General features: G+C 67.9%; 101 protein-coding genes, 1 tRNA gene and 1 other RNA gene (1 of these 103 running past the window's edge). 60 read left to right on the top strand and 43 right to left on the bottom strand.

The features are described 5' to 3' along the window. Positions 1–239: 239 nt before the first annotated feature. From ACTWQD_RS03700 to ACTWQD_RS03680, 5 genes are all read left to right on the top strand, one after another. A complete protein-coding gene (locus ACTWQD_RS03700) occupies positions 240–914 on the top strand; it encodes a hypothetical protein (protein ID WP_443194827.1) in 675 nt (224 codons plus the stop codon). Positions 915–1,068: 154 nt separating this feature from the next. Further along, positions 1,069–1,857 carry a YcnI family copper-binding membrane protein gene (locus ACTWQD_RS03695; RefSeq protein ID WP_443194826.1) on the top strand — a complete coding sequence of 263 codons (789 nt, stop codon included), beginning with the start codon at positions 1,069–1,071 and terminating at the stop codon, positions 1,855–1,857. 102 nt (positions 1,858–1,959) lie between these two features. Then, positions 1,960–2,601, top strand: a complete 642-nt coding sequence (locus ACTWQD_RS03690) for a DUF4232 domain-containing protein (protein WP_443194825.1) — start codon at positions 1,960–1,962, stop codon at positions 2,599–2,601. 75 nt (positions 2,602–2,676) lie between these two features. Next, on the top strand, positions 2,677–7,764 hold the full coding sequence (locus ACTWQD_RS03685) for an Lhr family ATP-dependent helicase (RefSeq protein ID WP_443194824.1): 5,088 nt from the start codon (positions 2,677–2,679) through the stop codon (positions 7,762–7,764). Further along, positions 7,757–8,620, top strand: coding sequence for a DNA-formamidopyrimidine glycosylase family protein (locus tag ACTWQD_RS03680; protein ID WP_443194823.1), 864 nt, complete (start codon positions 7,757–7,759; stop codon positions 8,618–8,620). Before ACTWQD_RS03685 ends, ACTWQD_RS03680 begins: the two co-directional genes overlap by 8 nt. 65 nt (positions 8,621–8,685) lie before the next feature. Here ACTWQD_RS03680 and yczE read toward each other — a convergent pair whose 3' ends face one another. Next, positions 8,686–9,309 (bottom strand): membrane protein YczE, encoded by a 624-nt coding sequence (gene yczE, locus ACTWQD_RS03675; RefSeq protein ID WP_443194822.1) that lies wholly within the window; start codon positions 9,307–9,309, stop codon positions 8,686–8,688. Between the two features lie 61 nt (positions 9,310–9,370). On the opposite strand from yczE, the gene yczR reads away from it, so the two are divergent. Next, positions 9,371–10,867 carry a MocR-like transcription factor YczR gene (yczR, locus tag ACTWQD_RS03670; RefSeq protein WP_443194821.1) on the top strand — a complete coding sequence of 499 codons (1,497 nt, stop codon included), beginning with the start codon at positions 9,371–9,373 and terminating at the stop codon, positions 10,865–10,867. A gap of 175 nt (positions 10,868–11,042) precedes the next feature. On the opposite strand, the gene ACTWQD_RS03665 is transcribed toward yczR, so the two are convergent. Beyond that, on the bottom strand, positions 11,043–11,735 hold the full coding sequence (locus ACTWQD_RS03665) for an SRPBCC family protein (RefSeq protein ID WP_443194820.1): 693 nt from the start codon (positions 11,733–11,735) through the stop codon (positions 11,043–11,045). Next, positions 11,728–12,360, bottom strand: a complete 633-nt coding sequence (locus ACTWQD_RS03660) for a helix-turn-helix domain-containing protein (protein ID WP_443194819.1) — start codon at positions 12,358–12,360, stop codon at positions 11,728–11,730. The genes ACTWQD_RS03665 and ACTWQD_RS03660 overlap by 8 nt, the downstream gene beginning before the upstream one ends. Positions 12,361–12,467: 107 nt before the next feature. Between ACTWQD_RS03660 and ACTWQD_RS03655 the strand changes: the two genes are divergently transcribed. Beyond that, a complete protein-coding gene (locus tag ACTWQD_RS03655) occupies positions 12,468–13,442 on the top strand; it encodes an RluA family pseudouridine synthase (RefSeq protein WP_443194918.1) in 975 nt (324 codons plus the stop codon). Between the two features lie 81 nt (positions 13,443–13,523). Beyond that, positions 13,524–14,150 carry a DedA family protein gene (locus tag ACTWQD_RS03650; RefSeq protein WP_443194818.1) on the top strand — a complete coding sequence of 209 codons (627 nt, stop codon included), beginning with the start codon at positions 13,524–13,526 and terminating at the stop codon, positions 14,148–14,150. Positions 14,151–14,166: 16 nt separating this feature from the next. Here ACTWQD_RS03650 and ACTWQD_RS03645 read toward each other — a convergent pair whose 3' ends face one another. The 4 genes from ACTWQD_RS03645 to ACTWQD_RS03630 form a co-directional block, all read right to left on the bottom strand. Beyond that, positions 14,167–14,472 carry a hypothetical protein gene (locus ACTWQD_RS03645; protein ID WP_066433335.1) on the bottom strand — a complete coding sequence of 102 codons (306 nt, stop codon included), beginning with the start codon at positions 14,470–14,472 and terminating at the stop codon, positions 14,167–14,169. A gap of 123 nt (positions 14,473–14,595) precedes the next feature. Continuing rightward, on the bottom strand, positions 14,596–17,412 hold the full coding sequence (gene ppc, locus ACTWQD_RS03640; protein WP_443194817.1) for a phosphoenolpyruvate carboxylase: 2,817 nt from the start codon (positions 17,410–17,412) through the stop codon (positions 14,596–14,598). A 112-nt stretch (positions 17,413–17,524) separates the two neighbouring features. Beyond that, a complete protein-coding gene (locus tag ACTWQD_RS03635; RefSeq protein WP_443194816.1) occupies positions 17,525–17,851 on the bottom strand; it encodes a hypothetical protein in 327 nt (108 codons plus the stop codon). A gap of 146 nt (positions 17,852–17,997) precedes the next feature. Further along, the gene (locus ACTWQD_RS03630; RefSeq protein WP_443194815.1) at positions 17,998–18,678 is read right to left on the bottom strand and encodes an NADPH-dependent F420 reductase; all 681 of its coding nucleotides are present in this window, start codon (positions 18,676–18,678) and stop codon (positions 17,998–18,000) included. 145 nt (positions 18,679–18,823) lie between these two features. On the opposite strand from ACTWQD_RS03630, the gene ACTWQD_RS03625 reads away from it, so the two are divergent. Together ACTWQD_RS03625 and ACTWQD_RS03620 are read left to right on the top strand one after the other, a co-directional pair. Continuing rightward, the gene (locus ACTWQD_RS03625) at positions 18,824–19,441 is read left to right on the top strand and encodes a TetR/AcrR family transcriptional regulator (protein ID WP_443194814.1); all 618 of its coding nucleotides are present in this window, start codon (positions 18,824–18,826) and stop codon (positions 19,439–19,441) included. A 19-nt stretch (positions 19,442–19,460) separates the two neighbouring features. Continuing rightward, positions 19,461–20,291 (top strand): DUF1684 domain-containing protein, encoded by an 831-nt coding sequence (locus ACTWQD_RS03620; RefSeq protein WP_443194813.1) that lies wholly within the window; start codon positions 19,461–19,463, stop codon positions 20,289–20,291. On the opposite strand, the gene ACTWQD_RS03615 is transcribed toward ACTWQD_RS03620, so the two are convergent. Together ACTWQD_RS03615 and ACTWQD_RS03610 are read right to left on the bottom strand one after the other, a co-directional pair. Further along, a complete protein-coding gene (locus ACTWQD_RS03615) occupies positions 20,288–21,517 on the bottom strand; it encodes an acyl-CoA dehydrogenase family protein (protein WP_443194917.1) in 1,230 nt (409 codons plus the stop codon). The two genes, ACTWQD_RS03620 and ACTWQD_RS03615, sit on opposite strands and share 4 nt — an antisense overlap. Before the next feature lie 14 nt (positions 21,518–21,531). After that, positions 21,532–22,359, bottom strand: coding sequence for an SDR family NAD(P)-dependent oxidoreductase (locus ACTWQD_RS03610; RefSeq protein ID WP_443194812.1), 828 nt, complete (start codon positions 22,357–22,359; stop codon positions 21,532–21,534). 165 nt (positions 22,360–22,524) lie between these two features. Here ACTWQD_RS03610 and ACTWQD_RS03605 point away from each other — a divergent pair, with 165 nt between their 5' ends. The 4 genes from ACTWQD_RS03605 to ACTWQD_RS03590 all read left to right on the top strand — a co-directional run bounded on the left by ACTWQD_RS03605 (position 22,525) and on the right by ACTWQD_RS03590 (position 27,736). Next, complete coding sequence (locus tag ACTWQD_RS03605) at positions 22,525–23,745, top strand: glycoside hydrolase family 76 protein (RefSeq protein WP_443194811.1); 1,221 nt, start codon at positions 22,525–22,527, stop codon at positions 23,743–23,745. Positions 23,746–23,911: 166 nt separating this feature from the next. Then, positions 23,912–24,967 carry an iron ABC transporter substrate-binding protein gene (locus ACTWQD_RS03600; RefSeq protein WP_443194810.1) on the top strand — a complete coding sequence of 352 codons (1,056 nt, stop codon included), beginning with the start codon at positions 23,912–23,914 and terminating at the stop codon, positions 24,965–24,967. Between the two features lie 4 nt (positions 24,968–24,971). Next, complete coding sequence (locus ACTWQD_RS03595; RefSeq protein WP_443194809.1) at positions 24,972–26,564, top strand: ABC transporter permease; 1,593 nt, start codon at positions 24,972–24,974, stop codon at positions 26,562–26,564. Then, entirely contained in the window at positions 26,561–27,736 is a 1,176-nt protein-coding gene (locus ACTWQD_RS03590) for an ABC transporter ATP-binding protein (protein WP_443194808.1), read from the top strand. The genes ACTWQD_RS03595 and ACTWQD_RS03590 overlap by 4 nt, the downstream gene beginning before the upstream one ends. Positions 27,737–27,786: 50 nt before the next feature. Here the strand turns inward: ACTWQD_RS03590 and ACTWQD_RS03585 are convergent, their stop codons facing one another. Next, positions 27,787–28,047, bottom strand: a complete 261-nt coding sequence (locus ACTWQD_RS03585; protein WP_443194807.1) for a hypothetical protein — start codon at positions 28,045–28,047, stop codon at positions 27,787–27,789. 261 nt (positions 28,048–28,308) lie between these two features. Here ACTWQD_RS03585 and ACTWQD_RS03580 point away from each other — a divergent pair, with 261 nt between their 5' ends. Then, on the top strand, positions 28,309–30,231 hold the full coding sequence (locus ACTWQD_RS03580; protein ID WP_443194806.1) for a glycogen debranching N-terminal domain-containing protein: 1,923 nt from the start codon (positions 28,309–28,311) through the stop codon (positions 30,229–30,231). A 31-nt stretch (positions 30,232–30,262) separates the two neighbouring features. Here ACTWQD_RS03580 and ACTWQD_RS03575 read toward each other — a convergent pair whose 3' ends face one another. Then, positions 30,263–30,862, bottom strand: a complete 600-nt coding sequence (locus ACTWQD_RS03575; protein ID WP_443194805.1) for a YdeI/OmpD-associated family protein — start codon at positions 30,860–30,862, stop codon at positions 30,263–30,265. A 90-nt stretch (positions 30,863–30,952) separates the two neighbouring features. Between ACTWQD_RS03575 and ACTWQD_RS03570 the strand changes: the two genes are divergently transcribed. The 7 genes from ACTWQD_RS03570 (at position 30,953) to ACTWQD_RS03540 (ending at position 37,154) form a co-directional block, all read left to right on the top strand. Beyond that, the gene (locus ACTWQD_RS03570; RefSeq protein WP_443194804.1) at positions 30,953–31,759 is read left to right on the top strand and encodes a VOC family protein; all 807 of its coding nucleotides are present in this window, start codon (positions 30,953–30,955) and stop codon (positions 31,757–31,759) included. A gap of 43 nt (positions 31,760–31,802) precedes the next feature. After that, positions 31,803–32,342, top strand: a complete 540-nt coding sequence (locus ACTWQD_RS03565) for an NUDIX hydrolase family protein (RefSeq protein ID WP_443194803.1) — start codon at positions 31,803–31,805, stop codon at positions 32,340–32,342. Positions 32,343–32,413: 71 nt separating this feature from the next. Continuing rightward, the gene (locus ACTWQD_RS03560) at positions 32,414–33,448 is read left to right on the top strand and encodes a DUF6707 family protein (protein ID WP_443194802.1); all 1,035 of its coding nucleotides are present in this window, start codon (positions 32,414–32,416) and stop codon (positions 33,446–33,448) included. A 50-nt stretch (positions 33,449–33,498) separates the two neighbouring features. Then, positions 33,499–34,224 (top strand): SRPBCC domain-containing protein, encoded by a 726-nt coding sequence (locus tag ACTWQD_RS03555; RefSeq protein WP_443194801.1) that lies wholly within the window; start codon positions 33,499–33,501, stop codon positions 34,222–34,224. 33 nt (positions 34,225–34,257) lie between these two features. Then, positions 34,258–35,556, top strand: a complete 1,299-nt coding sequence (tgt, locus tag ACTWQD_RS03550) for a tRNA guanosine(34) transglycosylase Tgt (RefSeq protein WP_443194800.1) — start codon at positions 34,258–34,260, stop codon at positions 35,554–35,556. Positions 35,557–35,671: 115 nt separating this feature from the next. Next, positions 35,672–35,974 (top strand): GNAT family N-acetyltransferase, encoded by a 303-nt coding sequence (locus ACTWQD_RS03545; RefSeq protein WP_443194916.1) that lies wholly within the window; start codon positions 35,672–35,674, stop codon positions 35,972–35,974. Positions 35,975–36,212: 238 nt separating this feature from the next. Beyond that, positions 36,213–37,154 carry a type IV toxin-antitoxin system AbiEi family antitoxin domain-containing protein gene (locus ACTWQD_RS03540; protein WP_443194799.1) on the top strand — a complete coding sequence of 314 codons (942 nt, stop codon included), beginning with the start codon at positions 36,213–36,215 and terminating at the stop codon, positions 37,152–37,154. 136 nt (positions 37,155–37,290) lie between these two features. Here the strand turns inward: ACTWQD_RS03540 and ACTWQD_RS03535 are convergent, their stop codons facing one another. Further along, positions 37,291–37,986, bottom strand: a complete 696-nt coding sequence (locus ACTWQD_RS03535) for a queuosine precursor transporter (protein WP_443194798.1) — start codon at positions 37,984–37,986, stop codon at positions 37,291–37,293. Between the two features lie 208 nt (positions 37,987–38,194). Between ACTWQD_RS03535 and ACTWQD_RS03530 the strand changes: the two genes are divergently transcribed. Continuing rightward, on the top strand, positions 38,195–39,040 hold the full coding sequence (locus ACTWQD_RS03530) for a hypothetical protein (protein ID WP_443194797.1): 846 nt from the start codon (positions 38,195–38,197) through the stop codon (positions 39,038–39,040). Between the two features lie 102 nt (positions 39,041–39,142). Here the strand turns inward: ACTWQD_RS03530 and ACTWQD_RS03525 are convergent, their stop codons facing one another. Beyond that, a complete protein-coding gene (locus ACTWQD_RS03525; RefSeq protein WP_443194796.1) occupies positions 39,143–40,552 on the bottom strand; it encodes an MFS transporter in 1,410 nt (469 codons plus the stop codon). 142 nt (positions 40,553–40,694) lie between these two features. Here ACTWQD_RS03525 and ACTWQD_RS03520 point away from each other — a divergent pair, with 142 nt between their 5' ends. Beyond that, the gene (locus ACTWQD_RS03520) at positions 40,695–41,570 is read left to right on the top strand and encodes a hydroxymethylpyrimidine/phosphomethylpyrimidine kinase (RefSeq protein WP_443194795.1); all 876 of its coding nucleotides are present in this window, start codon (positions 40,695–40,697) and stop codon (positions 41,568–41,570) included. Positions 41,571–41,708: 138 nt separating this feature from the next. On the opposite strand, the gene ACTWQD_RS03515 is transcribed toward ACTWQD_RS03520, so the two are convergent. After that, positions 41,709–42,983: a serpin family protein gene (locus tag ACTWQD_RS03515; RefSeq protein WP_443194794.1), complete on the bottom strand. Its 1,275-nt coding sequence runs from the start codon at positions 42,981–42,983 to the stop codon at positions 41,709–41,711. A 238-nt stretch (positions 42,984–43,221) separates the two neighbouring features. Beyond that, entirely contained in the window at positions 43,222–44,970 is a 1,749-nt protein-coding gene (locus ACTWQD_RS03510; RefSeq protein WP_443194793.1) for a pyruvate dehydrogenase, read from the bottom strand. A 216-nt stretch (positions 44,971–45,186) separates the two neighbouring features. On the opposite strand from ACTWQD_RS03510, the gene ACTWQD_RS03505 reads away from it, so the two are divergent. Continuing rightward, complete coding sequence (locus ACTWQD_RS03505) at positions 45,187–45,624, top strand: hypothetical protein (RefSeq protein WP_443194792.1); 438 nt, start codon at positions 45,187–45,189, stop codon at positions 45,622–45,624. Positions 45,625–45,675: 51 nt separating this feature from the next. Here ACTWQD_RS03505 and ACTWQD_RS03500 read toward each other — a convergent pair whose 3' ends face one another. Then, entirely contained in the window at positions 45,676–47,157 is a 1,482-nt protein-coding gene (locus ACTWQD_RS03500; RefSeq protein ID WP_443194791.1) for a helix-turn-helix domain-containing protein, read from the bottom strand. A gap of 169 nt (positions 47,158–47,326) precedes the next feature. Between ACTWQD_RS03500 and aceA the strand changes: the two genes are divergently transcribed. Both aceA and aceB read left to right on the top strand, forming a co-directional pair. Beyond that, on the top strand, positions 47,327–48,643 hold the full coding sequence (gene aceA / locus ACTWQD_RS03495) for an isocitrate lyase (protein ID WP_443194790.1): 1,317 nt from the start codon (positions 47,327–47,329) through the stop codon (positions 48,641–48,643). A gap of 210 nt (positions 48,644–48,853) precedes the next feature. After that, positions 48,854–50,518, top strand: coding sequence for a malate synthase A (aceB, locus tag ACTWQD_RS03490; RefSeq protein ID WP_443194789.1), 1,665 nt, complete (start codon positions 48,854–48,856; stop codon positions 50,516–50,518). A 170-nt stretch (positions 50,519–50,688) separates the two neighbouring features. Here aceB and ACTWQD_RS03485 read toward each other — a convergent pair whose 3' ends face one another. The 3 genes from ACTWQD_RS03485 to ACTWQD_RS03475 all read right to left on the bottom strand — a co-directional run bounded on the left by ACTWQD_RS03485 (position 50,689) and on the right by ACTWQD_RS03475 (position 54,703). Beyond that, entirely contained in the window at positions 50,689–51,879 is a 1,191-nt protein-coding gene (locus tag ACTWQD_RS03485; RefSeq protein ID WP_443194788.1) for an MFS transporter, read from the bottom strand. A 213-nt stretch (positions 51,880–52,092) separates the two neighbouring features. After that, positions 52,093–53,040, bottom strand: a complete 948-nt coding sequence (locus tag ACTWQD_RS03480; protein ID WP_443194787.1) for a sugar phosphate isomerase/epimerase family protein — start codon at positions 53,038–53,040, stop codon at positions 52,093–52,095. A 454-nt stretch (positions 53,041–53,494) separates the two neighbouring features. Beyond that, positions 53,495–54,703, bottom strand: coding sequence for an ROK family protein (locus ACTWQD_RS03475; protein WP_443194786.1), 1,209 nt, complete (start codon positions 54,701–54,703; stop codon positions 53,495–53,497). A 336-nt stretch (positions 54,704–55,039) separates the two neighbouring features. Between ACTWQD_RS03475 and ACTWQD_RS03470 the strand changes: the two genes are divergently transcribed. From ACTWQD_RS03470 to ACTWQD_RS03440, 7 genes are all read left to right on the top strand, one after another. Beyond that, on the top strand, positions 55,040–56,260 hold the full coding sequence (locus ACTWQD_RS03470) for an inositol-3-phosphate synthase (protein ID WP_443194785.1): 1,221 nt from the start codon (positions 55,040–55,042) through the stop codon (positions 56,258–56,260). Continuing rightward, positions 56,257–57,138 carry an SCO3242 family prenyltransferase gene (locus tag ACTWQD_RS03465; RefSeq protein ID WP_443194784.1) on the top strand — a complete coding sequence of 294 codons (882 nt, stop codon included), beginning with the start codon at positions 56,257–56,259 and terminating at the stop codon, positions 57,136–57,138. The genes ACTWQD_RS03470 and ACTWQD_RS03465 overlap by 4 nt, the downstream gene beginning before the upstream one ends. Continuing rightward, positions 57,135–58,643: an EboA domain-containing protein gene (locus ACTWQD_RS03460; protein ID WP_443194783.1), complete on the top strand. Its 1,509-nt coding sequence runs from the start codon at positions 57,135–57,137 to the stop codon at positions 58,641–58,643. The genes ACTWQD_RS03465 and ACTWQD_RS03460 overlap by 4 nt, the downstream gene beginning before the upstream one ends. Positions 58,644–58,654: 11 nt before the next feature. After that, on the top strand, positions 58,655–59,533 hold the full coding sequence (locus ACTWQD_RS03455; protein WP_443194782.1) for a TatD family hydrolase: 879 nt from the start codon (positions 58,655–58,657) through the stop codon (positions 59,531–59,533). After that, a complete protein-coding gene (eboE, locus tag ACTWQD_RS03450; protein WP_443194781.1) occupies positions 59,533–60,657 on the top strand; it encodes a metabolite traffic protein EboE in 1,125 nt (374 codons plus the stop codon). The genes ACTWQD_RS03455 and eboE overlap by 1 nt, the downstream gene beginning before the upstream one ends. Positions 60,658–60,703: 46 nt before the next feature. Beyond that, positions 60,704–62,104 carry an alkaline phosphatase family protein gene (locus tag ACTWQD_RS03445; protein WP_443194780.1) on the top strand — a complete coding sequence of 467 codons (1,401 nt, stop codon included), beginning with the start codon at positions 60,704–60,706 and terminating at the stop codon, positions 62,102–62,104. A gap of 307 nt (positions 62,105–62,411) precedes the next feature. Then, positions 62,412–64,511: a PQQ-dependent sugar dehydrogenase gene (locus tag ACTWQD_RS03440; protein WP_443194779.1), complete on the top strand. Its 2,100-nt coding sequence runs from the start codon at positions 62,412–62,414 to the stop codon at positions 64,509–64,511. A 128-nt stretch (positions 64,512–64,639) separates the two neighbouring features. Here ACTWQD_RS03440 and ACTWQD_RS03435 read toward each other — a convergent pair whose 3' ends face one another. The 4 genes from ACTWQD_RS03435 to ACTWQD_RS03420 all read right to left on the bottom strand — a co-directional run bounded on the left by ACTWQD_RS03435 (position 64,640) and on the right by ACTWQD_RS03420 (position 69,746). Then, positions 64,640–65,920 (bottom strand): ROK family transcriptional regulator, encoded by a 1,281-nt coding sequence (locus tag ACTWQD_RS03435; protein ID WP_443194778.1) that lies wholly within the window; start codon positions 65,918–65,920, stop codon positions 64,640–64,642. A gap of 104 nt (positions 65,921–66,024) precedes the next feature. Further along, positions 66,025–67,104 (bottom strand): polyprenyl synthetase family protein, encoded by a 1,080-nt coding sequence (locus ACTWQD_RS03430; protein WP_443194777.1) that lies wholly within the window; start codon positions 67,102–67,104, stop codon positions 66,025–66,027. Between the two features lie 72 nt (positions 67,105–67,176). Beyond that, the gene (locus ACTWQD_RS03425) at positions 67,177–68,229 is read right to left on the bottom strand and encodes an ABC transporter permease (protein WP_443194776.1); all 1,053 of its coding nucleotides are present in this window, start codon (positions 68,227–68,229) and stop codon (positions 67,177–67,179) included. Then, the gene (locus ACTWQD_RS03420; RefSeq protein WP_443194775.1) at positions 68,226–69,746 is read right to left on the bottom strand and encodes a sugar ABC transporter ATP-binding protein; all 1,521 of its coding nucleotides are present in this window, start codon (positions 69,744–69,746) and stop codon (positions 68,226–68,228) included. Before ACTWQD_RS03420 ends, ACTWQD_RS03425 begins: the two co-directional genes overlap by 4 nt. A gap of 154 nt (positions 69,747–69,900) precedes the next feature. Between ACTWQD_RS03420 and ACTWQD_RS03415 the strand changes: the two genes are divergently transcribed. Further along, entirely contained in the window at positions 69,901–70,944 is a 1,044-nt protein-coding gene (locus ACTWQD_RS03415; RefSeq protein ID WP_443194774.1) for a substrate-binding domain-containing protein, read from the top strand. 89 nt (positions 70,945–71,033) lie between these two features. Continuing rightward, a complete protein-coding gene (locus tag ACTWQD_RS03410; RefSeq protein WP_443194773.1) occupies positions 71,034–72,206 on the top strand; it encodes a Gfo/Idh/MocA family protein in 1,173 nt (390 codons plus the stop codon). On the opposite strand, the gene idi is transcribed toward ACTWQD_RS03410, so the two are convergent. Continuing rightward, positions 72,193–72,738, bottom strand: coding sequence for an isopentenyl-diphosphate Delta-isomerase (idi, locus tag ACTWQD_RS03405; protein WP_443194772.1), 546 nt, complete (start codon positions 72,736–72,738; stop codon positions 72,193–72,195). The two genes, ACTWQD_RS03410 and idi, sit on opposite strands and share 14 nt — an antisense overlap. Before the next feature lie 147 nt (positions 72,739–72,885). Between idi and ACTWQD_RS03400 the strand changes: the two genes are divergently transcribed. The 6 genes from ACTWQD_RS03400 to ACTWQD_RS03375 all read left to right on the top strand — a co-directional run bounded on the left by ACTWQD_RS03400 (position 72,886) and on the right by ACTWQD_RS03375 (position 78,296). Next, positions 72,886–74,028 (top strand): Gfo/Idh/MocA family protein, encoded by a 1,143-nt coding sequence (locus tag ACTWQD_RS03400; protein ID WP_443194771.1) that lies wholly within the window; start codon positions 72,886–72,888, stop codon positions 74,026–74,028. Beyond that, a complete protein-coding gene (locus ACTWQD_RS03395) occupies positions 74,025–75,191 on the top strand; it encodes a Gfo/Idh/MocA family protein (RefSeq protein ID WP_443194770.1) in 1,167 nt (388 codons plus the stop codon). The genes ACTWQD_RS03400 and ACTWQD_RS03395 overlap by 4 nt, the downstream gene beginning before the upstream one ends. Position 75,192: 1 nt before the next feature. Beyond that, a complete protein-coding gene (locus ACTWQD_RS03390; protein WP_443194769.1) occupies positions 75,193–76,188 on the top strand; it encodes a sugar phosphate isomerase/epimerase family protein in 996 nt (331 codons plus the stop codon). A 107-nt stretch (positions 76,189–76,295) separates the two neighbouring features. Beyond that, on the top strand, positions 76,296–76,832 hold the full coding sequence (locus ACTWQD_RS03385) for a GNAT family N-acetyltransferase (RefSeq protein WP_443194768.1): 537 nt from the start codon (positions 76,296–76,298) through the stop codon (positions 76,830–76,832). Between the two features lie 55 nt (positions 76,833–76,887). Further along, positions 76,888–77,613: a DsbA family oxidoreductase gene (locus ACTWQD_RS03380; RefSeq protein ID WP_443194915.1), complete on the top strand. Its 726-nt coding sequence runs from the start codon at positions 76,888–76,890 to the stop codon at positions 77,611–77,613. Positions 77,614–77,657: 44 nt separating this feature from the next. Beyond that, the gene (locus ACTWQD_RS03375) at positions 77,658–78,296 is read left to right on the top strand and encodes a TetR/AcrR family transcriptional regulator (protein WP_443194767.1); all 639 of its coding nucleotides are present in this window, start codon (positions 77,658–77,660) and stop codon (positions 78,294–78,296) included. Positions 78,297–78,317: 21 nt separating this feature from the next. On the opposite strand, the gene ACTWQD_RS03370 is transcribed toward ACTWQD_RS03375, so the two are convergent. Further along, a complete protein-coding gene (locus ACTWQD_RS03370) occupies positions 78,318–78,980 on the bottom strand; it encodes a LytR C-terminal domain-containing protein (protein WP_443194766.1) in 663 nt (220 codons plus the stop codon). Then, complete coding sequence (locus tag ACTWQD_RS03365) at positions 78,973–79,272, bottom strand: type II toxin-antitoxin system VapB family antitoxin (protein WP_197410599.1); 300 nt, start codon at positions 79,270–79,272, stop codon at positions 78,973–78,975. Before ACTWQD_RS03365 ends, ACTWQD_RS03370 begins: the two co-directional genes overlap by 8 nt. Positions 79,273–79,452: 180 nt before the next feature. Between ACTWQD_RS03365 and ACTWQD_RS03360 the strand changes: the two genes are divergently transcribed. Together ACTWQD_RS03360 and ACTWQD_RS03355 are read left to right on the top strand one after the other, a co-directional pair. Beyond that, positions 79,453–80,367 (top strand): hypothetical protein, encoded by a 915-nt coding sequence (locus tag ACTWQD_RS03360; RefSeq protein ID WP_443194765.1) that lies wholly within the window; start codon positions 79,453–79,455, stop codon positions 80,365–80,367. A gap of 134 nt (positions 80,368–80,501) precedes the next feature. Next, entirely contained in the window at positions 80,502–82,040 is a 1,539-nt protein-coding gene (locus ACTWQD_RS03355; RefSeq protein ID WP_443194764.1) for a stealth conserved region 3 domain-containing protein, read from the top strand. Positions 82,041–82,107: 67 nt separating this feature from the next. Here the strand turns inward: ACTWQD_RS03355 and ACTWQD_RS03350 are convergent, their stop codons facing one another. The 4 genes from ACTWQD_RS03350 to ACTWQD_RS03335 all read right to left on the bottom strand — a co-directional run bounded on the left by ACTWQD_RS03350 (position 82,108) and on the right by ACTWQD_RS03335 (position 86,812). Beyond that, positions 82,108–83,049 (bottom strand): phosphodiesterase, encoded by a 942-nt coding sequence (locus tag ACTWQD_RS03350; protein ID WP_443194763.1) that lies wholly within the window; start codon positions 83,047–83,049, stop codon positions 82,108–82,110. Between the two features lie 195 nt (positions 83,050–83,244). Then, entirely contained in the window at positions 83,245–84,456 is a 1,212-nt protein-coding gene (gene fdhA / locus ACTWQD_RS03345) for a formaldehyde dehydrogenase, glutathione-independent (protein ID WP_443194762.1), read from the bottom strand. A 216-nt stretch (positions 84,457–84,672) separates the two neighbouring features. After that, positions 84,673–85,161 carry a glutathione peroxidase gene (locus tag ACTWQD_RS03340; protein ID WP_443194761.1) on the bottom strand — a complete coding sequence of 163 codons (489 nt, stop codon included), beginning with the start codon at positions 85,159–85,161 and terminating at the stop codon, positions 84,673–84,675. A 109-nt stretch (positions 85,162–85,270) separates the two neighbouring features. Then, positions 85,271–86,812 carry a M23 family metallopeptidase gene (locus ACTWQD_RS03335; RefSeq protein ID WP_443194760.1) on the bottom strand — a complete coding sequence of 514 codons (1,542 nt, stop codon included), beginning with the start codon at positions 86,810–86,812 and terminating at the stop codon, positions 85,271–85,273. A gap of 180 nt (positions 86,813–86,992) precedes the next feature. Between ACTWQD_RS03335 and ACTWQD_RS03330 the strand changes: the two genes are divergently transcribed. After that, entirely contained in the window at positions 86,993–87,904 is a 912-nt protein-coding gene (locus ACTWQD_RS03330) for an oxygenase MpaB family protein (protein ID WP_443194759.1), read from the top strand. Positions 87,905–88,161: 257 nt separating this feature from the next. Further along, the gene (locus ACTWQD_RS03325; RefSeq protein WP_443194758.1) at positions 88,162–88,428 is read left to right on the top strand and encodes a hypothetical protein; all 267 of its coding nucleotides are present in this window, start codon (positions 88,162–88,164) and stop codon (positions 88,426–88,428) included. Between the two features lie 140 nt (positions 88,429–88,568). Here ACTWQD_RS03325 and ACTWQD_RS03320 read toward each other — a convergent pair whose 3' ends face one another. From ACTWQD_RS03320 to ACTWQD_RS03305, 4 genes are all read right to left on the bottom strand, one after another. Then, on the bottom strand, positions 88,569–89,282 hold the full coding sequence (locus tag ACTWQD_RS03320; RefSeq protein ID WP_443194757.1) for a hypothetical protein: 714 nt from the start codon (positions 89,280–89,282) through the stop codon (positions 88,569–88,571). Positions 89,283–89,565: 283 nt separating this feature from the next. Next, the gene (locus ACTWQD_RS03315; protein WP_443194756.1) at positions 89,566–89,955 is read right to left on the bottom strand and encodes a hypothetical protein; all 390 of its coding nucleotides are present in this window, start codon (positions 89,953–89,955) and stop codon (positions 89,566–89,568) included. Positions 89,956–89,965: 10 nt separating this feature from the next. After that, positions 89,966–90,442: an ImmA/IrrE family metallo-endopeptidase gene (locus ACTWQD_RS03310; RefSeq protein WP_443194755.1), complete on the bottom strand. Its 477-nt coding sequence runs from the start codon at positions 90,440–90,442 to the stop codon at positions 89,966–89,968. Between the two features lie 943 nt (positions 90,443–91,385). Next, a tRNA-Ser gene (locus ACTWQD_RS03305) sits at positions 91,386–91,470 on the bottom strand. 228 nt (positions 91,471–91,698) lie between these two features. Between ACTWQD_RS03305 and ffs the strand changes: the two genes are divergently transcribed. The 4 genes from ffs (at position 91,699) to ACTWQD_RS03285 (ending at position 97,348) form a co-directional block, all read left to right on the top strand. Further along, positions 91,699–91,795: signal recognition particle sRNA small type (gene ffs / locus ACTWQD_RS03300), an RNA gene on the top strand. Between the two features lie 27 nt (positions 91,796–91,822). After that, complete coding sequence (locus ACTWQD_RS03295) at positions 91,823–95,005, top strand: DNA polymerase III subunit gamma and tau (protein WP_443194754.1); 3,183 nt, start codon at positions 91,823–91,825, stop codon at positions 95,003–95,005. 51 nt (positions 95,006–95,056) lie between these two features. Then, positions 95,057–95,656, top strand: a complete 600-nt coding sequence (gene recR / locus ACTWQD_RS03290) for a recombination mediator RecR (protein WP_066433252.1) — start codon at positions 95,057–95,059, stop codon at positions 95,654–95,656. A gap of 333 nt (positions 95,657–95,989) precedes the next feature. After that, positions 95,990–97,348 carry an aspartate kinase gene (locus tag ACTWQD_RS03285; protein WP_443194753.1) on the top strand — a complete coding sequence of 453 codons (1,359 nt, stop codon included), beginning with the start codon at positions 95,990–95,992 and terminating at the stop codon, positions 97,346–97,348. Positions 97,349–97,839: 491 nt separating this feature from the next. Here the strand turns inward: ACTWQD_RS03285 and ACTWQD_RS03280 are convergent, their stop codons facing one another. Continuing rightward, a complete protein-coding gene (locus tag ACTWQD_RS03280; protein ID WP_066433244.1) occupies positions 97,840–98,073 on the bottom strand; it encodes a hypothetical protein in 234 nt (77 codons plus the stop codon). 82 nt (positions 98,074–98,155) lie between these two features. Here ACTWQD_RS03280 and ACTWQD_RS03275 point away from each other — a divergent pair, with 82 nt between their 5' ends. The 4 genes from ACTWQD_RS03275 to ACTWQD_RS03260 are packed head-to-tail and all read left to right on the top strand — an operon-like array spanning position 98,156 to position 100,555. Continuing rightward, positions 98,156–98,629 carry a MarR family winged helix-turn-helix transcriptional regulator gene (locus ACTWQD_RS03275; RefSeq protein WP_443194752.1) on the top strand — a complete coding sequence of 158 codons (474 nt, stop codon included), beginning with the start codon at positions 98,156–98,158 and terminating at the stop codon, positions 98,627–98,629. 27 nt (positions 98,630–98,656) lie between these two features. Next, positions 98,657–99,208, top strand: coding sequence for an SSI family serine proteinase inhibitor (locus ACTWQD_RS03270; protein ID WP_443194751.1), 552 nt, complete (start codon positions 98,657–98,659; stop codon positions 99,206–99,208). Continuing rightward, positions 99,183–100,160: a 3-methyladenine DNA glycosylase gene (locus tag ACTWQD_RS03265; protein WP_443194750.1), complete on the top strand. Its 978-nt coding sequence runs from the start codon at positions 99,183–99,185 to the stop codon at positions 100,158–100,160. The genes ACTWQD_RS03270 and ACTWQD_RS03265 overlap by 26 nt, the downstream gene beginning before the upstream one ends. Next, positions 100,157–100,555, top strand: a complete 399-nt coding sequence (locus ACTWQD_RS03260; protein WP_443194749.1) for a serine protease inhibitor — start codon at positions 100,157–100,159, stop codon at positions 100,553–100,555. The genes ACTWQD_RS03265 and ACTWQD_RS03260 overlap by 4 nt, the downstream gene beginning before the upstream one ends. Positions 100,556–100,688: 133 nt before the next feature. On the opposite strand, the gene ACTWQD_RS03255 is transcribed toward ACTWQD_RS03260, so the two are convergent. After that, positions 100,689–103,763: a S8 family serine peptidase gene (locus ACTWQD_RS03255; RefSeq protein WP_443194748.1), complete on the bottom strand. Its 3,075-nt coding sequence runs from the start codon at positions 103,761–103,763 to the stop codon at positions 100,689–100,691. A 406-nt stretch (positions 103,764–104,169) separates the two neighbouring features. After that, positions 104,170–104,355, bottom strand: coding sequence for a hypothetical protein (locus tag ACTWQD_RS03250; protein WP_443194747.1), 186 nt, complete (start codon positions 104,353–104,355; stop codon positions 104,170–104,172). Between the two features lie 281 nt (positions 104,356–104,636). Here ACTWQD_RS03250 and purS point away from each other — a divergent pair, with 281 nt between their 5' ends. From purS to purL, 3 genes are read left to right on the top strand one after another with little or no spacing between them, the layout of a single operon-like run. After that, positions 104,637–104,888, top strand: a complete 252-nt coding sequence (gene purS, locus ACTWQD_RS03245; protein WP_056427643.1) for a phosphoribosylformylglycinamidine synthase subunit PurS — start codon at positions 104,637–104,639, stop codon at positions 104,886–104,888. Between the two features lies 1 nt (position 104,889). Then, a complete protein-coding gene (purQ, locus tag ACTWQD_RS03240; protein WP_443194746.1) occupies positions 104,890–105,660 on the top strand; it encodes a phosphoribosylformylglycinamidine synthase subunit PurQ in 771 nt (256 codons plus the stop codon). Further along, positions 105,657–107,996, top strand: a complete 2,340-nt coding sequence (gene purL, locus ACTWQD_RS03235) for a phosphoribosylformylglycinamidine synthase subunit PurL (RefSeq protein ID WP_443194745.1) — start codon at positions 105,657–105,659, stop codon at positions 107,994–107,996. The genes purQ and purL overlap by 4 nt, the downstream gene beginning before the upstream one ends. A gap of 91 nt (positions 107,997–108,087) precedes the next feature. Here purL and ACTWQD_RS03230 read toward each other — a convergent pair whose 3' ends face one another. The 6 genes from ACTWQD_RS03230 to ACTWQD_RS03205 form a co-directional block, all read right to left on the bottom strand. Further along, the gene (locus tag ACTWQD_RS03230; RefSeq protein ID WP_443194744.1) at positions 108,088–108,381 is read right to left on the bottom strand and encodes a DUF503 domain-containing protein; all 294 of its coding nucleotides are present in this window, start codon (positions 108,379–108,381) and stop codon (positions 108,088–108,090) included. A 12-nt stretch (positions 108,382–108,393) separates the two neighbouring features. Next, positions 108,394–108,711 (bottom strand): putative quinol monooxygenase, encoded by a 318-nt coding sequence (locus tag ACTWQD_RS03225; protein ID WP_443194743.1) that lies wholly within the window; start codon positions 108,709–108,711, stop codon positions 108,394–108,396. Between the two features lie 127 nt (positions 108,712–108,838). After that, the gene (locus ACTWQD_RS03220; RefSeq protein ID WP_443194742.1) at positions 108,839–109,441 is read right to left on the bottom strand and encodes a hypothetical protein; all 603 of its coding nucleotides are present in this window, start codon (positions 109,439–109,441) and stop codon (positions 108,839–108,841) included. A gap of 18 nt (positions 109,442–109,459) precedes the next feature. Further along, a complete protein-coding gene (locus ACTWQD_RS03215; protein WP_443194741.1) occupies positions 109,460–110,038 on the bottom strand; it encodes a DUF1990 family protein in 579 nt (192 codons plus the stop codon). Continuing rightward, on the bottom strand, positions 110,038–110,448 hold the full coding sequence (locus tag ACTWQD_RS03210) for an MmcQ/YjbR family DNA-binding protein (protein WP_443194740.1): 411 nt from the start codon (positions 110,446–110,448) through the stop codon (positions 110,038–110,040). Before ACTWQD_RS03210 ends, ACTWQD_RS03215 begins: the two co-directional genes overlap by 1 nt. A gap of 63 nt (positions 110,449–110,511) precedes the next feature. Further along, positions 110,512–110,937, bottom strand: coding sequence for a CoA-binding protein (locus ACTWQD_RS03205; protein ID WP_443194739.1), 426 nt, complete (start codon positions 110,935–110,937; stop codon positions 110,512–110,514). Between the two features lie 381 nt (positions 110,938–111,318). Here ACTWQD_RS03205 and ACTWQD_RS03200 point away from each other — a divergent pair, with 381 nt between their 5' ends. The 3 genes from ACTWQD_RS03200 to ACTWQD_RS03190 form a co-directional block, all read left to right on the top strand. Continuing rightward, on the top strand, positions 111,319–112,158 hold the full coding sequence (locus ACTWQD_RS03200; protein WP_443194738.1) for an ABC transporter ATP-binding protein: 840 nt from the start codon (positions 111,319–111,321) through the stop codon (positions 112,156–112,158). A 125-nt stretch (positions 112,159–112,283) separates the two neighbouring features. After that, a complete protein-coding gene (locus ACTWQD_RS03195; protein ID WP_443194737.1) occupies positions 112,284–113,327 on the top strand; it encodes an aliphatic sulfonate ABC transporter substrate-binding protein in 1,044 nt (347 codons plus the stop codon). Continuing rightward, positions 113,327–113,435 carry the 5' portion of an ABC transporter permease gene (locus tag ACTWQD_RS03190; protein WP_443194736.1) on the top strand. Its footprint extends 803 nt past the window's final position, so only the first 109 of its 912 coding nucleotides appear in the window; it begins with the start codon at positions 113,327–113,329; its stop codon lies off the right edge, out of view. The genes ACTWQD_RS03195 and ACTWQD_RS03190 overlap by 1 nt, the downstream gene beginning before the upstream one ends.

The following is a 113,435-nucleotide window of genomic DNA, read 5'->3' as shown; positions in this document are numbered from 1 at the left end:
AGCTGACGCTCTCGCCTGAGGCAGTGTCCTGAAACAGCTGTACCCCGGTCCCAGGACCGGGTACAGCTGTTTCCCCAGGCACCCGGCCGCCCTCTCCGGGCTCGTGTCCTCCGCCTTGTCCGCGCTCTTGTCCGCTGGAGGTTTTCCCCAGCCCGGCCGGTAGAATCGGGGGGACAGCCCGACGGCGGCATCCGCCGCCAGGGATCCACGTTGGCCGCCGCTGGTGAAGGGAGTGTTCCGTGCGCACAGCCGCCAGAACCCCGTTCCATGCCCTGCGCTCGGCCATGGTGGCCCTCACCGTCCTGTCCCTCGCCGCCGGCGCGCACACGCTGGCCGGCGGGCACCTGCCGTCCCCCGGCATCCTGCTGGCCCTGCTGGCCCTGACCGGGCTGGCCACCACCGGCGTCACCCGGCTGAAGCTGAACTTCGCGGCCCTGGGCGGGATGCTCGGCGCCGGCCAGTTCGTGCTGCACGGGGCCTTCAGCGCCTTCAGCGCGGCTCCCCTCAACGCACCGGCCCCCAGCACAGGCGCGCCGGCCTTCGCCGGCGCGGTCTCCGGAACCGCGCCGCACCACCTCGGTGCGGTGTCCTTCGCTCCCGGGACCGGCGGCCCCCTCGACGCGCAGGCGCTGGACACAACGCTGGCACTGGACTCGACGCTGTCCCTCCTGATGCTTGCCGGCCACGCGCTGGCAACCCTGCTCTGCGCCCTCCTTCTCGCCCGGGGCGAAGCTGCCCTGTGGTCCCTCGCCGCCTGGCTCCGCCCGCTGCTGCAGCTGCCGGCGCCCGTGGTGCCTCACGCGCCGGCCGTCCCGGCCGCCGCTATCTACCCGGCGGAGTCCTTGCCGCTGCCGTGGCGGAACCTCCGGCGCGACTGCCGCCGCGGGCCGCCGTCCGCCGTCGTACTTCCCTGACCTTCCCGGCCGCGGCCGCACCTGCGCACGAAGACCACCAGCGTCCCCTCAGTTGCGCCACAACATCATCACCGACATCATCACCGCCGCCGCGCCACCCCTCCCCATTTTTTGTGCCTGCCTCGGAGCAGCGCACGCCTGAAAGGCAACCCACGTGAAGATCTCCTCCACCCCTGTCCTCCGCCGTACCCTGGCCGCCGCTGCCGCTGCCGGCGGCACCGCCGCCCTGATGCTCGCCGGTGCCGCGGGCGCGTCGGCGCACGTCGGCGTCACCCCGGACAAGACCACGGCGAATTCCTACGCCCTGCTGACCTTTGGAATCCCGCACGGCTGCGAGGAGTCCGGCACCACCAAGGTGACCATCACCCTGCCCGCCGAACTCAACGATGCCCAGCCCACGGTCAACCCGAACTGGACGGCCGAGAAGGTCATGGAGCAGCTGGCCGAACCGAAGAAGCTCGCGGACGGCAGCTCCATCACCAAGCGGACCAGCCAGATCGTCTACACCGCCAAGGCGCCGCTGGAACCGGAACTCCGGGACGCCCTCGTGTTGTCCGTAAAGCTGCCTGACACCGCGGGCAAGACCCTGTATTTCCCGACGCTGCAGAACTGTGAGGTGGGCCAGACCGACTGGTCCGAGCTGCCCGCCGACGGGCAGGATCCGCACTCGCTCAAGGCGCCCGCCCCGTCCGTGACGGTCACGGCCGCGGCGGCATCCGCGGACGGCCACGGCGCCAGCACCACGGAGAGCGCACCGGAGACGGCCCAGGCCGCCGCTGTGACCGACGGCGGTGCCGAGGCCCGAAGCTGGGCCGGCCTGGTGGCCGGCGCCGGGGGCCTCGCACTCGGCGGACTCGCCCTGGCCCGCAGCCGGGGCACAACGCCCGCGCCAGTGCGCGTTCCAGGGTCCGATTCCGCCCCTGGCTCAGCGCCCAAGAAGTAGCTGACCTCGGTTGATGCCCGGAAATCACAATCCGGGCATCAATCTGGCGCCGCCGTCGTGGCATCGTTGACTCAGGCCACCACTGGCACGAAGGTTGGTGCCATGACGGCTCAGCGAATTCCCAACAGACTGGTAACCACGACGGCGGCAGCCGCGGCACTGTTTGTCCTTGCCGGCTGCGGAGCGGGAACACCGCAGTCCCAGACGTCGTCGACTCCGGTGTCCTCCCCGGCCAGCCCGGCGAGCCAACCTGCCGCCTCCGGAGCGCCCACCACACCCGCCACGCCGCCCCCCGCCTCGTCGGCAGCGCCTGCCCCCGCCGGCCCTGCCTTGTGCAAGGCCGACGGCCTGACGGCAGCCCTCGATTCCGCCGGCGGTGCCGCGGCCGGCAGCCTCTACATGCAGCTGATCCTGACCAACTCGGGCACCGAGCCGTGTGTGCTCCGGGGATTCGCCGGCGTCTCCCTGACCGCCGACGCCAACGGCGCACCGATCGGCGCCGCTGCGGTCCGCGACCAGTCCGGACCCGGCGGCGACGTCCTGCTCGCCCCGGGCCAGGCCGGCGCGGCGACCCTGCGCTACAGCCAGGCCGCCAACCACGTGGACTGCAAAATCACGCCGGCCGCCGGCTACCGCGTCTACCCGCCCGAAGACACCGCCTCGCTGTTCATCGCCCGGCCCACGGATGCCTGCAGCGACGCCGCCACCCAGCTCCTCACCATCGGCGTGTTCCAGTCCCAGTAGCCCCGACTCGCGGGGTCCGCGGCCGGGCGGAACGGCCCGGCATTTCCTGTCGGTGGCGTAAGGCATGATGGAGGAATGAAGGGGCAGGAGCGCGCCGGCACACTCGCGGCCGAAGCCATGGACCGGTTCAGCCGGCCGACCCGGGACTGGTTCCTGGGCGCATTCACCGCGCCCACCCCGGCCCAGGAGGGCGCCTGGAACGCGATCTCCTCCGGCGCCCACGCCCTCGTGGTGGCCCCCACCGGATCCGGAAAAACCCTCGCCGCGTTCCTCTGGGCGCTGGACCGGCTGCTCGTCGCGGCGCCCGCCGAGCCCGTCGAACTGCCCGGACTCGACGCAGCGGCCACCAAACCGGCCCGCCGGAAGGCGCCCAAACGCAAAACCCGGGTGCTGTACATCTCGCCGCTCAAGGCGCTGGGCGTCGACGTCGAACGCAACCTCCGTGCCCCCCTGATCGGCATCACGCAGACCGCCAAGCGCCTCGGCCTGCCCGCACCGCTGATCACTGTGGGCGTCCGTTCCGGCGACACCCCGGCCGCGGACCGCCGGGCGCTGCTGAGCAACCCGCCGGACATCCTCATCACCACGCCCGAATCGCTCTTCCTGATGCTGACCTCCAAAGCGCGGGAGACGCTGAGCGAGGTGGACACCATCATCGTCGACGAGGTCCACGCCGTCGCCGGCACCAAACGCGGCGCCCACCTGGCGGTCTCGCTGGAACGCCTCGACGCGCTGCTGCCGAAGCCCGCCCAGCGGATCGGGCTCTCCGCCACCGTGGAACCGAAGGAACTGGTGGCGCAGTTCCTCGCGGGGTCGGCCCCGGCAGAAATCGTGGCCCCGCCCTCCAAGAAGAACTGGGACCTGACCGTCTCGGTGCCGGTGGAGGACATGTCCGATCTCCAGGGTGCCGCCGGCGCGTTCGACTCCGGCCCGGCCTCGGGGCTGCAGCCGCAGGCGTCCATCTGGCCGCATGTGGAGGAGAAGATCGTGGACCTGGTCCTGGCGAACCAGTCCACCATCGTGTTCGCCAACTCGCGCCGGCTGGCCGAACGCCTGACGGCCCGGCTCAACGAGATTTACGCCGAGCGCCAGCTCATGGACGCCGGAGGCGGCTGGGCCGAGCTTGCCGCCGGCGCGCCGGACCTGGAAGCAGTCCCGGCGGGCGCACCCGCCCAGCCGGGCTCCTCGGCGGCTCCGGCGTCGACGGCGACACCCGCCCACATGATGGCCCAGGCCGGCAGCACTGCCGGAGCCGATCCGGTCCTGGCCCGCGCCCACCACGGGTCGGTCTCCAAGGACCAGCGGGCCCTGATCGAGGACGACCTGAAATCCGGCCGGCTCCGCTGCGTCGTGGCCACATCCTCGCTGGAACTCGGCATCGATATGGGTGCCGTGGACCTGGTGGTGCAGGTGGAATCCCCGCCGTCCGTGGCCAGCGGCCTCCAGCGCGTGGGCCGCGCCGGCCACCAGGTGGGCGAGGTCTCCCAGGGCGTGCTGTTCCCCAAGCACCGCGCGGACCTGGTGCACACCACCATCACCGTGGAGCGGATGCTTGCCGGCAAGATCGAACGCCTCTACGTCCCCGCGAATCCGCTGGACATCCTGGCCCAGCAGACCGTCGCCGCGACGGCCCTGGGCGCCATCGACGTGGAAGAATGGTTCTCCACCGTGCGGCGGTCCGCACCCTTCGCCTCGCTCCCCCGCTCGGCCTTCGAGGCCACCCTGGACCTGCTCGCGGGCCGCTACCCCTCGGACGAGTTCGCGGAACTACGGCCACGCATCATCTGGGACCGGAACGCCGGAACCATCGAAGGCCGGCCCGGCGCGCAGCGGCTGGCCGTCACCTCTGGCGGCACCATCCCGGACCGCGGGCTCTTCGGCGTCTACATCATCGGCACCGAGACCGAAGGCTCCGGCAGCCCCGGCACCCCCAGCGGCGACGGCAGGGCATCCAGCCCCTCCGCGGCGGCCGCCAAGGGCGGACGGCGGGTGGGCGAGCTCGACGAGGAAATGGTCTACGAATCCCGGGTGGGCGACGTTTTCGCCCTGGGCGCCACCAGCTGGAAGATCGAGGACATCACCCACGACCGCGTGCTGGTCTCCCCCGCCTTCGGCCAGCCCGGGAAACTGCCGTTCTGGAAGGGCGACTCCCTCGGCCGGCCGGTGGACCTGGGCCGCGCCCTGGGTGCGTTCGTGCGCGAGCTGTCCGCGTCCGACGTCGGGCCCGCCACCGAGCGCTGCAAGGCCAGCGGCCTGGACGATTTCGCCGCCAACAACCTGATCCAGTACCTCGGCGAGCAGAAGGCGGCCACCGAGGTGGTCCCCAGCGACACCACGCTCGTGGTGGAACGCTTCCACGACGAGCTGGGCGACTGGCGCGTGGTGCTGCACAGCCCGTTCGGCATGCCGGTGCACGCGCCGTGGGCCCTCGCCGTCGGGCAGCGGCTGCACCAGCGTTATGGCATGGACGGCTCCGCCATGGCCGCCGACGACGGCATCGTGCTCCGTGTGCCCATGATGGAGGACGAACCCCCCGGGGCGGATCTGTTCCTGTTCGACCCGGAGGAACTCGAGCAGATCGTGACGGCGGAGGTCGGCGGGAGCGCCCTCTTCGCCTCCCGTTTCCGCGAGTGCGCCGCCCGCGCCCTGCTGCTGCCGCGGCAGAACCCCGGCAAGCGGCAGCCGCTGTGGCAGCAGCGCCAGCGCTCCGCCCAGCTGCTGGACGTCGCCCGGAAGTACCCCACGTTCCCGATCGTGCTGGAGACCGTCCGCGAGTGCCTGCAGGATGTTTATGACCTTCCGGCGCTGAAGGACATCGCGGCGTCCATCGAACGCCGTGAGCTGCGGATCCTACAGACCACCACGCAGCAGCCCTCGCCGTTCGCCAAGTCGCTGCTATTCGGCTACGTGGCACAGTTCCTCTACGAGGGCGATTCCCCGCTGGCCGAGCGCCGGGCCGCCGCCCTGGCGCTGGATTCGACCCTGCTCAACGAGCTCCTGGGCCGGGTGGAGCTGCGCGAACTGCTCGATGCCAAGGTCATCGACGCCACCGAGCGGGAGCTGCAGCGCCTCGCCCCGGACCGGAAGGTCCGCGGGCTCGAAGGGGTTGCTGACCTGCTCCGGCTGCTGGGCCCGCTGACCGCTGAGGAAGTCGCCGCGCGGCTTGAGCCGGCCGAGGGAGCGGCGGCTACCGCCGAAACGGCCCCGGCAACTGCGCCTGCTGCTGACGCCGGGCCTGATGCGGCCCCGGACGCGCTTCCGGAGGCGGCTCCGGAAGCTACAGCCCCTGTCGAGGACGCCGCCGCGCACTTGGTGGCGCTCCACCGCGCCAACCGCGCCATCAAGGTCAACGTCGGCGGCGCCGAGCGCTTCGCCGCCGTCGAGGACGCGGCCCGCCTCCGCGACGCCCTCGGCGTCCCGTTGCCCATGGGTGTGCCGCTGGCCTTCATCGAGCCGGTCGCTGACCCGCTGGGCGACCTTGTCTCTCGCTACGCCCGCACCCACGGGCCGTTCACGTCCGCGGAGGCTGCCGCCCGGCTGGGACTCGGGGTCGCCGTCGTCGGCACGGCACTGAAGCGGCTCGCCGCGGACGGGCGCGTGGTGGAAGGCGAGTTCCGCCCGCATGCCTCGCCCCCGGCGGCGCCCGAAGCCGACGGCGGCGATGGCTCCGGCGCCCAGGCTGGCACCCTCGCCGAGCCGGCCGCCCCCTCGCTGGCCGGAGTCAGCGAATGGTGCGACGCCGAAGTCCTGCGGAAGCTCCGCCGCCGGTCGCTCGCCGCGCTGCGTGCCGAGGTGGAGCCCGTGGATGCTGCCGCCTACGGCCGCTTCCTGCCGGCCTGGCAGAACGTCCGGGTCCCCGGCAAGCGCGGGCAGTCGGCGCTGCGCGGACTGGACGGGATCATCACGGCCGTGGACCAGCTCTCCGGGGTCCCCATCCCCGCCTCCGCCTGGGAACCGCTGGTCCTCGCCAGCCGGGTGTCCGACTACCAGCCCGCCATGCTCGATGAACTGATGGCTGCCGGTGAAGTGCTGTGGTCCGGTGCCGGGGCGCTCCCCGGCAACGACGGCTGGGTCAGCCTGCACCTGGCCGACTCCGCCGAGCTGACCCTGAACCCGGCCCTGGACTTCGACCCCGGCGATGCGCAGCAGCGGCTGCTGGACCATCTGCGCAACAACGGCGGCGGGTACTTCTTCCGGCAACTGACCGAAGTCGCCGGCGGCATGGACTCGGTGCTCAGCGACCAGGACGTGGTCACCGCGCTCTGGGACCTGGCGTGGGCGGGCCGGATCACCGGCGACACGTTCGCTCCCGTCCGGGCCATGATTGCCGGCGGCCACACCGCGCACCGGCAAGTGGCACGCGCGCCTCGGGCCAGGGCGCCCCGGTTGAGCCGGCTGGGACGCGCCCACGGCACGGGCCTGCTCGGGTCCCCCGGGCTCACCGGGGGCAGGTACGGATCAACCACCGGCACGGCACCCACACCGCCGCTCGCCGCGGGCCGCTGGTCCGCGCTGCCCGCCCCCGAACTCGATGCCACCATTCACGCCCGCGCCACCGCGGAACTCCTGCTGGACCGGTACGGGGTGCTCACCCGCGGTTCGGTCATGGCAGAGAACATCCTGGGCGGCTTCGGGCTGATGTACAAGGTCCTGGCCCGGCTGGAGGAAGCCGGCCGGTGCCGGCGCGGCTACTTCATCGAGCACCTGGGCGCGGCGCAGTTCGCCGTGCCTGCCACCGTGGACCGGCTGCGGTCCTACGCCGAGGACACCCAGCTCCAGAAGCCCGAGCCGGTGGCGCTGGCCCTCGCCGCGACGGACCCCGCCAACCCGTACGGCGCCGCCCTGCCCTGGCCCGCCCTCAACGTCGAAGCCGGAACCGGCCACCGCCCGGGGCGGAAGGCCGGCGCGCTGGTGGTGCTGGTAGACGGCGCCCTGACGCTCTACGTGGAACGCGGCGGCAAGACCCTCCTGGCCTTCAGCGAGGACACCGACGTCCTGGCCGCGGCCGGCACCGCCCTGGTCAGCGTGGTGACCCGCGGCGCGGTGGACAAGCTGATCATGGAAAAGGTCAACGGCCACGGCATCCTCGACACGCCCATCGCCGCGGCCCTGGCCCACGCCGGCGCCTACTCCACCCCGAAGGGACTGAGAATCCGTGCCTGAGGGCGACTCCGTGTTCCGGGCCGCGGCCCAGCTGCATGCTGCGCTGGCGGGCCAGAAACTCATCTCCTCCGACTTCCGCGTCCCGCGGTTCGCCACCCTCAAACTGGGCGGGTGGACGGTGGCCGAGGTGATTCCCCGCGGCAAGCACCTGCTGATGCGGCTGGAAGGCCCCGCCCGGGTTGGTCCGGCCGGGCCTGCGGAGCCGGACCGGCTGACCATCCATTCCCACCTGAAAATGGAGGGCACCTGGCAGGTCTATCCGCCAGGGGGCCGCTGGCGGAAACCCGGGTTCACAGCACGCTGCGTGCTGCGCACCGCCACGGCAGACGCCGTCGGGTTCTCCCTGGGGATCCTCGAAGTGGTCCGCACGTCCGAGGAGGATGCCGTGGTGGGCCACCTCGGCCCGGACCTGCTGGGCCCCGACTGGGACATTGACGAGGCGGAGCGGCGGATCCTTGCCAGCCCGGACGTCCCGATCGGCGTCGCGCTGCTGGACCAGCGCAACCTCGCCGGGATCGGCAACATCTACCGCTGCGAGGCCTGCTTCCTTTCCGGAGTTCACCCCGCGGCGCCTGTCTCCGCTGTGCCCGACCTGAAAGCCATGATCACCGACGCGAAGGTGCTGCTGGAGGCCAACCTGGGCCCCGGGCGCCGCACCACCGTCCTCAACCGGCGCGGCGCCATTGTGGGCCGGAGTTCCGGGCTGCCCGGCTACTGGGTCTACCGGCGCGAACACCAGCCGTGCCTGAAGTGCCGCACACCGGTGCGGCACGGTGTCCTGGCGAAGGGCACAGGCACGGAGGAACGGGACATCTACTTCTGCCCCGTGTGCCAGCCGATGCCCGATTCGGCGTAGCCCGGGTACGGCGTAGCTCAGGTCCTGAGCAGCTCAGGTACTGAGCGGCTCAGGTCCGGCGCAGCTCAGGCTGCTGTGACCGCGGGATCGGCAGCCGGTGCGGGCCGCTGCAGCTCCGGCACGGTGAACCGCGGCAGCAGGAGCTGCACCAGCGGGCCGATCGCCAGGGCGTAGAGCACTGTGCCGACGCCGACCGAGCCGCCCAGCAGCCAGCCGGCGGCGAGCACCACCACTTCGATGCCGGTACGGCACACCCGGACCGGCCAGCCCGTCCGCCGGGCAAGCCCCGTCATCAGCCCATCCCGGGCGCCGGGTCCCAGCCGGGCGCCGATGTAGCAGGCGGAGGCCACGCCATTGAGCAGCACCGCGCCGATGAGCAGGCCGGCCTGGCCGCCCACATGCGAGATCGCCGGAATGAAGGCCAGCCCGATATCCGCGAAGACGCCCACCAGCACTGCATTGAACAGGGTGCCAATGCCCGGCCACTGCCGCAGCGGGATCCAGAGCAGGAGCACCAGGAAGCTGACTATGACCACCACCGTGCCCAGGCTGAGGCCCGTCTTGGCGGCCAGGCCCTGGTGCAGGACGTCCCAGGGCGCCGTGCCGAGGCTGGCGCGGATGAACATGGCCAGGGAGATGCCGTACATGGCAAGGCCGATAAGGAGCTGGAGGAACCTGCGGGTCATCATGAATCCCATCCTTTCTGAAAACTGGCCTTGTATTCCATAGCCAGTTTGAAATACTGGCCTTATGTCCGGATCTCTCAATCCCAGCTCCCTGGCCCGCCTGCTGGGCGAATGGAACGCGGGCGCGGCGCCCGCGTACCGGGAGCTGGCCGACGTCGTCCGCCTCCTGGTCCTCGACGGCCGTGTGCCGCTGGGGGTGGCGCTGCCCAGCGAACGTTCCCTGGCCGCGACGCTTGGCATCAGCCGGACCACCGTCACCGCCGCCTACTCCCTGCTCCGCGAACAGGGCTTCCTGAGCAGCGGGCAGGGCAGCCGCGGCCGGACGTGCATCCCGCAGGCCGGCGTGCCGGGTGACGGCCAGGGCGCGGCCCTGAGCGGAGCTCCCGGGCTGTTGGTTCCGGACGGCATCCTCGACCTGGCCTACGCCTCGCTCCCGGCTAGCGGCGAGGTGGTGCACCGGGCGTTCGCCGCCGCACTGACCGAGCTTCCGGCGCTGCTGCCGGGCTTCGGCTACGACGCTCTGGGCGTCCTCCCCCTGAGGGACGCCATCGCGAGGCACTATTCGGCGGCCGGTGTGCCCACCACTCCGCAGCAGATCCTGGTGACGTCCGGCGCGCAGCATGCCCTGAACATCGTGCTCCGCGCCCTGGCCGGCCGGGCTGACAAGGTGCTGGTGGAGCATCCCAGCTATCCCAATGCGATCGATGCCATCCGGGCGGCGGGCTGCCGCCCGGTGCCGGTGCCCATGCCTGCCGCCGCCCCGTCCGGAGCCAATCCCGGGGCACGCCCGGGCTGGGACCTGGCGGCCTTCGAGTCGGCGCTGCTGCAGCAGCGCCCGGCGATGGCCTACGTGGTCCCGGACTTCCACAACCCCACCGGGCGGCTGATGCCCGATGCCCAGCGGCGCCGGCTGGTACGCGCGGCGGCCGCAGCAGGCACAGTCCTCGTGGTGGACGAGACCCTGCGGGAGCTGAACCTGGACGGCATGGAGTCCACTCCTGTTGCGGCGTTCAGCCCGGCGGTGGTGTCGCTCGGCTCTCTGAGCAAGTCGCACTGGGCGGGGCTGCGCACCGGCTGGATCCGCGCCGGGGAATCCCTCATCCAGCGCTTCGCCGCCGCCCGCACCACGTTGGACCTCGGCGGCCCGGTGGTGGAACAGCTCGCCGCGGCCCACCTGGTCAGCGCCCTCGCGGAGCCGCTTCCGGCCCGGCTGGCCACCTTGCGGGACAACCGGGACGGGCTGCTGGATCTGCTGCGCGGGCACCTGCCGGACTGGGAAACGGAACGGCCCGACGGCGGCCTGTCCGTCTGGTGCCGCCTCCCGGCACCGATCAGCACCGCCCTCGCGGTTGTGGCTCCCGACGTCGGAATCCGGCTCGCAGCGGGCCCCCGCTTCGGCACGGGCGGGGCCTTCGAGCAGTACCTCCGGGTGCCGTTCACCCTGCCCCTGGACCAGCTCGAATCCGCCGTGCTGGCCCTGCGTTCGGCCCAGGACAGGCTGGCCGCGTCCCCGCAACTGCGGCGCACCCGCACAGCCCCGCCGGCCGCCGCGATCGCCTGAACCGCGCACCGTGCCGCATCCCCGCGTCCCGGCGACGCGCTGCCGTCTCTGCGCTGCGCATAAATCCCCACGCCGCGGTACTCCCGCGTCGCTGGTACTTTCCGATGTCGCCCGGCAGGTGCCGCATCGCTGGGCGTCCCCGCGCCGCGGCACCTGCCGGGCGCGGGAACACGTGCTAGGCGTAGACGTTCTCGAGGAACCCGCCCCAGGCCTTCGCCGTGGTTTCGGAGTTTCCGCTGCCGCTGAAGTCGTGGACCGTCATGCCCACGGGAGCGCCGAACGCATTGCGGCCGAAGAAACGGTACAGCGTATCCGCGGTGCGCAGGCCCAGGAAGTTGCTGTTGGCGAAGTCCACCTCACCTGACAACCGCCCGACGCCGTCGAGCTCCAAGTCCACGCGCTCCCCCTGGATCGCACCGTCCACACCCATCGCCGCCTTGAGCCGGTCGAAGCCGTCCGGCGTCTGCGAGGCGGCCGGCGCCTGGATGTCCGTGAAGACCACGGGCTTGCCGTCGAAATACTTCAGGTACTGGCCCAGGGTGTGCAGATAGAACACCGTGTGCTTGCTGGCGCCGTCGTACTGCCCGTCCCAGTCGTCGGCGAAGATGCCGCTGTGGACGTAGTGGAGCCGGGCCCGGCCGCCGTCGAGCGGTTCCAGGACGTGTTCCAGCTGGTTGAACCAGCCATCGGGGCCTTCCATCCGCGACACCAGGTGGGTGGGATATTCGTCCACCGTCCGGACGGCCGGCCACTCATCGGTGGGGAACATCCACGCCGGGGTGCCGGCGGTGACGGCCTCCCAGACCCGCTCCGGCGTTCCGGGCAGTTCCGTGTCCATGGCGATTTCGAAGTTCCGTTTGTCAGTCATTGTCCTGCTCCTTAGCTGATGGGTTTGTGGGTGTTTTGAGCGAGGGGTGAAGAGCTACGACGAGGCGGTGCCTGCGCCCGCCGCCGGGAGCCGGGGCGGCCGGTCCGCCGTCGTGGTACTTGTCCACGAGCCGGGTGACTGCGACGCCGAGTTCCTCCGCGAAGGCGGCCCGGTCCGCGGCCGTCCGGAAGGTGACCTCGCCGTCGATGGCGAAGGTGGCGAGCGGCTGTTTGGCCGCGGCGGCACCGGCGATCAGCCGGCCCGTCTCCTGGACCATGCGGCTGGCAAGGGCCAGCAGCCAGAAGGCCGAGAAGCGGTCCGAGAAGCGGTGCGGATCCGGCGCCACCGACGCCAGCGCGGCCGGCGAAATCAGGTAAGAGGCGGCACTGGCCCGCAGGATGCGTTCCGTGACGTTGCCTTTCCTGCGCTCCTCCACCAACTCCACCAGCCCGTGCCGTTCCAGGGCCTTGAGGTGGTAATTCACCTTCTGCCGCGGCAGGCCCACCCTGGCCGCGAGCTGCGTGGCCGAGCCGGGCTCCGCGAGTTCCATGAGGATGCGGGTCCGGATGGGGTCCAGCGACACCTCCGCCGCGGCCGGGTCCTCGATCACTTCGATGTCCAACATGCCCCCAGTCTGCCCACCGACAGTTTTATTTGTCAAGAACTTTTTTATCGTCGGTGGTGACCCCCGCGGGGCGGCGTCCGTCCCCGCCGCCGTAGAATGGACCGGTGATGCAATCCCCCCTGCCCGTGCGCGACGGCGTCAACGCCACCCGCCTGCGCCTGCCGGACGAGGGCCCGTGGGAAACCGCGATGGACTACATGATGCACCGGTGGGGCCACATCGACCCGCAGGGCATCGAGGAGCGTTTCGACGCAGGCGAGATCGTGGGCGAGGGCGGCATCCCCCTGGACCGGCGCACCAGGCTCGAAGACCACACCTTCATCTGGTACTACCGCACCCTTCCCCCGGAAACCCGCATCCCGGTGGAGCTCGGCATTCTGCACCAGGACGAGCACCTCCTTGTGGTGGACAAGCCGCACTTCCTGCCCACCACCCCCGGCGGCACCTACATCCAGGAGTCCGCCCTGGTGCGGCTCCGGAACCAGCTGGGCCTGCCGGACCTGATCCCCATGCACCGGCTGGACCGGATGACCGCCGGGATCCTGCTGCTCTCCACCAACCCAGAGACCCGGGGCCGCTACCAGGTGCTCTTCGAAAAGCGCCAGGTCCAAAAGGAGTACGAGTGCGTGTCCGCGGCCGAGCCCGCGCCCGGGCACCCCGCCGTCGATTTTCCCGTGGTGGTCCGGAACCGGATGACCAAGTCCCGCAGCTACCTGCTGGCCGAAGTGGTGGACGGCGAGCCCAACGCGGAAACCCGCATCGAGCGGCTGCGCACCTTTGCCGGCCCCGGCGCTCCCGCACCCGGCACGGCGCCCGGCAGCACGCCCGACGGCGGCGGCCAGCGGCGAGCGCTGTACCGGCTCGAGCCGCACTCGGGGAAGACCCACCAGCTGCGCGTGCATATGGCGTCCCTGGGCCTGGGGATCGTCAACGACGCCTTCTACCCGGAGCTGCTGGACAAGGCCCCGGACGACTACACGAAACCGCTTCAGCTCCTGGCCCGCGGCATCCGGTTCGTGGACCCCATCTCCGGAAAACCGGTCGAGTACCGCAGCGGCCTGGAGCTCAGCGAAGCGCGCTAGCCCGAGCAGCGGCCGCCCGCACGCCGCAGTCCCGCACCGGCCCGTACGTGCGACCGAAGGCAAGTGCGGTATTTTGTGCCCATGGACTTCGGCAGCGCAGACGGCTGGCGGGACGCGATCTACTTCTGGATCGTCCCGATTGTCATGGGCGACGCCATCTTCCCGCCGGTCCCGTCCGAGATGGTGGTCATCACCGGCGGCGCACTGGCCGCCGACGGGCGCGCCAACGCGTTCTTGGTGGTGCTCCTTGCCGCGGGCGCGTCCTGGCTGGGCGACATGCTGGTGTTCCAGCTCTTCAAACGCCGGCTGAGCCATGTCCTGGACCGCTGGCGGTGGGGCCGGATCTTCCATCAGTCCGTGCACACGGCCATCGGAAAGGCGGGCCGGTCCACCACGTACGGGGCCATCATCGGCATCCGGTTCATCCCCGGCGGCCGGCTGGCCACCACCGCCGCCGCCGGCATCGCCAATGTGTCCACCCGCGGCTTCAGCCTCTGCGCGGCCCTCGGCGGCCTCCTGTGGGCGGCCTGGTCCGTCGGCCTCGGCTACGCCACAGGCGCGGCCACGGGCCTGCCGTTCTGGGCGAGCTCGCTGATCGGAGTCGGCGTCGGGGTCCTGGTCGGCGTCGGAGTGGGCGTCGTGGTCACGCGGAGGCGCGGCAACAGCTCCCCGGTGGTGGACGGCCCCGACGACGAACTGGACTTCTGAGCCCGCCGGCAGCAACCTACACGGGCGCCCAGCGGCCCCTGTTGCGGCGGAGCACCATCAGGTTCCCGGTCACGGCAACGCGTTCGACGGCGTCGCGCATCATCGCTGCCGACTCCAGCGCTTGGCTGTTCTCACCGCTGTAGGACGTCGGCTCCACGAGGAAGCGCAGGTGCAGCTGCGGCACGCCGCCGGCCAGCTCGAGCTGGTTCGCCTCGACGTGGTGCCTGGTCTCCAGCGCTTCGACGGCCGCAGCCATCACGGCCTCGGGCGGATTTCCCGGCTTCAGGCCGGTGATCTTCAGTCTGGTCTGGAAGGACGGCATGACTTCAACCCTAGCCGCCCCTCGACCCTCCCGCAGATCCGGCCGGATTGCCGCAGATCCTCCCGCACTTCCTGAGGAAGCGTCCCGAAAACACCCGCCACACCTGAGGGAGCGTCCCGGGAGTCAGCCGGTGTTGCGCAGGCCGGCCGCCACACCGTTCACCGTGATCAGCATGGCGCGCTGCAGGCGGTCGTCGATCTCGCCGTTGGACATGCTCTCCCCTGCACCCTCGGACCGCACCCGGCGCAGCAGTTCCACCTGCAGGTAGCTGATGGGGTCGAGGTACTGGTCCCGGATCTCCAGCGAGCGCTTCAGGGTGGGCTGGGCATCGAGGAGCAGGTCCTCGCCGGTGAGGTTCTGGATCTCCGTGACAGTCAGCTCGTATTCGGCCCGGATGGCGCGGAACAAGTGGTGCAGCTCCTCCGGCACCAGCGTGGAGACGTAGTAGCCGGCGATGTCCATGTCCGTTTTCGCCAGCGTCATTTCCACGTTGGACAGCACGGACCGGAAGAAGTGCCAGCCGTCCATCATCTCCACCAGCTGGGCCGAGTGCCCGGCCTCGCGGGCGGCCTTGAGCCCGGAGCCGACGCCGAACCAGCCCGGCACGATCTGCCGCGACTGCGTCCAGCCGAACACCCACGGAATGGCCCGCAGGCCTTCAAGTCCCGCGCCGGAATCGGGCCGCTTGGACGGCCGGGAGCCGATGTTGAGGGACCCCAGCTGTTCCACCGGGGTGGACGACATGAAGTACGCGGGCAGGTCCGGATCGTCGATCAGCGTCCGGTACCGGTCGAACGCGGCGTCGGAAATGGTCTCCATGACGTGGCCGTAGCGTTCGCGCTGGTCCTCGGAGGTGCGCGGGGTGCGGTGCAGCGCCGAGCCCTGCAGGACGGCCGCGAGCGAGAGCTCCAGGTTCTCCCGGGCGAGTTCGGGCAGCGAGTACTTGTCCGAGATGACCTCGCCCTGTTCGGTGAACTTGATCTCGCCTTCCAGCACACCGTTCGGCTGGGCCATGATGGCGTCGTAGGTGGGGCCGCCGCCGCGGCCCACGGAGCCGCCGCGGCCGTGGAAGAGGCGCACCCGGACGCCGTGCTTCGCTGCGACATCCCGGAGCTTGCGCTGGGTCTTGTGGATCTCCCACTGGCTGGTCATCACCCCGGATTCCTTGTTGGAGTCCGAGTAGCCGAGCATGATTTCCTGCACGTCGCCGCGGAGCCGGACCAGCTCGCGGTACGACGGGTCGGACAGCAGCTGGTCCACGATCTCGGCCGAGGCCCGCAGCTCCTCCACCGTCTCCAGGAGCGGCGCGAAGCCGATCCGGGCGTAGGGCGCCTCGCCGAAGAGGCTGACCAGCCCGGCTTCGCGGGCCAGCACCGCCGCGGCCAAGACGTCGTCCGCGCCGCGCGTCATCGAGATGATGTAGGTCTCGATCACGTCCGGGCCGTAGGTGCGCAGGGCACGCCGGATCTCGCGGAAGACGTCGTAGGTGCCGTCGGCGACGCCGTCGAGCTTGATCGGGTGGCCGGACAGCGGGCGGCGCGAGGCCAGCTCGGAGCCCAGCACCTCGAACCGCTCGGACCGGCTGAGCTCCGCGTACCGGACGCCGGGCCCGCCGAGGCGGTCCATCAGCTGCCCGACGGCGTCGTGGTGGTGGTCAGCGTGCTCGCGGATGTCGAGGGTGGCCAGGTGCAGGCCGAAGGAGGCGATGGCGCGGCGGACCCGGGCCAGGGCGCCGTCGGCTGCGAGCGCGGCGTGGTGGTTGCGGAGCGAGCGTTCCAGCAGCCCCAGCTCGGCGGTGAGCTCGGCGGTGGCGGTGTAATCGCGGCCCGGCTCGTGCGCGGACCCGGCTGCGACGCGCCGGGCGGTGTTCAGCAGCTTGGCCTTGATGCAGGTGAGCTTGAGCCGGTAGGGCTCCTGGGCGTTCAGTTCGAGGACGCGGCGGTCCAGCCCGGGGAGGTTCGTCAGGTCGACGTCGATCGAGTCCAGGAGCTCCTGGTCCGCGCCGGCGAGCGCCGTCGAGTTGGACAGGATGGAGATCAGCCCGTCAATGAGTCCGATGCTGATCCGGACGGCGTGCTGGTTCTGGATCTGCAGAATCTCGCGGGTGACGGCTGCGGTGACGTTGGGGTTGCCGTCCCGGTCACCGCCGATCCAGGACCCGAAGCGGATGGGCGCCTTCTCCGCGGGGAGGCTGACGCCGTGTTCGGCGAGCAGTTCGGAGAGGTCCGAGAGCATCTCCGGCATGGCGTCGCCCAGGATGCCGGTGAGGTAGTAGATCGCGTTCCGGGCCTCGTCTACGGGGGTGGGCCGGACCTGGCGGAGTTCGTCCGTCTGCCACATCTGGTCGATCACCTCGGCAAGCTGGCGGTCCTGCCGGCGCCGCGCGGATGTTCCCTCCGCGGTGGCCACCGCAAGGATGTCGGAGAGCCGGCGCACCTTGTCCAGCACGGAGCGGCGGGAGGCCTCGGTGGGGTGCGCGGTGAAGATGGGCCGGACATCGAGTTCGTTCACCACGTCCTGCAGGACCGCGGGCCCGGCTTGGCCGGCGACGTCGGCGACAGCCTTGGCGAGCCAGCCGTCCTTCTCCTGCCGGGTGCGCAGCCCGCGGACCCGGTGCACCTGCTCGGCGGCGTTGGCCAGGTGGAAGTAGAACGCGAAGGCGCGGACCAGGTCGGTGGCCTGGTCCAGGGGCAGGGAGCCCAGCAGTTCGCGGACCTGGGCGACGACGTCGTACGAGCTCCACGGCCCGGTGGCATCGGCGCCGCCGCGGGCAGCTTCCTTGGACTCCTTGGTCAGCAGGCGCACCTGCTCCACGAGGTCCAGGAGTTCCGGGCCGTGCTGGCGGACCAGGGATTCGCCGAGGAGGGTGGACACCCGGCGGACGTCGGCCCGGAGCTCGGCGGCAAGATCGGTGTCGGAATGCATTGCAGTGTCAGCCATGGAATCAATCTCTCGAGAGGACTTGGCTCGTACACTGCGCTGGATACTGTGAGCCGGGTTACTTTCTTCCTCAAAGATGCTACCTGCAGCCGACGCGTGCCGGGAATCCGTCTCAGATAGTGTCGGGGCCCTCGGCTTGATGCTCCGCGGCCGTCCTTGCGGGCAACGTGATCCGGCCACTGTAGGGATCGCCATGGTTCGGGCCGGTGCCAGACTGACTTGATTCGTGCCGCTGCTGTTTGAGCTCTTCCCGGGCGGCGGCCGCTTCCTGGCGGGTGGGGGCACCGGTGGCCGGATCCATCATGCCCAGCACACTGCCCAGGGTCCCGGTGGCGCCTTTCGCGTTCCCGCCCCGCCGCAGCGTGGACATCCCCGCCAGTGTGAACCCGACGATCACCGCCAGACAGGCGAAAACGGTCCCGAGGACTTCAAGAGCCATGCACTCACCGTACGCGCGCCGCGGCCGCTGGACCAGACACGCCCCGGCCACGCCGCGCCCCCTGGCACGGGCTTCAAGGTGACTCGCCGCAGGGGCCGTTCCGGACGCCCAAACGGCCCCTGCTGCGAGTCAGTTGGGTGACGGGGTCACCGGGCCACCTTGAAGTTGAACGCTCCGGTTCCCAGCGCGCCCCAGACCCGCAGCCAGATCGGGAGGACCATTTCGGCGCCGCGGGCGGTGGTGATGTCGCCCAGGTCGATGATGTCGCGGTGGCCGAGGTCCCTGAGCAGCCCGCTCACGACCTCCTTGGCGCCCGCATCGTTTCCGGAGACAAAGACCGAGTGGTCTCCCCCGGCCACGCTCAGCGGATCCACCATCACACTCGCCGTCATCGTGTTGAGGGTCTTGACCACGCGCGCGTCGGGGAAGGTCCGCTGGATCTGCTCGCCCAGGCTGTCCGTGTTGACCGGGTCCAGCGACGGCGGGAAGCCCCGGGAGAAGTCCAGCGGGTTCGCGACGTCGATCAGCACCTTGCCGGCCAGGTTTTCCGCCCCTGCCGCAGCCAGCGCGGCAAGGGAGCCGGCGCCGTTGGTTGCGTTGACCACGAGGTCGGCGCCGGCGGCGGCTTCCGCGTACGTGGCGACGCCGACCCGGCTGTGGGCCGCGTGCCATTCGGCGAAGGGCGGGCCGCCCGTTGCGCCGGGTTCGGTCCGGCCCAGCGTCGCTTCCGGGTCGCGCGTGCCGATGACGACGTGGTGCCCCAGGTTGGACAGCGCCCCTGCAATCGCGGGGCCGACGGTCCCGGTTCCCAGTACGGCAATCTTCATGGTGTCCTCGGTTTCCGGATGGTTGTGGGGGGGCCGCTGGCCGGGGTAGACAAGTCCGTCTGCCCTCCCTGGAGGCTACCAGACAGATCTGTCTACGACAATGACGCACAGACTGGTCTGTCCACCCCGGAGGTAGCATGGATCCATGACGCCGCCAGCAGCTCCGGGAAAGCAGGCACCCCGCACCCCGGCCGGGCAGGCCCGGGACAGGATCCTGGCCACCGCCTTCCGGCTCTTCTACGCCCAGGGGCTCCGGGCCGCCGGCATTGACACGATCATCGCCGAGTCCGGCGTCGCGAAGGCCACGTTCTACAAGTACTTCCCGGCCAAGGACGACCTGATCCTGGCGTACCTGGAAAAGGTCGACGGCGTGTGGACCGGGCAGCTCCATGCCGCCGCGGACGCCGCCGGACCGGACCCGGCGGACCAGCTCGTGGGGCTGTTCGACGCCCTGGCCACCGCCTGCCGCCGCGACGGCTACCGCGGTTGTGCCTTCATCAACGCCGCCGCCGAGTCCGCCTCCGGCACCCGGGTGCACGAACGGACAGTGGCGCACAAGGAGCAGGTCCGCGCCTGGATCCGGGGCCTGGCCGAGGAGGCAGGGGCCCCGGATCCGGACCAGCTGGCCCGCAGCCTGACCCTGGTCCTCGACGGCGGCCTGGCCAGCGGGGTGCTCGACGCCGACCCGTCCGCGGCCACCGCGGCCAAGGCCACGGCGGCCCGCCTGGTGGCAGCCAGCCTCGGCACACCCAACCCCAACTGACCCGCAGCAGGAGGAACCCGTGACCACCACCAACCCCGGCACCGACGCAGAGCTCGCCCGCTGGCAGCGCTTCCGGACCAGCCGCAACACGGCCCTGGCCAGCGAGTACGGCTGGCTGACCCTGACGTCCTTCCAGTGGCTGGAGGACAAGCCGGCCGCCGTCGACCTCGCCCCCGGGCTCTGGTCCACGGACGGCACCACGGCGTTCCTCACCGCCGCGGCGGCCGACGGGATCACGCTCGTGGAGACCGGCAGCCCCGTGGACGGCACCATCACCGCGGCGCTCTCCGACGAGGAGTCCCTGTTCTGGGTCCAGTACGGCGGAGAGGACAGCCGGCAGGTGCAGGTGGAACTCGCCATGCGCGGCGGCCGGTACGCGGTGCGCACCCGGGATTCGACGTCGCCCGTGCTCACTGAGTTCGACGGCGTCCCCACCTTCGGCTACCGGCCGGACCTGGTGGTCGAGGCCCGGTTCCACCCCTATCCGGAGCCGGTGGATGTCCCGATCGGAACCGCCAACCCGCTGGTGGACGGGGTGCACCGGTCCGTCGGCGAACTGGTGTTCCGGCTCCCCGGCAAGGACCACGAGTTCCGCCTGCAGGCCGAGGAGGAGAAACTGGGCGCGCTGACGGTCACGTTCCACGACGAGACCAACGGTGAAAGTACCGATGAGTGGCGGAAGGTCTCCACGGCCCGGCCCCGCCCGGACAACACCGTGATCCTGGACTTCAACCGGGCCATCAACTACCCCAGCGCCTTCACCCCGTACGGCACCTGCCCCATGCCGGTGAAGAACAACAGCCTGGACTACCGGATCGAGGCCGGCGAGAAAGAACCTGGCCTGCTCTAGACGATCGCGGACACCCCGGTGACGGCCCGGCCCACAATGAGGGTATTGATCTCGAACGATCCCTCATAGGTGTAAATGGCCTCGGCGTCGGCGAAAATCTTGGCCATCCTGTAGTCGGTGACAATGCCGTTGCCGCCGAGCAGGGACCGGCCCATGGCCACGGTTTCCCGCATGCGGGCACTGACGTAGGACTTCGCGAGTGCCACCTGGGGCATGTCCGCGGCGCCCTGCTCCTGCAGCTGGGCGATGCGGACCATCATGCCCATGCTTGCGACGGCGTTGCCCAGCATGGTCACCAGCTGCTGCTGGACCAGCTGGAACTTCGCCAGCGGCCGTCCGAACTGCTGGCGTTCGACGGCGTACTGCCGGGCGACGTCGAATGCGGCCAGCTGCTGCCCCACGCCCTGCCAGGCGACCATGATCCGGGAGCCGCGCAGCAGTTCATTGGTGTCCTCGAAGCTGCTGATCCCGGCGAAGCGGTCCGCCTCCGCCACCACCACGTCCTTGAAAACGATGTCCGCGTTTTGCACCGTGCGCAGCGCGATCTTGTTCTCGATCCGGCTCCGGGTCACGCCCTTCAGGGTCGCGTCCACGATGAAGCCGCGGATGCCGCCGTCGGCCTCGTCCCGCGCCCAGACCAGCATGTAGTCGCAGAATGTCCCGTTGCCGATCCAGCGCTTGGCGCCGTTGAGCACCCACGTGTCGCCGCCGTCGGGCGCCCCGCCGGAAACGCGGCGGGCGGTGGTCTCCATCCCGCCCGCCACGTCGGAGCCGTGGTCCGGCTCGGTGAGGGCGAAGGCGCCGGTGGTCCGCAGGTTCGCGGCGTCATCCAGCAGGCGCGCCTTCTGCTCCTCGGAACCGAAGCCGTAGAGGGACTCGACAAAGAGGTCGTGGTGGACCAGGAAAAACGTTGCCAGCGAGGTATCCACCCGGGTGATCTCGGCAATGACCAGCCCGGCGAACAAGTGGCTGTAGCCGCGCTGGGCCGGCGCGCTGAGTTCCAGGGCCGCCAGCTTGGGCAGGATGTGGGCGGGGAACTCCGCCTTGTTCCACCACTCGCCGGCGAAGGGAGCCACCTCGCGGGCCAGAAACTCCCGCAGGTCGGCGAGCTTGGCCTGTTCCGCGGCGTTGAGCATCGCCTCGAAGTCGAAGAAATCGGCGGTGGGCAGACCCTCGAGAGAGACAGAGACTGCACCGGCGGCCGTGCGGGCAGCCCCGGCGCGCATCACGTCGGCGCTCATCACTTCGGTCCCATCCGGATGGCGCCGTCGAGGCGGATGGTCTCGCCGTTGAGCATGGCGTTGTCGACGATGTGGGCGGCAAGGTTGGCGTACTCGGCGGGGCGGCCCAGCCGGGACGGGTGCGGCACCTGCTGGCCCAGGGAATCCTGGGCCTCCTGGGGCAGTCCGGCCATCATCGGGGTCTCGAAGATGCCCGGCGCAATGGTGACCACCCGGATGAGCGAGCGCGCCAGTTCCCGGGCGATCGGCAGCGTCATGGCGTGCACCGCGCCCTTGGAGGCCGAGTAGGCGGGCTGGCCGATCTGGCCGTCGAACGCGGCCACCGAGGCGGTGTTGATGATGACGCCGCGCTCCGGGCCGCCGAGCTCGGTCACGGCCGGCTCCGTGGCCGCCATCGCGGCCGCGGCGAGGCGGATCACGTTAAAGGTCCCCACGAGGTTGATCTGGATCACCCGGCTGAAGGTCTCCAGCGGCAGCACGCCATCGCGGCCCAGGACCTTCCCGGGGGTGGCGATGCCGGCGCAGTTGACCACAATCCGCAACGGGCCAAGGGCGACGGCGGCATCCACGGCCGCCTGCACCTGGTCTTCGCTGGTGACGTCGGCGGGGACGAAGACCGCCTGGTTCGCCGCTTCCATGCGGCCGCCGCCCCCAGGCGCCGCCGCGGTTTCCCGGGCATTCAGTTCGGCAGCGAAGGCGTCGCCCGCGGAGCCCGGCAGGTCCACCAGAACCACCGAGGCGCCGGCGTCGAACAGCCGCCGGGCCGTCGCGGCGCCCAGTCCCGAGGCCCCGCCTGTAATCAGCGCAACCGTACCTTTGATGTCCATACATCCTCCTTGATGTGGAACCTGGGACCGCGGGCCGTGCCGTTCGCACGGATCTGCAGAACCTTTAGTTAGTTCAGGTTAACTGGAATGCGGGCATTCCGCACGTTCAGCCGCGGCGCCGCGGCCTTCCTGCTCCCGCCGCACCGCCGCCAGTAGGCTGGACCGATGACCGCAGCACAGAAGTCCACCGCCCCCGACTGGCCTTTCCGGGCCGACGAGGCGGCCCGTTCGGTGACCAGGATGTTCGGGCAGCGGCTCCTGTTCCTGCCGGGAACGCACATCGCTGCCATCACCCGCCCGTCGGGAGGGCTCAGGAACCTGGCCCGGCCCTGGCACTACTGGTGGCAGGCGCACTACGTGGACTGCCTCGTGGACACCGGCCGCCGGGAACTCGGCGGCCGGGGCCGGCCCGGGACCCGGTTCGACGGCGGCAGCCGGCCCAGCGCCGGCAGGCTGGCCTCCCGCCTGGTGACCGGGATCCGGCTGCGCAACTTCCTGACGTTCGTCAACAACTACTACGACGACATGGCGTGGCTGGCACTGTCCACACTGCGGCTGGAGAAACTGGCCGAGGACAGCCGGAAGGCGGCCGGACGCCGCCGGAACGCCAAAGCCCTCCAGAGCCTGACGCTGCAGTTCGATTTCGCTTCCACGGACGACCTCGGCGGCGGCACGTTCTGGAGCAAGAAACGGGATTTCAAGAACACCCCCGCCACGGCCCCCGTGGCGCTCTACTACGCCCGCACCGGCAAGCAGGCCAAAGCGCAGGCCCTGCTGGACTGGCTGGGGACACGGCTCTTCGACGCGGACCAGGGCCTGTATCAGGATGGGCTGCGGATCGCTCCGGGCGGAGACGTGGTGCTGGAGAGCGCCATTTACACCTACAACCAGGGCCCGGTCCTGGGCGCACTGCTGGAGCTCGGCGGCGACGCCAACCTGGGCCGCGCGTCCGCGCTGGTGGCCGCCGTCGCCCGGAACCTCACCCTCCCGGCCACGCCGCAGGGGCACCCCGCCATGGTGCTCCGCTGCGAGGGCACCGGCGACGGCGGGCTGTTCACCGGCATCCTGGCCCGGTACCTGGCCCTGGCCGCCGTCGACCCGCGGCTTGAGGCAGATACCCGCAGCACGGCCGCGGCGCTGGTGACCGACACCGCCGAAGCGTTCTGGCAGGGCCGCCGGACCCTGTCGCCCGGGGAGCCGCTGGCGCGCAAGGGCGGCCGGATCCTGTTCTCGGTCCGGCCCGAAGTGCCGGCGCAGCACAGCTACCCGGAGGGCGCCGCCGTCGAGCTTTCCACCCAGCTGCAGGCTTGGATGGTGCTGGAGGCTGCCGCGTCGATTGCCGGGGCGGCCGGCCTTCCGGCCGCATCACCACCCGTCGGGAATTAAGTCACGCAATAGTTTCGTAATTCATGTGATCCTGATCACTTAAGGCCGCTTCAGCTTGGTTGCTTAGGTTTGGCTAACCTACAGTTTTTTGTAGTGAGCACGCCCTAACTTCCCCCCGCTCACAGGGGGCTAGGGACCCTAAGACCTTCCTTGAGAAAGCAGCCCCATGAAGATCCGCACCAACGCGCTGGCAGGTATTGCACTTGCCGCCACCGCCGCGCTCGGCCTGACCGCCTGCGGCTCCGGCGCCTCGACGTCCCCCAACAGCAGCGCCGCCGCTGACTCCGGAATCTCCGGCGAGATCACCGTCTACAACGCCCAGCACGAATCCCTGACGAAGGAATGGGTGGACGCGTTCACCGCGGAAACCGGCGTCAAGGTCACCATGCGCCAGGGCTCCGACACGGAGATGTCCAACCAGATCATCCAGGAAGGCAAAGCCTCCCCGGCCGACGTCTTCCTCACGGAAAACTCCCCGGCCATGGCGCAGGTGGAAAACGCCGGACTCTTTGCCGACGTCGACCAGGCCACCATCGACCAGGTGCCGGCCGAATTCCGCCCCTCCACCAACAAGTGGACCGGCATCGCGGCCCGCTCCACCGTGCTGGTCTACGACAAGGCCAAGCTCGCCGAGGACCAACTGCCCACGTCCATGCTGGACCTGGCGAAGCCGGAATGGCAGGGCAAGTGGGCGGCATCGCCGTCCGGCGCCGACTTCCAGGCCATCGTCTCCGCGCTGCTCGAGCTCAAGGGCGAAGCCGCCACGGAGGAATGGCTGCAGGGCATGAAGGAGAACTACAAGGCCTACAAGGGCAACAGCACGGCCATGAAGGCCGTCAACGCCGGCGAGGTCGATGCCGCCCTGATCTACCACTACTACTACTACGGCGACCAGGCCAAGACCGGCGAAAACTCCAAGAACGTCACCCCGTACTACTTCAAGAACCAGGACCCGGGCGCGTTTGTGTCCGTCTCCGGCGGCGGCGTGCTGCAGTCCTCGAAGAACGCGGCGGCAGCCCAGGCCTTCGTCAAGTTCATCACCGGCAAGAAGGGCCAGGAAGTCCTGCAGAAGGGCACGTCCTTCGAGTACGCCATTGCGTCCGACGTCCCGGCCAACGAGAAGCTGGTCCCGCTGGCGGAGCTGCAGGCTCCCACGGTGGACCCGGCCAAGCTCAACTCCGAGAAGGTCACCGAGCTGATGACCAAGGCAGGACTGCTGTAACCACGTGACCACCACGCTGGCGGCACCCGGAACCCCCGGGGACACGACGACGGCGGGCCGGGGCAAACGCCCCCGCCCGCCTTTCGGCGTTTCCGCAATCTCCGTCATTGCCGTACTCATTGCCCTGTTTTCGCTGATCCCGCTGGGGTACGTCATTGTGATGACGGCCGCCACGGGATGGGAAACCGCCACGGCCCTGATCTTCCGCGAGCGGGTCGGCGAGCTGCTGCTCAACACCGTGCTGCTGATGGCGGTCACCGTGCCGCTCTGCCTGGCCCTCGGCGTGGGCGGGGCATGGCTGGTGGAGCGGACCACACTCCGCGGGCGGAAGGTGTGGGCCGTGCTGCTCGCGGCGCCGCTGGCCATCCCGGCGTTCGTCAACAGCTACGCCTGGGTCTCCGCGGTGCCGTCCCTTGAGGGGCTGTGGTCCGGCGTGCTGATTGCCACGCTGTCCTACTTCCCGCTGGTCTACATCCCGGCCGCCGCCGCGCTCAGCCGGCTGGACCCGGCCATCGAACAGTCCGCAGCGGCCCTGGGCCTGGGCGCCTGGCGCACCTTCTTCCGGGTGGTGCTGCCGCAGCTGCGCATTGCCATGACCGGCGGCGCGCTGCTGGTCTCCCTGCACCTGCTGGCCGAATACGGCGCGTTCGCAATGATCCGCTTCGACACCTTCACCACCGCCATCATGGTGCAGTACCAGTCCACGTTCAACGGGACCGCCGGGAACATGCTGGCCAGCGTCCTGGTCTTCTTCTGCCTGATCCTGCTGTTGGTGGAGGTCCGCAGCCGCGGCAGCGCCCGGTACGCGAGGATCGGTTCCGGGGCCCAGGCCGGCGCCCTCCGCCTGCCCCTGCACGTCTACCAGCTCCCGGCCCAGCTGTTCCTGACCGCGCTCACCGCACTGGCCTTCGGCCTGCCGCTGACCTTTGTGCTGCGCTGGATCATCGCCGGCGGACCGGAGATCTGGGCCGCGGACGAATTCCTTCCCGCCCTGCTGCAGACCCTGACGTATGGCCTTGCCGGCGCGCTGGCCACCACCGTCGTCGCGTTCCCCATGGCGTACCTGGCCGTGCGGCACCCCAGCTGGTTCAGCAAGGCCCTTGAGCTTTCCAACTACATCACCAGCGCCCTCCCCGGGATTGTGGTGGGCCTGGCCTTCGTGACCGTCAGCATCAAGGCCGCGCCGGACCTCTACCAGACCTCAGCACTGCTGGTCGCGGCGTACGTGCTGCTGTTCCTGCCGCGTGCACTGGTCAACATCCGCTCCGGCCTGGCCCAGGCACCGAAGGAACTTGACGAGGCCGCACAGGCGCTCGGCAAGCCTCCGCTGCTGGCCTTCCTCCGGGTCACGCTGCGGCTCACCGCCCCGGCAGCCGCCGGTGGCGCCGCCCTGGTGTTCCTCGCGATCGTGAATGAACTCACGGCCACCCTGCTGCTCTCCCCCAACGGCACCCGGACGCTCGCCACCGAATTCTGGAGCAAGAGCAGCGAGATCGACTACGCCGGCGCCGCGCCCTACGCCCTGCTGATGATCCTGATCTCGGCGCCGATGACCTATCTCCTCTTCCAACAGTCCAAGAAAGCAGCGGGACAGTGACCCAGTACAGCCCTTCGCGGCTTCCGGAACCGCGGATCGCCGCGTCCGTGGCCCCCAGCACCAACAGCCACCTGGAAATTGAGTCCGTCACCAAAAACTTCGGCTCCCAGGCCGTCCTCCAGGGCGTCAACCTCGCGGTCGCCAAAGGCGGGACGACGGCGATTGTGGGCCCCTCCGGCTCCGGTAAGACCACGCTGCTGCGGCTCATCGCCGGGTTTGAGCACCCGGACACCGGCAGCATCTCGCTCAACGGCGCCAAGGTGGCCGGCGACGGCGTCTGGGTTCCCGCGCACAAACGGCACGTGGGTTACGTGGCGCAGGACGGGGCGCTCTTCCCGCACCTGAGCGTCGGCCAGAACATCTCCTTCGGCCTCGACTCCACCAAGCTTCCCGGGGGGCACCGCGGTGTAAAGGTGCGGGTGGGTGAGCTGCTGGAGATGGTCTCGCTGGACCCCGCCATGGCCAAGCGCCGACCGCACCAGCTCTCCGGCGGGCAGCAGCAGCGGGTGGCCCTGGCCCGGGCGCTGGCCCGGGAACCGGAACTCATGCTGCTGGACGAACCGTTCTCCGCCCTCGACGCCGGGCTGCGGGTGGCCACGCGCCGCGCCGTGGGGAAGGTCCTCCACGACGCCGGCGTCACCACCATCCTGGTCACCCACGACCAGGGTGAGGCGCTGTCCTTCGCAGACCAGGTGGCGGTGATGCGCGGCGGACGGCTGGCCCAGATCGGCAACCCGTTCATCGTCTACACGCGGCCCGCGGACCGTGCCACCGCCGAGTTCCTGGGCGACGCCGTCATCCTCGACGCCTGGATGGAAGGTTCCCTGGCCACCTGCTCCCTGGGCGGCATCCCCGTGCGCCGGCCCCCGGCCCAGGGCCGCGTCCAGCTCATGCTGCGCCCGGAGCAGATCCGGATCGCCGAGGACGGCCCCATCCGCGGAACCGTGGTGGACACCGATTATTTCGGGCCGGAGACCACAGTGCGGCTCAAACTCGCGGTCCCGCCCGTCCTCGCGGCCGGTGCCGCAGCCGACCACCGCTACCCGGGCGGCGGCGAGATCATCACCATCCGGCACTGGAACGCCTCCATTGCCCGCCCCGGTACCGAACTGTGCCTGCGCGTAGTGGGCGAGGCCGTGGCCTTCCCCATGGACGACCTGCCGCCGGCGTAGCCGCGGCCCTGGGGGAACTGCCGTTCGGGTGGGAGCTACGTTAGAGGGAGCTACGGCCCTGTGTGCAGGACCGTGCCGCCCAGGTGTTTCTGGAGGCGTTCCGGGTCTTCACTGACGACGGTCCAGTTCTTGCCCACGTTCATCGCCTTCTGCCCGGCCGTCCCCACAAAATCGAGCTGCGACTGCAAATACTTGTCGCTGCTGTACGCGGCAAGGAACAAGAACTCACCGCAGCTTCCCGAGGAGGCGGCGAACTTGGCGGGCGGCGTGTCCAGGACCAGCTCCGGGCATCGCAGCCCGGCGTTTTCCACCGCCTGCCTTAAATCCTCAATCGACTCGTACGTTCCCCCGTCTGCCGGCGGCGGCGGAACATCCGAGGCAGTACACGCTGCCAGGGAGCAAGCGGCCACGGCTGCCGCAGCGCCCAAAGCCCATCGGTTCATTTCCGGTCCCCCATCTGAAAACGTGTTCGTCCGTCCAGCCTAAGGCCCGGCCCCTGCCCCGGAAATCCGGCCGGCGGGCCCCGCGGGGTTTCGTTGAGCCGGTCCGGCTCCCGGCATAGGGTGGGGCGCATGACTGTTCAGCCAGCGCTCCACCGCCAGCACTGCTCCGTTGCCGCGCCCACCCAGTTGTGGCTCGACGCCGACGGGCGGCTGGCCGGCTCCACCGGTTCCTCCGGCTCCGCTGTTTCCTCCGGCTCTGCTGCCGCAGGAGGGGGCTGGTTCACGGGGCTGCTGCACGGCGACACCCGGATGCTGTGCCGGGCGGAGGTCCGGGTGAACGGCATGGAGCCGGAACCCGCCACGGTGGAGGCGGAGACCGGCGGTGTGCTGCGCGTGCGCGGACTGGTCCGCGGCATCCCGGGGCCCACGGAGGATCCCGCCGTCGAACTGGTCCAGACCTGGACGGTCACGCCCGGCGTCGTGCGGCATTCCCTGCACCTTGCCACGTCCCTGGACTCGCTGGAGGTGGACATCGAAGTCCGGCTCGCCGCGGACTTCACCGATATGGCCAACATCCGCCTCAGCCGCTTCCGGGACCCCGCCGAGCCCTTCGCGGCGGACGATTCCACACTGCGCTGGCGCGACGGCGCGCGCACGCTGACCGTCGCGGCCCCCGGCAATGTCACCGCCGGCGAAACGCTCCTCTGGCGCGGCACTGCAGGGCGCGGGCGCCCGTTCGAAGCCGAATGGCAGGCCGTGCTCGCCGACCCCGACGACGCCGTGGTGGCGGCCCCGCCGGCCGCCTCGCGCAGCGTCCGCGCCCAACCGTCCGGCGCCCTGGGACAGCTGCTGGACAACTCCCTCGACGAGCTCGCCGGCCTCCGCCTGGCCACCCGCAAACTCCCCGACGCGCCGTTCCTCGCCGCCGGGGCGCCGTGGTATTTCACCCTGTTCGGGCGCGACTCGCTCTGGGCCGCAAGGATGCTCCTGCCGCTCGACGCCGGGCTCGCCGCCGGAACGCTGCGCACCCTTGCCGCCTTCCAGGGCACCCGCAGCGATCCCGCCGCCGCCGAAGAGCCCGGAAAGATCCTGCACGAACTCCGCGCCAAGGAGCTGGTGCTTGAGAGCCAGGGGCTGCGCCTCCCGCCGGTGTACTACGGCGCCATCGACTCCACCCCGCTGTGGCTGTGCCTTCTGGCGGAACTCGGCCAGTCCGGGCTGGACGACGCCGCCGTCCGCTCGCTCCTGCCCAACGCCGCACGGGCGGCGGACTGGCTGCTGGCCGCCGGCGGCGCGCCCGGCAGCCCCAACAGCGGATTCCTCAGCTACCAGGACGCCACCGGCCACGGCCTCAGCAACCAGGGCTGGAAGGATTCCGGGGACGCCATGCAGTTCCGCGACGGCCGGCAGGCGGACGGACCCATCGCCCTCTCCGAAGTGCAGGGCTACGCCTACCAGGCCGCCGTGCACACCGCGGATCTGTTCGACGCCTACGGCGAACCCGGCGGCCAGGCGCTCCGGGACTTCGCCGAGGCCCTGCAGCAGAACTTCCGGGCGCGCTTCTGGGTCGAGGATGAGCACGGGCCCTTCCCTGCCATGGCCCTCGACGGGCATGGCGATCCGCTGGACATCCCGGGGTCCAACATGGGCCACCTGCTCGGCACCGGCATCCTGGATGCTTCCGAGGCCCGGCTCGTGGCGGACCGGCTGCTGGGCCCCGACCTGTTCTCAGGCTACGGCGTGCACACGATGTCCCGGCGGGCCGCCGGCTTCTGGCCGTTCAGCTACCACTGCGGGTCCGTGTGGAGCCACGACACGGCGATCGCGGTCCGTGGGCTCCTGGCTGAGGGGTTCCTGGCCGAGGCCCGGACCATCGCCGACGGACTCCTGGCCGCGTCCGGGGCGTTCGGACACCGCCTGCCCGAGCTTTTCGCCGGCATCCCCGCCGGGGAGGCGGGGCACGCGGTGCCGTACCCGGCGTCGTGCCATCCGCAGGCCTGGTCCTCGGCGTCGGCCGTGGTGATTGCCCAGGCTCTGGGCGTCCGTTTCTAGGGAACGCGGCCGCCAGGCTGACCGGGGCGGATCAGGTCGCCGTCGGGCGTCTCTTCTGCGGGTACGGCGTCTCATGCCTGGCCAGCATCTCGACGAACCCCTCGATCTTCTTCTGCCGGGTGGCGGCCTGTTTGACGCCGTTGGTCCGGTAAATCAGGGCGAACCGGTTAACCGAGGTCAGGACGTCGAACATCGCCTGCGCCCGCGGCACGGCCGCAATGGCCGCGGCGAGATCCTCCGGCACTTCCGCCGTCGCCGCGCCGGAGTAGGCGGCTTCCCAGCGCCCGTCCGCCTTGGCACTGTCGACGGCGGCGCGCCCCGCAGCAGCCATCCTCCCCTCTGCCTCGAGGCGCCCTATCCGCTCCACGTTCCGGGCGGACCACACACTTTTCGGCCCTCTCCGGGTCATCCGCTGGAAGGAACTGTCCCCGTCGCGGCGCCGACCCTGCCCGTCGATCCAGCCGAAACACAGCGCTTCCTGAAGGGCTGCCTCGTAGTCCAGCTCCGTCACCGAGCCGCCTTTTTTGTGCAGCACCAGCCACACACCCGGGCTGTCCGCGTGGTGTTCCTCCAGCCAGGCGCGCCACTGGGCGGCGTCCGTCACCAGGAGTTCCTCAAGTTCACGAGCCATTGCACCATTGTGCTCCCGACTGGTCACCTGCGGCCGCTTTGGTGGGACGATATTCTTCAGACCCCTTCCACCGTTAATTGAGGAGCAACGATGCTGCGAGTCCGCCCGATCCACTTCACCTCCCGCCTTGACCAGTGGGAGCGGCTGTTGACCGGCCTGGGCCTGGTCAAGACTGTTGACGAGCCCACGTGGCGGGAATTCGACGCCGGTTCCGGCCGCCTCGCGCTGCACTTCGTCGAGCAGGGTTTGCCGCAGGACGGCACCACCTCCCTGGGCGTCGAAGTGGGGGACCTCAAGGAATTCGCCCGGCGGACCAAGGAGTCCGGGGCGGCCGGGGGCACCACGGCCGGCGGCACCACCGCGGAACTCATCGAGGCGGACCACGGCCCGTCCTGCCGCATCACCGCCGCCGACGGCTTCAGCTTCCTGGCTGACCCGGCAACACGCGCCAGCGACGGAAGCTGGGGCGGGTCGGCCGACGCCGACCCGGGCATCGCCGTCGTCGGCGTCTGGTTCTCCGAGGACGCGGTCGCGGCGGCGCAGACGCTGCGCGACATCGGGGCCCGGCCCCGCCCTGTCCCGGGCAACGCCGTCGGCAACGCCGACACAGCCGGCAGCGCCGGCATAGACTTGGACACCTCCGAATCGGAGACGTTCACGGCGAAAAACGGCGGAATCCTGATGCTCGGAGCAGGAACCGGCACCGGCAGCGCCGGCCTGGGCTTCGAATACACCGGCGACCTGGACGCCCTGCGCCAGCGCCTCGGGGAGACCGGGCACGAGGCGGCGGTCCTCGAGGAAGCCCTGATCCCCACACTCCACGTGGCCAGCCCAGACGCGGACGGCACCGCCGCGCACCCGCCGCTCTGGATCTCCGCGGCACCGGCCGCCGGGTGAGCATGAGCCCAACGCAGCGGCACGGATGGGGTAGAACTTAACCATGAACGTTCGCACCCCTGACCCGAACCCTGGCTGGCTTTCCGAAGAAGATCTGTTTGAGGCACGCGGCCGCCTGCCCATGGTCTACGTCGAGGCCGTTCCGGTCCGGCTGGACCCGCTGGGGTTCGTGAACGAGGTGGGCACGCTCCTGCAGGCCGACGAGGACGGCACCATGGTCCGCTCGCTGGTTTCCGGCCGGGTACTGTACCGGGAGACCATCCGGGCCGCCCTGCTGCGCCACATGGAGAAGGACCTGGGCCCGCTGGCGTTCCCGCAGCTGCCCATCAGCCCGGTGCCGTTCACGGTAGCCGAATACTTCCCGTCCCCGTCCCACACAGGGTTCACGGACGACCGCCAGCACGCCGTCGCCCTGGCGTACGTCATCCCGGTCACCGGCGAATGTTCCCCGCGCCAGGACGCCCTGGAACTGACCTGGATGACTCCGCAGGAAGTGATGAGCTCGGATGTCCAGCTGGAATTCAGCGGCGGACGCGGCGCTTTGATCCGGCAGGCCCTGGCCTTCGCTGGCGTCGGAAACTGACAGCGGCCGGCTGCCCGCCCTCGCCTTTGTAGACTGATGGGCGGACCAAAGAAGAAATTTAAGGATTCCAGATGACCCACCCCCCGTCCGCCCCGAACTACGTCGAACAGCAGGCGGGAGCTCTGCAGAGCGGCGATCATCTGCTCCTGCCCGACGGCAACCGCTCCGCCGAAGTCCAGCGCGTCGACGTCGAGACCGACGATTTCGGCACCCCCGCCATGGTCCTGGCGACCCTCACCGGCGGCGGCGGGCTGCGGATCGCGGCGGCCTCCACCGTCCTGGTCCTGGAGGAGGGCGCCGGGACGGACGACGCCCCGTCCGGGGATGCCGCCGCCCCGTTGCAGCTCGTCGAACCGGCCGCTGACAACGAGGCCCCGAGCGACGCCGCCGTGCAGGAAAGCATCCCCGCGGAAGGCGCCGCCGCCGTCGTCGTACCTCCCCTGCCGCCCGTCCCGCCCGTTCCGCCCGTGATCAGCGGGCCCAGCGAAGAGGACCTGGCGCTGATTCCGGCGGTCAACGGCACTCCCGAGTCGGTGGTGAAAGCGGCGGCCGGTGCGCACCCGAAGTCGGTAGGGGTGCTGCTGCTCGGCGAGCGGCTGGCCAAGGGCATCAACACCAAGTCCGGGAGCTGCCTCAAAGATCTCAGCGACCTTGCGCAGGAGCTGTTCATCATCCTCAAGGACGCCGAGAACGCCCTCGCCGTGGCCGATCTGCTGAACGTGCTTCCTTTCGACGGCAACCGCGGCCGCTGGGCCTCGGTGGAAGCATCACTGGCCCTGTCCAGCTACATCTGCCGCCAGCTCGGCCAGGAAGAGCGGGCCGCCGTCTACGAGAAGTTCCTCCGTGCCCCCGACGCGATGGAAACGGATCCGTTCAAGGCCAGAATCAACGCCAAGGTCCGCCAGCGGTCCCTCAACGAACCGAACCTGTACGACAAGGAAATTTTCCGCGCGATGGACAACTCGAATCCGGATGCGGAGCGCGAGTGGCGGCTGCTGCGGCTCGAGGCGCTGCTGTTCCTGCGGGCCCACGGCGGGTCGGAAACCATCGGCGCGCCGGAGCTGGACCGCCGGATCGGCAACGAACTCGAGTCCGTCCGCTCCTGAGGCGTTAGGACCCTACCCCTGCCCGGCCGGGCAGGGGTAGATTTCACCCCATGACGAACAATCTGAGCGTTGTGATCAACTCTGACGCGCAGCAGGTTTGGACGATGCTGCGCGAGCCCGCCTTGGTTGCCCAGTGGCACGGCTGGCAGGCCGACGACCAGGCGGCCGAGATCAACGAGATCTACTTCAGCCCCAATGTCATCGAGAGCGCCGACCACACCTCCCTGGTGGTCGACGGCGGGGACGTGTTCACGCTGAAACCCGTCCCGGCCGGCACGGAACTCAGCGTCACCCGCGCCGCGGTGGACCACAATTCGGAATGGGCCGCCTGGGACGAGGACATCACCCAGGGCTGGCTGACGTTCATCCAGCAGCTCCGGTTCGCCCTTGAACGGCACCCGCACGGCAAGCGCCGGACATTTTTCTTCTCCGTCCCCGGGAACGAGGGGTCCGCGATTGAAAAGCTGGGCTTGTCCGACGTTCCGGCGCCCGGTGAGCCGTACTCGCTGACCCTGGCCACGGGCGAGGAGGTCTCCGGGAAGGTCTGGTTCCGCAGCAACCACCAGGTGGGCCTCACCGTCCATCACTATGCCGAGCACGGCGAAGGCCTTGTGATCGTGGCGGACCAGCCGGCCATCAAGGACATCAGGCCCGAGGGCGGGTCGCTGGTGATTGTCTCCACCTACGACCTCGGAGCGCACCAGCTCGAGTCGATCCGCGACTACTGGGACACCTGGCGGGCTGAGAACTACCCCACATCCGATCCCCTGCACTAAGGGTTGCGGGCTGTTAGCTGGCACACTTGAACGGTGCCAGCGAATACTGAATCACCCGTGCCGCCGCTCCTGCCGGCCCAGCAGTCCGAGTTTTCCTTCCGCGTGGGCAAACGCCTGAGCGAAAGCTGCCGGCCGTCGCCCGCGCAGGTCGCCGAAAACGGCGGGGAATTCCTGGGCCGCACCGGCACCATCACCACCCCGCACGGTGAGATCCAGACCCCCGCGTTCATCGCGGTGGGCACGAAGGCCACGGTGAAGTCGGTGCTGCCGGAGTCCGTCGCGGAGCTCGGCGCGCAGGCCGTCCTGGCCAACGCCTACCATCTTTACCTGCAGCCCGGCGCGGACATCCTGGACGAAGCCGGCGGGCTGGGCGCGTTCATGAACTGGCGCGGGCCCACCTTCACTGATTCCGGCGGCTTCCAGGTGATGAGCCTGGGGTCGGGGTTCAAGAAGGTCATCGACATGAAATCGGTCGACAATTCCGGACCGGACGACGCCGTCGCCCCCGGCAAGGAGCGCTTGGCCCACGTCGACGAGGAAGGCGTGTGGTTCAAGAGCCACCTCAACGGCGACCGGCACCGCTTCAGCCCCGAGATCTCCATGAACGTCCAGCACCAGATCGGCGCGGACATTATGTTCGCGTTCGACGAGCTGACCACGCTGCAGAACTCCCGCGGCTACCAGGAGGAATCGCTGGAACGCACCCGCCGGTGGGCCGAGCGCTGCATCACGGAGCACTTCCGGCTCACGGAAGAGCGTGCGGGCAAGCCTTACCAGGCCCTGTTCGGGGTCATCCAGGGCGCGCAGTACGAGGACCTGCGCCGCAAGGCCTGCCGGGACTTGGGCGCCATGAACTTCGACGGGTTCGGGATCGGCGGTGCCCTGGAGAAGGAAAACCTCGGCACCATTGTGCGATGGTGCAACGAGGAACTGCCGGAGAACAAGCCCCGGCACCTCCTGGGCATCTCGGAACCGGACGACATCTTCACCGCCATCGAGAACGGTGCGGACACGTTCGACTGCGTCTCCCCCACCCGGGTGGCCCGCAACTCGGCGTTCTACCACCCCACCGGCCGGTACAACCTCTCCGGCGCCATGTACAAGCGTGACTTCGGCCCGCTGCAGGAAGGCTGCGACTGCTATGCCTGCCTGAACTATTCACGGGCCTACATCCACCACCTGTTCAAGGCCAAGGAGATGGTCTCGGCGACCCTGATCTCGATCCACAACGAGCGCTTTGTGGTGAAGATGGTCGACGACGCGCGCCTGGCCATCGAGGCGGGCAACTTCTTCGAGTTCAAGGCCGAGACCCTGGCGAACTACTACTCCTAGCCCGGCCCGCCCCGACGCTGTCCCGCCGTCGAACCCGGCCGCGGCCCCGTCGTCGAATTCGACGGAATCGTGCGGATTCGCCGGAACGTTCCGGCGATCTGGCAGGCTTCCGGCGATTTCGCGCTTCGCAGCGGGACAACGGGTGGGGTGCGCCGAGCTCATCTCGATGTGGGTCGCCCCTGCCGTGCGCGGCCGTGGTGTCGCAACTGCGCTCATCACGGCGGTCGCGCGTTGGGCGGCGGGAACTGGCGCGGCCACACTCGCCCTGTCCGTGATGCCGGAGAATGTCGCAGCCCGACGCAGCTATGAGAGGAACGGCTTCACCGTGTGCCACGAATCCGGCGATCTGCTACCGGATGGCCGAGGCGAGCTCGTCATGCTCCGCGACCTCGGCTCCGAGCGGACCGTCGGCGACTAGCAACGCTCCGCAGGACGAGGCTGTCGCCACACTCGAAGTACCAAAGATCAGCGCAGAGTCGGCATGTCGCCGGCTGCGATCTCAACGCCCGCCGTCGCCGGTATGTCCCGAATTCGCCGGAGACTCTCAAGGTCGCCGAAATTTTCCGGCGACCTTGAGAGTCTCCGGCGATCTCGGGTTTTCCACATAGCCAATCCGGGAGCTGCCGGCCGAGTCAGCAGCGGCCGAAGCTGGTGGCATGACCACATTGCATACGAGCGTGTTGCCGGCGACAGGCAACCTTTGGCGCACCGAAGAGCTTCTGGAACTTGGCTATGGTCCCCGGGCCCTCCGCTTGCACCTTGAGGCGGGAACCCTCGTCCGGCTCCGGTACGGCTGCTATTTCCGGGCCAGTGTGTGGAGAGCCCTGTCGCCGGAAGCCCGGAGCAGGCAGCGAATCTACGCCCATGACCACGGAACGCGGACGACCTCGGCCGGTCGGTTCCTCTACAGCCACACCTCCGCAGCCCGCCTCCGCCGCCTGCAGTTGTGGGGTGTGGGCGATGAGATCCACATCCTCCAGAAAGGGCGCCCCTCGAACGAGAGCCACGGCAAGGACGTGCGCTGCCACACACGCCCCTTCACCGATCGCGACGTAACTGCGATCAACGGGCTCCACGCCACGTCCCTGGAGCGCACCGTCGCCGACTGCGCAATGATGCTGAACTACAGGCAGGCGTTGATCGTCACAGACCACGCGCTTCGGCTGGGCGCGGACCCAATGACATTGCAGGCCATGGCAGACGCACTGGACGGCCGCAGGGGGATCCGGACATTCCGCCGCGCCCTCGCGACAGCCGACCCGCGGTCCGAATCCGCCGGGGAAACCCTGACGCGCGAGCTACTTTTCAGATTGCGGATCAGGCCTCCGGACCTGCAGGTTGAAGTGTCAAGCCGGGCCGGGCGCCACCGGCTGGACTTCGCGTGGAAGAAGGACAAGGTGGCGCTCGAATTCGACGGAAAGTCCAAGTACTTTGACTACAGCCCCACACCCGAGGTGCTCTTCGAGGAACGGCGCAGGGAAAAGGCCTTGACTGAAGCTGGCTGGGTGTTTGTCCGTATTGAGTGGAGGGACCTGTTCCAGGAGCGGGAATTCAAGGAACGCGTCCTTCGCGCCCTGAATTCCCGCTCCCGTGGCTGAAACCCGGACGCCGGTTCGACGGAACTGCCCGAGATCGCCGGAAAATTCCGGCGACCCCAACTGTTTCCGGCGACTCCGGCGCAGGGGTAGCGCCGGAGGCACGCTCAAACCGGCGTAGGAGCCGCGTGGCGCCGCCCTACGCCCCGTAGCTCGGTTCGCGCTTCTTGATCCAGCCGATTGCGCCGGCGGTGACCGGGACGAAGAGGAACTCCACCAGCGTCTTGTAGAGGAAGCCCACAGCGACGTAGTTCACGAACGTGCCGACGTCGGCAATACCGATCACGGACGCCGCGATGCTGCAGAAGATCAGGGTGTCCACGAACTCGCCGGCCACCGAGGATCCCATGATGCGGGCCCAGAGGGACTTCTCCCCTGTCCGTGCCTTCATCTTCACGAGGATCCAGGCGTTGAGCGTCTGCCCGGCCAGGAAGGCGAGCAGGGAGGCTAGAACGATCTGCGGGACGGGCCCCAGCGCGCCTTCCAGCGCTGCCTGCTTGGCGGCGCCAAAGTCGTCGTCGAAACCCGGCAGGACGATGATGACCCAGTAGCAAAGGGAGGCAAAGATCGAGAGGGCGAAGGTGGTGAAGATGGCCTTGCGCGCCACTTTGAACCCGTAGACCTCGCTGATGACGTCACCCAGGATGTAGGCCAGCGGGAAGAGGAAGAAGCCGCCGTCGGTGATGATCGGGCCGATGGCGACACCCTTGGATGCCCCGATGTTGGACAGGATCAGCACCACTGACATCACCGCCAGCAGGATGCCGAAGTAAGGGGAGCCGATCGAGGCGAATTTTGGCGGTGCCGCGGCCGGGGAAATCTGGGCGGAAGTCATGGGTATTCCATTCATAGTGGTTCGCTCGGCCCGGGCGCCTGGCGGAGGCCCCGAACAGCCGGCTGTATTAGCACTGGACGGCCCGGAAGGGCTGACCGCCGGAACCGCCTTCCATTCTCTCACCCCGGCGCAGGCTCCGGCGCTGGGCGGCGGTGCCACGGGTGCCCGCCTCCCCGGCGCGGGCGCGCTGCCCGGCTAGGATGGCGGCATGGCCTCCGATTCCTTCAGGGACAGCGGTTTTACCCGGGGCGACGGTCCGGTGCGGACCGCCGCCTCCGAAGACAGCGCCGAGGGGCCGGCAGCTCCGGTGGAAGCCGCACCGTGGCGAAGAATCAGCCTTTGGCGCTCGTTCGCCTATCTGATGATTCCGGTCGCCATCCTGAGTCTGATCAGCGGCTCGCTGGCATTTGCGACGCAGTGGGCGCCGCCGGAACACGTGGAAACCGCCAGGTTCTGGTTTTACTTTTTCGACGTGGGCCGCGAAATCAACGTGCCCACCTGGTTCAGCGCCGGGCTGTGGATCACCGCGGGACTTCTTGCCGGATACTTTGCCCGCCGCGCCTCCAGGCACCGCCGCTCCTGGGCGCTGTTTGCTGTTGTCTGCATCGTCTTTTCCATCGACGAGACCCTGGAACTGCACGAACGGCTCGACGTGATCGGGAACGAGCTGGCCAGGTACCTTCCCGTGCAGCTGGGCTTCACGTGGGTCCTGCCCGGGGTCCTGATTGCCGGCCTGATTGTTCTCTCGCTGCTGAGGATGGTGCTGGCACTGCCGGCGATGCCCCGGGCGGCGCTGCTGACGGCAGGCGTGTTTTTTGTGGGAGGAGGCGTCGGCGTCGAGACGCTGTCCGGGCTTTTCCTCGAGGGCGAGGCCCTGCCCTGGCAGTTCTTCCTGCTCACCCTGATTGAAGAATCCCTTGAGATGGCCGGTACCGCGCTGGCTGTCGCCGCGCTGGCGCACCTCGTGGCGTACCGGCATTCCGCGGACGGCTCCACCGCCTTCCTCGTAGCCGACCGCGCCCTGCCGGAGGCCGGGGCGGGTTCCGGCCGCTAACGACGACGGCGGGCCGCCGGCTGCCGAACCGAAGTCCGGGTGCCGGCAACCCGCCGTCGTGCGCGCCGCCGTCGTGCGCCGCCAATTCAGCGGCTCGCCATGCTACCGGCGGGAGGCGTCGACGAGGTCCTTGTCGTCATCCCGGCGGCCGGCCGCGGCAGCGTCAACTGCTGCCGGCTCCCAGGCGTGGCCCTGTTCGTGGTCCAGGTGCGTGGACTTCTTGTTCTTCAACGCGAAGATGTAGACCAGCAGCGAAATGCCGATGCCCACAGTGATGTAGGTGAAGAACAATTCCACCTGGCCGGCTTTTTGGAACGCTGCCCCCACAAGCGGTGTGGTGCCGCCGAAGAGCGAGTTGGCGATCGCGTAACCGAGGCCGACGCCGAGGGCACGGATGGAAGCGGGGAAAAGCTCAGCCTTCACCAGGGCGTTGATGGAGGTGTAGCCGCCGACGATCAGCAGGCCGCCCATCATCAGCAGGAACGCAGTGAACGGGTCCTTGGTCCCGGCCAGTGCGGACAGCAGCGGCCAGGTCAGCAGCACGCCGCTGATTCCAAACCAGAGGAGCAGCGGCCTACGGCCTACGCGGTCCGAAATCATGCCGTATACGGGCTGCAGCAGCATGAAGATAAACAGCGCCCAGAAGCTGATGACGGACGTGCTTTCCTTGGGGATGCCGCTGGTGTTCTGCATGAAGGACAACGTGAAGTTGGTGTACGTGTAGAACGCCATCGTGCCGCCCAGTGTCACGCCGATGCAGATGAGCAGGGACTTCCAGTGCTTTGTGAACAGCAGTTTCAAGGTTCCCGGCTGGGCTTCACTTCCTGCTGCCCCGGCCTTGGCGGCGGCAGCTTGCTCCGCAGAGATTGTTTCCTCCATGGATCGGCGGATCCAGAAGACCACGAGCGCCGCTATACCGCCGATCGCGAACGGAATCCGCCAGCCCCACTCACCCAGAGCGTCCTTGCCGAGGGTTCGTTCCAGGACAACGAGGACCAGCAGCGCCGACATCTGACCGCCGATGAGGGTGACGTACTGGAAGCTGGAGAAGAAGCCGCGGCGCTTGGCGGTGGCGGCTTCTGACATGTACGTGGCGCTGGTGCCGTACTCTCCGCCCACTGAGAAGCCCTGCAACAGTCGGATCAGCACCAGAAGCACCAGCGCCCAGATGCCGATGACTTCTTTGGTGGGGAGCAATGCGATGGCGAAGGAGCCTGCAGACATCATGGTCACGCTCAGGGTCAGCGCGGCTTTCCGGCCGTTGCGGTCCGCGTAGCGGCCAAAGAACCAGGCGCCGATCGGACGCATCAGGAACGTGACCGCAAAGACGGCCATCGCTTCCAGGTTGCTCTGGAGCGGGTCCTTGGAGCTGAAGAAGTGGACGGCAAAATATGCAGAGAATGCCGTGTAGATGTAGACGTCGAACCACTCAACGAGATTGCCGGCAGAGCCTTTGAGGATATTGCTTACCGCTCGTCTGGTCTGTGCCGATTCGGACAGCTGGGTGCTCATCAATGAACCTTCCTGGATCCGGCGCCGAAAGGAAGCAACGCCGTCCGACACCATATTCCCGGTGACCCGGAACACTCGGGTTTTGGTCATATTGGTCATACGCACAATGCGGCCGGTTTTCCGGGAGTGGCAGGATGGGACCATGACCTCCACCGCCTCTGACTCCGCCGCCCTGGCGGCCACCGTTCCCGCTGGCGACGCTCCCGCCGTCGCCCTCACCATCGCCGGCTCCGAAGCGACCGGCGGCGCCGGCGCGCAGGCCGATCTGAAGACCTTCCAGGAACTCGGCGTGTTCGGCATCGCCAACCTGACCTGCATCGTGTCCTTCGATCCGAAGGACAACTGGAACCACCGCTTTGTCCCGGTCGACCCGGAAGTCATCGCGCACCAGCTGGAGGCGACGACGGCGGCCTACGGCGCCGCGTCCGGCGCGCCGTCCGTTCTGGACACCGTGAAGATCGGGATGCTGGGCAGCCCCGCGACCATTTCGACGGTGGCGACGACTCTGGCCGCGTCCGCTTTCAAGAACGTGGTGCTGGATCCGGTGCTGATCTGCAAGGGCCAGGAACCTGGCCACGCCCTCGACACGGACCAGGCACTCAAGGGGCAGATCCTGCCGCTGGCCACGTTTGTCACACCGAACCACTTCGAGGCGGAATCCCTCTCCGGACTGGAAATCACCGACCTTGAATCGCTCAAGGCCGCTGCGGTCCGGATCCACGAGCTCAGCGGCGCCGCGGTGCTCGCCAAGGGCGGCGTGCGCCTGGCCGGGCCGGACGCCGTCGACGTTTACTACGACGGCGAGACGCTGGAGGTCCTGTCCGCCCCGAAGGTGGGCGACGTGGCGGTATCGGGCGCCGGCTGCTCGCTGGCCGCTGCCGTGACGGCCGAGCTGGCCAAGGGTTCCACCCCGCTTGAGGCGGCACGGACGGCCAAGGAGTTTGTCACTGCGGGCATCCGGAACCGGGTGGCCTCGGGGGCGCCGTTCGACGCGCTCTGGCAGGGCGGCCCGCGCTAACCCTCCCCCCACCCCACGCTCCCTCAGGTCTGGCGGAAAAACCGGAGACGCTCCCCAACGTCTGGCCGAAATACCGAAGACGCTCCCCCAGGTGCTGAGGCATCGTTAGGTTTTCCCTGCAGAATCCGGGGGAGCGTCTCAAGATGAGCGGGGATCGGACACCCTGCCCATAAAAAGGGGCAGTCCTGTCTCGGCATGGATGATTTCGTACTGGAACGGCCGGTCGAAATGGATCACCGTCGTCGCCGCCACGCCGCTGACGGCCCGCGCGTTGATCTGGGTTACGGCGGCGGCAACCGTGCCCTTCTCCGCCACGGTGATCTTGGCGGATTGTGCTGCCGACTGGATCCTAAGGCCGGTTTGAATCGAATTAAAGTCCGTCCCGGTATTGAGCATTTCCTGCAGCCCAAGTTCGGTGAAGACTTTGCGCAGGTCAAAGCCGCTCCCCTGCTCCCACTTCGGCAACATGATTTGCACGGGGGCCGGGGCGGCGGTTTCGAGCGCGAGAGCAGCGTCGGTGAGGTCCTGCGCGCCCGGCCTCAGAGCCCCGGCGTCCGGCAGCACGAGCCGCATCACAAATCCCTCGGCATAGGGCAGGTCGACGGCCCGCCATCCGGCACCCTCGGCGAAGGCAAGGTCCTGGACCCCCGACATTGTGGGGACGGAGACCTGCCCGCCGTCGGACGTCGTGAAGGGCAGTTCGGCGGTGTCGGCCGGGTCGAAGGGGGCCTTCCAGGCCGAGGCGAAATACACCGCATTCAGCACGCTGAACGTGTCCCTGCCGTCGTACTGCGCGGGCGCCTTCTTGATCTGTCCCCCGGTGTTCTTGTTCGCCCAGGCGTCGATCGCCGGTTTCGTGGCGGCCTCATCCTGGAAGTCCACCGGGTATACACCGGCCCCGTAATGCCGGGCCAAGGACTGCAGATAGCCCTCCCCGGTGGGTTCGCCCTTGTCCACGAACAGGGCGTTTGCCGTGTGCAGGACCGGCCGGCGCGGAGGGTCCTTTTCATCCACCGAGCCGGGGTCGCCGTCGAAGGCCTCCAGGGATGCCAGCAGGGCGTTCACGGCTTCGTCGCGGCGCTCCGTAGGGAAGCCCAGTACGCTGTCCATCTCGGCAGCAGTGCCCCCGGATGCCCCTGCCCGGAGCATGGCCAGGGCAATCAGCAGGCTGCCCGGGGACGAAACCACATTTTCGTTTCCGGCGTCCCCGCCGTCAGCCAGAAGTGCAGCCCCCAGCTTCCGCGCCGACGCCCGGAGCTGGGCCAGCTCACCCGGATAGGCGGCCCGATCCGCCGATACGCGTTCCACGCCGTCGGCCTTCACCATCGCCGGCGGGGTGGCGGAACAGGACGTCAAAACCAGCGCAAGGGCACCCGCCGCGGCAACCAGCCGCGCTGTGGTCTTCTGTTTCATAGCGTCCCCAAGGCCGGCATATGAGTGGGAAGGCGGGGCTCCCGCTTGGGGCCAGTCAATCATTAGCCTCCGGAGAAAAGCGACCACGCCCGGGTCACGATTTGACGCCGTTTTGGTACAGGGGTGCAGCGCGGGTAGCGACCGAAGTCGCCGAAAACGCGCGAGTTCGCCGGAAGCTACCGGCGATCTCGCACGCTTCCGGCGAAGTCAGACGTATTCGGCCTCGGCGAAGGGCGCGTTACGGCCGCGGGATGTAGCGCAGGTTGCTCCGGGCCATGCTGACGGCCTCGCCGGCGCCCCGGTTGAGGACCACTTTGGACATGGCCGTGGCGAAGCCCAGGACCTGCGCGCCTTTGATCTTCGGCGGCAGGGACAGCGCCTTGGGGTCGGTGATGAGCTCCACGAGGGAGGGTCCGGGGTGGGCGAAGGCTTCGCGGTACGCGGCCTCGATGCGGGAGGGGTCGGTGACGCGGACGGCGTGGAATCCCAGGGCCCGGGCAACCGCGGCGTAGTTGGCGTCGGGGACGTCCACGCCGAAGTCGGGGAGCCCGTCCACCAGCATCTCCAGCTTGACCATGCCCAGGGTGGAGTTGTTGAACACCACCACGTTGACCGGGAGCCGGTGTGCCGCGACTGTAATGAGCTCCCCCAGCAGCATGGACAGGCCGCCGTCGCCCGAGACCGACACCACCTGGCGCCCCGGGTAGGCCAACTGGGCGCCGATCGCGTGGGGCAGGGCGTTGGCCATGGACCCGTGCAGGTACGAGCCGATCAGCCGGCGGGTGCCCAGCGGGTTGATGTACCGCGCGGTCCACACGTTGCACATGCCCGTGTCCGCGGTAAAGACCGCGTCCTTGGCCGCGACCTGGTCCAGCACCGAGGCGGCAAATTCAGGGTGGATCGGCTCCTTGGTTTCCACCTTGCGGGTGTAGGCGCCGACGGCCTTGTTCATCAGTCGGTCATGCTTCTTGAGCATCGCATCGAGGAAGCGGCGGCTCTTCTTTGGCCGGATCAAGGGCATCAGGGCAGCCAGGGTGGGCAGCACGTCCCCATGGACCGCAACGTCGACGTCGGTCCGCCGGCCCAGGTTCTGCGCCGCCCGGTCCACCTGCGCCGTGCGGGTTCCGGGCAGGAACTGGTCGTACGGGAAGTCCGTACCGAGCAGGATCAGCAGGTCCGCGTCCTCGATGCCCTCGGCCGCGGCGCCGTAGCCCAGCAGCCCCGTCATGCCGATGTCGTAGGGGTTGTCGTACTGCATAAAGTCCTTGCCGCGGAGGGAATGCCCGATCGGGGCGTTCACGGCTTCCGCCAGGGCGATCACCTCGTCATGGGCGCCCTCGACGCCGGCCCCGGCAAAGATCGCCACTTTGTCCGCAGCGTTGATGGCGTCGGCCAGTTCCCGAACGCTGGCGGGGTCCGGCACCAGCGCCGCCGGGCGGAACGCCGCGGCGGCGGGGGTTGGTGCTGCCGCTTCGAGGTCGGCGATGTCGCCGGGCAGGGTCACGACGGCGACGCCCCGCAGCCCGACGGCGTGCTGGATTGCGCTGTGCATGACCCTCGGGGCTTGTTCCGCGGTGCTGATCAGCTCGGAGTAGACCGAGCACTCATTGAACAGGCGGTCCGGGTGGGTTTCCTGGAAGAAGCTGCTGCCGATTTGTTTGCTGGGAATGTGCGAGGCGATGGCCAGCACCGGGGCGCCGGAGCGGTTGGCGTCGTAGAGTCCGTTGATCAGGTGCAGGTTGCCGGGGCCGCAGGATCCGGCGCAGACCGCAAGACGCCCGGTCAGCTGCGCCTCCGCCGCGGCCGCGAACGCGGCGGCCTCCTCGTGCCGGACGTGGATCCAGTCGATTCCGCCCTTCGCCGCGCCGCCAGTCTTCCGGACGGCGTCCACGATCGGGTTCAGGCTGTCGCCGACAATCCCGTAGATGCGCTGCACGCCGGCAGCCTGGAGTTGTTCGATGAGCTGGGTTGCAAGTTCCTTGGCCATGGGTGCACGCTCCCGCGAGGTGGATCGATGAGCTGTCACTGGCCAATATAGTCCGCTGCCTCCGCGCGGGTTCCAGGGGTGATTGGTGACGGCGTTCTACAGGTTGCCGTTGGGGCCCATTTTCCACATACGGCTGGCCCACCATTGAGGCCCGGTGTTCCCACTCGTAGCGTTCTTGGTAGGCAGTCCGCCTCACTTCCACCGTAAGGATCGATTGTGGCTAACAAATCCCGGCGCCGTCCGGCACGTCGAAGCTCTGGAGGGCACCAGGCCGGGAAACCAGCCGGCAGTCCAGGTGCCCGAGCGTTGTGCCGGGACCAGGCGCTGGGTTCCCTGATCGCATTTATGACGTGGCATCGCGAGCGCGGAACATTGCCGGAACCTATCGTGCTGGTGCAGTTGTCCACATTCTTACCGATTTATACCAATGCCTCCGGCGGCCAGGTAACCGCCATGGACCCCGTACGCATAGCCAAGTTCGTCGAGGCGTTGGATGAGAGTGATGACGGCCTTGCACCGCTTTTCTGCGCTTCCCTTCATGAGTTTCTACATTTTCTGAGGGAAACGGGCCGCTGGTCCGGGAGCGAAGTACGCTATCGGAATTTACATCGCGTCCTGTCACCCCGGATACCCCTGGAAAATGCTGAGCCGTAGGGCGTGCGAGCCGGCGACGGGTAAAAGGTAGCGTCGTGGACGGGGTTGCAATCAGTTGCCGGAGTGTGCCTGCAGGAAGGAGTAGACCTCGGTCTCGTCCACGCCGGGGAAGGCGCCGGGCGGCATCGCAGCCAGCAGGTGCGAGTGCGCCCGGGCCGACGGCCAGGCATTCCCGGCCCACTCGGACGTCAGGGCGGCCGGGGGCCTGCGGCAGCAGTTCTCATCCGGGCAGGTGGACTTGGAGCGCTCCGTGGTGTCGCGGCCGCGGAACCACTTCACCTGCGCATAGGGCACCCCCACCGACAGCGAGAACTCGCCATTGGCGGACCGTTCGGTCCGGGCCGTGCACCAGTAGGTGCCGGCGGGTGTGTCCGTGTACTGGTTGTAGGCGCTGAACTTGTCCGGCACGTCGAACACCACCCGGGACGTCCAGTTCTTGCAGGACGGCTGGCCCTCGATGGCGCCCGTGTGGTCCTGCGGGAACGTCACGCCGTCGTTCTCGTAGGCCTTGTAGATGATTCCGCTCTTGTGCGTTTTCTGAAAGTGCGTGCGCAGGTCCAGGTGCTGGGTGGCGAGGTTGGTGAAGCGGTGCGCGGCGGTCTCGTAGGACACCGCGAACGCGTCCCGGATGTCCTCCACGGCGATCTCCTTCGCCTGCTTGGCCTTCTGGAGAAAGTCCACCGTTGCCTGTTCCGGGAGCAGGAGCGCGGCAGCGAAGTAGTTGGTCGCCACGCGCTGCATCAGGAAATCCCCGTAGTTCGTGGGGGTCTGGTGGCCCAGAACGTAGTGACCCAGCGCCTGCAGCAGCACCGACCGGGGGTCGTGGTCGCTGCGCGCATTCTGTGTGAGGTAAATCCGGCGGTTCTTCAGGTCCGTCACCGAGCGGGTGGAATGCGGCAGGTCGCCCACGTGGTGGAGGCTGAACCCGAGGTGCTCTGCGATGTCCGCGATGACGTGATGGGACAGCGGGCCGGACGTGTGCCCCACGGAGGCGAGGACCTTCTGCGCCTCTGCCTCGTACTCCGGGAAGTAGTTGTTCCGCTCGCGCATCATGGCGCGCAGCTCGCCGTTGGCGCGGCGGGCCTCTTCCGGCGTCGCAACCTGCTCGTTCAGGCGGCGTTCCAGCTCGTGCTGCAGCCCCACCATTGACTCGAGCACATCCATCGGCAGGCGCGAGCTGATGCGGATCTTGGGCAGGTTGAGGGACTCGTAAAGGGGGCTGCGCTGGTAGCGTTCCAGCTCGATTTCGAGGGCTGCCCTGCGGTTGGGCGGCTCCGCGCCGAGCAGTTCGTCAATGCTGACGCCCAACGCCGCCGCGAGCTGCTGGAGCAGGCCGAGTTTCGGCTCGCGCTTGCCGTTCTCGATCAGGCTCAGCTGGCTGGGGGCCGTACCCACCGTGGCGCTCAGGTCATCGAGCGTCAGCCCGGCGGCCTTCCGGAGGTGGCGGACGCGGCGGCCCATGCTGATGACGTCCACCTCGGGCGTAACGGACGACGGCGACGAGACGGGGCGGTTCCAGCTGGCGGGATGCATTTTTTGAGAATACGCGAAGAAGTGCGTTTCTTTCTAGACTTTTGGTCTAGAAAGCCCTTGGAAAGTGCAGAAAAGTAGTTCTCACGGAAAGAGTTACACAGCTCCGGATCATCCGTCGGACCGCAGAGCAGCGGCCCCGCCGGCCCGGACCCCCACCAAGGAGACAAAGATGACTGCAGCATTTGAGCCCACCCAGCAGACGCCCGAAGAGCAGGCCGCCGCCCTGGAGCTCGAGTGGTCCGCCAACCCGCGCTGGGAAGGTGTCACCCGCGACTACAAGGCGTCCGACGTCGTCCGCCTCCGCGGCCGCGTCTCCGAGGAGCACACCCTGGCCCGCCGCGGCTCCGAGAAGCTGTGGAAGCAGCTGACTGAAGAGCACCAGGAAGGCAAGTACACCAACGCCCTCGGCGCCCTCACCGGCAACCAGGCCGTGCAGCAGGTCAAAGCCGGCCTTCGCGCCATCTACCTTTCCGGCTGGCAGGTCGCCGCCGACGCCAACAACTCCGGCCACACCTACCCGGACCAGTCCCTGTACCCGGCCAACTCGGTGCCCACCGTGGTCCGCCGCATCAACAACGCCCTGCTCCGCGCCGACCAGATTGAGTTCTCAGAGGGCGTGCAGACCGTGGAGGACTGGATGGTCCCGATCGTCGCCGACGCCGAGGCCGGCTTCGGCGGCCCGCTCAACGCCTACGAACTGATGAAGTCCATGATCCAGGCCGGCGCCTCGGGCGTGCACTGGGAGGACCAGCTCGCTTCGGAGAAGAAGTGCGGCCACCTCGGCGGCAAGGTCCTGATCCCCACCCAGCAGCACATCCGCACCCTGAACGCCGCCCGGCTGGCAGCCGACGTCGCCGGCACGCCGTCCGTCATCATCGCCCGCACCGACGCCGAGGCAGCAACCCTGATCACCTCCGACGTCGACGAGCGGGACCAGGAATTCATCACCGGCGAGCGCACGGCGGAGGGCTTCTACAAGGTCCGCAACGGAATCGAACCCTGCATCGCCCGCGCCAAGGCCTATGCCCCGTACTCCGACCTCATCTGGATGGAAACGGGCACCCCGGACCTGGAACTGGCCCGCAAGTTCGCCGAATCCGTCAAGGCCGACTTCCCGGACCAGATGCTCTCCTACAACTGCTCCCCCTCGTTCAACTGGAAGAAGCACCTCGACGACGCCACGATCGCCAAGTTCCAGCGCGAGCTCGGCGCCATGGGCTTCACCTTCCAGTTCATCACCCTGGCCGGCTTCCACGCCCTGAACTACTCGATGTTCGACCTCGCCCACGGTTACGCCCGTGAAGGCATGAGCGCCTACGTCGAGCTCCAGGAAAAGGAATTCGCCTCCGAGTCCCGCGGCTACACCGCAACCAAGCACCAGCGCGAAGTCGGCACCGGCTACTTCGACGACATCGCCACCGCGCTCAACCCGAACGCATCCACCCTCGCCTTGGTCGGATCGACCGAAGAGGGCCAGTTCCACTAACGCTTACGACGGCGGCGCTTGCGTCCGGCCTTCGGTCCGGCATTGCTCTGCCTGCTATTCCCCGTGGCCGGCTTCTTACCTCGCTGAGCGAGGACGAAGCCGGCCACAGGGCCCCTTTTACGCAGGCTGCCGCAATACCGGCACCTTCGGCCTCGTGCGTACGTCACCAACCGCCGTCGAACTTCCTTCTTGCTTTGAGGAGCAAATGAAATGAACAGCTTCACTGACAACTTCACCATCAATGGAATTACATTGACCGCCCAGCCGATCTGCCGGCAGGGCGAGGTTCTTACTCCGGACGCGCTGGCGTTTGTTGCCAAGCTGCACAAGGCGACGGCGGGACGCCGGCTGGAGCTGCTGCAGGCCCGCCGGGACCGTCGCCAGCAGATCGGCAAGGGCCAGGACCCGCGGTTCCTCCGCGAGACCGAGTCCGTCCGAAACGACCCCAACTGGCGGGTTGCTCCCCCGGCCCCGGGCCTCACGGACCGCCGCGTCGAGATCACCGGCCCGGTGGACAAGAAAATGACCATCAACGCGCTGAACTCCGGCGCCAAGGTGTGGCTCGCTGACATGGAGGACTCGTCCACCCCGTCGTGGCGCAACGTCATCCAGGGCCAGCTCAACCTGACCGACGCGCTGGAGCGCCGGATCGACTTCACGTCGCCGGAGGGCAAGGAATACAAGCTCCGCGCCGCCGAGGAACTGCCCACGATCGTGGTCCGTCCCCGCGGCTGGCACCTGCCGGAAAAGCACATGCTCATTGACGGCACCCCGATCGCCGGCGGCATCGTGGACTTCGGCCTGTACTTCTTCCACAACGCCCGCCGCCTGATCGCCCAGGGCAAGGGCCCGTACTTCTACCTGCCGAAGATCGAGAACCACCTCGAAGCCCGGCTGTGGAACGACATCTTCATCCTCGCCCAGGACCTGCTGGGCATCCCGCAGGGCACCATCCGCGCCACCGTCTTGATCGAGACCATCACCGCCGCCTTCGAGATGGAGGAGATCCTCTACGAACTGCGGGACCACGCCGCGGGCCTGAACGCCGGCCGATGGGACTACATCTTCTCCCTCATCAAGAACTTCCGCACCCGCGGCCCCCGCTTCGTGCTGCCGGACCGCAGCCAGGTCACCATGACCCAGCCGTTCATGCGCGCCTACACCGAACAGCTGGTCCGCGCCTGCCACAAGCGCGGCGCGATGGCGATCGGCGGCATGGCGGCAGCTGTTCCCAACCGCAAGGACGCGGAAGCCAACGCCATCGCCCTCGAGAAGGTCCGCGCAGACAAGACCCGCGAGGCGAACGACGGCTTCGACGGTTCGTGGGTGGCGCACCCGGACCTGGTCCCCGTGTGTCGCGAGGTGTTCGACGGCGTCCTCGGCGACCGCCCGAACCAGCTGGACCGCCTCCGCGACGACGTCACCCCGGATGACCGTGCACTGATCGACATCGCCGCCACCACCGGCACCATCACTGAACAGGGCATCCGGAACAACATCGAGGTCGGCATCCGCTACATCGAGTCCTGGCTCCGCGGCAACGGCGCTGTTGCCATCCACAACCTCATGGAGGACGCCGCCACCGCCGAGATCTCCCGCTCGCAGCTGTGGCAGTGGATCTTCTCCCGGGCCATCACGGACCAGGGCGACGTGGTCACCCGCGAGTGGGTGGAGGACATGCTGGACGAGGAGTTCGCCAGGCTGGAACGCTTCGAAGGCGACCGCTTCGCCGACGCGCGGGACATCTTCGAGGAAGTGACGCTGACGGCGGCGTTCCCGGCGTTCCTGACCCTGCCGGCCTACGACCGGTTCCTGCACGAGGCCCGGGACGGAGCTGACGCCCCCAGCGAGGACCCCGCACTGGTCCCGGCCTAAGGGCAGGGAGGCGCAGAATTCCGTTTGCTGGGCTGCCGGGCCCTTCGCAACAGGCACCCCGAGATCCGGGGCGGCGGCCCAGCGACGGAAAACCTGACAACGACGTCGAGGTGACAGCTAATGCCCATGTTCGCAACGGACATGGGCATTATCTGTCACCTCGACGTCGTTCAGTGCGGTTTGGGGACGTGCCGCAGCGAGAAGGCGGTGCCCAGGATGAACAGGGCCACCGAGCCGAGCACCATCAGCAGCGGTCCGGTCCAGGAGCCGGTGGCACCGTTGGCGTAGCCCAGCAGGGTCGGGGCGAGGGCACCGAAGGAGTAGCCCACCCCCTGCACGACAGCGGACATCCGCCCCGCCGATGCCTGGTCCCGGGCCAGCCGGATGATGGCGATGAAGATCAGGGTGATGCCGCCGCCCTGGGCGACACCTCCGAACGAGGACCACAGCCACCACAGCTCCGGCGCCAGCAGCAGGCCCAGCGGAACCGTCAGCCACAGCAGACCGAGGGTGAGCCCCACCGCCGTCGTACTGGCGAAGCGGGCCGCAAACGGGACGCCCAGTCCGCCCACGATGGCGAGGATCTGGAACAGCGAGGACCCTGCGCCGGCTTGGGCGGCCGTCATGTCGAGTTCGTCGGCGAGGATGCTGGGCAGCCAGGCGGTTACCCCGTAGTAGGAGAACGCCTGCCCGGCGAAGCCTGCGGTCAGCGCGACGGTGATCCAGCGGGACGCCGGCTTGGCACCGGTGCGGGCGGGCTCGGAGCCCGGGACCGGAGCGGGCCGGAACGCGCGGCCGCCGAAGGCCAGCACCCAGACCGCCAGGGCCGCGACGGCGAAAAGACCGCAGGCGGCCAGGGCCAGCCGCCAGCCGAGCAGGTCGGCCAGCGGCACCATGACCATGGCGGTAACAAATGAACCGATGTTCAGGGCAGCCGTGTAGATGCCCATCGCCGTGCCCTGCCGGGCCGGGGCAAAGTCCCGGCGGATGATCAGCGGCACCACGATGTTTCCGATGGTGATCGCCACGCCCAGAATGACGGTGCCCAGCATGACGACGGCGCCGTTGCCCGCCGAGCGGACCATCACGCCCAGCAGCACGCCCAGCAGGGTGAGGGTGATGGCGACTTCCGCGCCCAGCTTGCGGCCGGCCAGGGAGGCCAGCGGCGAAGCCAGGGCAAAGCACAGCACCGGGATGCCGGTGAGGAAGCCCAGTTCCACCGGGGAGAAGCCGAGCTCCTGCTGCATCAGCCCGACCACCGGCGCCACGGCCACGAACGGGCCGCGCATGTTCAGGGCAATGAGCCCGATCGCCGCCAGCAGGATCCAGCTGCGGGGCACCTTCGCCAGGATGGTGTTCACGGGTGCCGCGGCTCGGCCGGACGGAAATATGCTTTCATCAGTCCCATTGCTATCACGCGCCCCCGCGGGCGCCGCCCATTGTGACCGGCAGGGCGCCCTGTCACGGCGGGGCGCGGGAGGACATGCCCGCGGCAACGGGTGGATAACGAAAGCCGGGCCTGCGCCCCAAATGCAGGCAGGCCCGGCTTTCGCTGCGGCTTTGAGCCGCGCCCGCTAGAAGCGGAGCGTCCGGAGGTAGTTGTAGCCCACGCTCGCCGTCTGGAGCGGAGTGACGTCCGGCTGGTCGTTTTCGACGATGAACTCCTTCGGGGTGTGGGCCCGGAAGATGCGTGCGAAGTCGATGGTTCCGGTTCCAAGGTCGGCGAAGTCGCCCGCCACGGCCCGGTCCTTCACGTGGTACTGCAAGACCTTCTGCGGAGCCTGGAGGATGGTGTCGATGGCGAACTGGACGGGGTCCGCCGCACCCACGCCGACGCCGCCGGTCACGGCCCAGTAGAGGTCAACCTCGAGGTGGACCAGTTTGGGATCGAGACGGCTGGTGAAGATGTCCCAGGGGGTCAGGCCGCCGCCGAGGTCGGTGGTGAACTCGTGTGCGTGGTTGTGGTAGCCGTACTTCAGGCCGGACTCACGGGCAACCGCGGCCTCCGCGTTCATCTGGTCGGCCCAGCGGCGCCAGTCGTCCGCAGAGCTGGACACCAGGTACGGCACGTTGATGTGGGTCTGGCCGAGAGTCACGGCATTGGCAAGCTTCGTCTCCAGCGCGGCCGGAGTGGCGCTGATGCCGTCATGGCTGGACGAGGGCCTGATGCCCAGCGAATCAAGGGTGGAGCGCATGGCCTCGGCGGTGCGGCCGTAAAGCCCGGCGAGCTCAACTTTGGTGTAGCCGTAGTCGGCAAGGCTCGCAAGCGTCGCGTCCACACCGTCGCCCCGCATGATCGAACGAAGCGTGTACAGCTGGATGCTGATGAGTCCGGGGGGAACCGGCCGGCCCGCCGCCGCCGAGGCCGCCGGTGCGGCCACCGCAGCTGCAGCTCCGCCGAAGCCGGCGAGGCCGACACCCACGCCTGCCGCCATGGCCCCCCGCAGGAAGCCGCGCCGGTCGACGCCCTTCTCTTCCAATGAACGACGAAGGGCGCCTGGGGCATTGAATCCGAAGCACATATGTTTGCCTTTCCTGGCAGTGAATGCGTTCCACCACCGGCTTTGGCGGGGAAGCATGCGAAGCTGCAATGCAGCAGGTTGATTACGGGGCCCGCGCCTGAGACTGACCCGGGCCAGGCGGCATTGCCGCCTCGGTTGGTTGCGTCACCCACAGCGTCCTCGCCGTGCGTTTCGCGCTCCACCGTTGCCGTCGCAAGTATCAGACGCGATGGGTTAGGGAACCCATGGCTAGGGTGGTGGTGCCCCCTGCAGCCGGGATGGTTTCCCTGATTTCAAGCGCTTTTGTCACGCCTGATACCCAAGCCGGAAGTGATGTTGACTTCCGGCTTGGCCGGTCGTCGGCGCCCCCAAATTGGAAGGAGCCGCCGGGACCGGGCCTTGGCATTGAGACTAAACCGGGCTTTTGTTGCCTGTCAAGCAAAAGTCGACGGATGGTGAGGAGAACGTCCGCACCCTACCCGGCTGCCCCTCCGGACAAGCCCAGAACCATCGCGTCGATCCGCTGCGGTGACATGGCGTGGTGAATGGCCAGCATGCTGGCGCCCAGCACACCCGCGTCGAGCCCCGAGCTGGATTGGACGATCTGCAGATGCTGGGTGGCCAGGGGAATGGTGCGGGAGTAGACCACCTCGCGGATGCCCGCAATGAAGTGCTCTCCCGTCAGGGCCATGGAGCCGCCGATAATGATGACGGACGGGTTGATCAGGCTGACGCAGGCCGAGAGGACCTCGCCCACATCCCTGCCGGCCTGGCGCACGGCATGTACGGCTTCCGTGCTGCCGGCGCCCACCAGCCGCACAACATCCTCGCTGGTGCTGGCCTCCAGCCCAAGAGCACGCAGCTTCGCCGCGACAGCCGGCCCCGAGGCAACAGCCTCAAGGCAGTCCTTGTTTCCGCAGTGGCAGGGAACACCCTTGCCGTCATGCACCCTGATATGCCCGATGTCCCCGGCAACCCCGTCCGCGCCCCGCTGCAGCATGCCGCTGGAGACAATGCCGGAGCCAATACCCGTGGCCACCTTGACGAAAATCAGGTTGTCGACATTTGGCCATGCAACATTGCGCTCCCCCAGCGCCATGATGTTGACGTCGTTGTCCACGAGGACGGGGACGTGGAAGTGCGCCTGCAGGTAACCCGGGACGTCGAAGCCGTTCCAGCCGGGCATGATCGGGGGATTGATGGGCCGGCCGGTCCTGTGTTCCACAGGGCCCGGCAGGCCAATGCCGATGGCCAGAAGGTCGGTGATAGCCCGTCCGGAGTCGCGGAGCAGTTCGCTGCCCAGCTCCACGACGGCCTCAAGGACCACATCCGGCCCGCGCGTCACCTCGATGGTCCGCGCAGCCTCGCGCAGGCGGTGGCCGGTGAGGTCCGTGACCGCCACCCGCAGGTGGGAGGCTCCAATGTCCACGCCTAGGACAACCTTGCTGCCGGCCTTCAACGCGATACGCGAAGAGGGGCGCCCGCCGGTCGAGACGGCGTCGTCCACGAAGCCGACCAGGCCGAGTTCCATGAGCGCCTCAATACGCAGCGTAATGGTGGAGCGGGCCAGCCCCATCTGCTCCGCGAGCTCAGTGCGGGTACGCGGGCGCCCGTCCCGCAGGATCTGGAACAGCTCGCTCGCTCCGGACGTGCCCAGGCCATTAAAGCTACTTATGTCACTCATCGACTAATTACAGCACACCTTTCGACAAAACAAACGCCCGAACTGTCCGGTGGTGCTGGCGGGCGGACCCGGCCGCCATACCCCGGAGTGGCCGCAGGAGCCGGGTCCCTTAAGGCCCGTGACGCGCAGAACTGCGCATTCTCCCGCCCTAAAGAGTGACGTCCAAAGCGCGGATATATCGACCAAGGCTGGACATTCGTTGTTTGCCGCCATTAGTCGTGTTACGTTCTTTGTGATCGACGTCTCTCCGGCATCCGCCCCCCTGGGGCGTGAACGGCGGGGTTCGGCCAGATGCACCATCACTTCAAGGAGGAAGCTTTGATCAGGACACCGGGCGTGACCGCGAGCGCAGAACAGACCCAGCGGGCCTACGGCAAGACGGGCATCTGGCTCGTCGGCGCGCGAGGGTCGGTGGCGACCACGGCCACGGCCGGGCTGGCCGCTATCTCCGCCGGCCTCGCGACCGCCACAGGGTGCGTCACTGAAGAGGAACAGTTCGGCGGCGTGGAGCTTCCCGACTTCACCGACCTGGTGGTGGGCGGCCATGACATCAGCGATGTCTGCATGGCAAAACGTGCTGAGGCCCTCGTGGGAGCGGGGATGCTGCCGCCCCACCTGCTCGAATCCGTCCGGCACCAGCTCGTGGAGACCGACCAGCGCGTGCGGCCCGGCTACAACCCTGCGCAGCAGACGGAGTCGCAGGCCCAGGTGGCGCGCAGGCTCGCTACGGACATCACGGATTTCAAGCACACCTACGGTCTGGAACGCGTCATTGTCCTTGATGTCGCCTCCACCGAGGCCCCCGTCGAGCCGGTCCCTGAGTTCACGGACGAGGAGCTGCTGCTCGCTGCGCTGGAAGACCCGGCCCGCGCGGTCCTTCCGCCCAGTTCGGTCAGCGCCTACGCCGCCGTCCTGGCCGGCTCTCCGTATGTGTGCTTCACACCCTCCACCGCCCTCAACATTCCTGCGCTGCGTGAACTGGCAGCCCGGCACCGGGTTCCCACTGCGGGCCAGGACGGCAAAACCGGCCAGACCTGGCTGCGGTCCGTCCTGGCACCGGCCTTCGCCGCCCGCGGGCTGCGGGTCCTGTCATGGGCCGGAACCAACCTTCTGGGCGGCGGCGATGGAGCCACGCTCGCTGACCCGCGCGCCGTCGCCGGGAAACTGCAGTCCAAGAACCGCGGGCTTCAGGAGCTGACCGGCGGTGCCGTGACTCCGCTGCACATTGACAACGTCCAGGACCTCGGCGAAACGAAAGTGGCCTGGGACCACATCAACGTTGAAGGCTTCCTCGGGTCGCGCCTCACCCTGCAGACCACCTGGAGCGCCTACGACTCCATGCTGGCGGCGCCCATGGTGCTGGACCTCGCCCGGCTGATGGCCCTGGCCCACGCCTCGGGCGAGGAGGGCCACGTCAGCGCACTCGGGTTCTTCTTCAAGGATCCGTGGGGCAGTGACGAGCACTCGTTTGCCGGCCAGACCCGCGACCTGGTGGAGTGGGCCACGAACGCGAGCGCTGCCCTGCCCGGTGCCGCCGAGAGCCTCGACCGGCAGTGAACCCCGTCAACGACTACCTCGAACTGGTCCGCGCGCCCGCTGTCCTCACCGTCCTCGGCGACACACTGGTGGGCGGGGCCGCCGCCGGGCAGGTGCTCAGCGGCCGCCGGATGGTCCTTCCCCTCGCAAGCGCCTGCCTTTATGCAGGCGGCATGGCCCTGAACGACTACGCCGACCGCGGGAACGACGCGCGCGAACGGCCCGAACGGCCCATCCCCTCCGGCAGGATCAGCGCCCGCAACGCCCTCGCCGCGGCGGCTGTCCTCACCCTGGCCGGGCTTGGCCTCAGTGCCGCAGGCGGAGGCCGGCGGGCCCTCGCAGTCGGCGTTCCGCTCGCCGGGTCAATCTGGATCTACGACCTGCTGGCCAAGAACCACCCGGTCTCGGGTGCCCTCACCATGGGTTCCTGCCGCGCCCTCGACGTCCTGATGGGCGCCGGATCCGGACACCTTCGGCCGGCGCTCGCCGCTGCGGGCATCATGGGTGGGCACACGGTGGCTGTCACCTTCCTCTCACGCGGGGAAGTCGACGGAACGACGACGGCGACTGCTTCCGGAGCCGCCGCCGGCACCGGGCTGCTGGCCGCCGCCGTGGTGGCCGGCTCCCCCGGCCCCCGCAACCAGGTCCTGGCGGTGCTCGCCGCCAGTGCCGCCTACGCTGCCCGCTGCGCCCCGGCCCAGGTCCGGGCCGCCCGCGACCCTGCGGCGAAAAATGCCCTTCAAGCCACGAAAGCAGGCATCCGGGCCATGATCCCCCTGCAGACAGCACTCACGCTGCGCCAAGGAAACGTGGCGGCCGCCGGAGTGCTTGCGGCGGTGGATCTGCTCGGCAAAGTCCTGCGTTCCCGACCCCGGAGTTCGAGGATCAGCGAGTCATGACAGCCATCCCATCGGCAGCAGAACCCACAATGCCGTTCAGCCTTGGTTACGGTACCAACGGCTTCGCCGACCATCCCCTCCCCACCGCGCTCGAACTGCTCGCCGAGCAGGGCTACAGCGCTGTCGCCCTGACCCTGGGCCATCCGCACCTGGATCCCTTCGCCGAGGACCTGGACGCGCAGCTGGAGTCGCTGCGCGGCCTGCTTGACCGGCTCGGACTCCGCATCGTCATTGAAACGGGCACCCGGTTCCTGCTCGACCCGCGGCACAAGCACCGGCCTGCCCTCGTGGATGAGGAAGCGACAGTCCGTGTTGCCTTCCTGCGCCGCGCGGTGGATATCGCCGCGGTGCTGCAGGCCGAATGCGTCTCCTTCTTTTCCGGCGTGCTCCCGGAGGACACCACCCCGGAAGCGGGCTGGCAGCGGATGACCACCCGGGTCGCGGACATCGCCGGCTACGCACGCGGCAAAGGCGTCGTTGTCGCCGTCGAGCCGGAACCGGGCATGCTGGTCGAAACCGTCTCCGACGTGCTGCGGCTGCGGGCCGAGCTGGGCAATCCCGACAACCTGCGGGTGACCGTGGACATCGGCCACTGCGTGGTGGTCGAGCCGGGCGGTGTCCGGGGAGCGCTGATGCAGGCAGGACCACTGCTGGCCAACGTCCAGCTGGACGACATGCGCCCCCATGCCCACGAGCACCTGCCGTTTGGCGAAGGCACCGTCGACCTGCCACTCGCACTCGCCACCCTGGCCGAGCTGGGCTACCGCGGAGTGGCCGCCGTCGAGCTGCCGCGCCACTCCCACGACGCCCCGGGACTGGCGGCGCGCAGCATGGACGCCCTCCGCGCCGGCTGGCTCGCAGCGGAGACCACCGTGGCTTCCGAACGCTGGGTGCAGGAGAGCGCAGCGGCGATCGCGGCCGGCACCGGCGCCCTGAGCAGCATCTTCGCCGGGGCAGGCCGCCGCCTGGGCCGCAGCCCACTCCGTCCCGACGCCGATCCCAGCGGCGTCCTGTTCGGCACCATAAGTGACCAGGCCCGGGGCCGGCTGATCGGCCGGCTCGGGGAGTTCCTCCCGCCCGATGAACTGGCCGAAGCCCTCTCCGCGCTCTATGACGGCGGCGACTCGGCAGAACGCCGGGGCGTGCTCCGGGGACTGGGCGCGCTGGCCACGGGGTCTCCCGCGCTGCCTGCCGCCGTCGTCAGCGCCGGAATGCGCCTGACGGCGGAGGCGCTGCGGACCAATGAAAGCGGCATCGTCGCGGCGGCCGTCGGCCCGTTCGCGGCAGCCCATGTGGACCAGCACAGCTGGCGCCACGCCGTGCTGAAGCTGGTGTTCATGGGCATCAGCCTCAGCGCCGTCACTGACCTGACGGAGCGGGCCGATGACGAACTTGCCCGGATGGCGCACGACTTCGCCGCGGAACGTTCCGCCGCCGGGCGTCCCGTCCCGGAGGAACTCCAGCTGCTCCTGCAGTCCCCTTCCAGCTTTTGCATCTCTTCGTAAGGAAACCAGTTATGCGCATTTTCGATCCGCACATCCACATGACAAGCCGGACCACCAATGACTACGAGGCCCTTTACGCCAACGGAGTGCGTGCCCTCGTGGAACCAGCGTTCTGGATGGGCCAGCCCCGCACCAACGTCGGATCCTTCATCGACTACTTCGACTCCCTGCTGGGCTGGGAGCGGTTCCGCGCCGCCCAGTTCGGCATCCGGCATCACGCGACGATCGCCCTGAACCCCAAGGAGGCGAACGATCCCCGGTGCGTCCCCGTGCTGGATGAGATCCCCCGCTACCTCATGAAGGAGGGCGTCGTGGCCATCGGCGAGATCGGCTACGACTCCATGACCCCCGCCGAGGACGAGGCCTTCAGCCGCCAGCTGCAGCTCGCCCTCGAGTATTCGCTGCCGGTGATGGTGCACACCCCGCACAGGGAGAAGCTTGCCGGCACCCAGAGGACGCTGGATGTGGTCCGTGAATCAGGCGTCACACCGGGCATGGTGGTTGTGGACCACCTGAATGAGACGAACGTGGAGATGGTGAAGGACGCCGGAGCCTGGATGGGCTTCTCGATCTACCCGGACACCAAGATGGATGAGCAGCGGATGGTCGCGATCCTGGCCAAGTACGGAACGGAAAGGGTCCTCGTCAACTCCGCGGCGGACTGGGGCAGGTCGGACCCCCTGAAAACGGTCAGCACGGGGAACGCAATGCTCGCCGCCGGCTTTACGGCGGACGACGTCGACCAGGTGCTCTGGCGCAATCCTGTCGAGTTCTACGGCCAGAGCGGCCAGCTGATCCTGGATCCGATTCCCGGGTTCGATGCTGCGGAGCTGCCGGACGCTGCGGCCGGCTTCGAAGGCAACTCCGTCCTGCGGGGGGCGCGCGTTTAATGCTTCTTTCCTACTGCACCAATGTCCACCCTGCTGAAGATCTCGACGGCGTGATCCGGCAACTTCGCGACTACGCGGGCCCGATCCGCCGCACCGCTGGCCTGGCCACCCTCGGCGTCGGACTGTGGCTGCCTGCCGGCCTGGCCCGCCAACTGGCCAGCAGCGTGCAGGACCGCACCGCCCTCCGCAGCGTACTCGAGGCTGAAGGGCTGCAGCTGCACACCATCAACGCCTTCCCCTACGGCGGTTTCCACAACGAGGTGGTCAAACTCGACGTGTACAAGCCGACCTGGGCCGAGCGTGAGCGGCTGGAGTACACGCTGGACTGCGCGGAGGTGCTGGCCGCGTTTCTGCCCGAGGGCACCACAGGCTCGATCTCGACCCTGCCCCTCGCCTGGCGGGAGCCATGGACGCAGGACGACGACGACGCCGCCACTGCCGCGTTTGCCGAATTGAGCTCCCGCCTCAGTGGACTGCGGGAGCGCACGGGAAAGACCGTCCGGGTCGCGGTCGAGCCGGAGCCGGGCTGCGTGCTCGATACGGTCGCCGACGTCGTCGGCTGGCTGGGGGCCCGGATCGAACGGGGCATCGATCCGGAATTCGTCGGCCTGTGCGTGGACACCTGCCACCTGGCCGTTTCCTTTGCGGACCCGGCCGGTGCGGTCAGCCAGATCGCCGCAGCAGGCCTGCGGATAGTCAAGGTCCAGGCCTCGGCCGCCCTGCACGTTCCGGATCCTGCCGACCCGGCAGCCCGGTCTGCCCTGGCGGCGTTCGTCGAACCGCGGTATCTCCACCAGGTGCGGGAGTCGCAGCCGGAGCGGATTGTTGCCGCCGACGATCTCGCTGAAGCCCTCACTGAGCTGCCCGGGGAAAACGCGTGGCGGGTCCACTTCCACATCCCGCTCCATCATGTGCCCTCGGCCCCGCTGGAGACCACCGTGGACGTGCTCCGGCAGACCGTCGCCGAAGTCGGCCGGCTGCCCTACGCGTCCGAGGTGCACCTCGACATCGAGACCTATACCTGGAGCGTGCTGCCGGGCGCCACGGTCGGAATTACCGACGGGATTGCAGCGGAGATCGCGTGGGCGCAGTCGAATCTGTTCGCCGCCGCATCCGCTCCCTGAGAACGCGCATGCCGCACGCCACCGCCATTCGACGCAAGGACAATCCGTGAAACCCGTACTGCTGCTAAACGTTGTTGGCCTGACCGCCAAGGCCCTGAGCCGGATGCCCCGCCTGTCGCAGCTGGCGGCGCAGGGGTGGTCCTCGGAACTGGCAACCGTGCTGCCCGCGGTGACCTGCACCGTTCAGTCCACCATGCTCACGGGGCTGTCCCCGGCCCAGCACGGGATCGTGGGCAACGGCTGGTACTTCCGGGAGCTGGGGGACGTCTACCTGTGGCGCCAGCACAACAGGCTGGTCAGCGGCGAGAACATCTGGGAGGCCGCCCGCCGGCAGCATCCAGGCTACCGGGCCGGAAACATCTGCTGGTGGTATGCCATGGGGATGTCCACAGACCTCACGGTCACCCCCCGGCCGATCTATCACGCGGACGGGCGCAAATCGCCCGATGCCTATGTGCGGCCGGCGGAACTGCACGATGAACTTGTCTCCAGTTTCGGAGATTTCCCGCTCTTCCAATACTGGGGCCCCACGGCAACCATCCGGTCGAGCGAGTGGATCGTCGATTCCACCCGGCACATCATGCGGACCCAGTCGCCGAACCTGCTGATGGCCTACCTGCCCCACCTGGACTACGACCTGCAGCGGTTCGGCCCTGACTCCCCTCAGGCTGACCGCGCGGCTGCCGAGCTCGACCGCACCCTGGCGCCGCTGCTGGACGAAGCCGCCGCCCGGGGCTATGCGGTGATCGCGGTGGCCGAATACGGGATCGAAGCTGCGCGCACCCCCGTGGACATCAACCGCGTCCTGCGCCGGGAAGGCCTGCTTGAGGTCTACGTCCAGGATGGAAGCGAGCAACTCGATCCCTGGACGTCACGGGCGTTTGCCGTCGCAGACCACCAGGTGGCCCATGTTTACGTTTCAAACCCGGAGGACGTTGACCGGGTGGCGGCACTTCTGCGCGGTACTGACGGGGTGGACGAGGTCCTCGACCGGGAGGCGCAGGGCCGCTACGGCCTCGACCACGAGAGGTCCGGGGAGCTCGTAGTGATAGCCGAGCCGGGCGCCTGGTTCACCTACTACTTCTGGCTCGACGACGACCTGGCGCCCGAGTACGCCCGCGGCGTCGATATCCACCGGAAGCCCGGCTACGACCCCGCCGAGCTCTTCTTCAACCCGGCGGACAAGCTCGCCAAGGCCAAAGCGGGGCTCAACCTGGTCAAAAAGAAGCTGGGCCTGCGGTACGCCATGAGCACTGTTCCGCTTGATCCGACCCATGTCCGGGGCACCCATGGACGGCTTCCTGATTCCGCGGATGGCACACCCCTGATCATCGGCTCGGAAACCCGGATTCCCTCCTCGGTGGAGTCCCTGCTGAGTGCCGGCCGGCAGGTCCCGGCAGCTGCAGTAAAGGAACTCGTGCTTCAAACGCAGGGAATCGCTAGCTAAGACTTTAGCTTTGCAAACAACAAACTTCCTTTTCAAGCAATTTATTACAAGGGCGCCTTTCTGCTGCCCTTCGAAACATACAAGACCGGGAAAATCCTGAATTTGTTTTTTGAAACCACTAGGCATTTCCGGTCCCTTGAACTAGCGTCTTAGGTGACCTGAGTCCGGCTGGTCCGGGTCCTCAATGACGAGCAGAAAGTAAACGATGACTGTTAATCGACACGGGATAGCGGAAGCTCCCCGGCATCGTACCGATGCCACCGGTTTCACAAAGAGGCGTACAGCCCGGGCGGGCGCAGGCCTGGCCATGGCTGCGCTGATCGCGACGTCCTTCGCCGCCGCCCCGGCGCAGGCCCAGCAGGGCGGCTCCGGTCCCGAGGTAGCTCCGCCCGACACCAGCTTCCAGAAGGTCACGCTCAACGACGGCCCGGGCGAGCCCGTGGACCTCGCGGTGCTGCCCAACAACGACGTGCTGCACACCACCCGCGGCGGCGAAGTCTGGCTCAACGACGCAGACACCGGCCTCAACACCCTGGCCGCAACACTGGACGTCTACCAGCACGACGAAGAGGGCCTGCAGAGCATCGCCCTCGACCCCAAGTTCGGCACCAAGGGCAACAACTGGATCTACCTGTACTACTCACCGCCGCAGGGCACCCCCGTGGATGATCCCGCCACCACCGGCGTCAACGAAGGCGATGCGCCCTTCAGCGGCACCCCGGCCGACTTCGAGAAGTTCAAGGGCACCCTCAAGCTTTCGCGCTTCCAGTTCGACGGTTCCACCATCGACCTCGCCAGTGAGCAGGAGGTCATCGAGGTCCCCGTTGACCGCGGCATCTGCTGCCACGTCGGCGGCGACATCGTCTTCGACGCCGACGGCAACCTGTACCTCTCCACCGGCGATGACACCAACCCGTTCCAGTCGGGCGGCTTCACCCCCATCGACGAACGCCCCACCAGCAACCCCGCGCTTGATGCACAGCGCACCTCCGCCAACACCAACGACCTGCGCGGCAAGGTCCTGCGCATTACGCCCAAGGACGGCGGCGGCTACACCATCCCCGCCGGCAACCTGTTCCAGCCCGGCACCGCGCAGACCCGGCCGGAGATCTACGTGATGGGCCTGCGCAACCCGTTCCGGATTGAACTCAGCCGGAGCACGGGCGATCTCTACATCGCCGATTACTCCCCTGACGCACGCACGGCCAACCCCCTGCGCGGTCCGGCAGGCACCGGCAAGTGGGCCGTGGTGAACGAGCCCTCCAACTACGGCTGGCCCTACTGCGCCACCGCTGAGCTGCCGTACGTCGACTACGACTTCGCCACCGGCGCCTCCGGGGAAGAGTTCGACTGCGCCGCCCCCGTGAACGAGTCGCCCAACAACACCGGCCTGCGTGAGCTGCCCCCGGTTGCCCAGCCCGAGGTGTGGTACTCCTACGGCCTCTCATCCGAGTTCCCGGAGCTTGAAACCGGTGGAATCGGCCCCATGGCCGGCCCTGCCTACGAGTTCAACGAGAAGGCAACCAAGGGCAAGGCACCCGTTGCCTGGCCGTCCTACTACAACGGCAAGTCCTTCTTCTACGAATGGACCCGCGACTACATCAAGGGCATGACAGTTCAGAACGGCGAACTCGCCTCGATCGAGAACGTCGTCGACTCCCTGGTGGTGGATAACCCCATCGACATGGAGTTCGGACCCAACGGCGCCCTCTACGTCCTCGAATACGGTGACGGCTACTTTGGCGAGAACCCTGATGCGCAGCTTTCCCGGATCGACTTCATCGGCGCGGGCGGCAACCACAGCCCCGTCGCCGTGGCCTCCGGCACCCCCACTGCGGGAGCATCGCCGCTGACCGTGCAGTTCTCCAGCGAAGGCACCGCCGACGCCGACGGCGACAAGGTCCGCTACGAATGGGACTTCAACTCCGACGGCGTCGTTGACTCCGAGGAAGCCAACCCTGCCTGGACCTACGAGGAAATCGGAACCTACACCGCGAGCCTGAAGGTCACGGACCTCGGCGGCAAGCACCGTGGGCGCCACTCCTCAGCCGAGGTCGCCATTGAGGTGGGCAACCAGGCCCCCGTCGTCGAGTTCATCACCCCGGTCACAGGCCAGCCGTTCACCTTCGGTGACACTGTCAGCTTCGAGGTCCGCGTCACGGATGACCAGCCTGTGGACTGCTCGCTGGTCCAGGTGACCTACATCCTTGGCCACCACACCCACGGACACCCGCAGACCACCACCTCGGGCTGCACCGGTACCATCACCACCACCGTCCCGGAGGGACATGACCCCGCCGTCGACGATCTTTCAGCCGTCTTCAGCGCCAGCTACACCGACGCCGGTGACGCCGTGTCGGCTCCGCTGACCGGAACCGCTGAGGTGGTGCTTGCAGTAGCCAACTGATGCTCCGCGGAGCAGACGGAACCTCACCCTGAGGGCCCACAGGCCCAACGAATCGGACCCTGTTCCAGCCAAAGGCTGGAACAGGGTCCGATGTTCGTTCCGCAGCAGCCAACGGTCCGGCGACGGTCCTAGGCGGGCTGGCCCGGCGCGCCGTCGTCGGGGTCCGCCGGGCGGAGGAACCCGGCGGGATCCCGGAGCAGGGGCTCGAAGGCGAGCTCCGCCGCACCTACCAAAATGGGATCTTCGCCAAGGGGCGCCAGCTCAATGGTCACGTTCTCCCAGGGCCCGCGTCTTCCGGAGGTGCGCAGCGCCTCGCTGAGGGCCCCCGGGGATGCGCGGACGAGAATGCGCAGGAATCCGCCCAGCACAATCAGGGAGGGGTTGAGCAGGTTGACCGTGCTTTTCAGCCCGATCGCCAGCAGCTGGATCTGCCGGTCGATGACCGCACGCACCTGGGCGGAAGCCGAGTCGTCCTGCAGTTTTGCCAGCACGGCCTCTTCGAGGTTTTCCGTTTCGCCGGCCGGGAGCCCGACGGCGGCGATCAGCTCTTCCCGGGTGACCTCGGCCTCCAGGCACCCGGTGGAACCGCACGTGCATTGCGTGCCGCCAGAGCGCACGTGGGTGTGCCCCAGCTGCCCGGCAAACCCGGTGGCTCCACGGACGAGGCGGCCTCCGCTGATGACGCCTCCGCCGATGCCGCTCGCTCCGCCGTAGAGGTAGACCAGGTCCGGAACATCGCGGCCGGCACCGAAGGTGGCCTGGGCCCGCGCGCCAACAACGGCGTCGTTGGCGGCAATGACCGGCAGGTTCAGGGCGTCGCTGAGGAGGGCTGCGAGCGGCTCGTCGCGCCAGCCAAGGTGCGGCGCGTCGATGACGGTGCCGTCCACGGGATCCACCAGCCCCGGCACAGCGAGCCCCACCCCCATAATCCGGTGCCGGGCGGGCAGCGACGTGCGCATTCCCGTGTAGATCGCGGTCACAATGTTCACCACTTCCGCCACCGACGGCGCACGGACGGTATGGAAGCGGACGGGATTCACAATGTGGCCGCCCAGGGACACCAGCGCCACGCTGACGACGTCGATATCCGGGTTAACCGACAGGGCCAGGGCGCCCGGACTGGGTTCAATCATGATGCTGGGACGGCCATGCTGCTGCGCCTGGTCGAGGTCGCTCTCCACCACAAGGCCCAGCTGGGCGAGTTCATGGACCAGCGCGGCAATGGTCGATCGGTTGAGTCCGGTGGCGCGGGTGAGCTGAGCGCGGGAGACGCCGGCCATGGAATGCACCAGGCCCAGCACGGTGGAGAGGTTGTGCTGCCGGGTGGAATCGCGGTTGTTTCCCAGGTTGGTACCGGCGACGCTGCGCCGCACGCGGTCATCCTGAAGCGCCGACGTTTTGCCTTCCACCCCGGTTCAGGTCCTTCCTCGCAGATCGCCTCCGTGCCGGATTTGTCCTCTCATGATAGCGGCACGACGGGCAGGATCCGGAGCCTGGAACTGCTCCGGTGCGGTCAGTGCGAGCTGACATCGGCGATGACGGAGAACAGCATCCGTTCCAGGCTTCTGCACAACGCATCCGGCACTCCGTCCGACTTCAGGTGCATCACCGCGAGCAGGGCATTTTCCGTAACCAGCGTCATGGCGTAGTTCTTCGCGCCGCAGGACACCAGCACGGATCGCACCTGTTCGGCATCCGCGGCCGTCATGTCCGGGGACCCGATCAGCGCCGCAATCCTGGACCACTCCGGCCGCGTGGCCGCGTAGGAGAGCAGGGCCGTCCGTTTGCCTTCCCTGAGGTCACCCCAGCTGGCCTTTCCGGTGCGGCTTTCGGACCCGAAAACGCCCAGCAGATCGTCCGCGATCTGATACGCGATTCCGGCGTAGCGTCCAAAGGCGCCGAGGGCGGCCACCACCGGTTCCGGTGCCCCGGCCAGCACGGCACCGGCCTGGAGGGGCGCCTCGAACGAGTAGACCGACGTCTTCTGGTGGGCCGTCTTGGTGATGTCTTCGAGGGAGGGCATGTCCGGGGTCCGGCTGAACTCAATGTCCAGGACCTCCCCGCCGACGGAGGAGAAAATTGCGTGATCCAGAAGGTCGTGCAGCCGGCCGCGCACGGAGGCGGTCGCTTCAATGGATCTCAGCAGGCGGTAGGCGCTGGACAGGGCGAGGTCGCCGGCGAGAATCCCGGCGGCGACCCCGGCATGGTCCGCGGCCGCCGGGCACTCCCCCGCCCGCAGGGCCCGGCTGCGGTAGTGGCCGGACACGTTGGGAATGCCGCGGCGCACCACGTCACGGTCTATCACGTCGTCGTGGATGATGAGCGCGCTGTGCAGGAGTTCGTACGAGGCGGCAAGCTCGGCGGCGCTGGAAAAATCTTCGCCGCCAAGTTGCCGGTAGGCCAGCATGACCAACCGCGGGCGGGAGCGTTTGCCGCCCGCGGCTGCCCTTTCCAGCGCTTCCCAGAGGCCAAGATAGGCCGCGTTCACGGAGACAGCGCGGAGCTTTGCGTCGGCAAAGAAACGCTCGAGCGAATCTTCAACCAGCTCAAGGTCCGCGCCGTCCAGCCGGCGATCCACGTTCAGGAAGTTCACTGCCCCGCCCTTCGCTTCGTGATCTTGGCTCCCGGGGCTGCCCGGAGCCGCCTAACCCCGGTTCCGGTGAACCTAGCTCTTCCCCCTGCGCGGGCCGCGGGCCGCGAAACGCTGCTGCAGAAGGACTGCGACGACGATGATCAGGCCCTTGGCGAGCGCCTGGACGGATGTGTCCAGGTTGTTCTGGGTGAAGACGTTGGTCAGGGTGCTGAAGATGAGCACGCCGAGGACGGTACCCATGATGGTGCCGCGGCCGCCGATGAGGAGCGTACCGCCGACAACGACGGCGGCAATTGCGTCGAGTTCGTAGAGGAGCCCGTGGGTCGACGTTCCGGCGGTGGTGCGGCCGAGCATCATCAGGCCGGCGATGCCCGCGGCGAGCCCGGCCAGGACGTAGAGGTAGACGAGGTGGCGCTTCACCTTGATGCCGGCCAGGCGGGATGCTTCGAGGTTTCCGCCGATTGCGATGGTCCGGCGGCCGAAGGTGGTGCGGTTCAGGAGGAACCATCCTGCCACGGCGACGACGGCGAAGATCCAGATCAGGACGGGAATGCCGAGCAGTTCAGCTCGCATAACACGCAGGAAGTCCCGGTTGGTCACAATCTGGGTGCTGCGCCCGGAGATCAGCTCGGCCAGGCCGCGTGCGGCCACCAGCATCGCCAGGGTGGCGATGAAGGCAACGACATTGCCGTAGGCGATCACCAACCCATTGATCAGGCCCGCGCCGACCCCCACCGCAAGGGCAACAAACACCAGGAGGATCCAGGAGGACTGCGTGGCTGCCAGCTGGACGCCGGCCAAGGAGGTGACCACCGTCGTCAGGCCCATGACCGAGCCGACGGACAGGTCAATGCCGCCCGCGGTAATGACGAATGTGACACCGATGCTGATCACGCCAATGATCGAGGCATAGCGGAGGATGGTGAGCAGGTTCTCGAAGTTGAGGAACCTGTCGCCGCTGGTGACCGCCCCCACCACGAAGAGCAGCACCAGGGCAATGACCAGCCCCAGGCTGCGGCCCGCAGACCCCTTCAGGAAATTCTGCAGGGGATTGCCCACGGGGGCGCTGTGGTCGGCCGGCGCCTCGACGCGCGGTTCGGCCACCTTGGTATTCTGCTCGCTCACGCGGCACTTCCCTTCATGACGAGGTCGAGCACACCGTGCTCGTTGATATCGCTTGCTTTGGTTTGGGTGAGGACCTTGCCATCGTCGATGACGAGTACGTTGTCGGCGAGGCCCAGGACTTCCTCGATTTCGCTCGAGACGACGATGATCGCCGTCCCGGCTGCCGCCAGTTTGCGGATGAGGTCGTAAATCTCGGACCGGGCGCCGACGTCGACGCCTCGGGTGGGCTCGTCCAGCAGCAGCACGGACGTTCCGTGCACCAGCCAGCGGGCGAGGAGGATCTTTTGCTGGTTTCCACCGGAAAGCGTCCGGGCGGGCCGGTCCGGATCGGCCGGACGCAGCTCCAGCGCCGCGATCTGCTCGCGTGCCGCGTTCCGCTCGGCGGTTTCATTCAAGTAGCCCATGCGGGCAAACCGCTCGAAGGTGGAGAGAGTGACGTTCTTGAACAGCGGCTCGTCCAGGATGAGCCCCTGGCTCTTTCGTTCCTCGGGCGAGAGCCCGATCCCGGCGTTGACGGCGGAGGCGACCGATCCGGGGCGCAGGGTCTTGCCGTTCACGGAGACCTTGCCGGACGAAGCCTTGCGTGCACCGTAGATGGTCTCGAGGATCTCGGAGCGCTTCGATCCCACCAGCCCGGCGAACCCCACGATCTCCCCGGCCCGCACGGTGAAGCTGACCTTGTCGAAGTGTCCGTAAAGTTCGAGGTTGTCCACGTCCAGCACCACGGGGGCGTCCGCCGGAACGGGCTGCCGTTCCGGGAAGACGTTGGCGACGTCACGGCCGGTCATCAGGCGGATCAGTTCCGATTTCGGCGTATCAGTGACGCTGAGGCCGTTGGCCGTGCTGCGCCCGTCCTTGATGACCGAGATGCGGTCACCGATCTGCCGGATCTCCTCGAGCCGGTGCGAGATGTACACGACTGCGATGCCCTGGGCGGTGAGTTCGCGAACCACCCGGAACAGGTTGGACACCTCCCCGGAGTCGAGGATCGCACTGGGCTCGTCCATGATGATCAGTTTGGTGTCCCGCGACAGGGCCCGTGCCATGCTCACAATCTGCTTGTTGGCGGCGGAGAGGGTGCCCACTTCCGTTGAGGGCGAGAGGCTGCCGTGCCCCAGCCGCTTCAGGAGCGTACGGGCGATGGCGTTGGTCTTTTTCACGTGCAGGACGCCCCCCGAGGCGCGCTCGTGGCCGAGGAAAATGTTCTCGGCGACGGAAAGCCCGTCAACGACGTCGAGCTCCTGGTACATGGTTGCGATGCCCAGGTCGAGCGCGGCGGTGGGACCCGGGAGGGTGATCTCCTTGCCCTCCCACCGGATTTCTCCGCCATCGGGCTGGTGGACGCCCGCGAGGGTCTTGATGAGCGTGGACTTGCCGGCTCCGTTCTGGCCCATGACGCAGTGCACTTCACCCGGAAGCACCTGCAGATCGACGCCTTTCAGCGCCTGGACGCCAGCAAAATGCTTGGTAAGTCCCCGAACTTCGAGCAACGGCCGTGGCTGATCTTCTTCGAACATGCGACGAACCTAACACATTATGTCGGCAATCGGTACAAGGTCGTCGATTTCTTACATTCTTCTGTTATTGTGATTGCAGTCACGCAGAGTAGCGGGCATGAAAAGAGCATGCTGCACCAGGCGAGGACGCACTTAACTCATTGAGGAGATACACATGCTTGCAGTTCGCACGGGCCGGAAGATGCTCGTCACAACCGCTGCCTTTCTTGCTGTCGGCGCCCTTGTTACCGGGTGTACTTCAGGCGGGGGCACGACCAACACCCAGCCCACCAACGCATCAGTTGAAGGCAACCAGGCCCAGGGCGAGCGGGTCGTCATCGGCTTCTCCGGCCCCGCGGCAGACCACGGCTGGCTCGGCGCCATCAACTCCGCAGCACTTGCCGAGGCGAAGAAGTACCAGGACATCGACCTGCGGGTCGCCGAAGGCACCAATGACGCGAACCTGCAGATCAGCCAGGTGGAGCAGTTCATCAACGACCGCGTCGACGCGATCGTCCTCCTGCCGACCGACGGTGCGGCACTGACCCCCGTTGCCACCCAGGCCATGGAAGCCGGCATTCCCGTGATCAACGTTGACCGGGAATTCTCAAGCTCCTTCGCAGCACGCGCCACCATCCTTGGCGACAACTACGGGATGGGCGTCAGCGCCGGCACTTACATCTGCGAGGAGCTCAAGGGCAAGACCGATGCAGTGGTCGCCGAGATCGCCGGCATCGACTCGCTGCCCCTGACCCAGGACCGCAGCAGGGGCTTCAAGGACGCCCTGGAATCGTGCGGCCTCAACGTGGACAACCGCGTGGCAGCCGACTTCACCGTCCAGGGCGGCGAAGCCGCGGCGTCACAGCTCCTGTCGGCAGCGCCCAAGATCGATGCCCTCTGGAACCACGACGACGATCAGGGCATCGGCGTCCTGGCAGCCATCGACAACGCCGGCCGCAAGGATTTCTTCATGGTCGGCGGTGCGGGCTCGGCTAACGCCATGCGCGAGATCCAGTCCGGTGAGAGCGTCCTCAAAGCCACTGTCATCTACCCCGCCACCCAGGCCGCGGACGGCATCCGCCTTGCCCGCCTGATCTCCCAGAACAAGGCCATGAGCGACCTCGTGGAAGTGGAAGTTCCGAAGCGCATCGTTTTGAACGCACCGGTAGTCAACAGCGGAAACGTCGCAGAGTACCTGCCGACGGCCTTCGAGTCATAGGCCTGACGGCTGTGGGCGCCCTGTCGCTGACAGGGCGCCCTCTTTCGCTCCAACTGCTATCACCAACGCCTGCCGGATAAAGAGGAAACATGCTGAACGACGTACCGCCCCTGAAGGTTGCCCTGATTGGCCACGGGTTTATGGGGGCTGCCCACTCGCAGGGATGGCGTGTTGCGCCCCGGTTCTACGACCTGCCGGCCCGGCCGGAGATGACCCTGCTCGTGGGACGCAACGCAAACGGCGTGGCGGCATCGGCAAGCAAGTGGGGCTGGGAACAGACCGCCACCGACTGGCGGGCCGCCGTCGAACGTGACGATATCGACGTCGTCGACATTGTGACTCCGGGCGGTTCCCACGCCGAAATTGCGATTGCAGCGCTGGAGGCGGGAAAGCACGTTCTGTGCGAGAAACCGCTCGCCAACACCCTTGAGGAAGCCGAGGCCATGGCCGCCGCCGCGGACCGCGCCGGCAAGGGTGTCTTCTCCATGGTCGGGTTCACCTACCGCCGTGTTCCCGCCGCGTCCTTCGCCAGGGACCTGGTACGGTCCGGCGCGATCGGCGAGGTCCGGCAGGTGCGGGCCGCTTACCTGCAGGACTGGCTGGTTGACGCCGAGGCGCCCCTGACGTGGCGGCTGCAGAAAGAGCACGCCGGGTCCGGAGCGCTCGGCGATCTCGGCGCACATGCCGTGGACCTTGCCCAGTTCATCACCGGCCAGAGGATCACCGGCGTCAGCGGCATCCTGAACACCTTCGTCCACGAGCGTCCGCTGCTCGCCACGTCCTCCGGGCTGGCGGGCACTGCCGGGACCGGGCGGGGCGACGTCACCGTGGATGACCTCGCCCTGTTCAGCGGCCGGTTCGACGGCGGGGCAGTCGGTTCCTTCGAGGCCACCCGGATGTCCACGGGCCGAAAAAATGCCCTTCGCATCGAAATAGCCGGGTCCACGGGCGCCATCTCATTCGACCTCGAAAACATGAACTCCCTGGGTTTTTACGATGCGACCGCACCCGCCACACGCCAGGGATTTACGAACATCCTGGTCACCGAACCCGCCCACCCCTATGTGTCCGCCTGGTGGCCCGCGGGGCACATGCTGGGCTACGAGCACGGCTTCACGCACCAGGCAAAGGACTTCATCGAGGCCATCGCCGAAGGCCGGCGGCCAGAACCGTCCTTCGCCGACGGGCTGCAGGTCCAGAAGGTCCTTCATGGCGTGGAGCGCAGCGCGGAGGCCGACAGCGTCTGGACTAAAACTGGCTGACCGTGGCGGGCAGCGCAGCTCCCAGTTCCTTGAGCTGCAGCACGAGCCACGGGCTGAAGGCCCAGGGCGCCGCCTCGGCGGCCGCGACCAGGCCGGCCAGAGGGACCCAGCGGTATTCGCACACCTCCGACGGCCGGGGATTTACCAAATCGTCCGTAACAGCAGTGAAAACCGGACAAAACTCGTTTTCAACAATGCCGTTCATGTCCACGGCCCTGTACCTGAACTGCGGCAGGCGCTCCTCCACCCCGGACACCCCGATGCCGAGCTCCCACTGGCCCCGTCGCCGGATCGCATCCGCCATCTCCTCGCCCGGAGCGGGATGTCCGCAAAAGGAGTTCGTCCACACGCCCGGCCAGGTGGCTTTTGTCAGGGCCCGCCGGGTGACCAGCACACGCCCTTTTTCGTCGAAGACGTAGCAGGAAAAGGCCAGATGCAGCGGGGTGTCACGATCATGGACCTCCAGCTTGGGCGCTGTCCCGCACGGCTGGTCATTGGCGTCCAGGAGTACCACCAGCTCTTCGTTCGTCATGACAGCATCAAATCACAGAATGCCGCCCCCTTCCTTGCGTTGCTTCAACAACTTTTGCTTGACGATCGACAAAAGTAGTTCTAGCGTTGGTGGAGGCCACCCTCGCAACCAGTCGCCGTGGATTTGTCTGCTCCCCCAGGAGAACCAATGAACTGTTCCCTCCCGCCCTGCACCCGCCGCGGCCCGGTGGGCGTCGCCGTCGTCGGCGCTGGCACCATCAGCACGCAGTACCTCGATAACCTCACGGCCTTCCCTGACCTCAAGGTCCTGGTCGTCGCCGACCTCGTCGAAGAGGCCGCGGAAGCCCGCGCCAGGGAATATGGCATCCCCGGGTGGGGCGGGCTGGATGCGGCACTGGACCACCCCGACGTCGAACTCATCGTCAACCTCACCGTCCCGGCGGCGCACGTCGAGGTTGCCACCGCGGCGGTCAACGCCGGCAAGCACGTGTGGACCGAGAAGCCCTTCGCCCTGGACCGCGAATCGGGCCTGGGCCTCCTCAAAACCGCTGACGCCGCCGGCCTCCGCCTGGGCTGCGCGCCGGACACCTTCCTCGGCGCCGGCCTGCAGACAGCCCTGCGCGTGATCCAGCGGGGCGACATCGGCGCGCCCCTGACGGCCATGACCACGTTCCAGACACCCGGCCCGGAGTCCTGGCACCCCAACCCCGCGTTCCTGTTCCAGCCCGGCGCCGGCCCGCTCTTTGACATGGGTCCGTACTACCTCACCACGCTGGTGCAGACGTTCGGCTCCATCCGCAGGGTGGCCGCCGTCGGGTCCAGGTCCAAGGAGGTCCGCGCCATCGGGTCGGGTCCGAAGGCCGGCGAGGTGTTCACCGTGGAGGTGCCCACCCATGTCAGCGCCATGGCCCAGTTCGAGAACGGTGAGTCCTCGCACAGCGTTTTCAGCTTCGAATCCCCGCGGCAGCGGACGGGATTCGTGGAAATCACCGGCACCGAGGCCACCCTGTCCCTTCCGGACCCGAACTATTTCGACGGCGACGTCCGCCTCTGGCGGGCAGGAGACGAGGACTGGACGACGGTTGCCGCCACCGGTCCCGCCAACGGCCGCGGCCTGGGCGTGCTGGACATGGCCCGGTCCATCCGCGCCGGCGTCCCCCACCGGGCCACCGGAGACCTTGCGTACCATGTCCTGGACGCCATGGTCTCGATCTCAGAATCCATGGAGTCCGGCACGTTCGTTGACGTGGCCAGCTCCGCCCCGGCATCCCCTGCCCTCCCCGAGGACTGGTTGCCCGAAGCCGCAACGCTCCAGGAGCCGCAACAATGACATCAGATGTAAACCGCCCGCTGGGTGTTGCCATGATCGGCTACGCGTTTATGGGCAAGGCCCACTCCAACGCCTGGCGCAACGTGGCCTCCTACTTCGAGGTGCCGGCCTTTGAGCAGAAAGTGCTCGTGGGCCGGGACGCCGCCCAGGCCTCGGCGGCCGCCGCCAAATACGGCTGGGCGGAGACGGCCACAGACTGGCGTTCGGTGCTCGAACGCAACGACATCGACATCGTCGACATCTGCGCGCCCGGCTGGATGCACGCCGAGATCGCCATCGCTGCGCTCCAGGCCGGCAAGCACGTCCTGGTCGAGAAGCCGCTCGCGAACACCCTCGCCGAGGCCGAGGCCATGGCGGATGCTGCCCGCACCGCCGGGGAGCGCGGCGTGCGGTCCATGATCGGCTTCAACTACCGCCGCGTCCCGGCGCTGGCCCTGGCCAGGGAACTGATCGCCGACGGCCGGCTGGGGACGGTGCGGCACGTCCGGGCCGCGTACCTGCAGGACTGGCTGGTGGACGCCGATTCCCCCATGACCTGGCGGCTGAACAAAGAAACCGCCGGGTCCGGCGCCTTGGGCGACATCGCGTCGCACGCGATCGACCAGGTGATGTTCCTGCTCGGCGGCACGGTGGTCGAGGTCTCGGGCCGGCTGCACACCTTCGTGACCAGCCGGCCGGGCGCCGACGGGCCGGAAGAGGTCACGGTCGACGACGCCGCCTGGGCCACGCTGTCCCTCGCCTCCGGGGCAGTCGCCTCGGTTGAGGTGTCCCGGGTTGCCACCGGCCAGAAAAACTCGCTGAAGATCGAAGTCTACGGCGACCAAGGCGCCCTCACCTTCGACCTGGAAGATTTCAATGAGCTGCAGTTCCTGGACGCCACGGTTCCAGTCCGGGAGCAGGGGTTCCGGCGCATTCTGGTCAACGAACCCGAGCACCCGTACATGGCCGCCTGGTGGCCGCAGGGCCACGTGATCGGCTGGGAACACACCTTCACGCACGAGATCCGCGACTTCCTCACCGCGATCGGCGGCAGCACACCGCCGTCGCCGTCGTTCGAGGACGGACTGGCCGTGCAACGGGTGCTGGCCGCCGTCGAAGAATCCGCCAACGCCAAATCATCTCTCATCCAACTCACCACCGCCCCCGTCACCGAAGGAGCCTGACATGGCCCGCCCGTACACCCTGTTCACCGGCCAGTGGGCCGACCTGCCCTTCGAGGAAGTCGCGAGGCTGGCATCCGGCTGGGGCTACGACGGCCTCGAAATCGCCGTCTCCGGAGACCACCTGGACGCCTGGCGCTGGGACGAGCCCGGCTACGTCGACTCCAAACTCGCCGTGCTGGAGAAGTACAACCTCAAGGTCTGGGCCATCTCCAACCACCTCAAGGGCCAGGCCGTGTGCGATGACCCCATCGACTTCCGGCACGAAGCGATCGTCGGCGCCAAGGTGTGGGGCGACGGCGACCCCGAAGGCGTCCGGCGCCGCGCCGCGGAGGAAATGCAGCACACCGCCCGGCTCGCCAAGGCACTCGGCGTGGACACCGTGGTCGGGTTCACCGGCTCCTCGATCTGGCAGTACGTCGCGATGTTCCCGCCCGTCCCGGAAAAGGTGATCGAGGCCGGCTACCAGGACTTCGCCGACCGCTGGAACCCCATCCTGGACGTCTTCGACGAGTGCGGCGTCCGCTTCGCCCACGAAGTCCACCCGAGCGAGATCGCCTACGACTACTGGACCACCGTCCGCACCCTTGAGGCGATCGGCCACCGCGAGGCGTTCGGCCTGAACTGGGACCCGTCCCACTTCATGTGGCAGGGCATCGACCCGGTCTCGTTCATCTGGGACTTCAAGGACCGGATTTACCACGTCGACTGCAAGGACACGAAGCTGCGGCCCACCGGCCGGAACACCGTGATGGGCTCGCACCTGCCGTGGGGCGATCCCCGCCGGGGATGGGACTTCGTCTCCGCCGGCCGCGGCGACGTGCCCTGGGAATCGTCGTTCCGGGCCCTCACCGCGATCGGCTACACCGGCCCCATTTCCGTCGAGTGGGAGGACGCCGGAATGGACCGGCTCCACGGTGCCCCCGAAGCCCTTGCCACGCTGAAAAAGTTCGACTTCCCGGCGTCGAATACTTCCTTCGACGCCGCGTTCCAGCAGTAGGTTCGCAGGGGTCCGGATCCGCCGCGGTCCGGGCCCTCCGGGCTGCTGCACACCCGTGCCGCGTCCCCGGCTACGACGCCGACGCCGTCCGGGATTAAGGTTTAGCCATGCCCCACATCATCAGGACAGCAACAGCAGACGACGCCGGGAAGCTGGCGGCGCTGGCCGCCGTCACCTTCCCGCTGGCGTGCCCGCCGTCGTCGTCCCCGGCGGACATCGCGGCGCACGTGGCCGGCACCCTCAGCGAGGAGAACTTCCGCGCGCACCTGGGCGACCCGGAAACCACCATCCTCGTGATCGACGACGCCGGCGAACTCCGCGGCTACAGCCTGCTGGTAGCCCGCCCGGCCCGGGACCCGGACGTGGCTGCCGCCCTGACCATCCTGCCGTCGACCGAGCTGAGCAAGTGCTACGTCCACCCGGACCACCACGGACTGGGCGCCGCCGCCGAACTGATGCACGCCAGCATCGCCGCGGCCGCAGGAGCGGGTGCGCGCGGGCTCTGGCTGGGTGTGAACGACCAGAACGCGCGGGCCATCCGCTTCTACGAAAAGTCCGGCTTCCGCAAGGTGGGAACCAAGACCTTCCAGCTCGGCAGCACCGTGGAACACGACTTCGTGCTGGAACGCCCGGCCGCCGGGTGACCAAGCCGACAGGCCGCGCGGGAATGGACCCGGCGGCGTGGTGGTTGTCGCCGGCATGAAGATTGAGATCTGGTCCGATGTGGCCTGCCCCTGGTGCTACATCGGCAAGCGCCGCTTTGAAACCGCCCTCGCGGCCTTCCCGCACCGGGATTCCGTGGAGGTCCAGTGGCGCAGCTACCAGCTGGATCCGGCGCTTCCGGACCACTACGACGGCACGGAACTCGACTACCTCAGCACCCGCAAGGGCCTTCCGCCGGCCCAGGTCACCGGAATGTTCGAGCACGTCGCCGAACAGGCCAAGGGAGAGGGCCTGGACTACCGCTTCGATGACGTGGTGGTGGCCAACAGTTTCACCGCCCACCGCCTGATCCATCTCGCCGCCGCGCACGGGCAGCAGGACGCCGCCAAGGAACGCCTGCTCAGCGACCACTTCGAGCACGGCCGGGACATCGGCAGCCGGGAGTACCTGACCTCGCTGGGCCAGGACCTCGGCATCGACGGCGGCGAAGTCGGCGAGCTGTTCACCACCGACAAGTACGCCGAGGACGTCCGGATGGACTTCGAGGAAGGCCGCGCACTCGGCATCAGCGGCGTCCCGTTCTTCGTCATCGACCGGAAGTTCGGCCTCTCCGGTGCCCAGCCCTCCGAGACGTTCGCCTCCGCCCTCGAGCAGGCATGGCAGGAAAGCCAGCCGCTGGTCATGGTGGGCGCCGCGGACACCGAACCCGGTACCGGGGCCCCGGCCGGCGAGGCCTGCGGCCCGGACGGCTGCTCGGCCTAGCCCGGCACCGCCGATTTGCTGACAGATCACGCTAAAGTGTCTGTATGCCCAGGATTTCGGCCGCGAGCAACGCCGCCCAACGCGCCGAGACCCAGCACCGCATCCTGACCGCGTTCGGCGAGCTCCTCTTCAGCCACGGCCTGCCCGGGCTGACCATGACCGACGTCGCCCGGCACGCCCGGATCGGCCGCACCGCCGTGTACAACTACTACGCGGACATCGAAGAGCTGCTGATCGCCTACGCACTGGATGAGACCGAGCGGTTCCTGGTCGACCTCCGCGAATCCCTGGACGCACTGGACAACCCGGTGGACCGGCTGGCCCTCTACGTCCGCGCGCAGGTGGAGGACCTCAGTCGCCGGCACCTGCCGCCCGGCCCAGCGATGGGCGCCGTGCTCTCCCCTGCCTCGTTCGCGAAGCTGGCGGACCACGTCGGGGAGCTCAGCGTGCTGCTGCAGGGCATCCTGCGGGACGGCATCGCCCAGGGCTATCTGCCGGAGGCGGACATCACCCAGCTCGCGCAGCTCATCCACGGCACCCTGTCCTCCAGCGCCGCCCGTGGTGACGGCACCGGCCGGGACGCCGACGCGGAGGCGCGGCTGGCGCGCACCGTACGGTTCGTCCAGCTCGGTGCCGGCGCCCGGTTCGACGACGCCGGCCGGCCCGTCCGCGTCGGCGCCTGAACCCAGGGCGGGCGGGGAGCGTTAACCCGCCGGTGTCACCGGCACCGCGGATTCGTCCACGATCCGCCGGTCCTCGCGCGGGCAGCTGAGCTGGCCCGGGGTCTGGTCGACGAGTTCAGGTTTCACCAGTTCCTTGAAGTCCCCGGTGAGGATGACGTCCACGCTCGGATCGGTCCGGCCGTCCTGGAAGTAGTCCGAGCCGGGCACGTTCCGCTGGACACTGAACGCCGCGGACTGGCCGGCAGCGCCGGACACGATCAACGCCGTTCCGCGGTAGCTCGACGTCGTATTGGACACCGCGCCGACGATAAATTTACGGGCCGCGAACTCGTCCGCCACGGACCGGGCCAGGCCGGGTCGGGAGGTGGAATTGAAGACGTTGAGGTTGATCGTCTCCGGCGGGGTGTAGTCGTAGATTGCCTCCGGGCAGACGGACACGGCAGACTGGCTGCGCTCCGCCGTCGGGACCTTGATCTGGCCGTTCATGATGGCCAAGGCAACCACGACGGCGGCAGCGACCAGCCCGACGAGCAGGACAAGGACGGCGCCGTGCAGGATGCGGCGCCGCGTCCTGACGGGGTTGTTCTGCGGATCGTCGTCATCGACAAAGGTGGCGCGCAAGTCCGAGCCGGTGATGATGTGGTGCCCGTGCAGAACGGTGGGGTCCTTCGGCTTTCTAGCCATTTATCACCAGGACGCGCGCGTGGATCGCCGTGCGCTGGTGCAGCGCGGTCCGGACGGCGCGGTGCAGGCCGTCCTCAAGGTACAGGACGCCGCGGTACTCCACGACGTGCGGGAAAAGGTCGCCGAAGAAGGTTGAGTCCTCCGCCAGCAGGGCCTCCAGGTCAAGCGTGCGCTTGGTGGTCACCAGGTCATCCAGCCGCACCGGCCGCGGCGGCAGGGCGGCCCAGTCCTTGGGCGTGTTGTAACCATGGTCGGGGTACGGGCGTCCCTCGCCCACGGCTTTGAATATCACCATGCAAGCCTAAGGAACTTGGCGGGCCAAAGGAATCCGCGACTCCCCGGCGCCGGGAGGTTGTAGCCAAACGGTAACCATTTCCAGGACCCGCCGGCGCGGGCCGGCGCCGGTCAACAGCGTGCCGCGGCGCGGCCGTCATCTCCTGCAAAGAGGCCCGCCGGCTGGGAGAATGGGCCCATGACACATGTTGAGTCCCCCGCCTCCCCTCCGCCGTCAGCGCCCCCGCTGGCGCTGCTGCTCGACGTCGACGGCCCCGTGGCCAGTCCCGTGACCCGCACGGTGCAGCCGGGGATCATCGCGGACCTGCTGGCGCTGGCCGCCGCGGGAATTCCCGTCGTCTTCAACACGGGCCGCTCTGCGGCGTTCATCCGCGAACAGGTGATGGAACCCATGATCGCCGCCGGGATGCCGGCCGGCACCCTCATCCACGCGATCTGCGAAAAGGGTGCGGTCTGGTTCAGCTACACCGCCACCGGTCCCGGCGCCGTCCATGTCGATCACGAACTTGCCATGCCGCAGGCCTTCGGCGATGACGTCCGCCGGCTGGTGGCCGAGGACTACGCCACCCACATGTTCTTCGACGAGACCAAGCTGGCCATGGTGTCCGTAGAGCAGCACATCTCCGTTGAGAACGCGGACTACCGCGCCGAACAGCAGCTGTTCGACGCCGATGCCATGGACCTGATGGGCCGGCACGGCCTCGGCGTGGTGCGGCTGGACCACCATGCCCCCGACTCAGATGACCGGATCGACTACCGGGTGGATCCCACCATCATCTCCACCGACATTGAGTCGGTCAGGCTCGGCAAGGACCTTGGCGCCAGCAGGGCCGTGGAGCTCCTGGCAGCCCAAGGCATCACCCCTCAGGCCTGGCGCACCGTGGGCGACTCCCGCACCGATTACGCCATGGCCGACTGGCTCCACCACAACGACCACCCGGTGAAGCATGTCGATGTCCGTCCGGCCGACGGCGTGCCCGTCAAACCGTACGACGTGCTGACTGCAGCGGACCTGGGGCTCGGCGAGGAGGTCATCCACGACTACGCCGGTGCGGCGTTCCTGCGCAGCTGGCGCACTGCCCTCGCTGACTGACGCCGCAGGGCGGTTATCGATTTTGGGGCGGACGATATCATGCATACAGGACATATTCACGCACAGAGTCACGGAGTACGGACATTACAGACGCACTGATCCAGGATGAGATCTACTATGGCAGCCAGGCCTCGGTGGAGGCCCACGATGAGGTCACCTCAGCTGCGGCCGTCGCGAGATTCCGGGCTCGCCAGGACGTTGTCCGCCGGCGGGGTCGGTATGCCCTGATCAACGAGAACCGCACGCCCTACCAGGCCATGGTCGAGGACCTGATGTTCATCCGCGCCGTGCTCGACGGCGCCGGCCTCGACTACCTCCTGGTCCGCGGCAACAACCACCGGCCGGTCATCGCCGTCGACTGGAAAGACCGAAAGGTCCTCCGCGACGCGCTGGTGGAGGCCTGCCACGACGAGCCCTTCTACTCCATGAGCGTCGACGCCAAGAAGAAGTCCTCCGTGCTGGTGGCTGACGGCGAGCTCTCCCCCAACCGGCAGTCACGGATCTTCCGGCTGTACCGTCCCCGGGTCGAACCAGAGGGCGGCTTCGAGTTCGGTGCGTCCGCCGGTGTGCAGCTGGAACTGTGGAGCTTCGAAGGCGACCAGCTGATCCTTCCAATCGAGAATTCCCTGACGCGCAGGACGCTGCTGGCCCAGGACGCGGTCCGCGGCACCGTGGAACGGTATGGGCGCACCTGGCCCACCATTGAGAACATGTTCGCGGACCACGCAAGTGACATCAGCTTCGACGTCGACATTGTCTTCTCCTGGGTGGACGGCAGCTCCCCGGAGTACATCGCGGCCCGGCGTGCCCGCCAGGCCGGCGCCGTGCTCGGTGAGGGCGACGACCATGAAGCACGGTTCCGCCAGATCGACGAGCTCAAGTACGCGCTGCGCTCGGTCTACATGTTCGCGCCCTGGATCCGCAGGATCTTCATCGCCACGGATTCGCCGGCACCGTCCTGGCTCGCGGACCATCCCGGAGTGACGATTGTCCGCAGCGAGGAGTTTTTCGCGGACCCCTCCGTGCTGCCGACCCACAACTCGCAGGCCGTGGAGTGCCAGCTCCACCACATCGACGGCCTGTCCGAACACTTCCTGTATTCCAATGACGACATGTTCTTCGGCCGCGCCGTGGGACCGGACATGTTCTTCACGCCCGGCGGCATCACGAAATTCATCGAGGCGGAAACCCGGATCGGTCTCGGGGACAACGACGCCGAGCGCAGCGGCTTTGAGAACGCCGCCCGGGTGAACCGGAAGCTGCTGTGGGACCGTTTCGGCCGGATCACCACGCGGCACCTGGAGCACACGGCTGCTCCATTGCGCCGCAGCCTGGTGGCTCAGATGGAGCAAGAGTTTCCGGCCGAGTTCAGCAAGACGGCTGCGAGCACCTTCCGCGCGGCCGACAACATCTCGGTGACGAACTCGTTCTACCATTACTACGCGCTGCTGACCGGCCGGGCCGTCACCCAGACGGCGGCGAAGGTGCGCTACGTGGACACCACCGCGAGGGCGGGCCTGAACTACCTGCCGAAGCTGCTCGCCAAGCGGAACATGGACTTCTTCTGCCTCAACGACGGCAGTTTCCCCGAGGTCGAGGCCGAGGAACGCGCCCAACTGGTGACGGACTTCCTCGAGAAGTACTACCCGATCAAGGCACCCTGGGAAAAGTAGGCGTTCCTCGCCACCGGCAGGCCCCGACGGCTCAGGCGGCGGCGGTGAATGGCCCGACGGCTCCCCGTCAGTTGCTGGCCGTCAGCCGGCGGTGGCCCGGCGTCCTGGCCGGGTCCTCAAGCTTCGCCTTGACCGGGATGCGGATCCCGGCCGCCGAGATCCGGCGCTGGGTCTCCGCGGCGGAGACGAGCTCGCCGACGGCCGGGGTGTCGCCGAGCGGAACCACCGAGTGCACGATCGTGTGTTCGTAGACGTGGACCAGGTTGAACGCCTGCCCGCCGTCGCGTCCCCGGGTTCCGCCGACCGGCACATTGAGGTCCTGCGTGTAGCAGGTGGCCGACGCCACCGATACCGGGATCCCGGCGAAGGTCGCCGTCGTCGAGTAGTGCAGATGGCCGCCCAGGATGGCCCTGACGTCGGAATTCCGCACGACGCCGGCCAGTGACGCCTGGTCGCGCAGCTCGACCAGGACGGCGAGGTCCAGGACGGACGGCACCGGCGGGTGGTGCAGGGCGAGGATGGTCCCGTCGGGCGCCGGGGTGGAAAGTTCGGCTGCGAGCCACTCCAGCTGCTCCGGGCTCAGCTCGCCGTGGTGGAAGCCCGGCACGGAGGTATCGAGGGTGATGATCCGCAGCCCGTTGATGAAGTAGCTGCGGTCCACCGGGGCGTCGTCGGCCGGGAGATCCAGCAGGCCGGTGCGGAAGTTTTCCCGGTTGTCGTGGTTTCCCATGGCCCAGATGACTTTTGCGCCCAGCGCCTTGCAGGCGGGCTCGACGATGGCGCGCAGTTTGGCGTAGGCCTCGGCCTCGCCCCTGTCGGCCAGGTCGCCGGTAAAAATCACGGCTTCGGGGCGCGCGCCGGAGGCCCGGACTTCGTCAAAGAGTTGCTGGAGCAGGGCGTCGCTGTCGACCACACCGTGCAGGGGTGCGGATCCGCCCAACAAGTGGGGGTCACTCAGATGGAGAAGAAAATGGCGTGGCCGGGGGTGCTCGGCCTCGATGAGCTCCATTGCTGCCTTCCTGGTTGGGTGGAGGCTGTAGCCTCCAACTTCCCTCTCAGTAACATCTATCCAATCAGACATTCGGCCAACAATGTGCAAACTCCAGTAGGCATGTTTGGAAAATACCAACATCGGGTAGTCCGGCGGACACATACCTGCACCGGTATGTGTCCGCCGGAACCCGCTTACTCAGGTACCTAGCGTTTAGCTCAGGTAGCCGTTCGGGTTCAGCACGTACTTCGTCGCCGCGCCGGCGTCGAACTCCGCGTAGCCCTTCGGCGCCTCCTCCAGCGTGATCGCCTTCGCGTTGACGTTCTTGGCGATGGAGACCTTGTCATGCAGGATCGCCATCATCAGTCCGCGGTTGTACTTCATCACCGGGCACTGTCCGGTGGTGAAGCTCAGCGACTTGGCCCAGCCGGTGCCCAGGCTGAGCGAGAGGGCACCCTTCTTGGCCGCCTCGTCGATGCCGCCCGGGTCGCCCGTGACGTAGAGGCCGGGGATGCCGAGGGCGCCGCCGGCCGCTGTGAGCTCCATCAGCGAGTTGAGCACTGTCGCAGGAGCCTCCTTGGCGTCGTGGCCGTGCCCCCTGGCTTCGAACCCGACCGCGTCCACACCGCAGTCGACTTCGGGTACGCCAAGCAGCTGTTCGATCTGCTCCGCGGGCCCGCCCTGGGTCAGGTCGACAGTTTCACAGCCGAAGCTGCGCGCCTGCGCCAGGCGGTCAGCGTTGAGGTCCCCCACAATCACGACGGCGGCACCAAGCAGCTGGGCGCTGGTCGCCGCTGCCAGCCCGACCGGCCCGGCTCCCGCGACGTACACCGTGGACCCGACCCCGACGCCGGCAGTCACCGCGCCGTGGAAGCCGGTCGGGAAGATGTCCGACAGCATGGTCAGGTCCATCATCTTCTCGAGGGCCTGGTCCCGGTCGGGGAACTTCAGCAGGTTCCAGTCCGCATACGGGACCAGTACGTAATTCGCCTGGCCTCCGACCCAGCCACCCATGTCCACGTACCCGTACGCTGCTCCCGGACGGGCCGGGTTGACGTTCAGGCAGATGCCCGTCTTGCGCTCCTTGCAGTTCCGGCACCGGCCGCAGGCGATGTTGAACGGGACCGAACAGATGTCACCCACCTTGATGAACTCGACATCCGGGCCCACCTCCACCACTTCACCGGTGATTTCGTGGCCAAGTACCAGGTCCGAGGGGGCGGTGGTACGGCCACGGACCATGTGCTGGTCGGAGCCGCAAATGTTCGTGGCAACGGTTTTAAGGATGACGCCATGACGCAGCGGACGGCCCACGTTGGCGGGGTTGACCCCCGGGCCGTCTTTGAGTTCGAAGGTGGGGTAGTCAATGTCGATCAGTTCGACTTTTCCTGGGCCTTTATAGGCAACGGCTTTGTTCCCTGTCATCACTTTCCTCCTGGTTACACGGACCCCCAAATAGAGTGTCCAGTTGTGATTTCCGAAGCGTGCTGATGCGCCTTCCCAGGCACTGAACGGCTAGCCGCCCGCGCCTTAGCGCGTCGGGGCCGTGGGTGTGCCCGGTGTAGTGGAAGGTCCGGCCAGTCTAGGCCGTAAGTATGCTTACGGATAGGGGTCCTTGTGCCCTTGTGGTCCGGGAGCCGACTATCGGCTGAGGGCCTCTTCCACCGCTGCGATGATCTCCGGCGAGTCCGGCTCCACGGTGGGGGCAAACCTGGCCACCACATCGCCGTCGCGGCTCACCAGGAATTTCTCGAAGTTCCACTTCACCAGCCCCGGCAGGATGCCCTTTTTGAACTTGGTGAGCTCGGCGTACAGCGGGTGCTGATCCCTGCCGCGGACATCGGATTTGGCGGCGAGAGGAAAGGTCACGCCAAAGTTCCGTTCACAGAACTCGGCGATCTCGGCGTCGGCGGCCGGCTCTTGGCCCGCGAACTGGTTGCAGGGCACACCGAGGATCTGGAAGCCCTGATCGCGGAACTTGTTGTAAAGCGCCTCGAGCCCCGAGTACTGGCGGGTGAACCCGCACTGGGACGCAACGTTCACCACCAGCACCACGTCCCCTTTGAAGCGGCCAAAGTCAGTGGCCGTGCCGTCGATCAAGGTCAGCGGAATGCTGTGAAGAGAGGTCATGAGCGGGCTCCTCGCGAAATCGTGGGTCGTGTCGTGGCCCGGACTGGAGTCCGGATGTGGTCACAACAGTTCTTCGCTACCAACGAGCGCGCGTATGGGTTTGTGCCTGCTACGGTCCGGGCGTCAGCGACGGGTCAGTGGTCGCCGTCGGTTCAGTGGACTGGGTGGGCGCCGGAGGCGCCGGCTCCGCAGTCGGCTCCACCACAGGGGGCGGAGGCGGCGGGGCAACCACAACGGGCGGCGGAGGCGGCGGGGGCTCCACCGGCGGCGGTGGCGGCGGCGGCGGGGCAATAGTCGACGGCGGCGGAGGCGGCGGGGGCTCTACCGATGACGGCGGAGGCGGCGGCGGGGGCTCCACCGATGACGGCGGAGGAGGCGGCGGGGGCACCACCGTCGAGGGCGGCGGAGGCGGCGGTTCCACGGATGACGGCGGCGGCGAGGTAGGCTCCGGCGTCGGGGTCGGGGTCGGCGTCGGGGTTGTCGGTTCGGGCGGCGGCGGTGTTGTGGAGCCGGGCGCGGAGGGAAGCGGGGTGTCACTCGGGGTGGCGGTGCCTGGATCAGTCGTCCCGCCAGGGGTGGTGGTGCCGCTCGGCGAACCGCCCGACGGCTGGCTGGGTTCCGGCGTCGGCGCGTCCGTCCTGGTCTTCGTTGGCGAGAGGGCGTCCCCGGTCGACGGAGTGGGCGTCGTTGCGGGAGAGCTGATGAACGGTGTATTCGGCCACGCCGAGGCGGGGGTTTCGTGGTCCCCGCCGGCCACCACGTGCGCCCCTTCTTCGGACACGGGGATGGCCCAGCCGAGGGAGGTGTTGGTGGGCTTGCCTGCCTCGGGCGCGTAGCTCGTCATTTCAATGGCGCCCAACTGGTCCGTCTGCGTGATCGGCAGCAGCGTCCAGTCGTGCGGGTTCTTGTGGGAGCCGTTCAGGATGGTCTCGAAATGCAGATGGCATCCGGTGGAGGATCCGGTGGTCCCTACCCGGGCGATGACCTCGCCGACCCGGACCGAGTCACCCTTCTTGACGGCGATCGCCTCAAGGTGGTTGTAGGTGGTGATCAGGCCGTTGCCGTGGTCGATTTCGACTCGGTTTCCGCCACCCCACGGATGCCAGCCGACGGCCCGCACCACCCCGGCATCCGCCGAGTACACGCGGGTGCCGCAGGCTGCGGCGAAGTCCTGTCCCCAGTGGAATTCGCCTGCTGACCCGGTGATGGGGCTGGTCCGCAACCCGAACGAGGATGATTCCGCCAGTGATTCGAGCGGTGCCATGAGGAAGCCTTCCGCCGGGCGCTTGAGCCCGGCGGAAGCCACGTTCAGTTCACCGGGGACGCCCTCTTTGGACGTGGTCTCCACATTCGACCTGGTGTAGGCCACCAGCGCCAGCGCATCCGCCGTGAAGGCCTGCGGCGCCAGAGCCTCGGTGCCGGCAGGGGTGGGCGCGCCCAGCGTGGTCGGGTCCAGAATGCTTGGGCCCACGACGCCGGAGGCCATGGCCGGGGAGGGAACCACAACAGCGGGCCGCGAGCCGGACAGGCCCTGCACCCCGAAGGTCAGTACCGCCAGCGAAAGGCAGAAGCCTCCGGACAAGCAGCGCACGGCTACGAGGCGCGCCCTGACTGCCTGCTCACTCGATGAGTTTCCCCAGTGTTTTCCCACGATGTGACTCCTGCATCCTGTCCGCCAGTCCCCAGATTCGCGGACTTACGTTCTTATGGGACCACAATCGGTTAGCACTGGGAACCGTAATGACTACCCCTTTCAAACTCGGGTGGAAGCCCAGTAGTACTGGGAATTTAGGCAAGTACCGGCCACCGATTCGGTGGGTGACAATAAAGTATGCGCAACCTCCTCAGGGAATGGCAGAGCGAACTCAAGCAGACGTTTACCGGAACCCGGGACGCCGTGCCGGAATGGGTGCCGCGGCTGGCGGAAGGTGACGACGCCGGCTACCACCTGCCCGGGTCGGCCGTCTGGGCCGTCCACGGGGACATGCCGACGATCGTGGCGGGCATCCGGGCGCTGATGATGCAGGCGCTCCATCCCGGCGCGCTCGCCGGCGTCCACGACCACTCCCGGTTCCGCGAGGACCCGCTGGGCAGGCTGGCGGGGACCATCCGCTGGATTTTCACGGTTTCCTACGGTTCGACCGCCGCAGCCCGCGCAGCGTCCGACTGGGTCCTTCGGCTGCACGGACGGGTGCAGGGTGACTACGTTGACGGGCACGGCGCGGCGCGCAGCTACGCCGCGAATGATCCCGAGCTGCTCCGATGGGTGCATATCGCGTTCACCGACGCCTTCCTCTCGGCGCACAAAATCTGGGGCCGGCCCATCCCTGGCGGGCCCGACGCCTATGTGCGCGAGTGGGCGCAGGCCGGCACGCTGATGGGGGTGGAGTCCCCGCCGCTCAGCGAGGCAGCGATGCGCCGGGAACTGGACAGCTGGTACGACGCCGGCGAGCTCCGCTCCGACGAGAGGGTCGCCGAGACGCTGGCATTCATCCGCAATCCGCCGCTCCACCCGGCGCTCAGGCCGGGTTACCGGGTGCTGTTCGCGGCGGCCGTGGCGAGCCTCGAGCCCAAATACCGGGACCTGCTGGGCCTGCGCACCGCACGCCTGGGCCCTATCCCGCTGCCCGTGCGCCTGGCCACCAGGGTGACTCTCGGCGTCGTCCATCTTGCCCTGGGCCGGATGGGACCCAGCGAGCAGGCCGCCCGAACCCGCCTCCGCAGGCTGGGCTATCAGGCCTGAGGGCACCGCCGGCGTTTCCGCACCAGGTTTCTAGGTCACGGGGCCAGGATCCTGACGCGTACCAGCGTCAGAGGTCCAGAACGGCATCAGAGGAAGATCTCGTGCCAAATAGCTAAGAGCTGGATCGCCGCCGCAATGAACAGCGCTTGGGATTTCACGCTCTGCCTCTGTCAGATAAATTAGGAAGTTTCCCGACCCGTTTTGTTGTCTTCAGTCAGTGTATGTTTGTGCGTACCAAGTCAATTGAAGGTGGGGGCATGGCGGTTTTCGATTTCACGATAACTGGTCAGTTAGAGGTGGACGAGCACGTTCTCGGGTTGACGGTTGCCAACAGCGTAAAGACGCAACCAGGAGGGGCAGGCGAGATCGACGTGGATGCTGGATTTCGATTCCGCCTTGACTCGCCTGAGGCGCTGGGCGTGATCCTCAGGCAAGCCCTGGTGCACGAAATGGAAACGAGATTCGCCGACGTCGGGTGGAAAGCACACAAACTCGACTCCGCCGTAGAACGAGTTCCAGACTAATCATCCGCAACGCCCCCTGCCGGTGACACAACCGTGGACGGCTAAGCTGGCGTCCCACGGTGGAATGCATCGCATATCTGGCCGTCCTGGCGTGCCGACGAAATGGCAAGCGCACTGTGGGCTTGGCACTCACGACCAAGCTACTGGCTACGGAAGGCACCAATTGGCGCAGGCGGCCCGCCCCACCAACGCGGGCCATCCGAAAGCACCATTAATCGTTTGTGACCATTCGGGTCGTTCCCCACGTTCATGGCCGAGGCTGGTCCTCCGTCCAGCGTCAGGTGGCTAAACTCGCTATTACTGTTGACTAGTTCAATGCCACCGCTGGTGGCGGCGGGACCGGCGCGGAAAAGAAGACCGTTGGACCAGAACTCGCCTCGTTCAACCACGACCGCGTCCGGTGCTCGAAACTTTATGCGGAGGATCACATCCATCGGCCCCCGCCGAATGATCAGAGTTTGCGCGGTCCATTGAACGTCCCATTGCGTGAGCGTATGCCTAAGCTGCCCCTTCCGAACCACGAGATACGGGACGTTATCGGCATCTCGGAGGCATAGTTCAAGTTCAACATGTCCCTCCACAACCCGAGCCCCAATGATCGTCTGTCCGTCGACTCGCAGCGCTGCCACCGGGTAATCGTCCTCGAACTCAGCCCGAATATCCATGTTGCCGAACTGCACCCGGAATTTCTCCCCAAAGTAATACAGGGGATGCTCACCGCTGGCATCCTTGCGCAGATTGAAGGGCGCCTTGTTTGCCTTCACCACCATAGCGATTGGCATCCTCTTGTGAGTCTTCTCGCCATGGTGGAATTTGCAAAGGAGCGTCATCTCCCCAGGATCATTTCCTGTCACTCGAACACCTTGAATATGCTCGTACTCAAAGATCGGAGAGCCACATATGACGCATCCGAAGCCGCACCTCTGGCGCAGCAGACGCTTGATATGAGCTGGAATCGGCGGCCTCGACATCCATGTACCCTACCCGAGGGTTGCGAGGCTTCGGCATTCGACATACTGGCACCGGACGCCGGCGCCAGTGGAGCGTTCACAAAGTCCTTGGCGAGGGACTTTTCAGGCCGCGGCGCCGAGGCTCGATCTCCCGACCTCAGGATGCGGAGTCGTCCGCGGCCATCGCTCAGTCTTTCTTAGCGGCATCATTAGGGTAAAGATAGACGGCAATGATCTTGAGTATTCCAAGTAACTCGACGACCACTGCCGTCATCCAAGTTATGAGCACTGCCGGCTCAGTGTCCGCTCCGGCGAGAATGACATAGAGTCCAACGCCCGCTGTGCTTGCGAGAATGACAAAGCTGGCCAATGATGACGCCACCCAGAAGAACTTTGACCTCAACTTCGACTGCTGGTTTAGTCGCGCCAACTCGGCCAGCAAGAGTTGGTTGTCGTAGTCCTCCATCGACGACGGGCCGATTGAGTCAGCCCTCTGGCCAGTGACCAAGTCGACCGAATCAACTTCACGAGCAACGTCGGCAACGAGGTTGTCGATTGTTGAAGTGTCGAAGTCCATTGTTGTTAGATTAGAGCCCAAGTCGTTCGGCCCGCTTCTTGACGGCCGGGGGTGTCACTGCGAAGTATGCGGCGACCATGTTTACTGACTTCATTTGCTTGTACTTAGACCTGAAATCAGCCTCGGGCATGAGAAGGTTCCCGGCGAATTCGTCGGCGTAGAACTCATGTAGGTCATACTTGCGTCCACGCGACTCGACGAAGGAGTACTCGTGGTCGCCAGCATTCTCGCGTTCCGCATAGTGACCTAGCTCGTGTGCTGTGGTGAACATTTGCCGGCCGTAGTTCTCTCTAGCTTCTACAAGGATCACAGGCGTCTTCCCAGCCTTGGCGACAATCGCCCCGGATACCTTGTCCTTCAGTTCGGCAAACCGGACTTCGAGGCCCTTTGCCTGCGCTATCGCAACCGGATCGACTGGGAACTCGAAGTCCCAATGCTCCGCCAAAGTCTTCTGTGCGGCCTGCTTAGCGGCGTCTTTGACCAGCATCTACAGAACCCCCATCCACGACTTATACACAATTGTCGAGCCATTTTCCGCAGCTCGTCGCGCTCCATGTTACGCACACGGAACCTCGAGATGTGGTTGGCGGAGAATCATGTCGTGCATTTCACGGTTCCCGCGCTACTCTTCCAGCGCACTTTCTGGCACGGCGGCTGCCCTGAACTGCCCGTCCCACGCCAAATGCGAGTGTCCACTTTCTTTCCAGGTCGACGCGACCATCTGCCCGGCATCTCGAAGGTGCTCATGCCGGCGCCGTGCATCAAGTCTGCGGAGGTATGTCGATGTCGTGGATCCCGAGCCGGTTTCCTCCGGCTTAGGGGTAACCCAGTAGATGTAGTGCGCCCTTCCGGAGCTCATAGACCGAGCTGCGCTGGATATGTGGGCCACGGAGGGAGGTTCGGATACCGGCCCAGTGGGCTCGGTCGCTTCGACAGCGGTGCCGGGAGCGCCGGCGAGAGGCTGACGGGCCTGCGGGACTTCTTCCCTTTGGGTGCCGTGCAGCGCTCGGCAGGGCATAGACGAGGACCAGCACGCCGGAGCAGGCAGCGGCCTGCTTGAGCTCCGCCTCATACCGTTGACACACCGTGGGATGAGCGAAGAACATCAAGAGCGGGCCAGCAGGCGGTACCCCTGCACAGTGCAACCCCCGCGCAGCCCTTCCGACTGACCTGCCCAGAGCACCGCATGCCCGCACGCCCACCGCTTAGACGGCCGTCGAGCAACCCCCGGACCCGAGCAATACGGCGCCGCAGCCACCGCGGAGGAAAGCCTCTGGGGCCGCGCAGGCTGAGCGGGACGCACCTGACAGGCCCGGCTTTTACACACGCAGTGTCGTATAACCCTCGTTTTGTCCTATAACCCAACCCCGCACCCCTGCACTGTCCTCAGGACGCAAAAAGGCCCCGGTCCTAGGGACCGGGGCCAACCGCGGAGAATGGGGGATTTGAACCCCCGAGGGCGTTAACCCAACACGCGTTCCAGGCGTGCGCCATAGGCCGCTAGGCGAATTCTCCAGTAGCTTCTGAATCAAAAGCAGATACTAGAATACCTGAACTTTCCGGCATCGCCCAATTGGGCTTTCGGGACCCTTCCACCACGGGACTTGCCCAGCCCCCGCCGCAGCCCCTGGACATAGGCCCGCCATGCCCACTCCCGGCCACCAAAAATGAGCATGCTCCGCAGGATTGTCAGGGCCGGACGCCGTCGATTCGGGGCACACCCAAACGTCGGGTAAACTTGCTGACGGCCCCTCATGTGGCGTCATCCTGTTGAACTCCCCCAGGACCGGAAGGTAGCAAGGGTAAATGGGCTCTGGCGGGTGCATGAGGGGTCTTTTATGTCTGTGCCGATTGGTAGGGTTTATCTGTGACTGTTACTACCGCTCTCTACCGCCGATATCGCCCCGATTCGTTCGCGGACGTCATCGGGCAGGAACACGTCACCGAGCCCCTGATGACGGCCCTGCGCAAGAACCGCGTGAACCACGCCTACCTCTTCTCGGGCCCCCGCGGCTGCGGTAAAACCACGTCCGCCCGCATCCTTGCCCGCTGCCTGAACTGCGCCGAGGGTCCCACGGACACCCCCTGCGGTAAGTGCCCCAGCTGCATCGAACTCGCCCGCGGCGGCTCCGGATCGCTCGACGTCATCGAGATCGACGCCGCCAGCCACGGCGGTGTGGACGACGCCCGCGACCTGCGCGAACGGGCCACCTACGCTCCCGTCCGCGACCGCTACAAGATCTTCATCATTGACGAAGCCCACATGGTGACGTCGGCCGGCTTCAACGCCCTGCTCAAGATCGTCGAAGAACCGCCGGAGCACATCAAGTTCATCTTCGCCACCACGGAGCCGGACAAGGTCATCGGCACCATCCGCTCCCGCACCCACCATTACCCGTTCCGCCTGGTGCCGCCGGAGCCGCTCATGGCGTACCTGGAACTGCTGTGCGCGCAGGAAAACGTCCCCGTGGCGCCCGGAGTGCTCTCGCTTGTCATCCGCGCCGGCGGCGGCTCAGTGCGGGACTCGCTGTCCGTCCTGGACCAGCTTATGGCGGGCGCAGGACCGCGCGGCCTGGACTACGAACTCGCTGTCGCCCTGCTGGGCTACACCCACGCCTCCCTGCTGGACGACGTCGTGGAGGCCGTGGCCGCCTCGGACGCCGCCACGGTATTCCGTGCCGTGGACCGGGTCATCCAGACCGGACATGACCCCCGCCGCTTCGTGGAGGACCTCCTGGAGCGCTTCCGGGACCTCATCATCGTCCAGGCCATGCCGGAAAGCGCCCAGTCAATCCTCCGCGGCATGCCGGCGGACCAGATCGCGCGCATGCAGAACCAGGCCCACAACCTGGGCGCGGCCGAGCTGTCGCGTGCAGCGGACGTCACCAACACGGCGCTGACCGAAATGACCGGCGCCACTTCCCCGCGGCTGCACCTCGAACTGCTGTGCGCCCGCATCCTGCTCCCGTCCTCCGAACAGACCGAGCGGGGCATCGCCGCGCGGATCGACCGGGTGGAACGCCGCCTGAACTACGCCGGGAACGACGTCGGCGCTCCCGCCACGGCAGCCGCAGTCCCCGCCGCCACTGCTCCGGCCACCACAACTCCGGCAGCGGCAGCACCGGCGCCCCAAGCGCCGGCACACGCGGTGCCGGAACCCGCTGTTGCGGCGGCTGCGGCCCCTGCCCCCGCTGTTCCGGCGTCCCCCGCGCCAGCTCCTGCCACTGCACCGCAAGAACAGGCCGCAGCCCCGGCAGCCAACGGAGTTCCGGAACGCGACGCCCAACCGGCCAGGGGAACGCTCACCCCTCCGCGCGTCACCACCGGCGACTGGCCCGTGGACGAGCCCTCCGCCGCCGGCCGGCCATCCTCCGGGACGGCCGCTGCTGCACAGGCCCCCGGTCCGGCACGGCCTGCACAACCGGCTCCCGCGGCCGGCGCCGGACATGTTCCGGCCGGCCCGGCGCCGGCAGCACCCGCCGGGAACCAGCCGGCGGCGGCTGTTCCGCCCGCGGCGCCCGCCGCCGCACCGGCCACCGGTTCCGGGCCCGACGTCGAGGTCCTCCGCCGCGCTTGGCCGGAGATCCTGCAGACGCTGACCAAAATCAAGCGGAGCACGTGGGCGCTTGTCGAACCCAATGCCCAGGTGGGCCATTTCGAGGACCACGTCCTGACGCTCGCCTTCACCACCTCCGGGCTGGCCGGCGCCTTCGGCCGGGCCGACCACTCAGAGAACCTGCGGCAGGCCATCCACAAGACCATCGGCATCGAGTGCCAGATCAACGCGGTGGCCAGTGGAAGCAACAGCTCAGCGAGCTCTGAGCCAAACCCAAAAGCACCCGTTAGCCGGGACGTCCCGGCCACGTCCACCGATGCCGACTGGGGGCTGCCCCCGGCCACCAACCCGGCCCAGAACAACGCGGTGCAGCCCCAGACAGCGCAGCCCCAGCCGACACAGACGTCCCCGGTAGCGTCGAAGCCGGCACCGGCCGCGCCGTCCCCGGAGCCGGCTCCGGCCACTCCGGAGGTCCGCGCTGCCCCGGCCAAGGCGGCTGCAGGTCCGGCGCAGGCCTCTGCAGCGCCGTCGCCCGCCGCGCCCGCCCCCGTGGCACCTACAGCCCCGGCCCCTGGCCCCGTTGGCCCCGTGGCCGCCAGTGAACAGCAGGCCCCGGCCCCGGACGCCGCCGGATCCTACTCCTACCCGGACGACGACTGGGGTGCCCCGCGGGACGAGGACGCCCCGCCGCTGGACGAGGAACCGCCCATGGACTGGGAGCCCTCCCCCGCCGCTTCCCGCCAGGGGCCGCCTGCCGCTGCCCCGGCACCTGCCCGGCAGCAGGCGGCGGGCCCGTCGCGCCCCGGCCCTGCCGCCAAAAAATCCCCGGCCAGCAGCAGCCCGGCTCCCCAGGCACCTGATACCGCCGAAGACCCGTGGGCCCGTGCCGTTGAGGAGGCGCCCGGGATCTGGGCCGTCGGCACGGAGTCCAATGTCGGGCGCTACCCGGCCGAGGAAACTGCGGCGCCCAGCCCGGTTCCCGAACCGGAACCGCCGCACTACGAACCCGCAGCCGCGCAGGTCCCGCACTACGCCGCATCGGTGCCGGCGTCCACCTCGTACGAACCGGTGGGGACCGCCTCGAATGGCTGGGGCGACTCCGTAGACCTGGTGCCGGCCGGCGCCGCATCCGGATCGGCCGGAGCCGGCCCTGCCACGATGCTGGCGCCCGCACCGGCCGCTGCACCCGCTGCACCCGCTGCGCCGGCTGCCGCGCCGGCTCCCGCTCCTGCTGCGCCGGCAGCGTCGAGCCCGGCAGGGCGACAGAGCCTGTACCAGCGGCTGTCCAACAGCCCGGAAGCCGAAGCCGGGCGGGCCAAGGCGCCGGCGCGGGCCGTGGCAGCCACGACCTACGTCCAGGACATCCCCAGTGCGGACGACGAAACCATCGAGGAATCCGGCGTCTTCGGCAGGGCCGCCGTTGAACGGATCCTGGGCGGCAAATTGGTGGAAGAGCGGTCACTGGACGGCAGCCCGCTGCCGCCGCGCTTCTAACCACCCCGCCGGGACCCCCGCCCGCCACCACCCCCAACGAACGAGGACATTGTGTACGAAGGTGCAGTTCAAGAGCTGATCGACGAGCTTGGGCGCCTTCCCGGAGTCGGGCCGAAGTCCGCCCAGCGGCTGGCCTTCCACATCCTCGAAGCCGACCCGCAGGACATGAAGCGGCTGGTGGAGGCCATCACCACGGTGAAGGAGCGGGTCAAGTTCTGCACAGTGTGCGGCAACGTCACGGAGCAGGAGCTCTGCAACATCTGCCGCGACCCGCGCCGGGACCCTTCCGTGATCTGCGTCGTCGAAGAATCGAAGGATGTCCTCGCCGTCGAACGCACGCGCTCCTTCCGCGGCCGCTATCACGTGCTGGGCGGGGCGATTAATCCCATCGCCGGGGTCGGGCCGGAGCAGCTCCGCATCCGCGAACTCCTCACGCGGCTCAACGACGGCGCCATCCAGGAAGTCATTATCGCCACCGATCCCAACCTTGAGGGCGAGGCCACCGCGACCTACCTGGCCCGCATGCTCAAGACGATTGGCATCGCCGTCACCCGGCTCGCGTCGGGCCTACCCGTCGGAGGCGACCTCGAGTACGCCGATGAAGTCACCCTGGGCCGCGCTTTCGAGGGCCGCCGCAACGCCCTGGGCTAAGCGGCTGCGCCCGGGCACAGGCCGCGGCAGCCCGCCGTCGTGGTCCACATCCCGCACTGGACATGCCCCGCCTGCGGGCCGGTCACCGGACATAATGCCACTATGCGCACCCGTCGGCACGGCGGGAGGGCATGTCCCGCACGGCCGGGGAGCATGCCCAGCCGCTGGCTCCGGCGGAGGGCATGTCCGCGGGGAAATCGGGCCGGAATGTCTGGCATTTGGTCACATTTGAGCAACCGGGCCGCCCCGGCGATAAACTGGGCTGAGAAGTTACGCCGTCGCGCCGTTTGGTTGCTTGGCCCAGAACCCCGATGATCCAGTGAGGGTGCGCGCATGAGTTTGCCCACTACCGAAGTCCAGCCCGGCCCGCAGCCGGCACAGCTGCCTGTCTCCGCCACCGCCACAAAGCACCTTGTGGTGAAGAAGTTCGGCGGTTCCTCAGTGGCGGACGCGGAAGGCATTAAGCGCGTGGCACGGCGGATCGTCGACGCCCAGAACGCAGGCGATGAGGTGGTGGTGGTGGTCTCCGCCATGGGCGACACCACGGACGAGCTCCTGGACCTCGCCGCGCAGGTCACCGATTCCGCCCCGGCCCGGGAAATGGACATGCTCCTTTCCGCCGGGGAACGGATTTCCATGGCGCTGCTCGCCATGGCCATCAACAAGTACGGCGCATCGGCCCAGTCGTTCACCGGTTCCCAGGCCGGCATGATCACCGACGGCATCCACGGCAAGGCGCGCATCATCGACGTCGACCCGCACCGCATCCGCACCGCCCTGGACAAGGGACACATTGCGATCGTGGCGGGCTTCCAGGGCATGAGCCGCACCACCAACGAAGTCACCACACTGGGCCGCGGCGGCTCGGACACGACGGCGGTGGCGCTGGCTGCCGCCCTCGACGCCGATGTGTGCGAGATCTTCACGGACGTCGACGGGATCTACACCGCCGACCCGCGCGTTGTCCCGTCCGCCCGCAAGATCGACCGGATCTCCAGTGAGGAAATGCTCGAACTGGCAGCGTCCGGAGCCAAGATTCTGCACCTGCGCTGCGTAGAGTACGCGCGCCGCTTTGGGGTGCCCCTGCACGTCCGTTCCTCATTCAGCCAGAACGAAGGCACCTGGGTCCTGCCCGGCGCCAACGACAAGATCACAACCCAAGAGGGAGTTGCCTTGGAGCAGCCAATCATCTCCGGCGTTGCACATGACCGTTCCGAGGCCAAGGTCACGGTTGTCGGGGTTCCCGATATCCCCGGCAAGGCTGCCGCGATCTTCCAGGTCATCGCTGATGCACACTCGAACATCGACATGATCGTCCAGAACGTGTCCACCCACGGCACCGGCCGGACGGACATCTCCTTCACGCTGCCCATCGTCGAGGGCGCCGACGCCCTGGCGGCGCTGCACGCCGCCCAGGACCGGATCGGCTTCGAGAGCATCGAATACAACGAGCAGATCGGCAAACTCTCCCTGATCGGCGCCGGGATGCGCTCCCACCCGGGCGTCTCGGCCCGGTTCTTCGCGGCCCTCTCGGAGGCCGGCATCAACATCAACATGATCTCCACCTCGGAGATCCGGATCTCCGTTGTCACCCACGCGGACCTGCTCGACGACGCCGTGCGCGCCATCCACAAGGCCTTCGACCTCGACAGCGAGGACGAGGCGACGGTTTACGGCGGCACGGGCCGCTAGGAACCTGGCCTCCGGGGCGGAAGCACTACTAAAAAACGAAGGGAGCGGCGCTGGCCGCTCCCTTCGTCGTATCTAAGTCGTATCTAAAAGGGGCCGCGCCCTCACGGGGCGCTGGTCATACTGCCTCTTTCGGGAGGTCTTCCTTCCGGACCGCGTAGCGGTGTCCCTCTGCGTCTGTCTCCACGACAAATCCGGCCAAGTCCGCCTCGGAGGCGTATTCGAAGTCGTCATGCCGGTGCGTCACCGGTGCCGCGTAGTCTCCCCGCGATGCAGGGCCGAAAAGGAAGCGTGCCCAGTGTGACGGGTGCAGGTGCTGCCTCAATGCGGCTTTTTTGAGAGCAAGTGCCACAATTCCCACCCCCTCTCCAGCCCTAGGGCCACGCGGATCCGCGGTGGCTAAGTGCCATGGCTGGTGCCAGTGCCCCCATTTTACGCCCGACGGCGGCAAAAGGCATGGGTGCCGGGCACCCGGAACGTGCCCTGCGGGTGTCCTAGCGGAGCGACTTGTCCCCGGGGTTGCGGGGCACAACGTAGGTGCTGCCGTCGGGGCGGTGCAGCGTTTCCCACTGCTGCGTCTCGGCCTCCCGCTGGGCCAGGAGCTGCCGGTTCTGCTCGGTCATCTCGTGGCCGAGGGAACTGCGGTTGGCCGGACCGAAAATCATGCGCAGCTTGCCCATGGCGTGCATAAACCGCTGCGAGGCGTTTTCGGTGTTTCCCTGTGCCATCACTACCCACTCCTATAAGTACGGGACGATACCACCAGTGTACGCTAATGATTAGTGCACTAACTATTTCCGGGAGGGCCCAGTGACGCATGTGACCGAAGTAGCCGAGGAGGACCTCCTGCTCGAGCACCAGCTCTGCTTTGCCCTTACGGTGGCATCCCGCAGTGTGGTCGGAGCCTACAAGCCCGTGCTGGACAGGCTGGGGCTGACCCACCCCCAGTACCTGGTGATGCTGTGCCTCTGGGAGTCCAGCCCGCGCTCCGTCCGGGACATCAGCGACGCCCTCGCCCAGGAACCGGCCACCATCTCTCCCCTGCTGCGCCGCCTGGAGACTGCCGGGTTCATCACCCGCCGGCGTGTCCCCGGCGATGAACGGACCCTCGCCGTGGACCTGACCCCGCTGGGCGCCGCCCTGCGGCAGCAGGCCCTGGCCGTGCCGGGGACCATGATGGACCGGCTGGGCCTGACCCGCGACCAGGTCAGTCAGCTGCATGCCGCCATGATGGACCTGATCGCGGCCACAAAGACCGCCCCCGACGGGCCGTCCCAGCGGTAGACTGGGCAAAACACAGGAGGACAGCTGATGCGCAAGCAACTGAGCCACGCGGCACTTGTTCTGATGGTGGCGGCCGGGCTGGCCGCCTGCACACCGGGTGGCGGTCCTGCCCCGACAACCACGGCCCCGCCGGGCACCGAGAGCCCCTCCGCAACCGGCACTCCGTCAGCGGACGCCGAAACGAAGACTCCTGCCCCCGCCCCGTCCGCCGCGCCCGTGACCTCCGGTCCCGGGCAGGGCAACGCGGAACTGGCCATCTCGGTCAAGCCCTCTGAGACGGCCACACCCGAGAACTTCACGCTGGTGTGCGTGGACGGCGCCCCGGCTGCCGAAAGCCAGCACCCCGACGCCGCGGCGGCCTGCCTCGCCCTGAAGGACAACGCTGCCATCCTCAGCCCCGCGCCCCGGCCGACCGACCAGGCCTGCACCATGCAGTACGGAGGCCCGCAACAGGCCACCGTCACGGGAGTCGTGGACGGGCAGCCGGTCGAAACGAACTTCAGCCTTACCGACGGCTGCGAGATTGCCCTCTGGAACGCTGCCAAGGACGTCCTTGGCTCCACCGGCGGAGCTGTCTAAGCTGCAGCACTTCCCGCCGCACGACTGGCTGGCACGCCAGGCCGCCCATCACCTGCGCGTCCAGGGCTACGCGGACCCGTATCTCGCCCGGAGGTCAGCGGGCAAAAAGCACCCCGTCGAGGACTTCCTCTTTACCTACTACACCCAGAAACCCGGCCAGCTGCAGCGCTGGCACGCGGGTGCCGGCGTCGTCCTGTCCGGCCCTGCCGCGGCAGAGCGCGCAGGCTGGAAGTATTACCGCAGGGCCGACGGCGGCGAACTCGCCGCGGCGGGCCTGCCGGCGGGCACTCCCGCCGTCACGGTCGACGTCGAGGGCTTCCTGCGTGACCGCCGCGACGCCCTGCAGTTCGCCGGGATCATCCTGTCCGGGACAGCGGCCCGCCCGGCCCAGTTCGGCTGCTTCGGGCTGCACGAGTGGGCGATGGTCTACCGGCAGGACAGGTTCGACCTCCGGCACGAGTACCTGCAGCTGCGGCTGGGATCGCGGCGGACGGATGAAGTGGTCGAGGAGAACCGGATCCGCTGCTCGCACTTCGATGCCTTCCGTTTTTACACGCCGGACGCCGTGCCGCTCAACAGTCTGGAGCCTAGCCGCGAGAACCAGCGGACCATGGAACAGCCCGGCTGCCTGCACGCCAACATGGACCTCTACAAGTGGGCGTACAAGCTGGCGCCCCTGCTGCCCAGTGAGCTGGTGATGGACTGCTTCGAGCTGTCCTGGCGTATCAGGGCCATGGACATGCAGGCCTCGCCCTACGACTTGAGCGCCTGGGGCTATCCGGCCATCCCGATCGAAACCGCTGAAGGCAAAGCCGCGTACGTCGAGTACCAGCGGGCGTTCGCCGCCGAATCACAGGCCCTGCGGCAGCGGCTGCTGCGGGAGCTCTCGCCGCTGCTCCAGGCGGCAGCCGATTGGCGTCCGGCACTCGACAGCACGGAAGGACAGCAATGACAGCCACCCCTGAGGGTCCACGCACCCCTGACATTCCCGCCGGTCCGGACATCGATCTGACGGTCCGCCTCACCGAGGCGCCCGGCGCCCCGGAACACGTGTTCCGTCTGGCGGCCAGCGGCGGCACCCTCGCCGCGGAGTGCACGCTCCCCGATTCCGCGGCAGCCCTCGTTGCGGTGACCCAGCACGGGGAGGCCATTTTCTTCCCGAAGCCCGGGCCACCAAAGATGTGCACCCAGCAGTACGGCGGGCCGCAGGTGGCAGTCGTGACCGGCCGGTTCATGGGCAAAGAAGTCAACAGCCTTTTCAGCCGCACCGACGGCTGCGAGATTGCCCGCTGGCGGACCATGGCGCCGCTGCTGGGCGGGGTGGCTGGTTCCACGGGCGCGGTCTGAGCAGCCGCCGGCCCGGCAGCCCTCCCGGCAATCTCACCGGCAGGGGCCGGGCTGCCTGCTGGCAACTTAAACGGCAATGGCCGGCGGTGGAAGCCGCCGGCCCTTGCCGTTGTGTTGATAGGTGGTACTGCGCCTAGACGGCGTTGTTGGGGCGGTCCACTTCCGCGTTCTGGAACGTGGGCTGCCCGCCCGACGTCGGAGCCACCGCAGTTTCACCGGCGGCGTTGACCAGCACGCTCACGAACGTCGGCTGGCTGGACCCGGCAAAGGTCACCCTGCCGATGTAGGAGCCGGGCTCCAGGCCGTTCCAGTTCAGCGTGACTTTGCCCGAGGATCCGTTGGGCAGCACCAGAGGGTCCGGCGTGACGGTCGCGTTGTCCTCGTTGGAACCCAGGACTGCAGCGTCAACGGTTGCCTTGCGGGCTTTGCCGTCCGGGCTGGAATACAGGTTCGCGTAGATCGTGTACGAACCGGCCGCCGGGTTGGAGACGGACACCGTCTCGCTGGCCGAGGCCGTTGCCACCGTCAGGACACCCCGGGGGGTGACCACCCACATGTCGAAGTCCGCGGCCGGGTCAGAGGAAATGACCGAGAACTTGGCGAGCGGGGAACCTGCCGGGACCTGGACGGTCTTGACGAAGGTCGAAGCATCGGCGCGGGCGGCGAACGGCCCCGGAACCAGTTCGATGGCCTCGGAATCGGCCTTGGAGAGACCGTCCAGCGTGATGTCCACCGGCTTGTCCGTGCCGGAGACCACGTTAATGTCGCCGGAACCCGTACCGGAGTCCGTGGTGAAGTCAACGCTCTTGGGCGCCACGACGGACTGCGGACGGACGGAGATGGGCGAGGTGACGGTCTTGCCCGCACCTTCCCAGGACAGGGAACCCATCGCGAACTGGCCCAGGGCGGCGCCGTTGTTCTCGAAGCTCACCTTGAAGGTCTTCGTTTCGCCGGCGGCCTTGAAGTTCAGGGCGGCTGGGGCCACGTTGACCTTGATGCCGGGCACGTTGGCCTTGACCTTGTAAACGCCCGGGGTCAGAGCGGTGAGCGTGCGGGTGACGGTGATCTTGCCGGCGAGGTTGCCCAGCGAGAAGGACGGCACGTTCATGTCACGCGGCAGCGTGCTGGACGGCTGGCCGATGTTGACACCCGAGCCCTGGATGAAGTTCAGGTAGTCCTGGAGGTTCGCGTCGTACACCAGGCCCGGATCGGTCATGCGTGCCGGGTCCACCTGTCCGGCGCCGGTGGCGTGGACGTCGGTGTTCTTGGAGCCGTCAGCGTTGACCACATCGCCTGCCGTGGTCATCATGGCGGACTTGATGGTGGCCGGCGACCAGGTGGGGTTCTTGCCCAGGAGCAGCGCGCCGTAGCCGGCAACGTGCGGGGCGGCCATGGAGGTGCCGGACATAAAGCCGAACTCGTCGCCTCCGGTGCCGATCGGTGAGACGCCGGCCAGGACGGCGACGCCGGGAGCGGCGACGTCAGGCTTCAGCAGGTCGGAGTCGGTGGCAAGCAGCGGGCCGCGGGAAGAGAAGCCGGCAATCTGCGGCTGGGCTTCGAGCGGCAGCCCGGTGGTGTCCTTGTTGGCCAGCGAGACGGTGGTGCCCGGCTCAGCCGCGACCTTGGCCTTGATGGCTTCGGTGGCCGGCGGGTTCACGTGGACGGTGGGGACGGCGTGCTTGTCCGTGTCCAGCGAGGAGCTGCTCAGGTTCACCAGGATCATGCCGACGCCGCCGCCGCGGGCCACTTCGGCGCTCTTGGCGACGCGGTCGAAGGTGCCGCGGTCGCAGACCACAACCTTGCCGGCCACCTTGGCGGGGTCCAGGGTGTCCGGGCCGCACAGCGCGGCGTTCGGGTTGCCCGCCGCCGCGGCCGCATTGGCAGCGAGGACGACGCCGGCGTCCTTGACCTCTTTGTTCATGATGCTGGCGCCGCGGAACTTGGTGCCGTCGGCGAATTCAACAGTGCCCTGCAGCTCCTGGGAGAAGCTGCTGGCCGCAACGGTGGTGACCCAGGGGCCGCCGTGGTTGACGGTGCTCGCGGTGGGGCCCGAGTTGCCGGCCGAGGCGGCAACGAAGACGCCGGCTGCGGCAGCATTCAGGAAGGCCACCGAGACGGGGTCGATCACGGAGGTCGCGGAGCCGGAGATGGAGTAGTTCAGCACATCCACCCCGTCTTCCAGGGCCTGTTCGACGGCGGCCACGGACGCGGAGCTGTAGCAGCCGCCGGTGTTGGGGTCGGTGTCTTCCCAGCAGACCTTGTACACGGAGAGCTTGGCGGCGGGCGCGATGCCGCTGGTCAGGCCGAAGCTGCGGCCGTCGACGAACGTCTCGACGTTGGGGTTGCCCACGGCGGTGCTGCCGGTGTGGGTGCCGTGGCTGTCGACGTCTACCGGGGAGATCAGCTCCTGCGAGGCGCGGTTTTCCGGGGGGACGAATTCGAGGAAGTCGTCGGCGAAGTAGTGCGCGCTGAGGACCTTGGAGTTGCAGGCAGAACCGTCGAAGTCTTCGCCCTTCTGGCATTCACCGATGAAGGTGTCGCCGTCGGACTTCAGCATCGCGATCTTGCCGTCCGCCGTCCTGTACGGCTCGCCGACCACAGGGGCGCCAACCAGGGGCTTGACTTCCTCGCCGGCGAAGAAGGGGCTTGAGGGGGTGTAGCCGGTGTCGATGACGCCGACGACGACGCCCTTGCCGGCACCGTCCTGGCCGCCGAACTTGGTGTTCCAGGTGCCGTTCTCACCGCTGAGCTTGAGGAAATCGGTGCTCGAGTAGTCCGGAGCGTTCTCGGTATCCGGGGAAACCGCCAGGACGCTGGGATCCTTGGCCAGCTTTACGGCCTGGTCCGTGGTGAGCTTTGCGCTGAAGCCGTTGACCGCAGCGGAGAACTGGCGCTGGATCTGGACATTCTGCTGGCCCGCGACGTCGGCCTGCTTCTTTTCAAGGTGGGCCCGGTACTTCTTGACCTCGGCCTTCCCGGTGTCCAGCTTCTTGCCCGACGCCGGCTTGGTGGCCGGAAAACCTGCCGTGCTGCCTTCGTAGCTCGCTGCCGGCTTCTCGGCCAGCAGTACGATGTACCGCCCGTCCGGGTAGTTGCCGGGGTCCAGATTCTTCTGTGCAACTTGCGCAACGGTGGATCCCGGTGCCGCGGTGGCGGGCGCGATCGCAACTGTTGACAAGAGAACCGGCAGGCCCAGGGTCAGTGCCACGGCCCTCCGGAGTCCCCCGCTTCGAAGGAAGCTCTTTCCTGGTGATTTCACGTGTGGTTGAACCTTTCATAAGGAACGGTCCCGGCGTTCCGGCCGGGTCAAAGGACTGGGAGGACGGAAAGAGCTGAGTCTCTTGCGGCCCCGACGGATACCAGCCGATTCATACAGTACAGACTGAGAGCCAGATATGACATAGACCACAGAAGGGAAATCAAAATTTGTCACACCCGTCGACAAATGGCTCGGTTGTCCCGGGTAAAACGGGCCACGGAATCTGCCGGGCGCCAAGCGCGCGGGCGCACGGAATCGACGAGGGTGGGAAATTAGCGCGGGGGTTCCGGGCGCGCGGGAGGCACGGCCGCCGGGGCCGTGGGTCCGGGGGTGTTGCTGCAGCCGCCGGGGATGGTTACTGGCGGGGCGTCCTCACGACGTCGCTGATCCAGGCGCGGGTCTTGTCATCCAGGGGTCCGGCAACATTCGTCTCCCGGGCCTTGCGGTCCGCCTTGATTTTCTGCAGGACCATCCGCCCGAGGCCCGCGAAAACCGCGGCGGCAACAACGGGCAAAAGCACGGATTTCGATTTCTCAGCCATAGGCACAGCCTACTGACGGGCCACCGCAGTGGCCAGAGCACCGCCGCGGGCCGTTCCGGGCGGCCCGGAACCCCGCTGGCAAAGCTCAGGCCCGGCGGGCCCCACTGGTGCGGGAAGGTTCACACTCCCGGCCGAATGCGGCGGCACGCACCGTGGCCGGTAGAATGGGCATGCAAGCTCGCGGAGCGCCCTTTCCCGTTGTGTCCATCACACACGGATCGGCGTGAGACGGCACCACTCCGCTGCGCCCTTACCCAATGCTCACGCACAGGAGTTGCCGGATGCCCCGGATCGTTGTCGACGTCATGCCCAAGCCCGAGATTCTCGACCCGCAGGGGAAGGCCATCGTGGGTGCACTGCCCCGGCTGGGCTTCACCGCTTTCAGCGCTGTCCGCCAGGGCAAGCGCTTCGAACTCACGGTGGACGGCGAGGTGACCGAGGAGATCCTGGCCCAGGCCCGGAACGCCGCAGAGACCCTGCTGTCCAACCCGGTCATCGAGGACGTCGTCAACGTCGAGGTCGTCGAGGCCTGAGATGACTGAACTCCCCCTGATCGGCGAGGCAGTCGCCGTCGCGGCCCACGGTTCTGATGTTCGCCAGCTCGCGGGTGCGAAGATCGGCGTCGTCACCTTCCCCGGCACCCTGGATGACCGCGACGCCGTCCGTGCGGTCCGCCTGGCCGGCGCCACCCCGGTGGCGCTCTGGCACGCGGACACCACCCTCGGCGACGTCGACGCCGTCGTCATTCCCGGCGGTTTTTCCTACGGCGACTACCTCCGCGCCGGCGCCATCTCGCGGTTCGCTCCGCTGATGTCCAAGATCATCGACGCCGCCAATTCGGACGCCAGGCTGCCCGTCCTGGGCATCTGCAACGGTTTCCAGATCCTCACGGAGTCCCACCTGCTGCCGGGTTCGATGATCAAGAACGACCACCTGAAGTTCATGTGCCGCGACCAGGTGCTGCGCGTGGAGAACAACACCACGGCCTGGACCGGCGACTATGCTGCAGGCCAGGAAATCACGGTGCCGCTGAAGAACCAGGACGGCCAGTACATCGCCGACGAGAAGACCCTGGATGCCCTGGAGGCCGAGGGCCGCGTGGTGTTCCGCTACGTCGGCTGGAACCCGAACGGCTCCCGCCGCGACATCGCCGGCATCTCCAACCCCGCGGGCAACGTGGTGGGGCTCATGCCGCACCCCGAGCACGCCGTGGAGGCGGGCTTTGGCCCAGAGGAAGGCTCCGGCACCGAAGGCCTTGGCTTCTTCACCTCTGTCCTGAACAAGATCGTGGGAGACAACAAATGACGGAGACGACGACCGGCCGGACGGCAGGCACCGCCGCCGAGACCAAGAAGTTCAACATCGACACCGTCGAGAACGCGGCCAAGACCCCGGACGTGGAGCTCCCCTGGGCCGAGCTGGGCCTGAAGCAGAACGAGTTCGACGAGGTGGTCAAGGTCCTGGGCCGCCGCCCCACCGGCGCCGAGCTGGCCATGTACTCCGTGATGTGGAGCGAGCACTGCTCCTACAAGTCCTCCAAGAACCACCTGCGCCAGTTCGGCGAAAAGGTGACCGACGAGATGAAGAAGGACATGCTGGTGGGCATCGGCGAAAACGCCGGTGTCACGAACCTGGGCGACGGCTGGGCCGTGACGTTCAAGATCGAGTCCCACAACTCGCCGTCGTTCGTTGAGCCCTACCAGGGTGCCGCCACCGGCATCGGCGGCATTGTCCGCGACATCATCTCCATGGGCGCCCGCCCGGTCGCGGTCATGGATCCGCTGCGTTTCGGCGCCATCGACCACCCGGACACGGCGCGTGTGATGCACGGCGCGGTGGCCGGCATCGGCGGCTACGGCAACTCGCTCGGCCTGCCGAACATCGGCGGCGAAATGGTCTTCGATTCCGTCTACCAGGGCAACCCGCTGGTCAACGCCCTCGCGGTCGGCGTCATGCGCCACGAGGACATCCGCCTCGCCAACGCCTCCGGCAAGGGCAACAAGGTGGTGCTGTTCGGCGCCCGCACCGGCGGCGACGGCATCGGCGGAGCTTCCGTGCTGGCCTCGGAGTCGTTTGACGACACCAAGCCGTCCAAGCGCCCCGCCGTCCAGGTGGGCGACCCCTTCGCCGAGAAGGTCCTGATCGAGTGCTGCCTGGAGCTGTTCAAGGGCTCCCTGGTGGAGGGCATCCAGGACCTCGGCGCGGCGGGCATTTCCTGCGCCACGTCCGAGCTCGCCTCCAACGGCGACGGTGGCATGCAGGTCGAGCTGACCTCGGTGCTGCTCCGCGACCCCACCCTGACCCCGGGCGAAATCCTGATGTCCGAGTCGCAGGAACGCATGATGGCCGTGGTCACCCCGGAGAACATCGCCGCGTTTGAAGCGGTCATGGACAAGTGGGCTGTGGAGTACTCGTGGCTGGGCGAAGTCACGGACACCGGCCGCCTGATCATCACGTGGGAAGGCGAAGTCATTGTCGACGTCGACCCGCGCACCGTTGCCCACGACGGCCCGGTTTACGACCGGCCGTACGCCCGCCCCGAGTGGCAGGACGCGGTCCAGGCCGATTCCTTCACCGGCTCCGTGCAGGACGCCGGCCGCCCCTCCGCACCCGCGGAACTGGCCGCCGCCGTTACCGAGCTCGTCGCCTCGCCGAACATGTGCAGCAAGGCCTGGATCACGCAGCAGTACGACCGCTACGTCGGCGGCAATACCGCCATGGCGTTCCCGGACGACGCCGGCGTGGTTCGCGTGGACGAGGAAACCGGCCTGGGCGTCGCCCTGGCCACCGACGCGAACGGCCGCTACACCTACCTCGATCCGTACCACGGCGCGCAGCTGGCACTGGCCGAGGCGTACCGCAACGTGGCCACCTCCGGCGCCGTGCCCATGGCCGTCAGCGACTGCCTGAACTTCGGCTCCCCGGAGGATCCGGACGTCATGTGGCAGCTCGCCGAAGCCATCCGCGGCCTGTCCGACGCCTGCATGGTGCTCGGCATCCCGGTCACCGGCGGCAACGTCTCGCTGTACAACCAGACCGGCACCACGCCCATCCACCCCTCGCCCGTCGTGGCAGTGCTGGGCAAGTTCGACGACGTCGCACGCCGCACGCCGTCGGGCTGGAAGGAAGACGGCCAGGCCATCTACCTGCTCGGCACGACGGCGGCGGAACTGGACGGCTCGGAATGGTCCAACATGCGCGGACACCTCGGCGGCCTGCCGCCGAAGGTTGACCTCGCCGCGGAACGTGCCCTGGGTGAAATCCTGATCAACGCCTCCCGCGACGGCATGGTGGACGCCGCGCACGACCTCTCCGAAGGCGGCCTCGCGGCTGCGCTCGTGGAGTCCTCGCTGCGCTACGGCGTGGGGGCACGGATCGCGCTCCAGGACGTCCTGGACCGCGATGGGGTGGACCTGTTCACGGCGCTGTTCTCCGAGACGCAGGGCCGCGCGATCGTGTCCGTGCCCCGCTCCGAGGAGATCCGGTTCACGGACATGTGCACCGCACGCGGCTTTGCGCACGCCCGGATCGGCGTGGTGGACGCCGAGGGCGGCACGCTGGAAATCACCGGCGTCGAGACCCTGGACCTTGCGGCGCTCCGCGAAGCCCACGAGGCGACCCTGCCGAAGTACTTCGCCTAGTCCCCACCCGCCGCCGCAGAGAGCAACGCGGGGTCACTTACCGCCCATAAATCCCCTCGGGATGGGCGGTAAGTGACCCCGCGTTGATGTTTTAATCGTCGCTGCGGAGTTCCCTCTGGCGGGCGCTGAGCAGTTCGAGTTCCGGACGTGCGGCGACAAAACGTTCGACGGCGGCCAGCACCTCAACGAGGTGCGCCCGGTCCGCTGCGACCAGCCCGACGCCGATCACGGTGCGACGGTACTGGTGGTGCAGGCCGGCCTCGGTCACGGAGACGTCGAAGCGGCGCTTGAGCTCGGCAAGCACCGGGCGCACGACGGAGCGTTTCTCCTTCAGGCTGTGGACGTCACCAAGGAGGACGTCGAACTCGATCCACCCGATCCACATGGGTCGGGGCTCCTAGATGGTCAGTTCGCCCATGCGGTCCCAGCCGTCGCCGTCGAGCTGGCGGCTGATGATGTGCGGGGTCTCGGCCAGGGCCTGGGGCATGTCCGCCATGGCCTGCTTGAAGTGGGCGCTGTTGACGTGGTCGCCCGCGGCGTCGTCCTTGAAGGCCTCGACGAGTACGAACTCATTGGGATCGTCCACGCTGCGGGACCAGTCGAACCAGAGGTTGCCCGGTTCCTGCCGGGTGGCCTGGGTGAAGCCGTCCACAATGCCCAGCCAGCGGTCGGTCCAGTCGGGCTTGACCTTGAATTTAACGACGATGAAGATCACTTCGGATGCCTTTCGGTGCGGCGGTCGGGGTTTCCATTGTTGCAACACGTCAACGCGGGGTCACATCCGGCCGGTCGGAGGGGGCGGGATGGGCGCGGAATGACCCCGCGTTGCAGCTGTGGCGGGGTCAGCAGGTGCGGATCGCCTCGCGGGCCAGTTCCTGCTGGCGCGGGGTGCCGATCCGTTCCGCCCACTGTTCAGCGAGCTGGAACTCCACCATCGCCTCCGTGCAGCGCCCCGCATCGTGCAGCGTCCAGCCCAGGTTGTTGTGCAGGGCCACCAGCCAGCGCCGGGTCCGGTCGTCGCGGACCGTCGAAGCGTACTCCAGCGCGCTGCGCGTCCAGGTCTCGGTGTGCGCCGCATCCGCGATGGCCAGCATGTGCAGCGCGTCCACGGCCAGGAACTCCTCGCCCAGGTGGTCGCTGAGTTCGGCGGCCTGTTCAAACAGGGGCACGGCCATTTCCGCGTGGCCGCTGGAATTCAGCAGCCGGCCGCGTTCCAGGAGGACCCGGACGGCGACGGTGGGCTCATCGCCGTCGATCGCGTCCAGCAGCGCGTCGGCTTCCTCATACCGGCCCTGCAGCCCGATGGCACGGCCCACCTGGGTCTGCAGTTCGGCGCATTCATCGGCGTCGTAGGCCGGATCCGCGGCGGCCGCCCGGAACCGGGCCTCGGAAAGGGCGGGATCTTCAAAGTTCCACAAACGGTCAAGGGTCTCTTGGTTCAGCATCCACCTGCTCCTGCTCAGTCAACCTGCGGCCAGTTCCCGTGCACTCCTAAGGTATCGGGAAGTGACACGCCGCCGCGCCCAGGCTGTCACGGCGCCGCCGGCCTCGTAGAACCAGTTGGCGGGCGCCGCGACGGCCGTGACCGTGATCATTACCCGGTCCCGCGCGTCGAGTGAGATGACGAACGATTCCTCGCCCCGGACCGGGTGCCCGGGCAACGTGCCATAGCCGAAACCCGCCCACTGCGGCCCGCCGCCCGGCACCGGACCGCGCACCCACACCACCTCGCAAGGGGCAGGGATCCGGAAGGGCCCAACCCCGAAGCCATTCACCACGCGCGCGCCGGCGACAACAACGCCGGTTTCAGCCCGGACGCGCAGGCCGGCCCGGCGGTGCAGTTCCCAGGTCAGCAGCCCCTGCACGGCGCGCCGGTACGCCGCTTCGCCGTCGCCGATCCATTCTTGGGCGCCCAGGTGCTCGAAGCCCTCGGGTACCGCACCGTTCCCGACGTCGGTCGGGACACGCCCACCGGCAGCCGGCTCGGTGCAGCCGATCCCGGGGTAGTTCAGCTCGCCGGCCGCAATCCGCGGGGCTTCCATCAGGGCAGCTCTCCGCCGGCCAGCCGCGCCCAGCCCAGCTGCTCCTGCTGGCGCCGGGTCAGCGACGCCACCACCAGGTCATAGGAGTCCTCCACCAGGTCGCGGATCATCGCGTCCGGAAGGTCCCCGTCCAGTCGCACGCCGTTCCAGTGTCTCTTGTTCAGATGCCACGCCCCGGTGATCTCCGGGTGGGCGGCGCGCAGCTGCTCGGCCAGCGCCGGCTCGCATTTCAGGCTCACCGCAAAATCGTCCGGATCCATGGCGGACAATGCGAACATTTTGGCCGCGTGGCGGGTCCCGCCGGATACCGCTGACCGCACTTTGAACACCGATGTGTCCGGGCCGAACGGGAAGTCTTCGAAGGCGCCGGGGAATCCCAGGCAGATGGCCCGGAGCGCAGCTACATCCATGGTTCGAGCCTACCCGGCGCCCCGGTCGGGGTGCAGGGGTGCGCCGTCGCGAAGGAACAGCGGTCAGAGACCGAACCGGGGGGCGTCCTGCGCCGGGCAGGCGTTCATGATGACGTCCAGTCCGGCGGCCTTCGCCCGGGCAGCGGCGGCTTCATCGATGACGCCCAGCTGCATCCACACCGCCTTCGCGCCGACGGCGATGGCTTGGTCCACCACGGCCCCCACCTTGTGGGAGTTCACAAAGCAGTCGACGACGTCGATCGGCTGCTTCCCGGCGGGGATGTCGGACAGTGCGGCGTAGCCGGTTTCGCCGTGCACGGGGTCGGCGGGCAGGTTCACCGGAATGATCTCCATGCCCAGCCGGTCACGGATGAACAGCGATGTGTCATACGCGGCCCGCCACTGGTTGGTGGACAGGCCGACAATGGCCCACCGCCCCCTCGTGCGCAGGAGCTTTTCGAGGACTGCCGGATCGTTGACATGGGCCATACGCACAGCCTAGCGGCCCGGTGCCGGCCAAGGGCCACGCGGGTCCGGGCTCTCCCCCGCCCGCGCACCCGCGCACCCGAGCCGCCCGCGCACCCGCGGCGAATTTATGACTGCCACCCGGACCGGAGCGACGGCCGGACCGAATATTACGCAGGAAAACATGCCAGTTTGGGAAAAAGCCCCATTTCCGTTTTAGTAGGAAGCGACCATCCCGAGCGGCCGAGAGACCTGGATCGATGAAGCCGCAGCAACCCTGGTCGCCGTCATCCGTCCCTGGATGCCGGCGATAGCAAGGTATGAGCCAAGGGACCCGCCGGACTGACCACCCGGATCAAGGCTCATTCCGTAGGGTGCTACTGCCAGGACCGATGGAGTATCCCTATGACTGCTGTCCTGTCCTCCTCCGCGCCCGCGGCGTCCTCGCACGCCGCCGCCGGAGCCACCCGCACCCCGGCGCTGCCGGTTGCCTTCCGCTCGCTGGGCCGCACGTTCGGCACCGGCGCAGAAGCCCACACCGTCCTGCGCGACGTGGACACCCACATCCGCGCCGGCGAGGTCCTGGCCATCCTGGGCACCTCCGGCTGCGGCAAGTCCACGCTGCTCCGGGCCGCGGCCGGGCTCGATTCCCCCACCGCCGGCAGCGTCGAAATTGACGGCACCCCGGTCCAGGGCATTGACTCCCGCTGCGCCTTCGCCTTCCAGGAGCCGCGCCTCCTGCCGTGGCACACCCTGCAGGCCAACATCGCGATCGGCCTGCCCGCCGGCATCAGCGCCAGGGACGGTAAGGCGAAGGTGGCCCGGCTGCTGGACCTCGTGGGCCTCACGGATTTCGCCAAACACCGCCCCCGCGAAATTTCCGGCGGGATGGCCCAGCGCGCCTCCCTCGCCCGGGCCCTCGCCCGGAACCCCGGCGTCCTGCTCCTCGACGAACCTTTCGGTGCCCTGGATGCACTGACCCGGATCAAGATGCAGGACCTGCTGCTGGACATCCACCGTGCCGAGCCCACCACGGTGCTGCTGGTCACGCACGACGTCGACGAGGCCCTCCGGCTCGCGGACCGCATCATCGTCCTGGGCAAGGACGGCGACAGCGGGCGTGCCGGCGCGACGATCGTGCACACCGTCGCCGTCCCCGGCGAGCGCCCGCGCGACCGCGGTTCCGTGGAACTGGCCCGCCTGCGGGCCACGCTCCTGGCGACGCTCGGCGTCGACGGCCACTAACCGCCCCCAGCGGCCCCTCGGGTTCACCGCCGTCGCACGTGCCCCGGCTGCACGTCCCGGACACCCCTTCCCCTTTCCCAGCTTCCCCCGCATCTCTCCATTCCTTCAGCCCCCAAAGGAGCACCATGCCGTTCGCCCGCAAAGCCACCCGCCGCTCGGTCCTCGGCGCCGCCGCCGTCTCCGCCGCCCTGGCCCTCACCGGCTGCGTCGCAGGGGAAGGCTCCGGCGGGACCCCCGCGGCAAACGCCGCCGTCGAGGGCGGCACGCTCAACATCGACTTCGCCACCTACAACCCGCTCAGCCTGGTGATCAAGGAAAAAGGCTGGCTGGAGGCCTCCCTGAAGGACCAGGGCGTCACCGTCAACTGGGTCCAGTCCGCGGGGTCCAACAAGGCCAACGAGGCGCTGCGCTCCGGCGCGATCGACGTCGGCTCCACCGCCGGGTCCGCCGCGCTGCTGGCCCGCGCCAACGGATCGCCGATCAGGACCATCGACATCTACTCCCAGCCGGAATGGGCAGCCCTGGTGGCCAAGGACTCCTCCGGCATCGCCGCCGTGGCCGACCTCAAGGGCAAGTCCGTCGCCGCGACCAAGGGCACCGACCCCTACTTCTTCCTGCTGCAGTCCCTCGCCGAGGCCGGCGTCTCCGCAAAGGACGTCACGGTGCAGAACCTGCAGCACGCGGACGGGCGCGCCGCGCTGGAAAACGGCTCGGTGGATGCCTGGTCAGGCCTGGACCCGATCATGGCCGGCGCAGAGCAAAAGGGCGCCAAGCTGTTCTACCGGAACCTTTCGTTCAACACCTACGGCTTCCTGAACGCCACGGAATCCTTCCTGACGAACAAGCCGCAGCAGGCACAGGCCGTGGTCAACGCTTATGAGAAGGCCCGCGCCTGGGCCGCCGCGAACCCGGACGAGACGGCGAAGATCCTCGCCGACGTCGCCGGCCTCGACCTCGCCGTCGCGAAGACCGTGGTGCTGGAGCGCAGCAACCTCGACGTCGATCCGGCACCCGGCGACGCGCAGCGCAAGGTTCTGGCGAAGATCGGCCCCACGTTCGTGGAGACCGGCGATGTGGCCAGCCAGCAGCAGATCGACGACGCCGTGGCCACCCTTCTTGATGACTCGCTGGTGAAGAAGGCGGATCCGTCCGCCATCAAGGATTCCTGATGCCGCACTCAGGAACCCCGCACTTCACCGGCACCACTGTTGCGGATGGGCGCGCTGCAGCCGCCCCCGCAACTACGGCAGACGCTGCCCGGCCGGGCTCGCCCGATT

The sequence above is a fragment of the Pseudarthrobacter sp. 1C304 genome (genome assembly GCF_052245515.1).
In the GTDB taxonomy this organism is placed as follows: domain Bacteria; phylum Actinomycetota; class Actinomycetes; order Actinomycetales; family Micrococcaceae; genus Arthrobacter.
This window is presented reverse-complemented; position numbering and strand designations above follow the sequence as displayed.

Excerpts from the sequence above, each read along its gene's own strand:
- ACTWQD_RS03360 (WP_443194765.1), top strand. The coding sequence starts at position 79,453 with ATGACACATGTTGAGTCCCCCGCCTCCCCTCCGCCGTCAGCGCCCCCG.
- ACTWQD_RS03650 (WP_443194818.1), top strand. The coding sequence starts at position 13,524 with ATGGACTTCGGCAGCGCAGACGGCTGGCGGGACGCGATCTACTTCTGG.
- ppc (WP_443194817.1), bottom strand. The coding sequence starts at position 17,412 with ATGGCTGACACTGCAATGCATTCCGACACCGATCTTGCCGCCGAGCTC.
- ACTWQD_RS03380 (WP_443194915.1), top strand. The coding sequence starts at position 76,888 with ATGAAGATTGAGATCTGGTCCGATGTGGCCTGCCCCTGGTGCTACATC.
- purQ (WP_443194746.1), top strand. The coding sequence starts at position 104,890 with ATGACTGAACTCCCCCTGATCGGCGAGGCAGTCGCCGTCGCGGCCCAC.
- purL (WP_443194745.1), top strand. The coding sequence starts at position 105,657 with ATGACGGAGACGACGACCGGCCGGACGGCAGGCACCGCCGCCGAGACC.
- ACTWQD_RS03560 (WP_443194802.1), top strand. The coding sequence starts at position 32,414 with ATGACCCACCCCCCGTCCGCCCCGAACTACGTCGAACAGCAGGCGGGA.
- ACTWQD_RS03220 (WP_443194742.1), bottom strand. The coding sequence starts at position 109,441 with ATGCTGAACCAAGAGACCCTTGACCGTTTGTGGAACTTTGAAGATCCC.
- idi (WP_443194772.1), bottom strand. The coding sequence starts at position 72,738 with ATGACGAACGAAGAGCTGGTGGTACTCCTGGACGCCAATGACCAGCCG.
- ACTWQD_RS03315 (WP_443194756.1), bottom strand. The coding sequence starts at position 89,955 with ATGGACTTCGACACTTCAACAATCGACAACCTCGTTGCCGACGTTGCT.
- ACTWQD_RS03655 (WP_443194918.1), top strand. The coding sequence starts at position 12,468 with ATGCAATCCCCCCTGCCCGTGCGCGACGGCGTCAACGCCACCCGCCTG.
- ACTWQD_RS03400 (WP_443194771.1), top strand. The coding sequence starts at position 72,886 with ATGAACTGTTCCCTCCCGCCCTGCACCCGCCGCGGCCCGGTGGGCGTC.
- ACTWQD_RS03215 (WP_443194741.1), bottom strand. The coding sequence starts at position 110,038 with ATGGAAGCCCCGCGGATTGCGGCCGGCGAGCTGAACTACCCCGGGATC.
- ACTWQD_RS03515 (WP_443194794.1), bottom strand. The coding sequence starts at position 42,983 with ATGAAACAGAAGACCACAGCGCGGCTGGTTGCCGCGGCGGGTGCCCTT.
- yczE (WP_443194822.1), bottom strand. The coding sequence starts at position 9,309 with ATGATGACCCGCAGGTTCCTCCAGCTCCTTATCGGCCTTGCCATGTAC.
- ACTWQD_RS03610 (WP_443194812.1), bottom strand. The coding sequence starts at position 22,359 with ATGGACATCAAAGGTACGGTTGCGCTGATTACAGGCGGGGCCTCGGGA.
- aceA (WP_443194790.1), top strand. The coding sequence starts at position 47,327 with ATGACTGCAGCATTTGAGCCCACCCAGCAGACGCCCGAAGAGCAGGCC.
- ACTWQD_RS03410 (WP_443194773.1), top strand. The coding sequence starts at position 71,034 with ATGCTGAACGACGTACCGCCCCTGAAGGTTGCCCTGATTGGCCACGGG.
- ACTWQD_RS03285 (WP_443194753.1), top strand. The coding sequence starts at position 95,990 with ATGAGTTTGCCCACTACCGAAGTCCAGCCCGGCCCGCAGCCGGCACAG.
- ACTWQD_RS03310 (WP_443194755.1), bottom strand. The coding sequence starts at position 90,442 with ATGCTGGTCAAAGACGCCGCTAAGCAGGCCGCACAGAAGACTTTGGCG.
- ACTWQD_RS03685 (WP_443194824.1), top strand. The coding sequence starts at position 2,677 with ATGAAGGGGCAGGAGCGCGCCGGCACACTCGCGGCCGAAGCCATGGAC.
- ACTWQD_RS03455 (WP_443194782.1), top strand. The coding sequence starts at position 58,655 with ATGCGCATTTTCGATCCGCACATCCACATGACAAGCCGGACCACCAAT.
- ACTWQD_RS03440 (WP_443194779.1), top strand. The coding sequence starts at position 62,412 with ATGGCTGCGCTGATCGCGACGTCCTTCGCCGCCGCCCCGGCGCAGGCC.
- eboE (WP_443194781.1), top strand. The coding sequence starts at position 59,533 with ATGCTTCTTTCCTACTGCACCAATGTCCACCCTGCTGAAGATCTCGAC.
- ACTWQD_RS03535 (WP_443194798.1), bottom strand. The coding sequence starts at position 37,986 with ATGACTTCCGCCCAGATTTCCCCGGCCGCGGCACCGCCAAAATTCGCC.
- ACTWQD_RS03660 (WP_443194819.1), bottom strand. The coding sequence starts at position 12,360 with ATGTTGGACATCGAAGTGATCGAGGACCCGGCCGCGGCGGAGGTGTCG.
- ACTWQD_RS03370 (WP_443194766.1), bottom strand. The coding sequence starts at position 78,980 with ATGGCTAGAAAGCCGAAGGACCCCACCGTTCTGCACGGGCACCACATC.
- ACTWQD_RS03690 (WP_443194825.1), top strand. The coding sequence starts at position 1,960 with ATGACGGCTCAGCGAATTCCCAACAGACTGGTAACCACGACGGCGGCA.
- ACTWQD_RS03605 (WP_443194811.1), top strand. The coding sequence starts at position 22,525 with ATGACCGCAGCACAGAAGTCCACCGCCCCCGACTGGCCTTTCCGGGCC.
- purS (WP_056427643.1), top strand. The coding sequence starts at position 104,637 with ATGCCCCGGATCGTTGTCGACGTCATGCCCAAGCCCGAGATTCTCGAC.
- ACTWQD_RS03330 (WP_443194759.1), top strand. The coding sequence starts at position 86,993 with ATGCGCAACCTCCTCAGGGAATGGCAGAGCGAACTCAAGCAGACGTTT.
- ACTWQD_RS03280 (WP_066433244.1), bottom strand. The coding sequence starts at position 98,073 with ATGGCACAGGGAAACACCGAAAACGCCTCGCAGCGGTTTATGCACGCC.
- ACTWQD_RS03480 (WP_443194787.1), bottom strand. The coding sequence starts at position 53,040 with ATGTGCTTCGGATTCAATGCCCCAGGCGCCCTTCGTCGTTCATTGGAA.
- ACTWQD_RS03525 (WP_443194796.1), bottom strand. The coding sequence starts at position 40,552 with ATGAGCACCCAGCTGTCCGAATCGGCACAGACCAGACGAGCGGTAAGC.
- ACTWQD_RS03625 (WP_443194814.1), top strand. The coding sequence starts at position 18,824 with ATGACGCCGCCAGCAGCTCCGGGAAAGCAGGCACCCCGCACCCCGGCC.
- ACTWQD_RS03460 (WP_443194783.1), top strand. The coding sequence starts at position 57,135 with ATGACAGCCATCCCATCGGCAGCAGAACCCACAATGCCGTTCAGCCTT.
- ACTWQD_RS03340 (WP_443194761.1), bottom strand. The coding sequence starts at position 85,161 with ATGACCTCTCTTCACAGCATTCCGCTGACCTTGATCGACGGCACGGCC.
- ACTWQD_RS03565 (WP_443194803.1), top strand. The coding sequence starts at position 31,803 with ATGAACGTTCGCACCCCTGACCCGAACCCTGGCTGGCTTTCCGAAGAA.
- ACTWQD_RS03630 (WP_443194815.1), bottom strand. The coding sequence starts at position 18,678 with ATGAAGATTGCCGTACTGGGAACCGGGACCGTCGGCCCCGCGATTGCA.
- ACTWQD_RS03570 (WP_443194804.1), top strand. The coding sequence starts at position 30,953 with ATGCTGCGAGTCCGCCCGATCCACTTCACCTCCCGCCTTGACCAGTGG.
- ACTWQD_RS03540 (WP_443194799.1), top strand. The coding sequence starts at position 36,213 with ATGACCACATTGCATACGAGCGTGTTGCCGGCGACAGGCAACCTTTGG.
- fdhA (WP_443194762.1), bottom strand. The coding sequence starts at position 84,456 with ATGACAGGGAACAAAGCCGTTGCCTATAAAGGCCCAGGAAAAGTCGAA.
- ACTWQD_RS03205 (WP_443194739.1), bottom strand. The coding sequence starts at position 110,937 with ATGGCCCATGTCAACGATCCGGCAGTCCTCGAAAAGCTCCTGCGCACG.
- ACTWQD_RS03375 (WP_443194767.1), top strand. The coding sequence starts at position 77,658 with ATGCCCAGGATTTCGGCCGCGAGCAACGCCGCCCAACGCGCCGAGACC.
- ACTWQD_RS03350 (WP_443194763.1), bottom strand. The coding sequence starts at position 83,049 with ATGGAGCTCATCGAGGCCGAGCACCCCCGGCCACGCCATTTTCTTCTC.
- ACTWQD_RS03270 (WP_443194751.1), top strand. The coding sequence starts at position 98,657 with ATGCGCAAGCAACTGAGCCACGCGGCACTTGTTCTGATGGTGGCGGCC.
- ACTWQD_RS03665 (WP_443194820.1), bottom strand. The coding sequence starts at position 11,735 with ATGACTGACAAACGGAACTTCGAAATCGCCATGGACACGGAACTGCCC.
- ACTWQD_RS03200 (WP_443194738.1), top strand. The coding sequence starts at position 111,319 with ATGACTGCTGTCCTGTCCTCCTCCGCGCCCGCGGCGTCCTCGCACGCC.
- ACTWQD_RS03520 (WP_443194795.1), top strand. The coding sequence starts at position 40,695 with ATGACCTCCACCGCCTCTGACTCCGCCGCCCTGGCGGCCACCGTTCCC.
- ACTWQD_RS03415 (WP_443194774.1), top strand. The coding sequence starts at position 69,901 with ATGCTTGCAGTTCGCACGGGCCGGAAGATGCTCGTCACAACCGCTGCC.
- ACTWQD_RS03510 (WP_443194793.1), bottom strand. The coding sequence starts at position 44,970 with ATGGCCAAGGAACTTGCAACCCAGCTCATCGAACAACTCCAGGCTGCC.
- ACTWQD_RS03615 (WP_443194917.1), bottom strand. The coding sequence starts at position 21,517 with ATGCGCGCCGGGGCTGCCCGCACGGCCGCCGGTGCAGTCTCTGTCTCT.
- yczR (WP_443194821.1), top strand. The coding sequence starts at position 9,371 with ATGTCCGGATCTCTCAATCCCAGCTCCCTGGCCCGCCTGCTGGGCGAA.
- ACTWQD_RS03260 (WP_443194749.1), top strand. The coding sequence starts at position 100,157 with ATGACAGCCACCCCTGAGGGTCCACGCACCCCTGACATTCCCGCCGGT.
- ACTWQD_RS03575 (WP_443194805.1), bottom strand. The coding sequence starts at position 30,862 with ATGGCTCGTGAACTTGAGGAACTCCTGGTGACGGACGCCGCCCAGTGG.
- ACTWQD_RS03250 (WP_443194747.1), bottom strand. The coding sequence starts at position 104,355 with ATGGCTGAGAAATCGAAATCCGTGCTTTTGCCCGTTGTTGCCGCCGCG.
- ACTWQD_RS03210 (WP_443194740.1), bottom strand. The coding sequence starts at position 110,448 with ATGGATGTAGCTGCGCTCCGGGCCATCTGCCTGGGATTCCCCGGCGCC.
- ACTWQD_RS03580 (WP_443194806.1), top strand. The coding sequence starts at position 28,309 with ATGACTGTTCAGCCAGCGCTCCACCGCCAGCACTGCTCCGTTGCCGCG.
- ACTWQD_RS03385 (WP_443194768.1), top strand. The coding sequence starts at position 76,296 with ATGCCCCACATCATCAGGACAGCAACAGCAGACGACGCCGGGAAGCTG.
- ACTWQD_RS03530 (WP_443194797.1), top strand. The coding sequence starts at position 38,195 with ATGGCCTCCGATTCCTTCAGGGACAGCGGTTTTACCCGGGGCGACGGT.
- ACTWQD_RS03390 (WP_443194769.1), top strand. The coding sequence starts at position 75,193 with ATGGCCCGCCCGTACACCCTGTTCACCGGCCAGTGGGCCGACCTGCCC.
- ACTWQD_RS03635 (WP_443194816.1), bottom strand. The coding sequence starts at position 17,851 with ATGGCTCTTGAAGTCCTCGGGACCGTTTTCGCCTGTCTGGCGGTGATC.
- aceB (WP_443194789.1), top strand. The coding sequence starts at position 48,854 with ATGAACAGCTTCACTGACAACTTCACCATCAATGGAATTACATTGACC.
- ACTWQD_RS03420 (WP_443194775.1), bottom strand. The coding sequence starts at position 69,746 with ATGTTCGAAGAAGATCAGCCACGGCCGTTGCTCGAAGTTCGGGGACTT.
- ACTWQD_RS03475 (WP_443194786.1), bottom strand. The coding sequence starts at position 54,703 with ATGAGTGACATAAGTAGCTTTAATGGCCTGGGCACGTCCGGAGCGAGC.
- ACTWQD_RS03395 (WP_443194770.1), top strand. The coding sequence starts at position 74,025 with ATGACATCAGATGTAAACCGCCCGCTGGGTGTTGCCATGATCGGCTAC.
- ACTWQD_RS03600 (WP_443194810.1), top strand. The coding sequence starts at position 23,912 with ATGAAGATCCGCACCAACGCGCTGGCAGGTATTGCACTTGCCGCCACC.
- ACTWQD_RS03645 (WP_066433335.1), bottom strand. The coding sequence starts at position 14,472 with ATGCCGTCCTTCCAGACCAGACTGAAGATCACCGGCCTGAAGCCGGGA.
- ACTWQD_RS03555 (WP_443194801.1), top strand. The coding sequence starts at position 33,499 with ATGACGAACAATCTGAGCGTTGTGATCAACTCTGACGCGCAGCAGGTT.
- ACTWQD_RS03230 (WP_443194744.1), bottom strand. The coding sequence starts at position 108,381 with ATGTGGATCGGGTGGATCGAGTTCGACGTCCTCCTTGGTGACGTCCAC.
- ACTWQD_RS03500 (WP_443194791.1), bottom strand. The coding sequence starts at position 47,157 with ATGCATCCCGCCAGCTGGAACCGCCCCGTCTCGTCGCCGTCGTCCGTT.
- ACTWQD_RS03325 (WP_443194758.1), top strand. The coding sequence starts at position 88,162 with ATGGCGGTTTTCGATTTCACGATAACTGGTCAGTTAGAGGTGGACGAG.
- ACTWQD_RS03195 (WP_443194737.1), top strand. The coding sequence starts at position 112,284 with ATGCCGTTCGCCCGCAAAGCCACCCGCCGCTCGGTCCTCGGCGCCGCC.